Below are 90807 nucleotides of genomic sequence, written 5' to 3'. Positions count from 1 at the left end.
TTGCAGCCACGGAATCAGCGGTGGGCGGCCACCAGTAGCATCATTGGGCGCTCAAGCTCTTCTGCCAGTGCGGGGCGGGCTTTCAGGTCCGCTTCGCTCGGGCCCCACTCGTCGACATGAGTCAGGGTAAACCCCGCCTGGATCAACAGCGTCAGCAACGTGCCCACGGTGCGATGTTGCTTGATCACACCCTCCGCCAGCCAGTTTGTCACCCGTGGTCCTTGCAACTGGTAGCTGTCCACCGGCCAGCTCTTGCGCCCTTGCTCATCAATCAGCCAGCCCGGCTGCCGGGGCGCCATGAAGATCGGATGCTCGATGGAAAATACCAACCGCCCGCCCGGGACCAACGCTTGATGGATACGCGCGAACAGGCCCTTAAGATCGACGATGTAATGGAACGCCAATGAGCTGTAGGCCAGGTCGAAAGTGGCATCCGGAAGGTCGAGTTTTTCCAGGTCGGCGATGCCATAGGTGATGGCCGAAGAGGACGTCATCTCCTTTGCCCGCGCCAGCATCTTTTGCGAGACATCCAGCCCCAGCACCTGTTCGGCGCCCTGCTCCTGCGCCCAGCGACTGAACCAGCCGTAGCCGCAACCCAGGTCTACGACTTTCAATCCCGACATGGGCGGCAGCATGGATTGCAACGCCGGCCACTCCGGCGCGCCGGCGAGGCCTTCTACCGAGCGGCCCATTTTGCTGTAGCCCTCGAAGAAAACCTCGGTGTCGTAGATGTTCTGAGTCATGACGCTGCTCCGTGCTGAATGGCGACTATTCTGCCGAATCAGCCCTCGCTCAACAACGCATCCACTTCAGCCGTGCCCGGTGAGGTGGCCGGCCCCCAGCGCGTGACCGCCAAGGCCGCCGCCGCGTTCGCGCGACGTGCCGCGACTGCTGGCGCCAAACCATTGGCCAGGCCGGCGATAAACACCCCGGCGTGAGCATCGCCGGCACCGTTGCTGTCCACCGCCTTGACCTTGAATCCCGGCACATGCTCGGCCTGGCCATTACGGCTGATCCAGCAGCCATTCGGCCCATCGCGCACCACCAGCAAGGTCTCGGCGGGCAAGTGCTCGTTGAGCTTGAGCAATGCCCCCGCCAGATCGCTCGCGCCGGTAAAGGCCAGCGCTTCCGGACCGTTGCTGGTCCAGATGTCGATACGCGGCAACAGGGCGACCATCAAGGCCGAGTCCGGAGCCTTCACCAGCGGGCCCGGATCGAACACCACCGTGATCTGGCGCGGCAATGCCAATAGCCAATCGAGCAACGCCTGGGCCTTGCCTTCCAGCAGCAGGCTGTAGCCGCTGACGTACACGTAGTCGTCGGCGCGTGGTACCGCATTGGCCAGGTCTTGCGCCAGCAAGTCACCCTCAGCGCCAATATGGGAAATGAAGGTGCGCTCGGTAGTGGCTTCGGTCAGGGACACACACAGGCCTGTGTCCTTGTCGTCGCTGGCGGCCAGGGCCATTTCAATGCCCTCGGCCTGCATCGCCGCGCGCGCCAGGTCGCCGAAGCGGCCGGTGCCATGGCGGCCCAGGTAGACCACCGGCAAGCCGTTGCGTCGGGCCGCGGCCATCACGTTGAAGCCACCGCCGGCTTCGAAGCTGGCGGAGTTGGCCAATACATCGCCGCCGGTGGCGGGCAATGTGTCGAGGGACATGACCAGGTCGACGATGACCTGGCCGCTGTGCAGCAATCTAGACATTAGCGCTCTCTACCAAAGCCGGACGACGATCAGCCGCGCCACCCAGTACCGCATAAATCCCGCCGGCCACCAGGAAGGTGACGATCCAGCCCAGGCCGTTATGGCCCAGCCACGAATCGGACAGCGGCCCGGCGAACCAGATGTTCTCGGCCGTGGTGCCGATGGTGGTGAAGCTGAAGCCCAGCACGATCGCAATCGCCCAGGCGCCAAATGCACGCCATTCAACCCCGCCACGGTACCAGTAGGCGCTGCTTGGCGTTACGTCCAGCAGGTCTTTGGGGCTGTAGTAGTGACGATGAATCAGGTCGACCACAAAGATCCCGACCCAGGCGGTGATCGGTACCGCCAGCAGCGAGATGAAGGTGATGAACGGGCCGTAGAAACTGTCGGCGATCAGCATGAAGTAGATCGAACCGGCGAAGATCGCGACGATGTCGACGATCACCGCGTGTACGCGCTTGACCTTCAAACCGAGGGTCAAGGTAGTGAGGCCCGCCGAGTACACCGACAGGTTATTCGACAGCAACAGCCCGCCAAACGCGGTGATCAGGTACGGCACCGCCATCCACGTCGGCAGCATGTCGCGGATCGCGATGATCGGGTCAGTGGCCGACGCCAGGTCGTTGTTGCCCACCGACAGCAAGCCGCCGAGGGTGATCAACAGCACCAGCGGAATCCCCGCACCGAATGCCGCGGAGGCCACCAGGCGCACGGCCTTGACGCTGCGGTGCTGGTAGCGCGACATGTCGGCACCGGCGTTGGCCCAGCCGATACCGGTACCGGCGGCCATGGTGCCGACGCCGATGATCATCGCGCTCAACGGCGCAGGCGTGGCGTTGAATACCGCGCTCCAGTCGATGGTGGCGCAGAGGAAACCGCCCACCAGGATATTCAGTGCGCCGAACACGTAGGTGGCCCACTTCTGGATCACCAGCAAGGTGGCATGGCCCAGGCCCGACACGGCGAGGGTCAGCAGCACGAAGATGCCGATGAACAGCAGGGTCAGTACCGGCGCGCTTTTGGCGGCAACCGGCGAATTGAACAGGATCGAGCACAACGACAACAGCACGAACGCAGCCGTAGTGGTGTTGACGGTTTCCCAGCCGAGGCGCGACATCAGCGACACCAGCGTCGGGCCGATATTGCCGCGTACGCCAAAGATCGCCCGGGACAGGGTCAGGCTCGGTGCACGGCCACGACGGCCGGCGATGGAGATGATGCCGACCACCGCAAACGAACCGGCAGCGCCGAGGATTGCGACGATGATCGCCTGCCAGATCGCCAGGCCGCGAAACGCCACGAGGGTCGCGCCCAGGGGCAAGCCGAGGATGCTGATGTTGGCCGCAAACCAGACCCAGAACAGTTGCAGCGGATGGCCGTTGCACTCGCCTTCCGGGACCGGCTCGATGCCGCGTGTTTCCAATTGCCCGGCGCTTTGGCCGGAAGAGGACGTACTCATGGTGGGGTGCTCCTGATGCCTGTTTTTTTGTGGTTGTGGCAGGTTGGCAAGTTGAATCTGTGTGCCGGTCTTCCTGACTCGACTGGATCAATGTGGGAGCTGGCTTGCCTGCGATAGCGTGGTGTCAGTCGATGATTCACCAACTGATCGACCGCTATCGCAGGCAAGCCAGCTCCCACATGTTTCGATCTGCGGTGCTCAGCGCAGCTCGAGCAGGCCTTGGACCAAGGGTTCCAGGTCCAGTTGGTTAACCTGCTTGACCTGTTCGATCATCGCCTCAGGCCAGCACTGCATCCCCAGGCACGCACCGAGCATCGCGCCGAGAATCGCGGCGATGGTGTCGGTGTCGCCGCCGAGGCTGGCGGCCATGCACAGGGCTTCGATGGCGTTCATTTCACCCACCGCGACTTGCTGCGCGAGGGCAAACGACACCACCACCGATTCCTGGGACGCAACGGAGGTGCCGATCAATTCGTAAAGCAGGTCGGTAAACAGCGCCTTGTCGCCGCTGTCGACACTCAAGGTGCGCGCCCAACTGATGCGGGTGGCGATGCGCCCGCCGGCAATCCAGTGGCCGTGGTTTTCCGCCTGCTGGGCGATCTGCGTGCCGATGTTCAGCGCTTCGCCCAGATCGACGCCGTTGATCCCGGCGGAAACCACCGCCGCCACCGCCGCCGCGCTGGAGATGCCCAGGTTGGTGTTATGGGTGACCTGGCACGCCTGGATCACCGCCTGGATAAACTGCGCCGGGTCGTTGACGTCCGCCGCGATGCCCACCGGGGTGATACGCATGGCGGCGCCGTTGGTGGTGCCGTAGCGCCCGGACTCTTCCGGGGTATGGCCCGCCAGGATCATGTCGATCGCCCGTTTGGTTGACGGGCCCAGCAAATCCTGGGAGCCCTTGGCGCGCATCACCGCTTCCCAGTCGATCAAACGTTGGGCGAGTTCGGTGGGTTCAATCCTGCCCTGCCCGTCCACCAGCAACTGGCCGACGAGGATCGCCTGTTCGGTGTCATCGGTGATCGAGCCCTTGGGCATGTTCGGCGCGATCGGCTGATCGGCGTCGGCATCTTCCAGGCCGGTGATCGCGCCGAAACGCGCCTTGACCTGCTCGCGGCTCAGGGACTGGGTGGGCATGCCCAACGCATCGCCCAAGGCCAGGCCGTAGAAGGCGCCGAGGGCGCGGGTGGTGGCGGTCATGTCGGTGTTCCAAATTGAAGGTGCAAGCGGAAATGCAGAGGGTCGAGCAGGCTTTCGACGGATTCCATGAAGCGGTCCTGGCGGTCGTAGGTGGTGCGCAGGGCCTTGAGGAACACCGTGCCCACCGGGCGCCCCAGGAGCTGGGCGTCTTCTTCGTTCAGAGGCTCGGCACCGATCCATTGGTTGCCGGTGGCGCCGACATAGCCATAGGCCGCCAGGGTGATGGTCAGGGAATTATCGATCAGGCCGACTTGCGGCAGGCTTTCCAGGCCACCGGAGGCCGGCATCAGCGAGCGCTCCAGGGACACGAACGTGCCGTCGGCAGCGCGACGGCGGCGGTCGAGGGCGATGAATTGGTCGCTGCCGTGACGGCTGAGCAGGTCCGGACGGGTGACGGCTTCCAGGCGCAGGATTTCGGAGGTCACCACCGCGCCGGTGTCGGCCAGGGCTTGGGCCCAGCCGCTGCGCTGGTCGAGCACCATGCCGTCGAAGGTGACGATGGAGCCGACACCGCTTTGGGTGGCGATGTAGCTGCGGCGCTTGAGTTCGGCCAGGGCTTCACGCAGGGTGCCGCGGCTGACGGAAAACTCTTCGGCCAGTTGGTGCTCGCCCGGCAGCAGGACACCGTCAGCCATCACTCCACCCTCGATACGGCGGATCAGCTCGTCGACGACGCGTTTTTTCTTATCAAATCGGACATGTCTAATCATGTACAAATTGATAACCGAAAGCGCCCGGCTACAGCAAGCGATTTATTTCAGGGAGAGCGAGAAATCAGCCTCAGGGCTCCAGGCCGATGGGGAAAAATACCCCGCCGCTCCAGACGCCAAGCCAGTTCTTACCGTTGATCGGACGGGTCACCGCCAGCTCCACCAGCTGGTAGAACGCATTGCGGTGAACCAAGGCTTCGAGGTTGGTGCGCACCCGCAGGTATGGCGAGGGTTCCTGGGTGTCCGGGTCGATCACCACCCGCAGCGGATGCTCGGTACCGGCCTCGACCTGCTCATCCACGTTGGTGGTAAAGCGCAGGACCTGGCTTTCGCCCTGCCCTTCGACTTCCAGGGTCACGGCGACGAAGGGCGCGTCATCGACCTTGATCCCGACCTTTTCCACCGGGGTGATCAGGAAATAATCATCGCCATCGCGGCGGATGATGTTGGAGAACAGCTTGACCATCGGCTTGCGGCCAATCGGCGTGCCCATGTAGAACCACGTGCCGTCACGGGCGATGCGCATGTCGATATCGCCGCAAAACGCCGGGTTCCACAGATGCACCGGCGCGGGCCCCTTGCCCTTGGGCAATTGCGCCAACAACTCATTGGCCTTGGCCGAATCGGTCATGCTGCTCTCCTTGTGTCTTACTGATCGCTCATGCCCAACAGGCTGCGCGCGTAGTGCGCCAGGGGCTTGCCGATCAGATCTTCAGGCTTGTTGTCGTGGAACGTCAGTAAACCGCCACGGCTATGGATGCGCACAGTATCAATCAAATACTGGGTACTGGTCTCGATCAACATGACCTGGATGGTTCCGGTGTCGATACCCAGGCGATCCACCGCCTCCTGGTCAGACCATTCATCGGCGTTGCCGATACGGTCATCCGCCTGGGCGTAGCGGCAGTACAGCAGGTAATGCGCACCCGCCGCGCGGGCTTCCGACATCGCCTGCTCGAGGCCTTCCGGCTTGCGGGCGCGGCGGACCATCGGGAAATATTCGACAAAGCCGTTGAAGGCTTCCTCGGCCACCACGTTAGGCCGTGGATAAGCACTGCCCGGCGGGGTGAAGGCGCCCTGGGCGATGAAGACGAAGGAGTCCGGCTGTATGCGGACCGAATTGACGCGGCGAGTATCGCTGTGGTCCAGCAGCCCGGCATCGCTCATCTGATAGCGCGTGCCTTCGGCCATATCACTGACGGTCATGCAGCCACCCAGCGCGAGTGACGCCAGCACCAAAACCAGACTACGCATCCTAATTCTCCAGAGGCCGGTGACGGAAAACCGGCGAATGGGCACGAGATGCAGATTTTGCGCCAGCTTGCGGGACTAGCCGCCGATGATCTTCATGATGGTGGCGCCGCCGGAGAAGGCCACTTCCTGCTTGTCACCCAAGGCCTTGACCAACAAGCGCTGCAAGGCCGGCAGGGCCTGGTGGCGGGGTTTGTCCAGCAGGTCGCCGACGTAGTGGCGGTTGCTCGACGACAGGCAGCCATGCAGCCAGCCGGTGGACGACAGGCGCAAACGCGAACAGGTCCGGCAGAACGGCACGCTTTCGTTGGCGATGACACCGAAGAAACCTTTGCCGGGCACTTCGTAGCGCACGGCAGTGGCGTCCACCGGGGCGTTGGCTTGCAGGTATTCGTACTGTTCGCCGATCAGGCTGAGCAATTGCTGGAGGCTGACGAATTGCTGCAGGAACGCGTTGGAATCGTTGGCCAGGTGGCCCATGCGCATCAATTCGATAAAGCGCAACTCGTAGCCACGCTCCAGGCAGTAGTCAAGCAGCGGCATCACCTGGTCGAGGTTCTGGCCGCGCAGCGGCACCATGTTGACCTTGATCTTGATTCCGGCGGCGCTCGCCTGGTCCATGCCATCGAGCACGGTGGCCAGGTCGCCACCGCGAGCGATGCTGCGGAAGGCGTCGGCGTCCAGGGTGTCGAGGGACACGTTGATCCGGCGAATCCCGGCGTCCACCAGCAGCGGCAGTTTGCGCGCCAGCAGTTGGCCGTTGGTGGTCAGGCTGATATCACTGAGCCCCATCTGCCCCACCGCGCCCATGAAGGCTTCCAGCTTGGGGCTGACCAACGGTTCACCGCCGGTAATCCGCAGGCGCTCGATGCCGGCGGCCTCGATCAGGTACTCGACACCCCGCGCCATCGCCTCGGCCGACAGTTCGTCCTGCGCAGCCACCAGCCGCTTGCCGTTGGGCACGCAGTAGGTACAGGCGTAATTGCAGGCTGAGGTCAGGCTGATCCGCAAATTGCGGAATCGCCTGCCTTGACGATCAACGATCATGGATCACTCCGGCAGAGGATAATTCGGGCGCACTAAAACCTGACTGAAAAATCAAGTTTTAGCAAGGTCCTTGCCTGAGTATATTCCTGGGTTACTGCGCTGGGCAGGAAATCATATCGCCATCACGCTGGCGAATGATTCAAGTGGCCGGCGTTTCGGCGTTCGGCAAATCAGTGCTGTGCTTGCGCTTGTTGCCCATGCGCACGCCGATGTCCATCAGGAACTGGAAGAAACCTTCCTGGTCTTCCAGCACATTGCTCCAGAACGGCGAGTGGTACAACGCCACGGCGCCGTGCACCAACGCCCAGGCGGCGCAGTAGTGGAAATACGGTGGCACGTCTTCGAGCTTGCCTTCGCTGATACGGCCCTTGATCAGCAGGGTCAGGCGTTCGAAGTTCGAGGCACGGATCTTGTGCAGCTCCTCGACCATTTCCGGCACCTGATGGCCCTTCACCACTTTTTCTTCCAGGCGATCAAACAAGCGGTAGCGCTGCGGGTCACGCATGCGGAACTCGAAGTAGGCGCGGGACAGCGCTTCCTTGTCCTTGTCGACATCGGCCGAGTGCAGCAGCTCGTTCAGGTCGCGCTCGTAGTCGAGCATCAGGCGCAGGTAGATCTCGGCCTTGGACTTGAAGTGCTTGTAGATGGTGCCTTTGCCGATACCCACGGCATCCGCAATCATCTCGACGGTGACGCTGTCTTCACCCTGGTCGAGGAACAGCTTGAGTGCGGTGTCGAGAATTTCCTGCTCGCGGCGGCGAAACTCACGGACCTTGCGGGGTTCTTTGTGCATAAGAAAAAGGTCTGCAGAGATGGATATTGGAAGGGCGTTCGCTCCCCAAGCCGTGCTTGTCGGAACGTTTTACCCGGTGCGCGGGATTATCCCGACTGAACGGTCGTTGGGCAACGCCTATATGAACAACCTTTGCACTTAACTTACAACACGCCAACGAATGTGCCGATTCGAGTCAGAAATAAAACAGGTGATTGGCGCGTGTGCATCGCATCCAATGAGAACTCAACCGAAGCGGGCGTATTCCAAATCTGTTTAAAAAACGATCAGATGTGGCTGGACTGAATCGGATACTGATCAATACTTGAAATGTCGGCGTGGCATCTCCCCCAAGTGACGCGTCGACCTGGGTACCGACGGACTGCGTACCCTTGTTTTACTCCTAATGGTCTTAGCCCGGATTCACCCCCCAGAACCCGGGTTTTTTTTGCCTGCGATTCAGTGGCCGACGTGGGCCAGCGGGAACAGGCGCTTGAAGTTTTCGGTGGTCTGTTCGGCAAAGCGCTCGTAGGACTCGCCCCGCAGCATCGCCAGGTAATCCGCCACATCCCGTACATATTCCGGCAGGTTGGGTTTGCCGCGATGAGGAATTGGCGCCAGGTACGGCGAATCGGTTTCCACCAGCAGGCGGTCTGCCGGGACCTGGCGTGCAACATCGCGCAGGGCATCGGCGTTGCGGAAGGTCACGATGCCCGACAAGGAAATGTAGAAACCAAGGTCCAGCGCGGCCTTGGCCATGTCCCAGTCTTCAGTGAAGCAATGCAGCACACCAGCCTGGGGCAGCGCGGCTTCGCGCAGCAGGGTCAGGGTGTCGGCACGGGCGCCACGGGTGTGGACGATCACCGGCTTGCCAGTCTGCTGGGCGGCTTGCAGGTGCAGACGGAACGACGCCTGCTGCAACTCGGCGGCTTCCGGTTCGTAGTGGTAATCCAGGCCGGTCTCACCGATGGCCACCACGCGCGGGTGATTGAGTTCACCGAGCAGCCAGTCGAGGGCCGGGGCTTCGCCGGGCTTGAGGTCCAGCGGGTGAATGCCCACCGAGCAGTCGACGTCGGCATAACGATCGGCCAGGGCTTTGACGTCGGCGGCGTTTTCCGCGCTGACGCCGATGCACAGGAAGTGCCCTACCCCGCGCTGGCGCGCAGCTTCAAGGGCGGCGTCGAGGGAGCCGCCGTGCTGGGCCAGGTCGAGGCGATCAAGGTGGCAATGGGAATCTACGAGCATAGGGATCTACAACTTGAGTCACGGAAAGTGTCTGGCCAACGATACACCCGTCGGCCACTGAAATTAACGGCGGCCGAGCAAACCGACCCACTGCACCAGCAAGGCCTCAAGCAACAGCACGCGATTGAGGTTGGCCTTGCCGAGGACTTTCTGGCGTTGGGCGAGGATCCAGTCCTGGATGTTCAGCACCTTGTCCTGGGCGCTCTTCTGCGCCAGGTATTGCACGACTTTGCGCATGTCCGACAGCCCAAGGCCGTTTTCGTCCTGGGTCAGCTGGTAGCGCAGGATCAGGCTCGACCAGTCGCAAAACCAGTCGAACAGCAGCAGCAAGGGAATGTCTTTCCAGGCGCTTTCGGCCAGTTGCGTGGCCGACACTTCCTGCTTGAGCAGTTTCTTCACCCCGTCCACCACCAGCGCACGCTGTTCACGCACGCCCTGGGCCTGGAGCTTGACCGCCGCCAGAGGCGAACCGGCCGCCAGGGTCAGCAACTCGACGCGCTCCGCCTCGCCGCAGTCCGGCAACGCCTGGGCCAGCCACTGCAGGCTCATGGCTTCGCTCGGCAACGGGCATGCCTGCTGCACGCAGCGGCTGCGAATGGTCGGCAGCAGGCGGCTGGACTGGTGGCTGACCAGCAGCAGCACGGTATCGCCGGACGGTTCTTCCAGGCTCTTGAGCAAGGCATTGGCGGCGTTGATGTTCATCGACTCCACCGGTTCGATCAGCACCACCTTGCGCCCGCCCATCTGCGCGGTCTGCACCACGAAGCTGACCAGATCACGCACCTGGTCGACCTTGATCGCCTTGTCGGCCTCTTCCGGTTCCAGCAGATAGTTGTCCGGGTGGCTGCCGGCCTTGAGCAGCATGCAGGATTTACATTCGCCGCAGGCTTCCAGGCCGTTGGGCCGCTGGCACAACAAGCTGGCCATCAGCCGCTCGGCCAGGGCGCGCTTGCCGATGCCCACCGGGCCGTGGAGCAGGTAGGCGTGGGCGTGCTGGGCACGGCCCGCCAGTTGCTGCCAGAGGCTGTCCTGCCATGGATAGGCTTCAGCCACGGACACGCTCCACAAGCTTCGGCAACAGGGCGTCAATGCACTGCTGAACCTGAGTCAACGGTTGTGCGGCGTCCAACAGGTAGTAACGAGCGGGGTCGGCTTCGGCGCGCTTGAGAAACGCGCCGCGCACAGCTTCAAAAAAGACTCGGGTTTCCAGTTCGAAACGATCGAGGCGACCCCGGGCGGTGGCACGGGCCATGCCGACTTCCACCGGGAGATCGAACACCAGGGTCAGGTCGGGCCGCAAATCGCCCTGGACGAAGGTCTCCAAGGCCGCAATGCGCTCCAGGGACAAGCCACGACCGCCGCCCTGATAGGCATAGGTGGAATCGGTAAACCGGTCACAAATCACCACGGCGCCCCGGGCCAGTGCCGGGCGAATGACTTCGGCCAGATGCTGGGCGCGGGCGGCGAACACCAGCAACAGCTCGGTGTCGGGGTTCATCTGTTCGTCGCCCGGGGTCAGCAGCACTTCACGGATACGCTCGGCCAGTGGCGTGCCGCCAGGCTCACGGGTCAGCAGCACCTCGATACCTTCGGCGCGCAGGCGCTCGGCCAGGTATTCACGGTTGGTGCTCTTGCCGGCGCCTTCCGGGCCTTCCAGGGTAATAAACAAGCCAGTCACAGGCAGTCCTTAGTCAGAGTCATTGCGGGCTTTGCGGCGCGGCGTCGTCGGGTGCCGGAGCCGGCTCGGCGGGCGTATCCACCGGCGCGTCCGCAGGCTTTGCCGCCGGCGCCGGGCTGGAACGGTAATCGGCGCGACGCTTCATCTGGAACTCACGCACTGCTGCGTTATGCGCATCCAGGTTATCCGAGAAAATATGGCTGCCATCGCCGCGGGCAACGAAATACAGGCTGCTGCCCGCCACCGGGTTCAGCGCAGCATGAATCGCCTCCCGCCCGACCATGGCGATCGGCGTCGGCGGCAGGCCGGCGATCACGTAGGTGTTGTAGGGCGTGGCTTCCTTGAGGTGCGCGCGGGTCAACTTGCCGGTGTAGCGCTCGCCGAGGCCGTAGATCACCGTCGGGTCGGTTTGCAGCAGCATGCCGATCTGCATGCGCCGCACGAATACCCCGGCGATCTGGCCGCGCTCTTCCGGCACGCCGGTTTCTTTCTCCACCAGCGAGGCCATGATCAGCGCTTGATAGGGGTCGGTGTACGGCGCATCGGCCGCACGCTTGCTCCACTCCTGGGCGAGGACATCGTCCAGACGGTTGTAGGATTTTTTCAGTAGTTCAACGTCGCTCATGCCACGCACGAAGCGGTAGGTGTCCGGGAAGAAGCGCCCTTCAGGAAATACGCCCGGGTGACCGAGTTTTTCCATCACCTCGCTGTCACTCAGGCCGGACAGGGTCTGCTCGATCTTTTCATGCTTGGCCAGGGCCGCGCGCACCTGGCGGAAGTTCCAGCCTTCCACCAGCGTAATGCTGTACTGCACCACTTCGCCACGCTGCCACAGGCCGATCAGGCCCTCGGCGGTGAGGCCCGGGGTCATGCGGTATTCGCCGCTGTGCAGCGGCTGGCCGTCGAGGTTGAAGCGCCAGTAGAGACGCAACCAGAACGCATCCTTGAGCACGCCGTCATTTTCCAGGCGATTGAAGGTGCCGGTGGGCGTCGCGCCGGCCGGTACGTCCAGCAATTGCTCCTGGGTCAGATTCAAGGGCTGTTCAAGGGCCGAGTTCAGCTTCCAGGCCGAAGCGCCCAGCAGCAAACCCGCCAGGACCAGACCGATCTCCAGCAACAATACAAATTTACGTCTCAAATCAAATATCCAATAGTGCGCGAACAATGCCCTGCAGTTTACGGGTGAGCGGCCCAACCGGCCAGCTCATCGCAGCACATCCGCGCACCGGCCAAATGCCATATACGCTGTTGCACACCAAGACTTCATCGGCCTGTTGCAGCTGCTCAAGGCTGATATCGGCCACGCTCGTCGGGATGCCCAACGCCTGCGCCTGGGCCAACAGCTCGGCCCGCATGACGCCGGCGACGCCACAGCGATTCAGATCAGCGGTCAGCAACACGCCGTTACGCACCAGAAACAGGTTGCTGAAGACGCCTTCGATGACTCGACCGGACATATCCAGCATCAAACCTTCGGCGTGTTCGGCATCCTGCCATTCGGCGCGGGCGAACACCTGTTCCAGTCGATTGAGGTGCTTGAGGCCGGCGAGCAACGGTTGCTCGGACAAACGCGTGGTACACGCAAACAGGCGGATGCCTGACGCTGCATGTTCCGGGGGATAAGTGGCAGGTGGACTGCCTTGCAGAATGCGCCGCGCCGGAGCGCCAGCACTGATGCCATAACCGCGCTGGCTGTCGCCACGGGTCAGGATCAACTTGAGTACACCGTCACCGAGGGCAGCGGCGTAGGCCAGCAATTCGCTGCGGATCAGGGGTTGATCCGCAACAATCGCCAACCGCCTGCAACCTTCTTCAAGGCGCTGCAGGTGGCGGTCAAGCAGCACGGGCTGCCCGGCCTTGACGGCAATGGTCTCGAACAGCCCATCACCGTATGCCAGGCCACGGTCTTTCAGGGGCACTGCGCCCGCCGGCTGACCGTCGACCCAGCTCTCCATCACTCGGCGAACCGGCGGAACACCAGGGAACCGTTGGTACCACCAAAACCGAACGAGTTGGACAGCACCACGTCGATCGGCATCTTCTGCGGCTCGTGAGGCACGAAGTTCAGGTCGCAGCCCTCATCCGGTTCATCGAGGTTGATGGTCGGCGGAGCGACCTGATCCTTGATGGCCAGCACGCTGAAGATTGCCTCGACCGCGCCCGCCGCACCCAACAGGTGCCCGGTCATGGACTTGGTGGAACTGACCGCCAGCTTGTAGGCATGCTCGCCGAACACCGACTTGATGGCCTCGGCTTCCGCCAGGTCGCCGGTCGGGGTCGAAGTGCCATGGGCATTGATGTACTGCACCTGGTCAACGTTGACCTTGGCATCACGCAACGCATTGGTGATGCAGCGTGCAGCACCCGCGCCGTCCGACGGAGGCGAGGTCATGTGGTACGCATCACCGCTCATGCCGAAACCAATCAGCTCGGCGTAGATGGTGGCGCCACGGGCCTTCGCGTGCTCCAGCTCTTCGAGTACCAGCGCACCGGCACCGTCGGCCAGAACAAAACCGTCGCGGCCCTTGTCCCACGGACGGCTGGCACGGGTCGGCTCGTCATTGCGGGTCGACAACGCACGGGACGCGCCGAAGCCGCCCATGCCCAAACCGCAGGCGGCCATCTCGGCACCGCCGGCGATCATCACGTCGGCCTCGTCATAGGCGATATTACGCGCCGCCATGCCGATGCAGTGAGTGCCCGTGGTGCACGCCGTGGAAATGGCGTAGTTGGGCCCCTGGGCACCCAAGTGGATGGACAGGAAACCGGAAATCATGTTGATGATCGAGCCAGGCACGAAGAACGGTGAAATTCTGCGAGGGCCGGACTCATGCAGGGTGCGGCTGGTTTCTTCGATATTGGTCAGACCGCCAATACCCGAACCCATGGCCACGCCGATGCGCTCACGGTTGGCGTCGGTGACTTCCAGGCCGGCATTACGCACCGCCTGAAAACCGGCTGCCAGGCCGTATTGAATGAACAGGTCGAGTTTGCGGGACTCTTTGACCGAGAGATATTCCTCGACATTGAAGTCCTTTACCGAGCCGCCAAAACGGGTGGAATAGGCAGAAAGGTCCGTGTGTTCGATCAGACCAATACCACTGCGGCCAGCCAGAATGCCCTGCCAACTGCTCGGCACATCCGTACCCAGTGGCGACAACATACCCATACCGGTGACTACGACGCGTCTACGCGACACAGCACTCTCCTTTTTCTAATGACGACACTTTGCATCAGGCTTAAAGGAAAAAACCGCACGCCATAGGGCAGTGCGGTTTTTCCATCACAGCAAGCGACGATTACAAACTATTACGCCTGGTGGCTAGTAACGTAGTCGATAGCAGCTTGAACGGTAGTGATTTTTTCAGCTTCTTCGTCCGGGATTTCGGTCTCGAATTCCTCTTCCAGAGCCATCACCAGCTCAACGGTGTCAAGGGAGTCGGCACCCAGGTCTTCAACGAAGGAAGCGCTGTTGGTCACTTCTTCTTCTTTAACGCCCAGTTGCTCGGCAACGATTTTCTTGACGCGCTCTTCGATGGTGCTCATACCTTGTTTTCACTCCTAATGGACAAATTCAGGCAGCTGGCCAGTGGGTAAGTGTATAGAAAGACTTTTCAGCTTTTCAACTGAAAGCTTCACCCTCGTACCCTATTGGCCATCTGCCTATAAATAGATTGCAGCTTTATAACGGATTTTAGACAGCTCGTATGACATTTTTTTGAAGCGATCCGTCACAATTTAACTCATGTACATCCCGCCGTTCACCGGGATTGTAGCCCCAGTCACGTATGCCGCACCGTCGGATGCCAGGAAAGCGACCACATTCGCGATCTCTTGAGCCTGGCCCAGACGGCCCAGCGGAATCTGCGTCAGCAACGCTTCACGCTGCGCTTCAGGCAATTCGCGGGTCATATCGGTGTCGATGAACCCTGGGGCCACCGAGTTGACCGTAATCGACCGCGAGCCTACTTCACGCGCCAATGCACGGCTGAAACCTTCCAGACCGGCCTTGGCGGCTGCGTAGTTTACTTGGCCTGCGTTGCCCATGGCACCCACAACAGAGCCAATATTGATAATTCGACCCCAACGAGCCTTGGTCATGCCGCGCAAAACACCCTTGGACAGGCGAAACAGACTGTTCAGGTTGGTATCAACGACGTCATGCCACTCGTCGTCTTTCATACGCATCATCAGGTTATCGCGGGTAATACCGGCATTGTTCACCAGAATAGCCGGTGCACCGAATTGCGCCGTGATTTCAGCCAATACGGCCGCCACGGACTCATCGCTGGTCACGTTAAGCTCAAGACCGGTGCCCTGGACGCCGTTTTCCTTCAGCGTCGCGGCAATACGTTCAGCGCCGGCGGCGGAGGTTGCGGTACCGATGACCACAGCGCCCAGACGGCCCAGCTCCAGGGCGATCGCCTGGCCAATGCCACGGCTTGCGCCGGTGACCAGTGCAACTTTACCTTGCAGACTCATGCAGGCTTCTCCTAGGTTCGGAAATTAACGTCAGGCCAGGGCTGCGCGAGCGGCAGCGAAGGCATCCGGGGTATTGAGGTTGGAAGTCGACACGCCTTCGGCGCAACGCTTGTTCAGGCCGGCGAGGACTTTGCCCGGGCCGCACTCTACCAATTGGGTGGCGCCGTTGGCGGCCAGGGTCTGCACCGACTCAACCCAGCGAACCGGCTTGTACAGCTGTTCCAGCAGATCGCGCTTGAGGGTTTCCAGGTCAGAGGCCACGGCGGCACTGACGTTCTGCACCAACGGAATCTGCGGCGCCTGCCAGTTGATCGCAGCGATCGACTCGGCGAAACGCTCGGCAGCCGGGCGCATCAGTTCGCAGTGGGACGGCACGCTGACCGGCAACGGCAACGCACGCTTGGCGCCACGGGCCTTGCAGCCTTCGATGGCGCGCTCTACCGCCGCCTTGGCGCCGGCGATCACCACCTGGCCAGGGGAGTTGAAGTTGACGGCGCTGACCACTTCGCCCTGGGCCGCTTCGGCGCAGGCGGCAATCACGTCAGCATCTTCCAGGCCGAGAATGGCAGCCATGCCGCCCTGCCCGGCAGGAACCGCTTCCTGCATCAACTGGCCACGACGCTCCACCAGCTTGACTGCTTCACCGAGGGTCAGGCTGCCAGCGGCCACCAGGGCGCTGTATTCGCCCAGGCTATGACCGGCAACGTAGGCCGGACGTGCACCACCTTCAGCCAACCACAGGCGCCACAGGGCGATGGAGGCGGTGAGGATGGCGGGTTGGGTCTTGTCGGTTTGATTGAGCAGCTCTTCCGGCCCTTGCTGGGTCAGTGCCCACAGGTCGTAACCCAAGGCATCGGAGGCTTCCTTGAAAGTGTCCAGGACCAACTGATGTTCCGCGCCCAGCTCGGCCAACATGCCGAGGGACTGCGAACCCTGCCCTGGAAAGACGAATGCGAGGGATGTAGACATGTAACAAGCCCCTAATGATCTGGTCGTCGGAAATTGGCGCCCCACACGTGGGAGCGCAAGAAACTGACAGATTGGATGGTCAATTGAACTGGCCGGTCACATTTAAGCATTTCCGGCCCGATTCGCCTAAGGCAACAGATCCTCAAGGCGGCCGTGCAAGCGTTGCGGCAGGTTTTCCTGGATCTCGATCAAGGCGCGCTGGATGGCACTTTGAAAACCCTGCACCCCCGCCGAACCATGACTTTTCACCACGATGCCCTGCAACCCGAGGAAACTCGCACCATTGTGCCGCGCCGGAGCCAGGTCAGCCTGCAAGCGCCGCATCAAGGGCAGCGCCAGGGCGCCCACCAGGCGTGACGCCAGGTTGCGCTTGAACAAGGCCTCAATGCGCGCAGCAATCATCGTCGCCAGGCCTTCGCTGGACTTGAGCAGGATATTGCCGACAAACCCGTCGCACACCACCACGTCGGCTTCGCCGCGGTACAGACCGTCACCCTCGACAAAGCCGATGTAGTTCAGGCCTCGCGCGCTTTGCAACAGCGTCGCCGCCAGCTTGACCTGCTGGTTGCCCTTGATGTCTTCGGTGCCGATATTCAGCAGCGCCACCCGAGGCCGGGCCACGCCCAGCGCTTCGGCCGCCACCGAGCCCATCAGGGCAAAGTGCAGCAGATGCTCGGCACTGCAATCGACGTTCGCCCCCAGGTCCAGCAACTGGCAATAGCCCTGCTGGGTCGGAATAGCCGCAACCATCGCCGGCCGGTCAATGCCCGGCAGGGTCTTCAGCACATGCCGGGACAACGCCATCAACGCCCCGGTATTGCCGGCACTGACACAGGCCTGGGCCTTACCGTCGCGTACCAGCTCAAGCGCCACCCGCATCGAAGAATCAGGCTTGCCGCGCAAGGCCTGCGCAGGCTTTTCATCCATGGTGATGGTTTCGCTGGCCGGTGTAATAGTCAGGCGCGCGCGATCCACCGCCGGATGGCTGGCAATCAGTTCTTCAAGTAAGGAGGGTTGACCGACGAGGGTCAGGTGCAGCGAGGGCGTGGCAGACAGGCAAGCAATGCAGGCCTGAACAATGCTGCGGGGACCGAAGTCCCCGCCCATTGCGTCAATCGCGATGACTTGAGCAGACAAGTGATTACTCGTCAGCGCCCTTGTCGATCACTTTACGGCCACGGTATACGCCTTCTGGCGATACGTGGTGACGCAGGTGAACTTCACCGGTGGTTTTTTCTACAGACAGAGTGCTTGCCGTCAGGGCGTCGTGCGAACGACGCATGTCACGGGCAGAGCGGGATTTTTTGTTCTGCTGAACAGCCATAATTGATTAACTCCTAAACGTTTGGGTCACGCTTTAACTGCGCCAATACACTGAACGGGTTGGACCGCGTTACCTCGTCCTCGCTCGGTTCGGGCTCATCGAGACCCGCCGGCTGCTGGCATTCTTCCGGATGATGAGCAGGCACAATGGGCAAGGCGAGCAAAAGCTCCTCCTCGATCAGTGACTGCAGATCCAAAGGATCTTCGCCCAGTTCCAGCACGTCATAACCTTTCGGCAACGACTGGGTATTCGCACCCTCTTTCACCACAGCATAACTGCATTCGCTGTGGATCGGCAGGGTGACCAGCTCAAGACAACGCTGGCAAACCATTTTGACTTCGGTGTCGATAAAGCTGTGGATTACCACAGACTTACGTTCATCTCGTTCAAAAACGAATTTAGCCTGCACCGTACCGACAGTGTCGGAAAGCGGGTCGCAGAGTCTCTCCAAATCGGCCAGGAGCAGCTCACCTTGAAGGGTGGTGCCACGATCAGCCAATTTGCGCGGGTCAACGTGAGGTGGAATCGGGTCATTCAACATAGGCGCAGCATTATAGGGATGCACCCGGCCATGTCAAAGGAAATTCAGCCCTGTCCGTCACCGGGCCTCCCCGCTAGAATCCGCGACTGCCTTGAGGAGACGCCCATGCTGCCTTTATTACTCGCTTCCAGCTCGGTATATCGCCGGGAATTGCTGAACCGCCTGCACCTGCCGTTCATCTGCAGTTCGCCGGATATCGACGAAAGCCACCGCCGGGACGAGTCCGCCGTGGAGCTGGTCAAGCGCCTGGCCGAGGAAAAGGCCCGCGCACTGGCTGACAGCCATCCGAGCCACCTGATCATCGGCTCGGACCAGGTCGCCGCGCTCGACGGCCAGATCATCGGCAAGCCCCACACTTTCGAGAAGGCCCGTGAGCAACTGCTGGCGGCCAGTGGCAAGCGCGTCAGCTTCCTGACCGGCCTGGCTGTACTGAACAGCGCCACCGGCCATTGCCAGGTCGACTGCATCCCCTTCACCGTACACATGCGCACGCTGGACGCCGCACGCATCGAACGCTACCTGCGCATCGAGCAACCCTACGACTGCGCTGGCAGCTTCAAGGCCGAAGGCCTGGGGGTGAGCCTGTTTCAAAGCACCGAAGGGCCAGACGCCACCAGCCTGGTCGGACTGCCGCTGATCCGACTGGTGGACATGTTGCTGGCCGAGGGCGTGCAAATCCCCTAAGGACACCACAAACAGATGTGGGAGCTGGCTTGCCTGCGATGCAGACACCTCGGTACATCAGTTGCACCGAGGTGATGCTATCGCAGGCAAGCCAGCTCCCACATTTCGAGCCATGTCGCGCTCAAGCTCTCAGCGCAGGGTCGGACCCTGGAAGCCCATGTATAGCGCCAGCTTCTCAGCCACGCTGGCACCCAGCTTCTTGGAGAAACGGTCAAACGGCGATTCCTGAACAGTGAAGTCCACCAGTTCTTTCTCGCCAATCACGTCCCGCGCCACCGAACTGGCACTGCCCAGGCCATCGATCAAGCCCAATGGCAGCGCTTGCTCGCCAGACCAGACCAGACCGGAGAACAGCTCCGGATGCTCCTTATCCTTGAGCCGGTCACCGCGCCCCTGCTTCACACTGGCAATGAACTGCCGATGAGTGGTATCCAGCACACCCTGCCAGAACTGGGTTTCATCCGCCTTTTGCGGCTGGAACGGGTCCAGGAACGACTTGTGCTCACCCGACGTGTAGGTACGACGCTCAACCCCGAGCTTCTCCATGGTGCCGACAAAGCCATAACCGGCCGCCGTCACACCAATCGAACCCACCAGACTGGCCTTGTCGGCGTAGATCTGGTCGGCGGCACTGGCGATGTAATAGGCACCCGAGGCACCCAGGTCGGAAATCACTGCATACAGCTTGATGTCCGGGTGCAAGGCGCGCAGGCGACGAATCTCGTCATACACATAACCCGACTGCACCGGACTGCCGCCCGGGCTGTTGATGCGCAGGATCACAGCCTTGACCTTGGAGTCCTCGAAGGCCGCCCGCAGACTGCTGACGATGTTGTCTGCACTGGCAGACTCCTTGTCGGCAATCACTCCGCGCACTTCGATCAACGCCGTGTAATGACCGCTTCGGGTGGCGCTCTTCTCCATGTCCATCAGCGGACTGAACAGCACCAGCATGCCCAACAGATAAATAAAGGTCAGAAGCTTGAAAAAGATCCCCCAACGCCGGGAGCGGCGCTGCTCCTGAACACTGGCCAGCAAGGTCTTCTCCAGCAACTTCCAGCTTCTGTCATCGCCATTGTTATCGGCATTGGCCTTCTCAGGCGCTTTCCACTCATCGGTCATGCCATCTACCCCAGCAAAGACTTAATGGGCCCGGCTGAGCCAGGCCTGCAATTCAGAAAAACGGTCAATTGTCAGGCGCGGCTCGTAGGCCTGCAACGCCTGGGCAGATTGGGCGCCGTAGCTGACCGCCACGGAGTCCATGCCAGCATTACGCGCCATCATCAGGTCGAACGACGCATCACCCACCATCAACGCCTGCCGAGGCGACACGCCACATTGAGCGAGGATCTGCTCGAGCATCAGAGGGTGGGGCTTGCTGGCGGTTTCGTCCGCCGCACGGGTGGCGTCGAAATAATCTTCCCAGCCATGGGCCTTGAGCACCCGGTCCAGGCCGCGACGGGCCTTGCCGGTCGCGACCGCAAGGTGATAACCGTCGGCGCGAAATGCTTCCATGGCCTGCGCCACGCCTTCAAACAGCGGCGAAGGCTGGGCGTCGAGCGCCATGTAGTGATCGGCGTAGTGCTGACGAAACGCTATCAGCTCGTCATCACCAATCTCCGGGTACAGGGTGCGGATCGCTTCCGGCAGGCCCAGGCCAATAATGCCCTTGACCGCCAGGTCGTCGCACAATGCATAACCGGAACGGGTCGACGCCGCGTGCATCGACTCGACAATCCGACCAATGGAATTACACAGCGTGCCATCCCAGTCAAAGATCAACAGCTTGTAGTCAGGGTGCGACACTCAGGCGCTCCACGGTCTTGGCCCACATTTCATCGACAGGCGCTTGCAGCTTCAATTCGCCACCATCGGGCAGCGGCACGGTCAGCATGTAGGCGTGCAGGAACAGGCGTTTGCCACCCAGGTCGCGGATTTCCTTGGAGAAATCTTCATCGCCGTATTTGGTATCGCCGGCAATGCAGTGCCCCGCATGCAGGGTGTGCACACGAATCTGGTGGGTACGGCCAGTGACCGGCTTGGCCTCGACCATGGTGGCAAAGTCACCAAAGCGGCGCAGCACCTTGAACAGGGTCAGCGCCTCCTTGCCCTCCTCGTCCACCTCGACCATGCGCTCGCCGGAACGCAGGTTGCTCTTCTGCAACGGCGCGCGCACGCTCTTGATCGAGGTGGCCCAGTTGCCACGCACCAGCGCCATGTAGCGCTTGTCCACGCCATCACCGCGCAGGGCGGCATGCAGGTGGCGCAACATGCTGCGTTTCTTGGCGATCATCAACAGGCCGGAGGTGTCACGGTCCAGACGGTGGACCAGCTCCAGCTCCTTGGCATCCGGGCGCAACTGACGAAAGGCTTCGATCACCCCGTAGTTGAGGCCGCTGCCGCCATGAACCGCGATGCCACACGGCTTGTTGATCACGATCAGTGCCTTGTCTTCGAAGACAATCGACGCTTCAAGGCGCTGCAACAGGCCCTGGGCCAGTGGGACCGGTTCGTCACGCTCAGGCACCCGCACCGGCGGCACGCGGACGATATCGCCCGCCTGCAGCTTGTACTCGGGCTTGATCCGGCCTTTGTTCACGCGCACTTCGCCTTTACGCAAAATGCGGTAAATCAAGGTCTTGGGCACGCCTTTGAGCCTGGCAAGAAGAAAGTTGTCGATGCGTTGGCCGGCATATTCCGGCGAGACCTCGAGCAGCTGGACGCTGGGGGTCTGGGGGGCGGTAGTCGTCATGGCGGCGATGATAACAATTTTTTATGGAATTGAAGCACTTAATCATTGCTGCTATAGTCGCGAACGCCGCCAAAAGCGGCCTGGACAGAGGACTAGCGGCAAACTGCCGGCCCTGACCATCGCAATTCATCAGGACGCGAGGCCGTCCTACGGGGCTTTCGCCACCCTGGAAGGCTCGAGATTGTAACAAGCGCAGGTGACATGAGGCCTGAAGCGAGTGCAAAAAGCAGAGTGATTACTCGCCTTTTGCGCCGATATTTACGGCCAGTTCACAAAGTGCAGTCAGTCTGGAGCCAGACCACGGCGAATGCTTCGGAAACAACGCCTGTTACGAGCTGAGTGAGAGCACAATCGCCCACACCCGGTCTTGTTTAGCCATGAGCGTGGACTCCCCATTGGAGAACACGGTAAATGCCAACCCGCTGCGGATTCTGCGCGCGGCAGCACCCGAATTATCAGGGATACGTGTAGGGTGGAGATGCACAACCGTCGGACTGTGTAGCACTAGGCTTATATTTAGACGCTTCATCTCGTCCACAGTCGCCGGTTGATTCCTCCTCCTGACTGAGTGCTTAAGTCACCACAGCAAGCAGGAAGCGTACGTCGCGATACCGCCCATTTTGGCGGGTATTGCTGGACACTGGAGTGGCCAACCACTCTTGACGCACCTGACACCGACCGTGAGAAGTCGTGTGTGCCGAACGCCGTTTCCGGCAGCCCGGAAACCGACGGTACAACATGAAAAGAATGCTGATTAACGCAACTCAACCCGAAGAGTTGCGTGTTGCACTGGTAGACGGCCAACGCCTCTACGACCTGGACATCGAGTCCGGTGCACGCGAGCAAAAGAAGGCCAACATCTATAAAGGCCGGATTACTCGCATCGAACCAAGCCTTGAGGCTGCCTTTGTCGATTTCGGCTCCGAGCGCCATGGCTTCCTGCCCCTCAAAGAAATCTCCCGCGAATACTTCAAGAAATCTCCTGAAGGCCGCGTGAACATCAAGGACGTCCTGAGCGAAGGCCAGGAAGTCATTGTTCAGGTAGAAAAAGAAGAACGTGGCAACAAGGGCGCCGCCCTGACCACCTTCATCAGCCTGGCTGGCCGCTATCTGGTCCTGATGCCGAACAACCCGCGTGCCGGCGGTATCTCCCGTCGCATCGAAGGCGAAGAGCGCAACGAACTGCGTGAAGCGCTGAACGGCTTGATCGCTCCGGCCGACATGGGCCTGATCGTGCGCACTGCCGGCCTGGGCCGCAGCAGCGAAGAAATGCAGTGGGACCTCGACTACCTGCTGCAGCTGTGGACCGCTATCAAGGAAGCGTCCCTGGATCGTTCCGCGCCGTTCCTGATCTACCAGGAAAGCAACGTGATCATCCGCGCCATCCGCGATTACCTGCGCCAGGACATCGGCGAAGTGCTGATCGACAGCGTCGAAGCCCAGGACGAAGCCCTGACCTTCATCCGCCAGGTGATGCCGCAGTACGCCAGCAAGATCAAGCTGTACGAAGACAGCGTTCCGCTGTTCAACCGTTTCCAGATCGAAAGCCAGATCGAAACCGCTTTCCAGCGCGTCGTCGAACTGCCTTCCGGCGGCTCCATCGTGATCGACCCGACCGAAGCCCTGGTGTCCATCGACATCAACTCGGCGCGTGCCACCAAGGGTAGCGACATCGAAGAAACCGCCCTGCAGACCAACCTGGAAGCGGCTGAAGAAATCGCCCGCCAGCTGCGCCTGCGTGACATCGGCGGCCTGATCGTGATCGACTTCATCGACATGACCCCAGCCAAGAACCAGCGCGCCGTGGAAGAGAAAGTCCGCGAATGCCTGGAAGCTGACCGTGCCCGCGTACAGGTCGGCCGCATTTCGCGCTTCGGCCTGCTGGAAATGTCCCGTCAGCGCCTGCGTCCATCCCTGGGTGAAAGCAGCGGCATCGTCTGCCCGCGTTGCAACGGCACCGGCATCATCCGTGACGTTGAATCGCTGTCGCTGGCGATCCTGCGCCTGATCGAAGAAGAAGCCCTGAAAGACCGCACTGCCGAAGTGCGCGCCCAGGTGCCGATCCCGGTCGCTGCGTTCCTGCTCAACGAAAAACGCAACTCGATCACCAAGATCGAACTGCGCACCCGTGCCCGCATCGTCATCCTGCCGAACGATCACCTCGAGACACCGCACTTCGAAGTGCAGCGCCTGCGTGATGACAGCCCGGAAGCCCACGTCAACCAGTCCAGCTACGAAATCGCTGCTGCCGCTGCCGAAGTGGAAGAAGTCCAGCCAGCCGCTGCGACCCGCACCCTGGTTCGCCAGGAAGCCGCCGTCAAGACCGCGCCAGCCCGTGCCAACGCACCGGTTCCGGTCGAGGCAGCTGCGCCGGTTGCCGCACCAGCTGCCCTGCCTGAGCCAAGCCTGTTCAAGGGCCTGGTGAAGTCGCTGGTCAGCCTGTTCGCCACCAAGGAAGAGCCGGTGGCTCCAGTTGTGGTCGAGAAGCCTGTGACTGAACGCCCTGCACGCAATGAAGAGCGTCGCAACGGTCGCCAGCAGAGCCGCAATCGCAACGGTCGCCGTGACGAAGAGCGCAAGCCTCGTGAAGAACGTGCACCCCGCGAAGAACGCGCCCCACGTGAAGAGCGCCAACCGCGCGAAGCCCGTGAAGAAACACCAACCGTAGCCCGTGAAGAGCGTGCACCACGCGAAGAACGTGCACCGCGTGCTCCACGCGCTCCACGTGAAGACCGCAAGCCACGTGGCGAGCGTGAAGAACGCGTGCGTGAATTGCGCGAGCCGTTGGATGCCGCTCCAGCCGTAGCCGCTGCTGCTGCCACCGCTGCCACTGCTGAAGAGCGTCCAGCTCGTCAGCCGCGTGAAGAACGTGCGCCACGCCCTCCTCGTGAAGAGCGTCAACCACGTGCCGAGCAAGCGGCTCCAGCCGGTGAAGAAGAAGAGCTGCTATCCAACGAAGACCAGCAACAGGAAGACGGCCAGGACAACGCCGAAGGCGATCGTCCACGCCGCCGCTCCCGTGGCCAGCGTCGTCGCAGCAACCGTCGTGAGCGTCAACGTGATGCCAACGGCAACGAAATCGAAGGCTCGGAAGAGACCGGCGAAGCCAACGCAGCCGCTACCGGCGAACCGACTGGCGCCGAACTGGCTGCCGGCCTGGCCGTTACCGCTGCTGTCGCCAGCTCGGTCATCAGCGCACCTGCTGAAGCCCAGGCCAACGAGCAAGCTGAAGCAGCCACCGCTGCCATCCAGGAAAACACTGTTGTAGAGACGCCAGCCGTCGAAGCGCCAGTGGTTGAAGCAACGACCCCGGTCGAAGCCCCGGTTGTTCCGGAAGTGGAAGTAGCGCCGGCTCGTCACGTTCGTGAAGTTCGTGAAGTTCGCGAAGTTCGCGAGCCTCAGCCTGAAGTCGACGTGGTTGCCGAGCCTGCAGTGGTTGTTGAACAACCGCCCGTGGTTGAAGCTGCCGTTGAAGCACCGGTAGCCGAGCCAACCCCTGAAGTGCGTGAAGTTCGCGAAGAACAGACCGCCTTCCAGTGGGCTGCCGAACCTGCCCCGGTGGTTGAAGCGGTCGAAGCTCCAGCGCCTGCGCCAGTGGTCGAAGAAGCTCCAGCGCCAGTCGCTGAAGTGGTGGTCGCTGCTGAACCTGTTGCCGTTGTTGCCGAGCCTGCGCCAGTGGTTGAAGCGCCAGTGGTTGCCGAAGTGGCAGCCCCGGTGGTTGAAGCCGCTCCGGCCAGCGCCCTGACCGAAAATGGCCGTGCGCCGAACGACCCACGCGAAGTGCGTCGTCGTCGCAAGGAAGCTGAAGCGGCTGCCGCTGCTGCCAAGGCCGCTGCCGAAACCGCTCCAGCCGTCGCTGAAGTTGCCGAGGCAGCCCCTGCTCCGGTCACCGAAGCCGTGGTTGAGCACAGTGCCCCTGCCATCGACGAGAACGTACGTTCCGTTGAAGAAGTGGTAGAGCACCACCCTAAGGCCCAGGAAGAAGAGCACGAGCCTAAACCCCTCGTCTGATTCCATCGGCCACTAAAAAGCCCCGCCTGAGTGATCAGGCGGGGCTTTTTTATGCCTGCGCTATCCGCTAGCGGTAGTTCAACAACGCCGGCACATCGACGTCCCACAACACACCGGGATCATCGACTACGACTTCCTGCACCGAAGCCTTGGCAAATAACGGTTTTGCCCCGCGGTCTCCGGTCAGCGCGATCAAGGCCGGGCCGAATGAACGGCCAAACCCCACGGGGTGCCCGTACTGACCTGCATGCACCGGGGCGCTGATACCGTCTTCCTCCAGGCCTGCCATCACTTGCTCGATACTTGCCGGCAGGACAAACGGCATATCCCCCAACACCACCAGCCAACCAGCCGACGGCCCACTGGCCGCCACCGCTGCGGCGATGCTGTCACCCATGCCCGGCGAGCGCAAAAGCAATACTTCGCAACCGTGCACCTTAGCCAACCGAATCACTTCGGTGCGATCCGGTGACGTCACCAGCCAACGTCTCATAGCCACAGGCGGCAAATTCACCAATACCTGCTCGATCACCGGCCGCGTGATGCCATCCCGGCCCACGCAGGGCGCCAGCAACTTGTCCTGATCGGCACCCGCCTCGGCCCGAAAACGACTGCCCTGCCCCGCCGCCAGGATGATTACGGCGATGCCCGTCAACTGACCGCTGCCTGCAACGGCTTTTTCTGCAGCAGATCGATCCCGTTCTTGATGGCGACGATTTCCGCCATCAACGACAAGGCGATTTCCGCCGGCGTATGGCTGCCGATATGCAGGCCAATCGGCCCATGCAGCCGCGCAATGGCGTCCGCACTGAGCCCCAGTGCCGCGAGGTTTTCCCGGCGCTTCTGGCTGTTGACCCGCGAACCCAGCGCGCCTATGTAGAACGCCCGGGAATTGAGGGCCGTCAGCAACGCCATGTCATCCAGGCGCGGGTCATGGGTGAGCGCGACAATGGCAGTGCGTTCATCGGTCTGGATATTCAACACCGCTTCATCCGGCATACCCGGCACAAAGCGCCCGTGCTGCTCCTCCCAGCCATAAACAAACTCCTGGCGCGGGTCGCAGATCAGCACTTCGAAATCCAGCAACCGAGCCATTTCCGCCACATAACGTGACAGCTGGCCCGCGCCGATCAGCAGCAGGCGCCAGCGCGGACCGTAGATCGCGCGCAAACGCTCGCCGTTGAAGCTGACCACATCGGTCTTGCTCGCACCGCTCAACACCACCTCGCCGGTGGCCAGGTCCAACTCACGGGCGACAATCTCGTGGGCCTCACAGCGCGCCAGCAGTTCAGCTACCCAACCCGGATCACTCACCCGCTCTTCGGTGAGACGCAGGGTGCCGCCACACGGCAGGCCAAAACGCGCCGCTTCGTCCCGGGTGACACCGTAGGTGACAAGCTGCACCGGCGGCCCGTCGTCAGGCAGCCGACCGTCCTGCAACCGGGCGATCAAGTCGTCCTCGATGCAGCCGCCGGACACCGAGCCAATCACCACCCCGTCGCCGCGCAAGGCCAGCATCGCCCCCGGCGGACGCGGGGCGCTGCCCCAGGTCTGGACCACGCTGTACAGCACCACTCGCTGCCCGGCGAGGCGCCATTCCAGCACGCTGCGTAATACATTCAGATCAACACTGTCCATCAGGCTTTCGCCTCCCGCCAACCTTGCAACTGATTTTGATAAACAGCATCTATGGGTTGATCAAAAATATCGGTAGTCAGCCAAGTTAACTCACCGGCAATAAAAAAGCCCTGCAATGCAGGGCTTGGTGCGTCAAAAAACAAGCTTAGTTCAATAGCGATTCGGCTCCATTTCCAGCACCACCTTGAAGCGCTTTTCGATGTCCTGCTGGATACGCAGCGCGAGCCCGGCAATGTCCTGGCCGCTGGCCGCGCCGTAGTTCACCAATACCAGTGCCTGCAAGCGATGCACGCCGGCATCGCCATCGCGAAAGCCTTTCCAGCCGGCCTTGTCGATCAGCCAGCCGGCGGCCAGTTTCATCTGCCCGTCGGCCTGGGGGTAAGCCACCAGGTCCGGGTATTGACGCTGCAACTCGGCAGCCAGTGCCTGGGACACCAGCGGGTTCTTGAAGAAACTCCCCGCATTGCCGAGCACCGCCGGGTCGGGCAGTTTCTCGCTACGAATGCTGCAAATCGCGCGGCTGACATCGCTGGGCGTGGCCTGCGCGATGCCTTGCTCGGTCAGGCGCTGTCGCACCGGCCCGTATTCAAGTTTCAGATGCACGGCGCGGCTCAGGGCAAAACGCACCCGCAGGATCAGCCAGCGCCCCACTTCGTGCTTGAACAGGCTGTCGCGGTAGGCAAAGTTGCACTCGGCCAGGCTGAAATCCCGCAGTTCGCCGGTCTGGCGATCAAGGGCGGTCAGGCCGCTGAATACATCCTTGATCTCTACACCGTAGGCGCCGATGTTCTGCATCGGTGCGGCGCCGACCGTGCCGGGAATCAGGCTGAGGTTTTCCAGGCCGGAAAAGCCCTGGGCCAGGGTCCACAGCACAAACGGATGCCACGCTTCGCCCGCTTCGGCCTCAACCACGACCTGCACGCCATCGTCGTGCAACACCCGGATGCCCTGGCTGGCCATGCGCAGCACCAGTGCGTCAATATCCTGGGTCAACAGCAAGTTGCTGCCACCGCCAATCACCAGCAACGGCAGTTGTTGCTCGGCGGCACAGGCCAGGGCCTCACGCACGTCGGCGTCATTGTGGGCCTCGGCAAACAGCCGGGCACGCACGTCGATACCAAAGCTGTTGAACGGCTTGAGCGAAACCTGTGCCCGTACCTGCAAAGTCATAACCGGCCCTTCAATTCAATCACCAACAGGTCACAGGCGCGCTCGATCAGGTCGAGGACAGTTTCAAAGCCCTGGTCACCTTCGTAGTACGGGTCCGGCACTTCATCCACCACCGAGTCGTAGCGGCGCAGGAACAGGTCCAGGTCCGCCTTGCCTTGAGCCGGCTGCATGGCCTTGAGGTTGCGCAGGTTGCTCTGGTCCATGGCGAGGATCAGGTCGTAGCGGGAAAAGTCGGCACGCGACACCTGTTGTGCACGCTGGGCCGACAGGTCGTAGCCGCGTTGCAGCGCTGCACGCTGGCTGCGCTTGTCCGGTGGGTTGCCGACGTGCCAATCACCGGTACCGGCAGAGGCCACTTCAACCTGATCGGCCAGGCCGGCTTCGCGCAATTTGTGGCGCAGAACGCCTTCGGCCGTGGGCGAACGGCAGATGTTGCCCAGGCAGACGAACAGAACCTGCATCAGGCCCCCAGCAGGCGACGGACGCGCTCGAGGTCTTCAGGGGTGTCGACGCCCGTCGGCGGCGCTTCCAGGGCATCGCCCACATGAATGCGCACGCCGTGCCACAGGGCACGCAGTTGTTCCAGGGATTCGGTATTTTCCAGCCAGCACGGGCCCCAGCTCACGAAGTCGTGCAGGAAACCGGCGCGGTAGGCGTAGATGCCGATGTGGCGACGGTAAGGCACGCCAGCCGGCAGCACGTCAGGCTGTTTGGCGAACGCATCCCGCGCCCACGGCAAGGTGGAGCGACTGAAGGTCAGCGCCAGGCCATTGATGTCGCTGACCACTTTCACCACGTTGGGGTTGAACAGGGTCTCGATGTCTTCAATCGGCTCGGCCAGGGTCGCCATGCGCGCTTCGCCATGGGCTGCCAGGTTGGCCGCCACCTGGTCGATCACGCTGGGCGGAATCAACGGCTCGTCGCCTTGCACGTTGACCACGATGGCGTCCGCCGCCAGGCCCAGCTTGGTGGCCACTTCGGCCAGGCGGTCGGTACCGGAGTTGTGGTCTTCACGGGTCAGCACCGCTTCGGCACCAAAGCCTTTGCAGGCCTCGATGATGCGCGGATCGTCGGTGGCCACCACTACCCTTTCGGCGCTGCTTTTGCAGGCCTGTTCCCACACCAGCTGGATCATCGGCTTGTTGCCGATCAGTTGCAGCGGCTTGCCGGGCAGGCGGGTGGAGGCGTAGCGGGACGGGATGACAACGGTGAAGGCGGTGGTCATTTATCCAGGCGCTCGTCGGTGGTCAGGGTGCGGGCTTCGCTTTCGAGCATTACCGGAATGCCATCACGAATCGGGTACGCCAGGCCGGCGCCCTTGCTGATCAGCTCGGTTTTGTCGGCGCTGAGCTTGAGCGGCCCCTTGCAGATCGGGCAAGCGAGGATATCGAGCAGTTTGGTGTCCATGAGTATGTCCTGGAGAGCAGCGTTTTAAGGCAAAAGGCGAGCGGGCAGCAAGCGCATCAACTGCGTGTCGAACCAGGCGATAAACGCCGGTGACGGTGCCGCGTCCACCGCAAGGTACCACCAGTCGGGCCTGGCAAAGGCGCGGCACTTCACCGCGTCCTTTTCAGTCATGACCAACGGCAGTGCCGGTGTGAAATTCAAGACCTCGGCGCTGTACGGCGCGTGGTCGGCAAAAGCATGGGGTATTGGGCGCCAGTGTAGCGTTTCAAGGGTATTGAAGAAACGTTGCGGGTTGCCGATGCCGGCCACCGCATGTACCTGCTGCCCCACCGGGAAGTGTTCGACGGGTTTACGCTCGCCGGTATGCAGGTTGACCAGCGCGGCAGGCAACAGACGGAAGGCAAAGCCGTCGTCACGGTCAGAACCTGCGCCGTTGTAAAGCAGCGCATCGACGCTCTGCAAACGCTCGACCGGCTCACGCAACGGGCCCGCCGGCAGGCAGCGACGGTTACCCAGCCCGCGAGCGGCGTCAATCAATACCAGTTCCAGGTCACGGGCCAGGCGGTAATGTTGCAGGCCGTCGTCGGAGAGGATCAGGTCGAGGGTTTCGCTGGCCAACAGCGCCTTCACGGCGCGGCTGCGGTCGGGGTCGATCATCAGCGGCACGCCGCTGCGCTGCACGATCAGCAAGGGTTCGTCCCCCGCCACCGCAGCGGTTTGATCGGCCTCTACGCGCCATGGAAACTGTGGCGGCTTGGCGCCATAACCGCGGCTGACCACACCGACGCGCAAACCACTGCGCTGGCAATGGTCGATCAGCCAGAGAATCATGGGCGTCTTGCCGGTGCCACCCACCGTGATATTGCCTACCACCACGACCGGCACCGGCGACTGATAGATCTCGCCCTCGCCCGCCAGGAACCGTGCGCGCTTGCGCTGCACCACCCGGCGATAGAGGGATTCCAGCGGCTGCAATAACGCAAGTGCAGGATGGCCTTCGTACCAGGCCTTGAGCAAACGATCAGTCATGGCCATCAGGGTTGGCTCGCCGCCTCGACGGTGGTCATGCGCAAATGGCTGAAGCCGAGCTTGCCGGCAGCGTCCATCGCCGTGATGACGGCCTGGTGCTTGGTGTTGCCATCGGCGCTGATGGACAGTGGCAAGTTAGTGTCCCCACCAGACTCTTTTTGCAGCGCTTCCATCAGGCTGGCCAGGTCGTTTTTCTCCAGCAACTGGTTATTCACCGAGAACACGCCATCGGCGCTGATGGCGATGTCCAGTTGCTTGGCCTGCTGGTCTTCCGCCGGCGAACCGCTGACGGCTTCCGGCAGGTCGACGCGCAGCTGGGTTTCCCGGGTAAAGGTGGTGGTGACGACAAAAAACAGCAGCAGGATAAACACCACGTCGATCAACGACGCCAGGTTGATATCGACGTTTTCCCGTTGCTTGCGACGAAATTTCACGCGTTGCCCTCAACCAGGTCCACGTCACGGTCGCCCTGTACCACTTCCACCAGCTTGATGGCTTCCTGCTCCATGCCCACCACCAGTTCGTCGATGCGCCGTTGCAGGAAACGGTGGAAGAACACCGAAGGAATACCGACCATCAGGCCCGCCGCCGTGGTGATCAAGGCCTTGGAAATACCACCGGCCAGCACTGCGGCGTTGGTGGTCATGCCCGACCCCATGAATGAGCTGAAAATATCGATCATGCCCAGCACCGTACCGAGCAGGCCGAGCAACGGTGCCATGGCGGCGATGGTGCCCAGGGCATTGATGTAGCGCTCCAGCTCATGGATGACCCGGGCGGCGGCCTCTTCGATGCACTCCTTCATGATCTCGCGACCGTGCTTGGAGTTGGCGAGGCCGGCGGCGAGGATTTCACCCAGGGGCGAGTTGGCGCGCAGTTCCTTGAGTTTTGTCTTGTCGAGCTGCTTGTTCTTGATCCAGCCCCAGACCTGGCCCAGCAGGTGGTCAGGCGTTACACGGCTGGCACGCAGGGTCCATAGGCGTTCGGCGATGATGCCGAGTGCGGCGATGGAACTCAAAATGATCGGCAACATCATCCAGCCGCCGGATTTGACCAATTCCCACACAGTGAATGTCCCCTCGAAAAAGTGCGCCACTTTACCATAAGGGTCCGGTGGAAGGGCTGGCCTGCCCCAGAGCATCCTGTCGCAGGGGCCGCTCTTTGGTAACGCTGTTTTGCGGTGGGCGCTCGCGCCAAAAACGCCGCTGGCTGCGCGCGGCCAGCGGCGGCTGGAAGGTGCCCAGTTGCAGGCGGAGTGCGCCTTGCTCGGCACTGTCATAAATCGCGCTGCCCATGGCCTGGTAACGCTCCAGCACCTGTGGATGCGGGTGGCCAAATCCATTGCTGCGCCCCCGGGAAATCAACACGGCCTTGGGTGCCAGGCGCTGTAGAAAGGCCCATGACGACGAGCTGCGGCTGCCGTGGTGCGGCGCTTGCAGCCAATCGACAGGAGCGCCCATGGGAGTGGCCAGCAATGCCCGCTCGGCGTCATGGTCAATATCCCCGGTCAGCAACAAGCGCTCGCCATTGGCCTGCACCCGCAACACGCAGGACATCTGGTTACCGTCCGTCGCATCAGGCCATTGCCATAGCTCGAACCTCACGCCATCCCACTCCCACTGCTCGCCGCTGACACACGCTTGGGTACCGAGCGAGGCCGGCAGCCGTGCCGTCTCACCGCCCACCACACGCTTGACCGGCAACCCTTGGGCGACGGCCAACGCGCCGCCGGCATGATCGGCATCGGCATGACTGAGCAGCATCACGTCCAGCTCTGCGACCCCCAGCTTGCGCAACGCAGGCAATACGACACGCGCGCCAAGATCGAACTCACCGGAGCGCGGCCCGGCGTCATACAGCAGTACATGGTTGCGGGTACGCAGGATGATCGCCAACCCCTGGCCGACATCCAGTTGCACCACCTCGACCAGCCCATGAGGTATCGACTCCCGCGGCGGAAACACCGCCAGCAGCAACATCGGCCAACCCAGCAGCCGAAACGGGACGCCCTTGGGCAGCAATAACAGCACCGCCCCCAGCAGGCTCACCAGCCAATAGTTAATGGGCACTTGCGCCGGTATCCAGGCCGGCAAGTACTGCGCCAGCAGCGCCAGTGCCTTGAACAGCCCGTCCAGCGTGCCGCCCGCCAGCCATAACAACCCCTCTCCTATATAAGGCAGCGGCAATAACACCGTACCCAGCAAGGCCAGGGGCAGCACCACCAGGCTGATCCACGGCACCGCAACCAGGTTGGCCAGCGGCCCGCTCAGGCTGATGGGCAGGCCGAGCACCAGCAGCAGCGGAAACAGGCCGATGGCAATCATCCATTGGGCGCGGGTCCAGGCTTGCCACAAGGGCCAGGGGCCCAATCGGCCACTGAACGCCAAAATCAGCACCGCAACAGCCGCAAAAGACAGCCAGAACCCCGGCTGCAGGCTGGCCAACGGTTCGAGGATCAGCACCGCGTCCAGCGCCAGCAACAGCGGCCACCAGATTCCCAGGTGACGAAACCGCAGACGCCACAGCAATACCAGGCCCACCATCACACAGGCCCGTTGCACCGGCACCTCGAAACCTGCCAGCAGGCCGTAGCCCAGCGCTGCAGCAAACGCCAGGCCGCAGGCCCAGGGCAGCCACGGCAAAGGTTTCGGCCAACCCCCGTAGCGCGCAAGACCGGCGACCAGGCCATAGATCAACCCCGCCAGCAGGCCGATGTGCTGCCCGGATATCACCAGTAAATGCACGGTGCCAGTGGCTTGCAGGACCCGCCAATCCTCGGCGGCCAACCCGGAACCATCGCCGAGCACCAGCGCCGCCAGGCCCGCCTCTCGCCCCTGGGCATCCACTGCCAGCAGCCGCTGGCGAATCCCGTCGCGCCAGGCATGTCGTGCCGGTGCCACCAGTTGGCCGTCCTTGACCGAGCCGGTGGCGCCAATCCGCTGGGCCAGCAGCCAGGCTTCATAGTCAAAGCCATCGGCATTGAGCAATCCGGAAGGACGCTTGAGAGTCACCGCTAGTCGCCAGCGCTCACCGCTCTTAACCGGCGGACCGCCGCGCCAGGACACGCGAATGCGCTTGGGAAGCAGCTCCTTGCGTGACCGGCTGTCGGTCAGTTCGAAGCGCACACCGTCGCCCATCTGCTGCGGTAACCCGCTGACACGCCCCTCCACCCAGCGGGTCTGGCCATCCAGATGCGGGGCCAACCGGTCATCCAGCGCCCACTGGGCGCTGAGGCATGCCCAGCCCAGGCCAAGCAGGAAAAACCCCAGCGGATAGGTACGAAAAGGCAACAGCACCAGGGCCAGCACCGGCATCAACAACAGCCAGCCGCCAGACGGCAACGCGGGTAAAAAACGCAAGGCGAGCAGCCCCAGCGCGAGTGCGAACATCCCTGTTCTCATGGATCTTTCCTTGAAAGCGACCCATTGAGTCTTAGCCGGGCTAGCGGTGTGGCCTATTATTATTTGTCACAAAGTCTGAATTTCACGTTCGTGGAATGCGGGCATACTTGCCCCTCGAACTGACCTGGACCCCTTATGCCACGGCGCTTATTCAAACGGTACATGCCCGATCCGACCAGCATTCGGGAACACAAGTCCTTACGCTTTCTCGGCAAGTTGCTGCATGACCCGAATCTCTGGCACCTCAATCGGCACTCGGTCGCGCGCGCCATGGCCGTTGGCCTGTTCGCGGCATTCATCCCCATTCCCTTGCAGATGCTGCTGGCAGCGGTCCTCGCCATCAGCGTGCGCGGCAACATGCCGATTGCCGTGAGCCTGGTCTGGCTGACCAACCCGATTACCATGCCGCCGGTGTTTTTCTGCACCTACATGACCGGGGCCTGGCTGATGAATGTGCCACCCCGCAGCATGCCCGACGAGCTGACCTGGGAATGGATCAGCGGGCAGTTGTCGACGCTGTGGCAACCGTTCCTGCTGGGCTCGGTAGTACTGGGGCTGGTGATGGCGGTGCTGGGTTATTGCCTGACCATGGGCTATTGGCGCTGGTGGGTGGCCCGACAGTGGAAAAAACGCAAACAGCGCAGGTTGTAACCGTTAGCGCGCCAGCAAGCGCATGTGCACACGTAAACCCTGGCCGGTATTTTCCGCCCACAGGCTGCCGTCCTGACGCTGCACGGCGTTGCGCGCAATGCTCAAGCCCAGGCCAAAGCCGCCGTCGCCGGGCCGTGAACCGTCCAGCCGGGTGAATGGCGCAAAGATTCGCTCCAACTCCACCTCATCGATCCCGCCGCCCTGGTCTTCCAGCCACAAGTGCCAGTGATCCCCCTCACGCTGCCCGCCCAATTGCACCGTTCCGTCTTGCGCAGAGTGCCGGATGGCATTGCGCAGGATGTTCTCCAATGCCTGGGCCAGCAGGTTCAGATGACCGCGCACCCAGCAGTCGGCCCCCAGCTCGCACTGCAAGCGTGAAGCCGGCCAGCCACTTTCAAAACAGGCGTTTTCCCGGAGCATGTCCCACAGCGCCTGCACCTGGATGTCTTCCTTGGGCAACGGCGCGCGTTCGGTGTCGAGCCAGGCCAGTTGCAGGGTGTCGTCCACCAGGCGCTGCATGCCGTCGATTTCCCTCCCCAGGCGCTCGCGCAGCTGGGTCAGGTCCTGCTCGCTGTCACTGGCCACGCGCAGGCGGCTCAACGGTGTGCGCAACTCATGGGACAAATCCCGCAGCAGTTGCTGTTGCAGGGCCACGGTGCCTTGCAGGCGTTCAGACATCTGGTCAAACGCGCGGCCCAATTCCCCCAGTTCATCCTGGCGGCTGGTGGTGTCGCGGGAAAGCCGGGTGCCCAGTTGATCGGCACGCCAGGCGTTGGCCTGCTCTCGCAGGTGGTTGAGGGGCATGATCAACAGCCGGTAGAGGCCGATGCACAGCAGCAGGGTGAACAGGCCGGGAATCACGCCATTGGTGACGATCCGCCAGAACAGCTGGTTTTGCCCGGGCATGAAACGCCGCGGCAATTCGATCACCAGGGAGCCCGCACCCGGGTCGAGCGGGAACGGGATTTTCAACCACGGCAGGCCCTTGGCATGCCGGCTGACGGGCCAGTCCAGGCCGCGCAGGAAGGTCAGGCGCTGGCTCTCCTTGTCCGTCAGTGGGTAGCTGCTCAGGGATTGCAGGTCGTTGCCGATGACCCCCACCCAGGTGCGCTCGCGCTGGCCCAGGGTGTGCAACCATTCGTCCACACCGGCGTTGCCGCCCTTGTTCCAGGCCAGTTCCGCGCCAGCGGCATAACCGCTCAGGGTGGCGCGGGCCTCGCTGGACAGAAAGGCATTCTGCTCTTCCATATACCGGCCCCATGACCAACTGAGCCAGATCATCAGCAAGCAAAACGCGATCAGCAGGCAGGCCAGTTTCCAGAATAACGAATGCTTGCCCGGCAGCCGTTTGAACGCGGCTTTAAAGCCCGTCATCGTGACCGCTCAACACATAGCCCTTGCCCCACACCGTGCGCACTTCCCGCTCGCTGTAGCCGACAGCCTTGAGCTTGCGACGAATCTGGCTGATGTGCATGTCCAGGCTGCGGTCATGGGGCGCATAGCCGCGCTGGAACACATGCTGGTAGAGGAAGGCTTTGCTGAGGACTTCTTCGGCGTTGCGGTGCAGGGTTTCCAACAGGCGATATTCGCTGCGGGTCAGGCCGGCCCACTGCTCCCGGTGAAACACATCACACAGCTCGTCATCGAAACGCAGGCTGCGGGCATCGCCGCGCACCGCCGCCAGGGCCGGCAACGGCCGCCGGTCCAGGGCGACCCGGCGCAGGATCGCTTCGATGCGCACCCGCAACTCGGCCATGCTGAACGGCTTGGGCAGGTAATCGTCGGCCCCCAGGCGAAAACCGCTGATGCGATCGGCTTCGGCCCCCAGGGCCGACATCAGGATCACCGGCATCGAATGGCTCTGGCGCAAATGCGTGAGCACCGACAAACCGTCCATGCCCGGCAGCAGGATGTCCATCAACACCACGTCGAAGCGCTGATCGCGGGCCATTTGCAGGCCCTGCTGGCCGTTCTGGCACCAGGTCACCTGGAAGCCACAGAGGCCCAATTGCTCATGGACATAGGCGCCAAGCACAGGATCGTCTTCAATCGCCAGGATACTGGGTAAGCCAAGTGCTGCGGGATTCATTAGCGTCTGCAAGTCATTCTCAATGACTGATTATTCAAGATTGCCCCCCCATGAGCAACCGCCGCCGGGCGTCCGGCGGCCCAAGGTTTGCCTCAGGTCATTAATTTTGCAAGATTCCCCGCCGCGCAAATGGCTACACTGCGCAGGTGGCGCGGGCCGGATGCCTGCGTGGAATTCGACAACAGTGTGGTAGCAGGAGAGTGGCGTGCTTAAAAGAATGGGGATAAAAGGCCGCGTACTGTTGCTGACCTTATTGCCTACCAGCCTGATGGCGTTGCTGCTGGGCGGGTACTTCACCTGGATGCAGCTTTCGGAGTTGCAGTCGCAGTTGCTGCAACGCGGCGAGATGATCGCCGAGCAACTGGCGCCGCTGGTGGCCCCGGCCCTCGGCACCAGGAACACCGACCTGCTGGAACGCATCGCCACCCAGTCCCTGGAACAAACCGATGTGCGCGCCGTATCGTTCCTCGGGCCCGACCGCACGCCCCTGGCCCACGCCGGGCCGACCATGCTCAACCAGCCGCCCATCGGCAACAGTTCGCACCTGTTGCAGCGCACCGGCAATGACGCCACCCGTTATCTGCTGCCGGTGTTCGGCCGCCATCGCAACCTCGCCGGTGAACTGATCCCGGATGAATCCGACCGCCTGCTCGGCTGGGTCGAGCTGGAACTGTCCCACAACGGCATGTTGCTGCGTGGCTACCGCAGCCTGTTCGCGAGCCTGCTGCTGATCGCCATCGGCCTGATCTGTACCGCTGCCCTCGCCTTGCGCATCAGCCGTACGATCAACTCACCGATCGGCCTGATCAAACAGGCCGTCGCGCAACTCAAGGACGGCAATCTCGAAACCCGCTTGCCACCCCTGGGTAGCCAGGAGCTGGATCACCTGGCCTCGGGCATCAACCGCATGGCCGAGACCCTGCAAAACGCCCAGGAAGAATTGCAACACAGCATCGACCAGGCCACCGAAGACGTGCGGCAAAACCTCGAAACCATCGAGATCCAGAACATCGAGTTGGACCTGGCCCGCAAGGAAGCCCTGGAAGCCAGCCGCATCAAGTCGGAGTTTCTGGCCAACATGAGCCATGAAATCCGCACGCCGTTGAACGGCATCCTTGGTTTCACCCATTTGTTGCAGAAAAGCGAACTGTCACCGCGCCAGCTGGATTACCTGGGCACCATCGAAAAATCCGCCGACAACCTGCTGGGCATCATCAACGAAATCCTCGACTTCTCGAAAATCGAGGCCGGCAAGCTGGTGCTCGACAGCATCCCGTTCAACCTGCGGGACTTGCTGCAAGACACCCTGACCATCCTCGCCCCGGCCGCCCACGCCAAACAGCTGGAGCTGGTGAGCCTGGTCTACCGCGACACGCCGCTCGCCTTGGTGGGTGACCCGCTGCGGCTCAAGCAGATCCTCACGAACCTGGTGAGCAACGCGATCAAGTTCACCCGCGAAGGCACCATCGTTGCCCGCGCCATGATTGAAGACGAACAGGAAGACAGCGTACAACTGCGCATCAGCGTGCAGGACACCGGCATCGGCCTGTCGAACCAGGATGTGCGGGCGCTGTTCCAGGCGTTCAGCCAGGCGGACAATTCGCTGTCACGCCAACCCGGCGGGACCGGCCTTGGCCTAGTGATTTCCAAGCGCCTGATCGAACAGATGGGCGGTGAGATCGGCGTCGACAGCACGCCGGGAGAAGGCTCGGAATTCTGGATCAGCCTGAACCTGCCGAAAACCCGTGACGATATCGAAGACCTGCCCTCCGCGCCGCTGCTGGGCCGGCGCGTGGCGGTGCTGGAAAACCACGAGCTGGCGCGCCAGGCCCTGCAACATCAGCTGGAAGACTGCGGCCTGGAAGTCACCCCGTTCAACAGCCTGGAAAGCCTGACCAACGGCATCACCAGCGCCCACCAGACCGAACAGGCGATTGACCTGGCCGTGCTGGGCATCACCGCCAACGACATTCCGCCGGAGCGTTTGAACCAACACCTGTGGGACCTCGAACACCTGGGCTGCAAGGTACTGGTGTTGTGCCCGACCACCGAACAGCTGCTGTTCAACCCCTCGGTGCCCAACCCCAACAGCCAGTTGCAGGCCAAGCCCGCGTGCACCCGCAAACTGCGTCGCGCCCTGGCCGACCTGATCAGCCCGCGCCCGCTGCGCAGCGAACCCGGCGAGCCCCTGTCCAGCCGCGCGCCGCGGGTGCTGTGTGTCGACGACAACCCGGCCAACCTGCTGCTGGTGCAAACCCTGCTGGAAGACATGGGCGCCAAGGTCCAGGCGGTGGAAAGCGGTTACTCGGCCATCGAGGCAGTGAAGCAGGAAGCCTTCGACCTGGTGCTGATGGACGTGCAGATGCCGGGGATGGACGGTCGCCAGAGCACCGAGGCAATCCGCACGTGGGAAAGCGAACGCCATGGCACACCGCTGCCCATCGTCGCGCTGACGGCCCATGCGATGGCCAACGAAAAACGCGCCCTGCTGCAAAGCGGCATGGATGATTACCTGACCAAACCCATCAGCGAACGGCAACTGGCCCAGGTGGTGTTGAAATGGACCGGGCTGGCCCTGCGCAACCAGGGCCCGGACCGTGGCACCGAAAGTTTCGGGCATGCCACGCAATTGCCGGTGCTGGACCATGAAGAAGGTTTGCGCCTGGCGGCCGGCAAGGCGGATCTGGCGGCAGACATGCTCGCGATGCTGCTGGCCTCGCTGGAAGCGGACCGTGAAGCGATTCGCGTCGCCCGTGACGCCAATGACCGCAACGCACTGATCGAACGGGTGCACCGCCTGCACGGCGCCACCCGGTATTGCGGCGTGCCGCAACTGCGTGCGGCCTGCCAGCGGGCCGAGACCCTGCTCAAGCAGGACGACGCCAAGGCCATGCCGGCCCTGGATGAACTGGACATGGCGATTGCCCGGCTGGCCAGCGAGGCGCGGGTCAGCGCGTAAACTTTCGGGGCAATGTGGACAGGGAGGCTTGCTGTGGCGAGGGAGCTTGCTCCCGCTGGGCTGCGCAGCGGCCCCAAAATCCTGGGAGCGCTTCGCACTCCAGCGGGAGCAAGCTCCCTCGCCACAGCAAGCTCACTCACCACAACAGGCGCCCTCACCACAGCAAGCTCACTCACCACAGACAAGCCCCCTCGCCACAAAATCAGCTTTCCATCATCAAGAAGGAATATTTGATGCGCATCATCCTCTTCAGCAGCCAGACCTACGACCGCGACAGCTTTCTCGCCCAACCGCTACCCGAAGGCATGCAGCTGCAATTCCAGCCGGCCCGGCTGAACCTCGACACCGTGGCCCTGGCCGAACACCACGAAGTGGTCTGCGCCTTTATCAACGATGACCTCAGCGCTCCGGTGCTGGAGCAGTTGGCCAGCGGCGGCACCCGCCTGATCGCCCTGCGTTCCGCCGGCTACAACCATGTCGACCTGCCCGCCGCCAAGCGCCTGGGCCTGACCATCGTGCGGGTGCCGGCCTACTCGCCCCATGCGGTGGCCGAACATGCGGTCGCGTTGATCCTGGCCCTCAATCGCCGCCTGCACCGCGCCTACAACCGTACCCGCGACGGTGACTTCAGCCTGCACGGCCTGACCGGTTTCGACCTGGTAGGCAAGACCGTCGGCGTGGTCGGCACCGGGCAGATCGGCGCCACATTCGCCAAGATCATGGCCGGGTTCGGCTGCCGGCTGCTGGCCTACGACCCCTACCCCAATCCGCAGGTCGAAGCCCTCGGCGCCCGGTATGTGAGCCTGCCGCAGTTGCTGGGCGAGTCACAGGTCATCAGCCTGCATTGCCCGCTGACGGCGGACAGCAAACACCTGATCAACGCCCAAAGCCTCGCCCATATGCAGCCCGGCGCGATGCTCATCAACACCGGGCGCGGCGGCCTGGTGGACACCCCGGCGCTGATCGACGCGCTCAAGGACGGCCAGCTCGGCTATCTGGGGCTGGATGTGTATGAAGAAGAGGCCCAGCTGTTTTTCGAAGACCGCTCGGACCTGCCCCTGCAAGACGACGTATTGGCGCGCCTGCTGACCTTCCCCAATGTGATCATCACCGCGCACCAGGCCTTCCTGACCCGCGAGGCGCTGGGGGCGATTGCCGGCACCACCCTGGCCAACATCGCGGCGTGGGCTGGCGGGCAGGCGCAAAACCTCGTCGAAGGATGATCAGCGGTCACATAGCCGCGCCATGATGGGTAGCGGCGCATGATAGGATGCCGCGCCTATTTGGAGGATCCATGGCCGAACACGATTTCCGCTTCAGCTTGCTGAGCCCGCAACACACCCTGATCGAATGCCGCGCCCTGGTGCCGGGCCGTTATCAAGTCACCGGCAACGGTGGCTCGATCAAGAACGGCGACGTTCTGATCGTCACCCTGCGCGGCAGCAAAACCCTGTCGATGCGCCTGACCGTCGAAGGCGATGCGCGCTACTCCATCCGCCCGGCGGGCCAGTGGGTCGCCATGGCCCAGGGGCCGAAATTCGGCGAACTGGAGATTCACACCTGGAAGGTCAACTGCGACAGCTGCGACAACGTGCTGGAGTTTGAATTCGCGGTGGAAACCAAGCTGAGCAAGGAGCCGCTGCAACCGGCCGCCACTGCACGGGTTACCGAGTTGGGCTGGGCCACCCTGGGTGACAAGCACCGCTGCCCGAAATGCCAGCAGGCCGCGCAATGAAAGCCCTGCTGATGCTGGCCGTGCTGGGTGCAGGCCTTGCGGGCTGCGCCAGCGACGAGGTCAAGCTCAAGCAGGATCACAGCTACGTGGTGGAATGGATCGGTGAGCGGCCGCTGATGGATTACGCCCACCTGACCGTGACCCTCGGCGCCGATGGCCGGGCCTATGGCAATGGTGGCTGCAACCATTGGTTTGCGCCCTACACCCTGGACGGCGACAAGCTGAGCTTCGGCAAGGTCGGCAGCACCCGCAAACTCTGCGCCGAAGCGCTGATGGAGCAGGAGCACCGCTTCTTCCAGGCCCTGCAGGGCGTGCAGCGCTGGGACATTTCGCCGATCGAACAGACCCGCTTCTGGCCGGCGGATGGCAAGCCGTTGCGGTTGTGGCTGGAAGAAGGCTGATCTGTAAGGCGCAGCAGGTCTAAATGTGGGAGCGGGCTTGCTCGCGAAAGCGGTGGATCAGTCGATGTATCCGGTGACTGTCACACCGCATTCGCGAGCAAGCCCGCTCCCACATTTTTTATCCGCGCAACGCCTTGAGCTTGGCCAACACCCCTTCCGCCGTCTGCTCACCCATCAGTTGCTCACGCACCTTGCCCTTGTCATCAATGATGTAGGTCACCGGCAGGGCTTCACTGCGGGGAATGTCGAAGATCCCGTCCGGGTTCTGCGCCAGTACGGTGAACTTGATGCCCAGCTTCTCGCTGGCGCTCTTGAGCTCTTCACCCTGGACGTTGTCGAAATTCACCCCGAACACCCCCACCGACTGGCCCTTGAGCTGTTCGGCCAAGGCGTTGAGTTCCGGGATTTCAGTACGGCACGGGCCACACCATTCGGCCCAGTAGTTAACCACCAGCCATTGCTTGTCCAGGCGCTCGGCGGCCACTTTCTGACCATATTGGTCAACGCCATAATCATTGCCACAGCCGCTGAGCAGCAGTGTGCCGATGATTGCCAATGCGCCTAACAGTCGCCTCGTCATGGGGTAATCCTTCGTAAAAATGAACGTTGGCTGCGGCCTATCGCCTCTCATGGTTTAAGGACGCGGCGCAGCGCGGGTAGAATACCCGCCACCTTACGCAAGATGCGACCCGCACATGACCGATCTGACGCTTTATCACAACCCGCGCTGCTCGAAATCCCGCGGTGCGCTCGAACTGCTGGAAGCCCGTGGCCTCACACCGACGGTGGTGCGCTACCTGGAAACCCCGCTCGACGCCGCGCAATTGCAGGCCCTGCTGGGCAAGCTGAACATCAGCGCGCGGCAACTGCTGCGTACCGGCGAGGACGAATATAAAACCCTCAACCTGGCTGACACCAGCCTCAGCGAAGCACAGTTGATCGCTGCCATCGCCGCTCATCCGAAACTGATGGAGCGCCCGATCCTCGCCACCGCCGACAAGGCCGTGATCGGCCGCCCACCGGAGAACATCCTGGAGCTGGTTTCGTGAGTGCGCCGTATGTGCTGGTGTTGTATTACAGCCGCAACGGTTCAGTCAGCGAAATGGCCCGGCAGATTGCCCGGGGCATCGAGCAAGCCGGGCTTGAGGCGCGGCTGCGCACCGTGCCGGCCATCTCCAGTGAATGCGAGGCCGTGGCGCCGGACATTCCGGTCGACGGCCCGCTGTACTGCAGCCTCGACGACCTGAAGAACTGCGCAGGCCTGGCGCTGGGCAGCCCGACCCGTTTCGGCAACATGGCCGCGCCGCTCAAGTACTTTCTCGACGGCACCAGCAACCTGTGGCTGACCGGCGCCCTGGTCGGCAAGCCGGCAGGTGTGTTCACCTCCACCGCCAGCCTGCACGGCGGCCAGGAGACCACACTGATGTCGATGCTGCTGCCGCTGCTGCACCACGGCATGCTGATCACCGGACTGCCCTACAGTGAACAGGCGCTGCTCGACACCAAGGGCGGCGGTACGCCTTATGGCGCCAGCCACCATTCCGGTGCCGACGGCAAGCGTGCGCTGGATCAACACGAGATCGCCCTGTGCCGCGCCCTCGGCCTGCGCCTGGCGAAGACCGCTGCGCTACTGGAGAACGGCCGTGGCCAGGAAGCCTAAGCTACTGCCGCCCCAGGCCTGGCTGGAGCCACGGGTCAAGGCGATGCGGGCGTTGAGCCTGCTGGCGTTCCTGGGATTGGTGGGGCTGCTGTGCGCCTACTACTTGGTGTTCGCCGATCTGCATGGCGCGCGGCCGTGGGTGATTCTGCTGATCGAATTGGTGCCGCTGCTGTTGCTGGCGCCGGGGATGATCCTGGGCAGCGCGCGCGGGCATTCATGGATGTGCTTTGTGGTGAACCTGTATTTCATCAAGGGCGCGCTGGCGGCGTATGACCCGAACCGGCAGTGGTTTGGTGTGCTGGAAATGCTGGCGAGCCTGGCGGTGTTCTGCACGGCGTTGATGTATGTGCGGTACCGGCATCAGCTGAATCGGCGGTTGGCGGGGGAAGGATTGCCTGCCTGATGCTTTTGTAGTGCCTGACCTGCCGCTATCGCAGGCAAGCCAGCTCCCACAGAGGAATGCATTCCAAGTGTGGGAGCTGGCTTGCCTGCGATGGCATCAACCCGGTATCAATGATTCACGGTGTAAGCCAGCATCATCGACAACTGGCACATCGGCCGCCCGCTCTCGGCATGCCACTGGTTGAACGCGCCCTGCACCGTGGCCAGGTCCCGCAGGCTGGTGGGCACCTTGTCGACGATCTTCTGCGCATTCAGCGCCGCCACCACGTCATAGCTCGGCACGAACGTGTCCTTGCCCACCATCCGTAAAAAGCGCGGCGCCGAGAGCCCGCCCAACTGGTGGCCGTGCTTGCTCAGGTACTTCCACAGGCCGACGATATCGGTCACTGGCCAGTCGGCAATAAACCCGCCGAAGCTGCCTTTTTCCTTCTCGATATCCAGAATCATCTGCGCATTGCGCGGCACGCTCTTGAGCTTGCCCAGGTGACGGATGATGCGCGTGTCCTGCATCAGCCGCTCCAGGTGCTCGGCGCCCATGAGTACGACTTTTTCCGGGTCAAACCCAAAGAACACCTGCTCGAAGGCCGGCCACTTGGCGTCCACCACGCTGTGCTTCAGGCCGGCACGAAACACCCGCAGCGACAGGGTCGACAGGTAGCGGTCATCGCTGATCTTGCGCAGTTTCGCCGGGGTCAGGGGCACAGGCAGGTGGGCTTCCAACTCGGCCGCCGAACCAAACCGGTTCAGACAATATTCGTGCAGCCACTTGTAATCGCGCATGCCCTCTCCTAAGGATTGAAATGAAAAAGGCGCCCAGGAGCGCCGTCTGTCAGAGCGGTGAAAACACTCAGAGGTTCACTACGTTGACGAAGCGCGACGCCGCACTTTCGTCGATACGCAGGCTGGTGAAGTCGAACAGGTTACGGTCAGCCAACTGCGACGGCTGCACGTTCTGCAAGCTGCGGAAGATGCTGTCGACGCGGCCCGGGGTCTTGCGGTCCCAATCCTGGAGCATGTCCTTGACCACCTGGCGCTGCAGGTTTTCCTGGGAGCCGCAGAGGTTGCACGGGATGATCGGGAATTGCTTGAGGTCGGAGTAGGCCTGGATGTCCTTCTCATGGCAGTACGCCAGTGGGCGGATCACCACGTTGCGCCCGTCATCGGCCCGCAGCTTGGGCGGCATGGCCTTGAGGCTGCCGTTGAAGAACATGTTGAGGAAGAAGGTTTCGACGATGTCATCGCGGTGATGACCCAGGGCCATCTTGGTCGCGCCGATTTCGTCGGCAAACGTATAGAGCGTGCCACGGCGCAGGCGCGAGCACAGCGAGCAGGTGGTCTTGCCTTCCGGGACCAGCTCCTTGACCACCGAATAGGTGTCTTTCTCGACGATGTGGTACTCGATCCCCAATTCCTTGAGGTAGGCCGGCAGCACATGCTCGGGAAAACCCGGCTGCTTCTGGTCCATGTTCACGGCGACGATGTCGAACTTGATCGGCGCGACCTTTTGCAGGTGCATCAGCACGTCGAGCATGGTGTAGCTGTCCTTGCCGCCGGACAGGCAGACCATGACCTTGTCGCCCTCTTCGATCATATTGAAATCGGCGACTGCCTCGCCGGCCAGGCGACGCAGGCGTTTTTGCAGTTTGTTCTGGTTGACCGTAAGAGTGCCCATGGCGCTTGGATCCGCGAAAGGTGTGTGACGAAAAGCCGGGTATTTTACCGGGATGGACGACCGAGTTCCAATGTGGGAGCGGGCTTGCTCGCGAACGCGAAGTGTCATTCGCCAGGTGTTTAGCTGACCCACCGCATTCGCGAGCAAGCCCGCTCCCACAGTTGACCGCATTCCAATCAACAGACCCTGCCGCGATTAAGCCCAATGTTTACAGCGCAATTTGCTCTAAAGCCCCACACTTTTTCCGGTCATCACTTCCTATACTGCGACATAAGGTCGCACATATATCCAGACCTTTCAGGCCAATTGGCCCGTGGGCGCTCCGCTGGGGGGCGATGGTAATAACGACAGGAGTGACTGGCATGATCCATCACGTCGTGGGACTTTTCACCCACCCCGATCAGGAATGGCGGGAAATTCGTGGCGATAAAGAAGAAAGCATCGGCCACATGTACCTCACCCACACGCTGATTCTCGCGGCCATCCCCGCTGTCTCAGCCTTTATCGGTACCACTCAGGTGGGTTGGGTCATCGGCAGCCGCGCCCCGGTGATGCTGACGGTGGAAAGCGCGTTGTGGATGACCCTCATGTCCTACGCGGCGATGCTCGGCGGCGTGGCGGTGATGGGCGCGTTCATTCACTGGATGGCCCGCACCTATGACGCCAACCCCAGCATGGCGCGCTGCGTGGCGTTTGCCACCTACACCGCGACACCGCTGTTTATCGGCGGGCTGGCGGCGCTGTACCCGCATATGTGGCTGGGCATGGTGGTGGGCACGGCGGCCATTTGCTACACGGTGTATCTGCTGTACGTGGGGCTGCCGACCTTCATGAACATCCACCCGGACGAGGGCTTCCTGTTTTCCAGCTCGGTACTGGCGGTAGGCCTGGTGGTGCTGGTGGCGATCATGGCCTTTACCGTGATCGTCTGGGGGCTGGGCGTAGGCCCGATCTACACCAACTGACGCGGTTTACCCGCAGGAGAAGCCACCGCAAGGTGGCTTTGTGCGTTATGCATGACCATTCGGCGCCTGACAGATTCGGATACACCCTTGTTTGCGGCATACTGGACATCTCTGGAGATATGTACAGCATGCCCGAGCAACTCAATACCCGCGTCGAAGATTGTTTCCTGCAAGCCGAATCCTTTTTCAAACGAAGCTTCAAACGCCCCCAGGTCAGCCTCAAGCTGCGGGGCCAGAAGGCCGGTGTCGCGCATTTGCACGAGAACCTGCTGCGCTTCAACCCGCAGCTGTACCGTGAAAACAGCCAACACTTCCTTAAACAGACAGTCGCCCATGAAGTGGCCCACCTGATTGCCCACCAATTGTTCGGCGAGCGCATCCAGCCCCATGGCGAGGAATGGCAGTTGATCATGCGTGGGGTTTACGAACTGCCGCCGGACCGCTGCCACACCTATGAAATCCAGCGGCGGCGCGTCACGCGGTATATCTACCGCTGTCCGTGTGCCGACAGTGACTTCCCGTTTTCGCCCCAGCGTCACGGGTTGGTGGGCCAGGGCCGGCGGTATTTGTGTCGCAGGTGCCGGCAGACTTTGGTGTTTACCGGGGAAACCCGCGTCGAGTGAGGTTTGTGGTGCTTGTAAGGCCCTCTTCGCGAGCAAGCCCGCTCCCACATTTGATCGCATTCCAACGATGGAACTCGGTTGAATGTGGGAGCGGGCTTGCTCGCGAAGGGGCCGGCCCAGGTGCTACTGAATCACCTTGGCACGCCGCAAATCATCTATCTGCTGAGCACTGAATCCCAACTCCGCCAACACCTCATCGCTGTGAGCGCCCACCGCCGCGCCTATGTGCCTGGCCGCCGGCAAGCCCTCGGAAAACTTCAGCGGGCAGGCCATTTGCGCTTGGCTGGAACCATCGCCCCGCGGCACCTGGCTGACCAGCTCCCGGGCTTTCAACTGCGGGTGTTCAACGGCCTCGCTCAGATTCAGCACCGGCTCGACACACGCATCAATCCCGGCAAACAGCTCACACAGCTCATCAAAGCTGCGTTTCTCGAACTCGACCTGCAGCGCCAGCTTGAGGGCTTTCTGCTGCTCGGGTTTGGGCGATAGGCCCATTGCCGCCAATTCAGGGCGGCCAAGGGCCGTACACAGCTGCTGCATAAACGCCGGCTCCAGACTGCCCACCGACAACCAGCGTCCTTCCCGCGATCGGTAATAGTCATAGAAACTGCCGCCATTGAGCACCTGGTTCTCCCACGCCGGCTCCACGCCGCACGCCAGGTAACCGGCGCCGGCCATGGCATTCAGGCTGAAGGCGCAGTCGGTCATGCTCACGTCCAGGTATTGCCCCACCCCACTGTGCTGCCGGCCAATCACCGCCGCCAGCAAACCGATCACCGCGTGCAACGAGCCGCCCCCCACATCCGCCAACTGCACACCCAAGGGCAACGGCCCGCTGTCCTGGCGCCCGGTGTAACTGGCAATGCCTGCCAGGGCCAGATAATTGATGTCATGGCCGGCGCGATCCTTGTAGGGGCCGGTCTGGCCGTAGCCGGTGATGGAGACGTAGATCAGCTTTGGGTTGATCGCCTTCAACGCCTCGTAACCCAGGCCCAGGCGCTCCATGACCCCGGGGCGGAACTGCTCGAGGACGATGTCGTAGTCCGCCACCAGTTGCCGCACGATCGCCACCGCCTCGGCCTGCTTGAGGTCCAGGGCCAGGCTGCGTTTGTTGCGGTTCAGATAGGCATGGCTGGCCGACACGCCCTGGTCATGGGGCGGCAGTACTCGCAGCAGGTCCATGCGCGTGGGGGATTCGATGCGCAACACCTCGGCGCCCATGTCGGCCAGCAGCAACGAGGCGAACGGCCCCGGCAGCAAGGTGGAGAAATCCAGTACTTTGAGGGACGCCAAGGGACCTGACATGCGGACTCCGATTCCGATTCGATTGGCCACAGAGTAGGCAAACCCGGTGGTCGGCGGCAATCACATAAACCATCATCCGAAGTGACTGATGCTTCCCGAAGGCATAAAAAAACCCATCCGAAGATGGGTTTTTCACAAACGCTGCAGCCTTACTTGACGGCGGTTGGAGCCGGGCCTTCGGCCACGCCCAGGTCGTCTTCTTCACGGGTGTCGGAGATACCGCGACCACCGGAAGCCAGTTCGACTTTCAGCTTGTCTTCGTCCAGTTCCTTGACCCACTTGGCCACAACCAGGGTTGCAACAGCGTTGCCAACCAGGTTGGTCAGTGCGCGGGCTTCGGACATGAAGCGGTCGATACCCAGGATCAGCGCCAGGCCGGCAACCGGCAGGTGGCCAACAGCCGACAGGGTAGCGGCCAGTACGATGAAACCACTACCGGTCACGCCAGCAGCGCCCTTGGACGACAGCAGCAGTACCAGCAACAGGGTGATCTGGTGGGTGATGTCCATGTGGGTGTCAGTCGCCTGGGCGATGAACACGGCAGCCATGGTCAGGTAGATCGAAGTACCGTCCAGGTTGAAGGAGTAGCCAGTCGGGATAACCAGGCCGACTACCGACTTCTTGGCGCCCAGGCGTTCCATCTTGATCAGCATGCGTGGCAGTGCGGATTCGGACGAGGAAGTACCCAGTACGATCAGCAGTTCTTCACGGATGTAGCGGATCAGTTTCAGGACGCTGAAGCCGTGTGCGCGGCAGATGGCGCCCAATACCAGCACCACGAACAGGATGCAGGTGATGTAGAAGCAGATCATCAGCTGACCGAGCTGCACCAGCGAACCTACGCCGTAGGCACCGATGGTGAACGCCATGGCGCCCAGGGCACCGAGTGGCGCGAGCTTCATGATCATGTTGATGATGTTGAACATCACGTGGGCGAAACGATCGATGAAGTCCAGCACCGGCTTGCCGTAGGCACCCAGGCGGTGCAGGGCGAAACCGAAGATCACCGAGAACATCAGCACTTGCAGGATGTCACCGGTAGCGAACGCGCCAACGATGGTGTTCGGGATCACGTTCAGCAGGAAGCCAACGATGCTCTGGTCGGCACCGGCAGTCACGTAGGCCGCGACTTTGGAGGCGTCCAGGGTAGCCACGTCGATATGCATGCCGGCGCCCGGTTGCACGACGTTGACCACGACCAGGCCGATCAGCAGGGCGATGGTGGAGACAATTTCGAAGTACAGCAGCGCGTAGCCGCCGGTCTTGCCGACCGATTTCATGCTTTGCATGCCAGCGATGCCGCTGACAACGGTGCAAAAGATGATCGGGGCGATGACCATTTTGATCAGCTTGATAAAGCCGTCACCCAGTGGCTTGAGGGCCACGCCGGTCTGCGGGTAGAAGTGACCGAGCAAAATACCGATAACGATTGCAACGATCACCTGGAAATACAGGGATTTGTACAGTGGCTGACGAGTCGTCATTGCAAAGTTCCTCAATCGTCCCGTGTGGCAAATATCCGCCATTGCCCACGACACTTGAATTGCGAACCCTCCTGCACTGGAGGGATTTGTTGTTTGAGAGCCTGCTCGAGGCGGTCTCCCTGCGCTCTGTATCGCAAGCGTCGTGCCACTTCTGCTGAAACCCCCTGAAGGCCTTTAGACATCAGCGCTCGGGCGATTTCCAGCTTAAGGTTATGCCTACAGACAGTGGCGGATTTCCGCCTGCTCGCCTGATCTCGTCCTACAATTTGGCGGATATCCGCCTTGTTGCACCCGCCCGGGGTGGCTAACATCCGCCACTCAATGGACGAGGCCCCTCATGCGTGAACGAACCATCGCCAGTCACTACGCCCGAGCCGCCCTCGGCGGTGCTCGCCGGGCCGGCTACGATTATTCGGGCCTGCTGCAGCAGGTCGGCATCACTGCGGAACTGCTGAGCGAGCCCCGCGCCCGCATCGCCCCCGAGCAATTCACCCAGTTGTTGCAAATGCTGTGGCTGGCGCTGGATGACGAATACCTGGGCTTCGCCGAAGGCCCGAGCAAGCGCGGCACTTTCGCCATGATGTGCCACGCGCTGATTCACTGCCGCACCCTGGAGAAGGCTCTGGAACGCGGCTTATTATTTTATAGCCTATTCCCGCAGGGTCCGCGCTGGCGTCTGACACGTGAAGGAGAAATGGCCCGCCTGAGCCTGGACGATTCGCAACTCTGGGACCCGGATCACTTCCTCAGCGAATGCCTACTGGTGATCTGGCACCGCCTCGGCAGTTGGCTGATTGGCCAGCGCATCCGCCTGCACCAGGCCACCTTCAGCTACCCGACGCCGCCCCACGCCGGTGAGTACGACTTGCTGTTCCCCTGCCCGCAGGTATTCGCGGCGCCCACCAGCAGCCTGGTGTTCCCCAGCCGCTACCTGAGCCTGCCGTTGTTGCAGGACGAGCGCACCCTCAAGCATTTCCTCGAACGCTCCCCGGCCGACCTGCTGTCGCGGCCGGATGAAGGCGACAGCCTGAGCAGCCAGTTGCGCCGCCTATTGAGCCGCGACCGCACGCCCTGGCCTGACCTCGAAGCCGTCGCCCAGCACCTGCATATCAGCCCGCAGACCCTGCGTCGGCATTTGCGGGAGGAAGGCACCAGCTTTCAGGCGCTCAAGGATGAGTTGCGCCGGGACATTGCGATCTATCATTTGGGGCGGGCGGATTTGTCGTTGCAGGAAATCGCCGAGCAGCTGGGGTTTTCCGAACCGTCGGCGTTTCATCGGGCGTTCAAGAAGTGGACCGGGTTGACGCCGGGGGCCTATAGAGCACAAGAAACCTAGGTGTGTATTGATGCGACTGGCCTCTTCGCGAGCAAGCCCGCTCCCACATTTGACCGAGTTCCACCTTGGGAATGCCATCGAATGTGGGAGCGGGCTTGCTCGCGAAGAGGCCGGCACAGCCAATAAAGATCAAACAGCCGGGAAGTGAATCTTGAACGCAGCCCCACCCAGCGGTGAATCCCCAAGGGTCAGCCGGGCGCCATAGCTTTCAATGATGTCCTTGACCACCGCCAGGCCAATCCCCTGCCCCGGATGCTGGCGGTCGAGCCGCTCGCCCCGCTGCAGGATGCGCGCACGCTGGTCCGGCGGCACGCCGGGGCCATCGTCTTCGATGCACAACTCGGTGCCCTCCAGGCTTTCCTGCAAGGTGATGCGCACTTCGCTCAGGCACAGGCGATAGGCGTTCTCCAGCAGGTTGCCGAGCAGTTCCAGCAAGGCGCCCTTCTCGATCGGCACGTCGCATTCGTCCGGCAGTTCAAAGGCGACCTTCACGCCCTTATCGCGATAAACCTTGTCCAGCGTGTCGCACAGGCTTTGCAGCACCGGCTCCAGCCGCACCTGGTGGCGCACCAGGCCGCTTTTACGCAGGCTGGCGCGCTGCAATTGGTAGCTGATCTGCTGGCTCATGCGTTCGATCTGCGATTGCAGTACCCAGGCCTGGTCCCGATCTTCGGGGCGCTGGGCCATGTCTTCACTCACGCCTTGCAACACCGCCAACGGGGTTTTCAGGCTGTGGGCCAGGTCATCCAGGGAATCGCGGTAACGGGTGCGTTGCTCCCGCTCGCTGTGGAGCAACCGGTTCAGGGAGCCGGTCAGGCGCAGCAGCTCGCGCGGGTGTTGCTCGCTGAGGCTTTCCCGGGTACCGCCTTCGATTTCATCCAATTCCTGGCTCAGCCGGCGCAGCGCCTGCAGGCCCCAGGTCAGGCCCAGCCACAACAGGGTCAGCAGCACCAGCAAGGCGGCGCCGAAGCCCAGGTAGAGGTTTTCCCGCAGGCCTTCGAGGGTCAGTTGGTATTCACGCACCGGTTGCAGGGCGACGATACTGAACGCCGCGCTCTTGCCGCCCAGCAGCTTGACCTCGACGTCATAGACAAAAAATTCCTGGCCGTTGGCCTCGCGGATCCGCGCAAACTCGTTGCCGCGCCCGTCATAGCGCGGCTTGTAGTTGATGTTTTCTTCCTGGGTGGCGCGCGACCGCCAGACCAAATGGCCTTCGCGGTCATAGATGTAGCCCAGCAGGCGGCTGTCGGTGAGGTTGAAACGCTCGTCCGGCAGCTGCGCGGGCATCAGCAGGCGATTGTTTTCAACCCGGGCAGCCGAAATCAGCGTCGTGACATCCGACGCCAGGCGCTGCTCGATGGAGTCCTGCAGGGCCAGGCTGAAGGCGCCCTGCATGGCCGGCAACAAGGCCAGCATAAACAGCACGGCCAGGATGGTGGCCGCGAGCATCAAACGTACACGTAGCGAGCGAATCAACGGCAGCGCTCATTGAACAGGTAGCCCAGGCCACGCACGGTGTCGATCGGTTTGAAACCCGCCGGGCCTTCCAGCTTGCGGCGCAGGCGGCCCACCAGCACTTCGATCACGTTCGGATCACGCTCGTCGTCATCGGGGTAGAGCTGTTCCATCAGGCGGTCCTTGGCGACCACTTGCTGGTGATGCCGCATCAGGTATTCGAGGATGCGGTATTCGTAGGCGGTCAGCGCCAGTGGCTGTTCGTCGAGGGACGCCTGCTTGCGATTGAGGTCCAGCAGCAACGGCCCGGCGACGATGGTGGATTGGGTGAAACCGCTGGAGCGGCGCAACAGTGCGTTCATCCGCGCTTCCAGCTCTTCGAACTGGAACGGCTTGACCACGTAGTCGTCGGCACCTGCTGCCAGGCCTTCAACCTTGTCCTGCCAGTTGCCACGGGCGGTCAGGATCAGGATCGGGAAGGTCTTGGCCTGGGCGCGCAATTGGCGGATCAGGTCCAGGCCGCCCATGCCGGGCAGGCCCAAATCGATGATCGCCAGGTCGTGGTTGAATTGCCCGGTCTGGTACAGCGCCTCTTCGGCATTGGCGACGGCCTCGACCACGTGACCGCTGTCGGTAAGGCGGGTCAACAGGTGATGGCGCAGCAACGCCTCATCTTCGACAACCAGCAATTTCATAAAGCTCTCCAAGGCAAATCAACTTTCCAACTGGGGTATATCATAGCGGCCCTGCAGGTCTTGCTGGCGCAATTTACTGCCGTTGAAGTGACCTGACAGGTTTTCGTTGCCCACGCGATAGTCTGACTGCGGGGTGTGCTGGCCCAGGGACTGGCCCCATGGAGCCGCCTGTTCACCGGCATCCTCGAAGCTCACCCGCTGGAGAAGGCTGTAGGGTTTTTTGCTCTTCTCCTTGGAGAAACCCGCGAAACTCGAATCAGAGGCCTGGACGCCAGCGGTGGCGCTGAGCATGGTTAAGGCCAACATCAGCTTCTTGATCGCAGTCATGGTGCTACCTCATACGCTTGGGCTTTGGGTACGGGGCCAGACTACGCAGACGCCCCTGAACTCCCCCTGAACACTCTCTGAACCTGGGCTGAACCGAGGCCGGCTACTGTGTAAAGAGTTATTTACGTATCCCCGGCCGCAGGCTATCCAGCGGCCCTGCAACTCGGCAAAATACCCGGCATGAATTCCCTACCCGCCTGCTGCACCCCACTTGACGCCCATTGGCCGTTGCCCGATGCCTTGCCCGGCACGGTCTTGCTGAGCACCCGTTTTGACCCGGCCCTGCTGGCCATCGGCGATTTCCAGCGCAGCGCCGTGCCGCCACCCGCGAGCATCCAGCGTTCGGTGGCCAAGCGGCAGGCGGAGTTCCTGGCCGGTCGCCTGTGCGCCCGCGCGGCCCTGCAACAGCTGGACGGGCTGGATTGCGTGCCGGCGATCGGCGAGGACCGCGCGCCGGTCTGGCCCGCGCACATCAGCGGTTCGATCACCCACAGCACCGGCCATGCAGCGGCCATCGTCGCCCACAAGTCACAGTGGCGCGGGCTGGGGATGGACCTGGAGAACCTGCTGACCCTGGAGCGGGCGGAACGCCTGGCCGGGGAGATCCTCACACCGGATGAATTGCTGCGCATGGCCGCCGGGCCGCGGGAGCAGGTTGCGCAACTGGTGACGCTGACGTTTTCGGCGAAAGAGAGCCTGTTCAAGGCGCTCTACCCGATCGTGCAGAAGCGCTTTTATTTTGAGCATGCCGAGTTGCTGGAGTGGTCGGATACCGGCCATGCGCGGCTGCGGTTGCTGACGGACCTGTCCGCAGAGTGGTGCCATGGCAAGGAGCTGGAGGCGCAGTTTGCGGTGGATGGCGGGCAGTTGTTGAGCCTGGTGGCCGTCCAGGCCTAGACCTTCTCCTGATCCCGTGGCCAACTCAGGCTGAAACACGCGCCACCCAGATTGTTGCTCTTGCTGATCAACGCCCGGCCGCCGTGCCAATAGATGATCCGCCGCACAATGGATAACCCCAGGCCGTGCCCACCCGACGCGCGGGTCCGGCTGTCATCCAGGCGCAGGAACGGCGTGAAAATCCGCTCCCAGGCACTTTCCGGTACGCCCGGCCCGTCGTCTTCCACGTCGATGCGGCAACGCACCTGGCCCACCTGGTAACTGATCAGCACCTGCCCCTGGGCGTGGCGCATGGCGTTGCTCACCAGGTTTTGCAGGGCACGGTGCAGGTAACGCGGCTCGGCCTCCACCCATGCATCGTCCCAATGCGCCGAGGACAGGCAGATGCCCCGCGCCACGTTGATTTCCGGGCGCAGCGGTGACAGTTCATCAATTACCTGATCCAGCAACGCATTGAGGTCGACCCGCTGGAAATTCAGTGCCGGCGCCCCCTGTTCCAGCCGCGCGTAGGTGAGCATTTCGTCCACCAGGCCATCGAGGTCCTGGATGTCGCTGTCCATGCCCTCCATATACTTGCGCCGCGCTTCAGGCGTGGCCGCGTCGCCGATCATCTCCAGGCCGAACCGCAGGCGCGCCACCGGGGTGCGCAATTCGTGGGACACCGCCCGCACCAGTTCGCGCTGAATTGCCAACAGGCGTTGCAGGTGCTCGGCCATGCCATTGAACGCTGCCGCCAGGCGCCCCACCGAATCGGCGCCGCGGGCCGGCACCCGCACTTCAAGGCTGCCTTTGGCGATGCGCGTGGCGGCGGCTTCCAGGCCACTCAAGCGCCGCTCCAGCTGGCGCACCAATAAATAGACGATCAAGCCGATCAAGGTCAGGCTGATCAGCGCAATCAGGATCAGCCATTGCGCCGGGTACGGATTCATCTGATACAGCGGGCCGATTTCCAGGACCCACGGCGTGCCGACCATGCCGGCAAATACCCGGATCGAATCCCCACCCTTGCCCAGGGCCATCACGGTATCGCCTTCGGACACGCGGCGGCGCTGGTCTTCGTCCATATCAGCCTGATTGAGCATCACCAGGTGCATCTCGAAACCAAAGCCCTTGGCTTCCTTCAGGTCTGCGAGTTTCTGCGGTTGCTCCGCCACCGGGAAACGCACCAGCTCATCGGCCAGCAGGTAAATCGTCGCGCGGGCCAGTTGTTCGCTGATTTGCTGCACTTCACCGGTCAGCAACAGTTGCTCCTGGTCACTGACCAAGCGCAGCACCCTGGCCGCGTGAGGCCCGGTTTGCTCCACCAACACCTGGCCGCGTTGCAGACGGCTACGCTGGGTCAGGTCCAGGTGCGCCTCCGCCACGGTCTGCAATTGCAGCGGGATACCCAGCAAGCGCTCCCACACTGCCAGGGCGCGGCGGCGCTCGATGGCACTCATGGGTTGCAGGTTGTCGCCCATCAGCGCGAAGGTGCCGTGGGCCAGGCGCTCGCGGTACTGGCCGCTGCGCACTTCATTGAGCAGGTGCAAGGCCAGTACGCCGAGCAACGCCACCAGAATCAGCGCCGCGCACATGCCGCCGTAGATGCGCAGGAAGATTGAGTTCACGGCGTCAGGTCAGCCGCAGCTTCGGGGACGAACAGGTAGCCTTTGCTGCGAATGGTCTTGATCAGGCGTGGGTGGATGGGGTCGTCGCCGATTTTCGGGCGGATGCGCGAGATGCGCACGTCGATGGAGCGGTCCTGGCCGTCATAGCCAATACCGCGCAAGGCGGTGAAGATTTCTTCCCGGGACAGGATCCGCCCGGCATTCACCACCAGCAACCACAGCAGGTCGAATTCGGCGCTGGTCAGTTCGATGCCGCCCTCATGCAGCCAGGCTTCACGCAGGGCGTTGTCCACCACCAGCGGGCCGAATTGCAGGCGCCGCTGTTTTTCGGGGAGTGCCGGCTCGACGCTTTCGCTGCGCCGCAGCAGGGCCTGGATGCGTGCCAGCAACAGGCGTGGACGCACGGGTTTGCACACGTAATCGTCGGCGCCCATGTCCAGGCCCAGCACCTGGTCCATGTCGTCGGTGCGCGCGGTGAGCATCAGGATCACCCCGTCGTAGCGCTCGCGCACCTTGCGGCAAATGCTCAGGCCGTCTTCACCGGGCAACATCAGGTCGAGGATCACCAGGTCCGGCTGCTCGGCGATGATCCGCGCCGCCGCGAGGGCGCCATTGCCTTCCACCGACACCCGCAAGCCGTTGCTCTCCAGGTAGTCACGGGTCAACTCGGCCAGTCGCTCGTCGTCCTCGACAATCAATACCTGCCAGGCTTCTTGCTCCATGCGTTACCTCGGTTCTAATTATTGTAGGGGCGGGTTTGCCCGAGAAAACTCGAGGGCGCCGCGTTTATTCAGGTTTCCAGCGTCATCGTTGACGTCCTTCGCGGGCAAGCCCGCTCCTACAGTTGTCATGTAGGCGAGGCATAAACTGTATGGATAACCGCCGATTGTAGCAACGGGCCGGCCCTCTGCCACAAGCGCGCAAATGCGTTCGGACATCGTGTTTTTTTGTGATAGGGTTCGCGCCCGCAAAAATCCAACCAGTTGTTTTTACCTCGGAATATTCGGTGACAAACGGCGCAATGCAGCAGTACTGCGGCCTACACGGCCATTCCACGTTTCATACACATTTTACCCACAGCGTTATCCACAGGTAGTCCGTTGCTAAGCCCCCCAAAACGCATTATCTTGTAGGTCGTCGCCAAAAAAACCCTACATGTAGGGTTTTCAGCGAAAAGACCAAACACAAATCAGACAAGAAACTCAAGCTCTTTCTTGCTCCTGTTTGGTGAACTTAAGCCTTTTTCAGAAGACCAAACCGCGCACGCGGATGGCAGCCGCTTTCTGCCCCGATCAGGCGAAAACGGTACGGGTGTTGCAGTACGAAACTGTCACCCACCAGGAATACGGTAAAGAGCCCCAAGGCTTGTAACCGAAGACTTCGGCATGGAAGCGGTGCGAACAGCTCCCTTCCTCCTGTCCCGAAGTTGTTATGCCAGGCCCCTGGCCTGTTGTAAGTGCTTCAGGACGGAACGGTGGGCACCGTGATGGTGCCCAAATAAATATAGAATGTGGAGACAACCCCCCATGCAAACCGACACAACTCGCGAGAACCCGCAGGGCTCCGTGCCGCAGGCCGCTGATTCGAACCTGGATCTGTCCGCCACCGCGCCCGGCCAATTGCGCGTGATCAAGCGTAACGGCACTGTCGTTCCTTACACCGATGACAAAATCACCGTCGCGATCACCAAAGCGTTTCTTGCAGTTGAAGGCGGCACCGCTGCTGCCTCGTCGCGCATCCACGACACCGTTGCCCGCCTGACCGAACAGGTCACCGCAACCTTCAAGCGTCGCATGCCATCGGGCGGCACCATTCACATCGAAGAAATCCAGGACCAGGTCGAACTGGCCCTGATGCGTGCCGGCGAGCAGAAAGTCGCCCGCGACTACGTGATCTACCGTGACTCGCGCGCCAAGGAACGTGCCGTACGTTCCCCGGCCGAAGAAGCTGCCGTACAAGCTCACCCGTCGATCCGCATCACCCTGGCCGACGGTACGTTTGCACCGCTGGACCTGGGCCGCCTGAACACCATCATCACCGAGGCCTGCGAAGGCCTGGAAGAAGTCGATGGCGACCTGATCCAGCGCGAAACCCTGAAAAACCTGTACGACGGCGTGGCCCTGACCGACGTCAACACCGCACTGGTGATGACCGCCCGTACCCTGGTCGAGCGTGAGCCGAACTACTCGTTCGTCACCGCGCGCCTGCTGATGGACACCCTGCGTGCCGAAGGCCTGGGCTTCCTGAAAGTCGCCGACAGCGCCACCCACCACGAGATGGCCGACCTGTACGCCAAGGCCCTGCCGGCCTACATCGCCAAGGGTATCGAATTCGAATTGCTGAACCCGATCCTGGCCACCTTCGACCTGGAAAAACTCGGCAAGGCGATCAACCACGAGCGCGACCAGCAGTTCACTTACCTGGGCCTGCAAACCCTGTACGACCGTTACTTCATCCACAAGGACGGGATCCGCTTCGAACTGCCGCAAGTGTTCTTCATGCGCGTGGCCATGGGCCTGGCGATCGAAGAGAAGCAGAAAGAAGACCGTGCCATCGAGTTCTACAACCTGTTGTCGTCCTTCGACTACATGTCGTCGACCCCGACCCTGTTCAACGCCGGTACCCTGCGTCCACAGCTGTCCAGCTGCTACCTGACCACCGTGCCGGATGACCTGTCGGGCATCTACCACGCGATCCACGACAACGCCATGCTGTCCAAATTCGCTGGCGGCCTGGGTAACGACTGGACCCCGGTGCGTGCGCTGGGTTCGTACATCAAGGGCACCAACGGCAAGTCCCAGGGCGTTGTACCGTTCCTCAAAGTAGTGAACGACACCGCCGTAGCCGTGAACCAGGGTGGCAAGCGCAAGGGCGCTGTATGTGCCTACCTGGAAACCTGGCACATGGACATCGAAGAGTTCATCGAGCTGCGCAAGAACACCGGTGATGACCGTCGTCGTACCCACGACATGAACACCGCCAACTGGATCCCTGACCTGTTCATGAAGCGCGTCTTCGATGACGGCAAGTGGACCCTGTTCTCGCCATCCGAAGTACCGGACCTGCACGACCTGACCGGCAAGGCTTTCGAAGAGCGCTACGAGTACTACGAAGCCCTCACCGAATACCCGGGCAAGGTCAAGCTGTTCAAGACCATCCAGGCCAAAGACCTGTGGCGCAAAATGCTCTCCATGCTGTTTGAAACCGGCCACCCATGGCTGACCTTCAAAGACCCGTGCAACCTGCGCAGCCCGCAGCAGCACGTGGGCGTGGTCCACAGCTCGAACCTGTGCACCGAGATCACCTTGAACACCAACAAGGACGAGATCGCCGTTTGCAACCTGGGCTCGATCAACCTGCCGAACCACATCGTCAACGGCAAGCTGGACACCGCCAAGCTGGAACGCACCGTGAACACCGCCGTTCGCATGCTCGATAACGTTATCGACATCAACTACTACTCGGTACCCCAGGCGCAGAACTCCAACTTCAAGCACCGTCCGGTCGGCCTGGGCATCATGGGCTTCCAGGACGCGCTGTACCTGCAGCACATTCCTTACGGCTCGGACGCTGCAGTCGAGTTCGCCGACAAGTCCATGGAAGCGGTCAGCTACTACGCGATCCAGGCTTCCTGCGACCTGGCCGACGAGCGTGGCGCCTACGAGACGTTCCAGGGTTCGCTGTGGTCCAAAGGCATCCTGCCGCTGGATTCGCAACAGATCCTGATCGAGCAACGTGGCCAGAAGTACATCGACGTTGACCTGAACGAATCCCTGGACTGGGCGCCGGTACGTGCCCGTGTGCAGAAAGGCATTCGTAACTCCAACATCATGGCCATCGCACCGACCGCCACCATCGCCAACATCACCGGCGTGTCGCAGTCGATCGAACCGACCTACCAGAACCTGTATGTGAAATCGAACCTGTCGGGCGAATTCACCGTGATCAACCCGTACCTGGTTCGCGACCTGAAAGCCCGCGGCCTGTGGGACTCGGTCATGATCAACGACCTGAAGTACTACGACGGTTCGGTGCAGCAGATCGAGCGCATCCCGCAAGAACTCAAAGAGCTCTACGCGACTGCCTTCGAAGTGGACACCAAGTGGATCGTCGACGCCGCCAGCCGTCGCCAGAAGTGGATCGACCAGGCTCAGTCGCTGAACCTGTACATCGCCGGCGCATCGGGCAAGAAGCTCGACGTGACCTACCGCATGGCCTGGTACCGTGGCCTGAAAACCACTTACTACCTCCGTGCCCTGGCTGCCACCAGCACCGAGAAGTCGACCATCAACACCGGCAAGCTGAACGCTGTTTCCAGCGGCGGCAACCACGGTGATGATTCGGTTCTCGCCGCACCTGCCGGCCCGGCGCCAGTGCCTAAAGCCTGCGCGATCGACGAGCCGGATTGCGAAGCTTGCCAATAAGCTGAGCACACCCTGGGTCTAACCACCCAAGGTTGAAAAACCCCCGATAGGCCTACGGCGTATCGGGGGTTTTCTTTTGCCTGGAACAACACCGTCGCGATTCGCGCACGTATTTCACCTCCTTGAAAACATCGGTGGGCTTCTGGCCGACGTGCATCATGGCGGCTTTTATCGCTGAAACAGTGATGCAGTTGCCGCCGGAGCCCTGACTGAATCCGCTCCAGATATCGCCCGGCTGGCCTTGTACCGTTCCGACAGCCGTGTATCCGCCTGTGACGCCCCCACCTATAGGCGTTATCTGAACGTCCAAAAAAAAGCCCCTCACGCGAGGGGCTTTTCGGTAAAGCGAGTTAAAGCGACAACATCAGGTCATCTGAATGATGGTCTGCATGATGGTGCTTTGGGTGGAGATGGTCTTGGCGTTCGCCTGATAGTTGCTCTGGGCCTTGATCAGGTCCACCAGCTCGTTGGTCAGGTTGACGTTGGAGTTCTCCAGGGAGTTGGCCACGATCGAACCCAGGGTACCGACTTGCGGGGTATCAAAACCCGGCTGGCCCGACGCGAAGGTTTCTTTCCAGGTGGTGCCGCCGGCTGGCTGCAGGCCCTGCTCGTTGTTGAAGCTGGCCAGGGAGATCTGGCCGATGGCCTTGCTCTGCTGGTTGCTGAACGTGGCGAACAGTACGCCGCTGCCGTCGATTTTCAGCCCGGTGATTTGCCCGGTGGCGTAGCCATCGGTGGTCGGCGGGTTGCGGTAGGTGGCGGAGTTGTACTGGGTGATGTTGCCCATGTTGACGGCCACGCCGTCTGCGTTGGCGGCCGCACCGTTAGGCGTCCAGACACCATTGACCAGGCCGCCCGGCTTCCAGTCGGAAATGGTCAGGGTGGTATTGGAAGCGGTGGCTGGCGGGGTAACGATCCCGGTCAGCTTGCCGGAGGTGTCAAACGACAGCGTCGAGGCGACTGGCGCTTTCACGTCAGTACCGGTGCCGCTGATCGGCGAGCCGTCAGGGTTGCGCCCATCGATCAGGGTGTAGGACTTCCAGGTGTTGGAGTCGGTCTTCACCAGGTACTGCACCATCGGATGCGCGTTGCCCTGCGTATCGTAGAGCGTGGTGGAATATTGAGTGGTGAAGCTGTCCGATTTGGTCGGATCAAACGGGTGCGCCGTCTGGTCGATCGCCGTCTCGGAGGAGTTCAGGTTACTGGTGGAATCCACCTTGCTCGAAGCCTTCGGCGGCAGGTACGACAGGTTGAGCTGCAGGTCGGTCAAGCCGCCCTTCTGGATGTTGCCATCTGCATCCGCTGCGTAGCCTTGCAGGCGCGAGGTGCCGGTGTTGTTGGTGATGTAGCCGTCCTTGTCGGCCCGGAACGCACCGTTGCGGGTGTATTCCAGCGAACCGTCGCTGCCCTTCTGCACGAAGAAGCCGCCGCCCTGGATCGCCATGTCGAGCGTGCCGCCGCTGTTGTTGACGTCACCCTGGGTGAACTGCTGGGACACGGCCGCCAGGTTCACGCCATTGCCGATGCTGTTCTGGCCGGTACCCAGCTTGGAAGCCGCGTAGATATCCGCGAATTCCGCACGGGACGACTTGAAGCCGGTGGTCGCGACGTTGGCGATGTTGTTACCCGTCACGTCCAGTTGTTTGTTGGCCGCATAGAGGCCGCTAAGGCCGATGTTAAAAGACATTGTTCTCTCCTTTTGCCGTATTTAGCCGGCTCTATGTACCGATAGTCTGAATTTGCGACAGCTTGATACTGCCCAGGCCGCCCGCCAGGTTCAGCACCATTTCAGCGCCGTTCGTGCCCAGGGTTACGCTGGTCACCGTTGCCGGCAGCGAGGTGGCGAGGGCCACCGAGTCACCCTTGTCATTCTTGGTGGTGGCATTGAAGGTGTAGGTGCCGGGTGGCGCCGTCTCACCCGCATCGGTCTTGCCGTCCCAGACGAAGCTGGAGTTGCCGGCGCTCTGGGCGCCCATGTCGATGGTGCGAACGACGTTGCCATCCTTGTCGGTGATCTTGACGGAGACGTTGCCCGTCGCCGCCGTCACCGCCACGGAACCGGTCATGCTCTTGCTGGTATCCACCATCGCCTTGTCGGTCTGGGTGATGACCGAACGCCCCACCAGCGACGAAGCCTGCAGCGCCTGGGAGGAGCTGAAGTTGCTGGAAATCGCATTCACCGAGTCATTCAGGTTGTTGATGCCTTCCAGACTGCTGAACTGCGCCAACTGTGCGACGAACGCGCCATTGTCCTGGGGCGACAGCGGGTCCTGGTTTTTCAGCTGGGTCACCAGCAATTGCAGGAACGCGTCCTTGCCCATCGCCTGGTTGCCCGTCGCCGACTTGGCGGCGTCACCGACGCTGGTGTTATCTGTCGCCGTCTTGACCTTGGAGTTAAAAAGGTCCTGGACTGCCGTGTTCGTCGAACTGTTATCAACAATGGCCATTATTTGGCGCCCCTTATCACTGACCCAGGGTCAGGACCTTCTGCATCATGGTTTTGGCGGTGTTCATCATTTCCGCGTTGGTCTGGAACGAGCGGCTGGCGGAAATCATGTCGGCCATTTCCTCGACCACGTTGACGTTGGGGTAGTACACGTACCCTTTTTCGTTCGCGGCAGGGTGGTTCGGCTCGTAGCGGGCTTCGAGGTTGCTCTGGTCTTCGACCACACCGAGCACCTGCACGCCCTGGCCTGCGGCATCCTGGTTCTGGAACAGCGAATCGCCGCTGCCACTCTGGCCGCCCTGGCCGCCCTGGAACATGGTGGCGAACACCGGGTGCCGGGCGCGGTAGGTCTGGTCAATGCTCGAAGACACGGTCTCGGCGTTGGCGATGTTACTGGCGACGGTGTTGAGGCGCGTGGTCTGCGCACTCATGCCACTACCGGCAATATTGAAAACACTGGCGAGGGACATGGCTTATTCTCCACGCAGGGCTGACATCAGCCCTTTGAATTTGCTGTTGAGCAGGGTGAAGCTGGCCTGGAAGTTCACTGAGTTCTCGGCGTAGGCCGATTGCTCCAACTGGGCGTCCACGGTGTTCTGGTCGATCGACGGTTGCATCGGCGTGCGATACAGCAGCGACTCGTCACCATTGCCCAGGCCTTGCGCCTCGATATGACGGCTGTTGGTCATGTTCAGGGCGAAGGTGCCGTTCTTGGTCTTGTCTTGCTGGGCGGCGAGCACGGCAGAGAAGTCCAGGTCCCGAGCCTTGTAGTTCGGGGTGTCGGCGTTGGCGATGTTGTTGGCCAGGACTTCGGCACGCTGGGCGCGAAAGCCCAGTGCTTGTTCGTGGATACCGAGCGCTTTATCGAAGCTGATGCTCATGGCGGAAACCTTTAGGGGCTGACCTGCTTTTCGTAACAAGGATTTAGCAAGGGCCATGCCAAGTTGCTTGAGCCCCGTAAATCAAGGGTTTGCGAGGGAATTGCCGGCGGCAATGCCAGAAAAGCGGCAAAGGGTTTCCGCGAAACGCCAGTAAAGCGGCAATGAGGGCTTGCCGCTTTGCGGCCATAAAAAAAGGGAGGCCTGTGCAGGCCTCCCTTTTTGTTCAAGCACTCATCACTTGGCCTGGTAAATGATTCCAGGACTGCACTGCACCATCTGGTAATGATCCGGCAAACCGTTCAGCGCCTCGGAAGCCCCCAGGAACAGATAACCGCCACGCTTGAGGGTGCCGTGGATGCGCAACAGAATGTCTTTCTTCACCTCGGCCGAGAAGTAGATCAGCACGTTGCGGCAAAACACCATGTCGAACTTGCCCAGGCTGGCATAACTGTCCAGCAGGTTGAACGAACGAAACTCCACCCGGCTCTTGATCGGCGCCTTGACCGCCCAACGCCCTGCTCCCTTGGGATCGAAGAAACGCTGCAAGCGCTCCTGGGACAACCCGCGCCCCAGCGCCAGGCTGTCGTACTCGCCGGTCTTGCAGTTGGTGAGCATGGTGCCGGACAAATCCGTGGCCACGATTTGCGCCCCGGCCTTCAACTGGCCCATGTTGGTCCGCTCGAACTCATCGATGGCCATCGAAATCGAATACGGTTCCTGTCCCGACGAACAGGCGGCCGACCAGATGCGCAGGCGCTGGCCGGGAGCGGCCTTGATCGCCTCGGGCAGCACCTTGTTCTTGAGCACTTCAAACGGATAGGTATCGCGAAACCACAAGGTTTCGTTGGTGGTCATGGCGTCGACCACCATCTCCTTGAGCCCGCTGCGTGGCTGGCCCTGGATCCGTTGCACCAACTCCCCGAGGGACTTGATGCCTTGCTGCTCCATCAGTTTGTTGAGACGGCTGGATACCAGGTACTGCTTGTTTTCACCGAGCAATATGCCACAGGCCTTTTCCAGGAAGACCCGGAACTGTTCGAAATCCAAATTACCCGTAGACAATGATACCGCCTCTTAAATCGTGTGACCGCCAGGGAAAAGGCCCCTAGCCGTGATCTGCTGCCTTGATCCGGTCGACTACCCGGGATGCCAGGTCATCAGGGCGGAATTTGGCCAGGAAGTCATCGGCACCGACCTTCTTGACCATCGCCTGATTGAATACACCCGACAACGAAGTATGCAGGATGATATGTAGTTTTTGCATGCGTGGGTCGTTGCGTATCTCGGCCGTGAGGGTGTAGCCGTCCATTTCCGGCATCTCGATGTCGGAGATCATCATCAGGAATTCTTCTTCCGGCTTCTTGCCCTCATCCACCAGCTTGCGCAGGTAATCCAGGGCCTGGCGACCGTCATTGAGCGCGACCACTTCGACCCCAACGGTCTGCAGGCAACGGGACACCTGCTTGCGCGCGACCGAAGAGTCGTCCACCGTCAGCACCCGCAGCGAGATCGCCTTGTGCGCGGTTTCGGCGTCTACCACGCCCACCGATATCGCCTCGGAGGTCGGGGCCACTTCGGCGAGGATTTTCTCCACGTCGATGATTTCCACCAACTGGTTGTCGACCCGCGTCACCGCCGTGAGGTAGTGATCGCGACCGGTGCCCTTGGGCGGCGGATGGATCTCTTCCCAGTTCATGTTGACGATGCGCTCCACCGAGCGCACCAGGAAACCCTGGGTCTTGGTGTTGTACTCGGTAATGATCACGAATGGGCTCTCGCGGTCCTGCAACCCCGCCGAACCGGTGGCCATTGCCAGGTCAAGAATCGGGATGGTCGCGCCACGGATATTGGCCACACCGCAAACCACCGGGCTGGACTTGGGCATTATTGTCAGCTTGGGACACTGCAGCACTTCGCGAACCTTGAAGACATTAATCCCGTACAGCTGCTTGCCGTCCAGACGGAACAACAGCAACTCCAGGCGATTCTGCCCCACCAGCTGTGTGCGCTGGTTCACTGAATCCATTACACCGGCCATGCCCAGACTCCTACGCTAAAACTTAGGGGTACGACGCGCACCCAACACTAAACGGCACGAGCTTTGCTTTTTTATTGGCCATGGACATCAAAACGACAGTTTCCCGACGCCTCCGATCCCCACAGTACCGCAGATTGCTCTGCGTCTCGATGGCGTTGCTTGCCTTGGCTACGGGCCAGCCGGCCCGCGCCGATAACGTCACCTTGCCTGATCTGCTTATCGGCGTCACTCAAGGCTTTCTTGAGTTCACTGTAGAAGATTATCTGGCCACGACGCAGACACCGGGCCGCTACGAAATCCAGGTCAACCAGCTGGATCCGCGCCTGCGCATGCCCATGTGCGACAGAGAATTGACAGCCTCCCTGGAAAGCCCCGCCCAGCCCATCGGGCGCGTGACCGTGAAAGTGCGCTGCGAAGGCGCCTCGCCCTGGACGGTGTTCGTGCCCGCCCAGGTCAAACTGTTTCGCGAAGTGGTGGTGGTGACGCGCCCGCTGAAACGTACCGGAATCATTGGTTATGATGACGTCGCGATGCGCGAGCGCGACATCAGCATGATCACCCAGAGCTACCTCACGTCCCTTGACCAGGCACTCGGGCAGAAACTTACCCGACCAATGGTCGCCGACCAGGTGATTACCCTGGTCCATCTCGAGCAGGCCGAAGTCGTGCGCAAAGGTGACCAGGTGGTGATTTCCGCCAGCAGCGGTGGCCTGAATGTAAAAATGCCGGGGGAAGCCCTGTCCAACGGCGGCATGAGTGAACAGATTCGCGTCAAGAACCTGAATTCCAACCGCGTGATCAAGGCCCGGGTGACTGCGCCGGGGCAGGTTGAGGTGGCTTTATAGATCACTGGCATCGGACGCCAGCTTTTCCTACACTGTGCGCAAAGCGGCATCGCGCATAGGTTTATTGTCAATCGAGCCTAAAGTTTGTCCGGGTATGGCCGAAAACATGGCAAGCGTCCAAATACCCAGAGGTTTTTTTAACATGGTCATCGATTTCAGTCGTTTGAATAACGCCCTGCCAACGCCCGGTTCTTCGCGCACCAACGGTGCCAAAGACAGCGTTGAAGCCAAGTCCCAGCCTCTGCCTGCCAAGACAGAACAGGCCGGTGCGAGCCAAAGCGGGGAATCGGTACACCTGAGCAATGAGGCTCAACAGTTGCAGAAGGTCACTGACTCGCTGAGCGATCAGCCAGTTGTCAATAAAGCCCGTGTGGCCGAATTGAAACAGGCGATTGCCGATGGCAGCTATAAGGTCGACAGCAACCGTGTAGCCAGCAAACTGCTTAACTTCGAAGCCGAGCGCTAGGCAAAGGCCTGCGCCAGGCTTTTGGACGCTTAAACCCCAAGGCCAGCCATGCACGACGAAAACTTGCTACAACTGATCATTGAAGACCTGCCTCCCGCACAGCAGCTGCTGGAGCTCCTTCGAGAAGAATCACTGGCCCTGTACGGCCGGGACATGCGCATGCTGGAAGAAATCCTGGCGCGCAAGCAATCGCTGATCGTCCTGCTGGAACAGCACGGCAAGAAGCGCAGCCAGATTCTGATCAGCCTGGGCCTCACGGCCGACCACAAGGGCCTGGAACAACTCGCCAGCCACTCCACGGTGGGCGACCAGTTGCTGGCCCAGAGCAAAGAACTCAACCAGTTGCTGACCCTGTGCCAGGAAACCAACCTCCTCAACGGCCAGGCCATCCAGCTTCAGCAAGCCACGACCGCCAATCAGTTGCGTATCCTCCACGGCGGCGAGCCTCCGGCTCTCTACAACGCTCAAGGCTCCACCTCACGCCTGGCCAAGCCAAGCACCCGCAGCCAAGCCTGAAACCAGTTTGAGCGCGCCCTATCCAAGTCGCGCCACATACTGGCAAAATGACAGCACTTGCGTGTAGTCGTATTTTGTCTGGAGATGGAAGAACCGTGTTCAACGCCCTTAACGCGGAAGATGCTCCGCAGCCACCCAAGGTACTCACCACGCCGCTGGAAATCGCTGGCACCTTGCGGATGCTGCAAGAAAGCCATGATCCGCTGATCATCACCTTCCATGAACGCAACCAGCGGTTTCAAAGCTACCTGGTGGAAATCGACCGGGACAGCAAGACACTGGCCTTGGACGAAATGGTCCCGCGCGACGGCGAACGCTACCTCGAGAATGGCGAAGCTTTCCGGATCGAAGGTTTTCACGAGGGGGTGCGGGTAGCCTGGGAAAGCAACGGCACCCTGACCCTCGATGAAGCCGGCGGCCACCGTATTTACCGCGGCAGCATGCCTGGCGAGGTGATTTACCATCAGCGTCGCAACGCCTTCCGCGCGGCGCTGAAGCTGGCGCAACTGGTGAGCGTCGAACTGGGCGGCGACAAACTCAAGGCCCCCATCAGCGGCAAGTTGCTGGATATTTCCGCCACCGGCTGCAAATTGCGCTTCGAAGGGGATATTTCCGAGCGCCTGCAACTGGGCCAGGTCTACGACCGATTTATCGCCGCGCTACCCTTTGGCAGCATGACCACCTCGGTAGAACTGCGTTACCTGCACTTCGAAGAAAGGATCAACACCACCTTCGCCGGCCTACGTTTTCATAACATGAGCGGGCTGGTGCAGCGTCAGGTCGAGCGGTTTGTGTATCAACTGCAGCGTGAAGCGCGCCGGTTTGACAAGGACGACGACCTTTAAACAATAAAGGTCGCGACAAAAAAACGGGCAGTCCCTCAAGGGGGCTGCCCGTTTTTGCTTTCAGGGGCGCGCCCTGCTCAAGTCGTGGGGGTGATCATCCGGGTCCGGATGCTCTGGTGGCTCGGTGACAGGCTCCGGCTGATCCAGTTCGGGATCGACTTCCGGCTCGGGATCCACAACGGCGGTCTGCATCTGGTCCTGCACCACCTGTTCGTCCACTCGCGGATCGAGGCATGCTACCAGGGGCGAGCTGGACATGCTGTCGGGCATCGCCACGTGATGCAGGGGTGCGTCGTCCACCTGATGCAGGTTGGTGACCGCCTTGGGCCGGATGCGCCACACCAGGATCAATGCGCACACGCTGAAAAACGCATACAGCATATGGCTGCCGAACAGCTTCATCACCACACCGGCCAACAGCGGGCCGACACTGGCGCCGATGCCATAGGTCACCAGCAACATCGCGGTGAGCGACACCCGGCGATCGCCCTCGACGTGGTCGTTGGAAAACGCCACGGCCAGCGGGTACAGGCAGAACTGCACCAGGGAACAGAGAAAGCCCGCGACGAACAGCACTTCCAGTGGTACCTGGGTCATGATCGCCAACGGCAACGCGGCCACCGCCAGGCACAAGGCGAAACAGCGAATCAACAGCGCGCGGTCATATCGATCGGACAGCCAGCCCAATGGCCACTGCACCAGCAGCCCGGCGAAAATGCAGCTCCCCATGAACAGGCCGACCTGCTCGGTGGTCAGCCCTTGCTGAGACGCGTACAGCGGCGCCAAACCGTAGAACGAGCCGACGATCAGCCCGGCCCCCAACACCGTACTGAGGGACTGCGGCACCCGCTTGATAAAGAAGCGCGGCTCCATCGGCGCCGGATGCAGCGGCGCCGGGTGAATGCGGCGAGTCATGGCCACCGGCACCAGGCACAGCGCAAAACACAGCGCGACCAGCATCAGCAACTCAAGCCCCAACTGCGGGTGCATCACAAGGATCAACTGGCCCAGCACCAGGCCCAGGTACGAGGCGATCATATAGCCGCTGAACACCGCACCGCGTTGCTTGGCTTCAGCTTGTTCGTTAAGCCAGCTCTCGATGACCATGTACTGGCACATCATGCCCAGGCCGACAATCATCCGCAGCACAATCCAGGCTGGCAGCCAGTTGATCAGCCCGTGGCCCAACACCGCCGCGCCGACGATCCCGGCACAGGTGGCGTAGGCCCGGATATGCCCGACGCGGCCAATCAGGCGGTGACCTATCTTGCCCCCCAACACCAGGCCAAAATAGTTGGCGGCCATCAACGCACCGACCCACAGGCTGTCGACGTGATCTGCCGCCAGGCGCAAGGCCAGGTAAGTACTGAGCAGGCCAGAGCCGATCAGCATCATCAGGGAAGCAAAATAAAGGGCTCGAAAAGGTTTCCAGATCTGGCGCATCGGCGTTCCGAGCGGCTCCTTGCTGTGGGTGTCAGGACTACCGGAATGATAGTCCCGGGTCGTCGGGTCCGGACAGCCAAAACATGCGGTTGCCGGGGAATATTTTGCTCATGCCAATTGGCTACGTGTCAGACGCTCGCCAGTCACCCGCGAGGTACAGGATGCAGACGAATACTTGCGCCGCCCCGCTCTTGCCTCCCGTGTGAACCTCAAACGCGGGCAAGGTTCGGTTGGTGTTTGAAAAGACTGCCGCACTCAAACGCCCGGCCACAAAAAAGCCCCGCCAGATAAATCTGATCGGGGCTTGCGGACGTCGAGGCCGCTTGGGCAGCAACGGTGAAGTGGTGTCCCAGGGCCGGTTCGAACGGCCAACCTTCCCCTTAGGAGGGGGATGCTCTATCCAATTGAGCTACTGGGACTAATGACAGCCAACCGGCGATGGGCACGGCGACGGACGGCGTGCATGTTAACGGCGCAGGTGAATTTTGTCATGTCGTCCGTTGGCTTTTTGAGTGTAGGCCCATGCCAGTGACAGCCGGTGGTATTGCGCTCAACGATTACGGACGGTTCGGACCATCGTGCAAAATGCACTCCCCCAAAATGCCATCATTGCAAATTGCAACAGCATGGCAATCTGGACACTATATAAATGTTTGATTTTAAAGAATTTATTGTCAATTAAAGACTGGCACGACACCTGCAATCCTTTATCCTACAAATACAGTCCGGCCCAGCCATCTGCGGAGAACATGCACATGAACAGCGCACTTCTACTAGCCCTCAATACCGTTGCACTGGCTGCGCTGGTGATGTTCCATTTTCAGTCCACCACTTCCGACGACGCCGCGCAGGTCAGCCAGGCGATTCCCCATCACCTGCAACAGCGCCCGCAACTGGCTGTCATGAAGCCGAACATGCAATCCCCACTGCAACTGACCCAGGGCACTCAAGCTGCTCCTGCCGCTGAACACTGGGTTTTCTGAACCGCTTACCGGAGCATTCCATGAACAAGTCCGCCTGGCTGTTTCTGACCCTGGCACTGGCCGCCGCCGGCCTCGGCCTGAACGTATTGTCGCAAGACGTACAGACAGTCTCCTTCGTCGCCGCCGGCGTGTTTGGCAGCCTGTGGGTCTTGGCAGTCTTCATTGGTCGCCGCATCAAATTCGATCCCGTACTGCGCTGAATCCCCCCGCTCGTCGCCCTCGCTAAAATCGCTGCCACGCCTCGGCTTGTCCGTCCGGACAGCCGACCATATGTCGCTCCGCATTCGTAAATTGGCAATTTGCCACTAATCTTAAAGTTAAGGGCAAAAGGCCATATTGCTATAGGATGTGCGCCCGAAAAGCCTTTTGCGCCCAGGGTCTGCGGGCTCAACACTCATTTGGGTGCGTCCGCGGAAAGTTTTCCAACCAGTCCGCAAATTTTGAAATGAGTACTGGCATAAAGCCGGTAGCCGGTTCAATATTTGTCACAGAATTGACGCCAAGGAACTGGCAAATCTGAGGCATGATGCGGCCTCTTTGCAATTCAGGTTGAACATTTGGCAGCAAACCTTGTCCTAACATGCATCTTGCGGCCAATTCCAAAAACCGCTCCCCTGAACTAACCGGTTAAATATATGCGCCCATTGAAACAGGCAATTTATTCCAGCCGTACGGCTGACAAGTTCGTCGTACGTCTGCCAGACGGAATGCGGGAACGCATTGCCGAGGTGGCTCGCAATCATCACCGCAGCATGAACTCTGAAATCATCGCACGCCTGGAACAAAGCCTGATTCAGGAAGGTGCGCTGGGCGACGAGCTGAGCATGCGCCTGGACAGCCCCGAGCTGTCACTGCACGAACGCGAACTGCTGCAGCGTTTTCGTCAGCTCTCCCACCGCCAGCAAAATGCTCTCGTCTCGCTGATCGCCCACGACGTTGAGGCAGCTGCAGAAGCCAACTGATTGGCAACTGAAAGCTGAAAGCCAGCCATGCGCTGGCTTTTTTTTGCCCGGGATTTGGTCAGGAAAGGATCAAGGGGCAAATGCCCCCGATCCATGGAAGGGATCAAAGCAGGAAGATGGTTGCCAGGCCCAGGAAGATGAAGAAGCCGCCACTGTCGGTCATGGCCGTGATCATCACACTGGCGCCCATCGCCGGGTCTCGTCCAAGGCGCACCAGGGTCATTGGAATCAGAACCCCCATCAACGCTGCCAGCAGCAGGTTAAGCGTCATGGCCGCCGTCATGACCACGCCGAGCGACCAGCTGCCATACAGCAGGTACGCCACGATACCGATGACACCGCCCCACACCAGGCCGTTGATCAGCGCGACCGCAAGCTCCTTGCGCATCAAACGCTTGCCATGCCCGGTCCCCACCTGATCCAGCGCCATGGCGCGGACGATCATGGTGATGGTCTGGTTACCCGAGTTACCGCCAATACCCGCCACAATCGGCATCAGTGCAGCCAGGGCCACGAGCTTCTCGATGGAGCCTTCAAACAGGCCGATCACCCGCGAAGCAATAAACGCGGTAATCAAATTCACCGCCAGCCAGGCCCAGCGGTTACGCAGGGACTTCCAGACCGACGCAAAAATATCCTCTTCTTCCCGCAGACCGGCCATGTTGAGGACTTCGCTTTCGCTCTCCTCACGAATCAGGTCGACCATTTCATCGATGGTCAGACGGCCGATCAGCTTGCCGTTCTTGTCGACCACCGGGGCCGAGATCAAGTCATAACGCTCAAACGCCTGGGCCGCGTCGTAAGCGTCTTCGTCAGGATGGAAACTCACCGGGTCACTGGCCATGACGTCCGCGACTTTCTTGTCCGGATCATTGACCAGCAGGCGCTTGATCGGCAGTACGCCCTTGAGGATCCCTTCGTAGTCGACCACGAACAGCTTGTCGGTGTGGCCTGGCAGCTCTTTCAACCGGCGCAGGTAGCGCAGAACCACTTCCAGGCTGACGTCTTCACGGATGGTGACCATCTCGAAGTCCATCAACGCACCGACCTGCTCCTCGTCGTAGGACAACGCCGAGCGCACACGCTCGCGCTGCTGGCCATCGAGGGTTTCCATCAGCTCATGGACGACGTCACGCGGCAGCTCGGAAGCCAGGTCAGCGAGTTCGTCGGCATCCATGTCCTTGGCGGCCGCCAGGAGCTCGTGATCGTCCATGTCGGCGATCAGCGTTTCACGGACCGAGTCGGATACTTCGAGGAGGATGTCGCCGTCGCGGTCAGCCTTGACCAACTGCCAAAGGGTCAGGCGGTCATTCAGCGGCAAGGCTTCGAGGATGTAGGCAACGTCGGCGGAGTGCAGGTCATCGAGCTTGCGTTGCAACTCGACAAGGTTTTGCCGGTGGACCAGGTTCTCGACCCGGTCGTTGTTCGCGCCTTCCTGGCGATGCGTCAGGTCTTCGACCACGCGCTGGCGCTGCAGCAGCTCGACGACTTGAGCCAGGCGATCCTGCAGGCTTTCTTGTGTTTTCTTTACTTCAACTTCGGTCATAGGCGAACTCCACTCCCAGCAGCGGGGCACGCCGGAAGGATCAATCAGTCAATTCATGATTGGTAAAACGGGGTACTGAGTAACTACTGGGTAAGTCCATGGAGGTGTTCCACAAGCCCCGGCGGGGCTGACGGGCGCAATGATACACCGGGCGGGCGCTTTTAACGTCAAAAAACTGGAAAGAACAAGCGCTTGCGACACAAAGCTGAGCATTGGCCACACATATGAACTGCGACGACGCAGCTTGAAAGGAAAACACATGGGCGGGAGAAAAAGGCGCCCCGGGAAATAAAAACCCCAGACGGCAAAAAGCCCGCACTAGGCGGGCTTTTTGTTGTTTGGTGCACTCGACAGGATTCGAACCTGTGACCGCTCGGTTCGTAGCCGAGTACTCTATCCAGCTGAGCTACGAGTGCAGATTGTGTTTTTAGACCAGATCACAACTGGTTGAAGCCAAGCTACCTGCATTGCTGCAACTAACTCTTAAATGGTGCACTCGACAGGATTCGAACCTGTGACCGCTCGGTTCGTAGCCGAGTACTCTATCCAGCTGAGCTACGAGTGCATTTGTTGCCGCGCATTATAGGCCGTTCAATCTCTATGTAAAGCTATTTTTTCGTTTAGTTTCAACAACTTAGCGAAAAAACCAGATTGCAACGTACTAAGCAAATAATGGCGGAGAACGGGGGATTCGAACCCCCGACACCCTTTTGAGGTGTACTCCCTTAGCAGGGGAGCGCCTTCGGCCACTCGGCCAGCTCTCCGCAACACGGGGCGTATATTAACCAGCTTCATCCCCGTTTGCAAACATAAAAAACGATAAAAATTAATGGCTTGGTTCTTCGTCCTTCTCTTTCTTGATCCGCAGGTAGATTTCCTCGCGGTGGACAGCCACCTCTTTCGGAGCGTTAACCCCGATACGCACTTGATTGCCTTTGACGCCGAGCACGGTCACGGTGATTTCGCCATCACCAATAATCAGGCTTTCTGCGCATCGACGAGTCAGAATCAGCATACCTTTCTCCTCACGCATTTCATTTCGGGAACAACAGTCTGCAAAAAAAAGGCATTCGACCTACAACCAAATGGCCATAGCCCTACACGCCTAAGTATTGTCGAGCGCAGGTAAAAGAACAGGTCTTCACCACGCGCCCGACAAAAAAATGAAAGGCGCGGATAACCGCGCCTTCCTGGCAACGCATCACTCGCCCTGTCGGGCCGGAGCGTCCAGCTCAAAAGCGGTATGCAGTGCGCGTACAGCCAGTTCCAGGTACTTCTCTTCGATCACCACCGACACCTTGATTTCCGATGTGGAGATCATCTGGATGTTGATGCTTTCCTTGGCCAGGGCTTCGAACATGCGGCTGGCAACGCCCGCATGGGAACGCATGCCCACACCCACGATCGACACCTTGGCAATCTTCGTATCGCCGACCACTTCACGGGCGCCGATTTCCTTCGCAGTGTTCTGCAGGATCCGCTCCGCCGCATCGTACTCGTTGCGGTGCACGGTGAAGGTGAAATCGGTGGTGTTATCGTGCGAGACGTTCTGCACGATCATGTCGACTTCGATGTTCGCGCCACTGATAGGGCCCAGGATCTTGAAAGCCACGCCCGGGGTGTCTGGCACGCCACGGATAGTCAGCTTGGCTTCATCACGGTTGAAAGCGATACCGGAAATGATCGGCTGTTCCATGGATTCCTCTTCATCAATAGTAATGAGGGTGCCCGGACCCTCCTTGAAGCTGTGCAGTACGCGCAGCGGAACGTTGTATTTGCCGGCGAACTCAACGGCACGGATCTGCAACACCTTGGAACCGAGGCTGGCCATTTCCAGCATCTCTTCGAAGGTGATCTTGTCCAGGCGCTGAGCCACGGACACGACCCGCGGGTCAGTGGTGTAGACGCCATCCACATCGGTGTAGATCTGGCATTCGTCAGCCTTCAGGGCTGCCGCCAGAGCCACGCCAGTGGTGTCGGAACCGCCACGACCGAGGGTGGTGATGTTGCCGTGCTCGTCGACGCCCTGGAAACCGGCGACAACTACCACACGACCGGCTTTCAGGTCAGCGCGAATCTTCTGGTCATCAATCTGCAGGATGCGGGCTTTAGTGTGCGCGCTATCCGTAAGAATGCGGACCTGGTTGCCAGTGTAGGACACCGCCGGCACACCACGCTTGTTCAGCGCCATGGCCAGCAATGCGATGGTCACCTGCTCACCGGTGGAAATGATCACGTCCAGTTCACGGGGAACCGGTTGCTGATCGCCACTGATTTGCTTGGCCAGATCGATCAGGCGATTGGTCTCGCCGCTCATGGCCGACAGCACCACCACCAGGTCATCGCCGGCATCGCGGAATTTCTTAACCTTGTCGGCGACCTGCTCGATTCTTTCGACAGAGCCGACCGAGGTGCCTCCAAATTTCTGTACGATCAAAGCCATTTCTAAGCCGCCTCAGCCCGTAAAGGGGCGCCTGTTATTCAATCAACCAGCACTGACTGAGCCCGCGACTAGACCACGGGCTCATTAACAGCGTCTTAAATACCTGCCTCGACAAACGGCACGGTCAGGGCCAGGGCCGCGTCCAGGGCGCCGGCGTCAACACCACCGCCTTGCGCCATGTCCGGACGACCACCGCCCTTCCCGCCCACTGCCGCGGCGGCTTGCTTCATCAAATCACCGGCCTTGAGTTGGCCAGTCAGGTCTTTGGTCACACCGGCAACCAGAACGACCTTTTCCTCATGGACACTGCCGAGCAGGATCACTGCGCGGCCGAGCTTGTTCTTCAACTGATCGACCAAGGCCAACAGCGCCTTGCCGTCCTGACCGTCCAGGCGTACGGCCAGCACTTTCACACCCTTGACGTCCAGGGCAGAAGCCGACAGATCGTCGCCCGCCGCACTGGCCGCCTTGGCCTGCAACTGCTCCAGCTGTTTCTCCAGCTGACGGTTGCGCTCCAGTACGCCGGAGAGCTTGTCGATCAGGTTGTCGCGGCTGCCCTTGACCAGGCCGGCCGCTTCCTTGAGTTGTTCTTCTGCCGCATTGAGGTAGGCCAGGGCCGCAGCACCGGTGATCGCTTCAATACGACGTACGCCGGAAGCCACGCCGCCTTCGCTGATGACTTTCAGCAGGCCGATGTCGCCGGTACGGCTGGCGTGAATACCACCACACAGCTCCACCGAGAAGCTGCCGCCCATGCTCAATACGCGCACTTCGTCGCCGTACTTCTCGCCAAACAGCGCCATGGCGCCTTTTTGCTTGGCGGTCTCGATATCGGTTTCTTCGGTTTCCACCGGGGTGTTCTTGCGAATCTCGGCGTTGACGATGTCTTCCAGGGCCTTCAACTGCTCAGGCTTGATCGCCTCGAAATGACTGAAGTCAAAACGCAGGCGCTGGCTATCGACCAACGAACCCTTCTGTTGCACATGCTCACCCAGCACCTGACGCAACGCAGCGTGCAGCAAGTGAGTGGCAGAATGGTTCAAGGCAGTTGCATGCCGTACGTCGGCATCTACCTGAGTGTCCACCGGCGCGCCGACGGTCAGGTTGCCCAGCACCAGCACGCCGTGATGCAGGAACGCACCGCCGGTCTTGGTGGTGTCGCGCACTTCAAAACGACCGGAGGTGGAGCTCAGGAAACCACAGTCGCCAACCTGGCCACCGGATTCAGCGTAGAACGGGGTCTGGTCGAGGACCACAACACCCTCGTCACCTTCGTTCAGCACGTCAACTGACTTGCCGTCCTTATAGATAGCCACGATCTTGGCCGAGCCAACGGTGGCTTCGTAACCAATGAACGAAGTCGCCACATCAACCTTTACCAGGGTGTTGTAGTCCAGGCCAAAGGAGCTGGCGGAACGGGCACGGACGCGCTGGGCTTCCATCTCACGCTCAAACCCGGCCTCGTCGATGGTCAGCTCGCGTTCGCGGGCGATGTCGGCGGTCAGGTCCATCGGGAAACCGTAGGTGTCGTACAGCTTGAACACGACGTCGCCCGGCACCACGGTGCCCTTGAGCTCGACCAGGTCCTGCTCGAGGATCTTCAGGCCGTGCTCCAGGGTCTTGGAGAACTGCTCTTCTTCAGCCTTGAGCACGCGCTCGATGTTGGCTTGCTGCTGCTTGAGTTCCGGGAAGGCATCGCCCATCTCGGCCACCAGCGCGGCAACGATCTTGTAGAAGAAGCTGCCGGTGGCGCCCAGCTTGTTACCGTGACGGCAGGCGCGACGGATGATGCGGCGCAGCACATAGCCACGGCCTTCGTTCGACGGCAGCACGCCATCGGCGATCAGGAAGCCGCAGGAACGGATGTGATCCGACACCACCTTGAGCGACGACTGGTTGTCGTTGGCACAGCCAATGGCCGCCGCCGAAGCGCTCAGCAGGTTGGTGAACAGGTCGATCTCGTAGTTGGAGTGAACGTGCTGCATCACCGCACTGATCCGCTCCAGGCCCATGCCGGTGTCCACCGACGGCGCTGGCAACGGATGCAACACGCCATCGGCGGTGCGGTTGAACTGCATGAACACGTTGTTCCAGATTTCGATGTAGCGGTCGCCGTCTTCTTCCGGCGAGCCCGGTGGGCCACCCCAGATGTCGGCGCCGTGATCGTAGAAAATCTCGGTGCACGGGCCGCACGGGCCGGTATCGCCCATGGTCCAGAAGTTGTCGGACGCGTAAGGCGCGCCCTTGTTGTCGCCGATGCGAATCATGCGCTCGACTGGCACCCCGATTTGCTGGGTCCAGATGTCGTAGGCTTCGTCATCGGTGGCGTAGACGGTCACCCAGAGTTTTTCCTTCGGCAGCTTCAGCACGCCGGTCAGGAAGGTCCAGGCAAAGGTGATCGCGTCTTTCTTGAAATAGTCGCCGAAGCTGAAGTTACCCAGCATCTCGAAGAATGTGTGGTGGCGGGCGGTGTAGCCCACGTTTTCCAGGTCGCTGTTCTTGCCGCCGGCGCGTACGCACTTCTGGCTGCTGGTGGCGCGGGTGTAGGCGCGCTTTTCCTGGCCCAGGAAGCAGTCCTTGAACTGGTTCATCCCCGCGTTGGTGAACAGCAGGGTTGGGTCATTGCCTGGGATCAAGGAGCTGGAGGCGACACGGGTGTGACCTTGCTCTTCGAAGAAGCGAAGGAAGGCTTCACGGATTTCTGCGCTTTTCATTAGGTTCTTCCACGGAGGCTGCGGCCAAAGGCCAGTGCTAAACGTCATCAGACGGAGCGACGGCAAAGGGCCGCATTATATCGGCCCTTTGCCCGTGGTACAGCGTGTTTATGTGATAGAAACAGTCAATTAGACGGTCTGCACTGTCATTTCCGGGAAAACTCGACAAATGTCGCGAGCACTTGCTCGATCTGCGCCCGGCTGACGTCCAGGTGCGTGACCATGCGCAGGCGCGGCGCGGCGCTCAACTTGATCCCGCGCTCGGCAGCAAACGCCTTCAAGGCCTGGGCTCGATCACCGATGTCGACGTAGACCATATTGGTCTGCACCGGCTCCACCGTATAACCCGCCTTGCGCAGTTCATCCCCCAGCCATTGGGCATTGGCGTGGTCTTCGGCCAGGCGCTGCACCTGGTGATCCAGGGCGTACAGCCCCGCCGCCGCCAGCGAACCGGCCTGGCGCATGCCGCCACCGACCATCTTGCGCAAACGACGGGCCTTGGCGATCAACGCGGTGGAGCCGCACAGCACCGAGCCGATCGGCGCGCCCAGGCCCTTGGACAGGCACACCGACACAGAATCGAAGTGCTGGGCAATTTCCCGCGCATCCACACCCAGCTTGACCGCCGCGTTGTAGAGCCGCGCGCCGTCCAGGTGCAAGGCCAGGCCGTGTTCCCGGGTAAAGGCTCGCGCGGCCGCCAGGTATTGCAGCGGCAGGACCTTGCCCTGCATGGTGTTTTCCAGCGCCAACAAGCGGGTACGGGCGAAGTGGAAGTCGTCCGGCTTGATCGCGGCCAGCACGTGCTCCAGGTTCAGGGAACCGTCGGCCTGCACTTCCAGGGGTTGTGGCTGGATCGAGCCGAGAACCGCCGCGCCGCCGCCTTCGTATTTGTAGGTGTGGGCCTGCTGACCGACGATGTATTCCTCACCACGCTCACAGTGCGCCATCAATGCCAGCAGGTTGCTCATGGTGCCGGTGGGCACGAACAACGCGGCGGCAAAACCCAGGCGCTTGGCCAGTTCGGCTTCCAGGCGATTGACGCTCGGGTCCTCGCCGTAGACGTCGTCGCCGCTGGCGGCCGTGGCCATCGCCTCGAGCATGCCAGGGGTCGGTTGGGTCACTGTGTCGCTGCGCAGGTCAATCACGTTCATCAAACTAGCCTCTAGCGGATTGGAGCGTTTCTTGTGTTAACGATTACTGCGGGCAAACCCGCGGAATATCAAGCCCCGTGCTTGCACAATCGAATACCAACCAAACAAACCGATATAGGTTATCGATAAACCAACCGTGCAGTTTCTGAAAAACCATGATAAAAACTCTCCGCCGCCAGGGTTCTGGCGGCAACGTTCTCAGGGCGGGGTGTAATTCCCCACCGGCGGTAATTGCACGCAACGTGCATAGCCCGCGAGCGCTTGGCGCCTCGAACTGCCTCGGCAGGACGGCGACAAGGTCAGCAGACCCGGTGTGATCCCGGGGCCGACGGTCATAGTCCGGATGAAGAGAGAACGGGATTGGCACCTAAGGGCCGCGCTGACGTCATGTTCACATGAGCCCGCTGTGCGTACCCTTAAATCCCATTCGATTCATAACGCCCTGTTTTTTTCTTAAACAGGAGTCAGAACATGCAACCCACCGCAATCGACAGCAAAAGCAAAAACCACCACGGCGAGCGCGTCGCGTTTATCCAGGCCTGCTGGCACAAGGATATTGTCGACCAATCCCGTAAAGGTTTCCTCGCCGAAATGATCGCCCAGGGCTACCAGGAATCGGACATCGATTTCTTCGAAGTCGGCGGCGCCTTTGAAATGCCCCTGCACGCCAAGCTGCTGGCCAAGTCCGGCCGTTATGCCGGTATCGTCGCGGCCGCCCTGGTGGTGGACGGCGGGATCTACCGTCACGAGTTCGTGGCCCAGTCCGTGGTCAGCGGCCTGATGCAGGTCCAGCTGGAAACCGAAGTGCCGGTGTTCTCGGTATCCCTGACCCCGCACCACTTCCACGCGGGCAGCGAGCACCATACGTTCTTCTATGAGCACTTCGTGCACAAGGGCCAGGAAGCGGCACGCACCTGCGCCGACACCCTGCACAAGGTTCGCGCACTGCGTCGCAATGAGCCACGGGCGGTAGCGGTTTAAGCAACACCACCAAGCAAATGTGGGAGCGGGCTTGCTCGCGAAGGCGGAGTGTCAGTCAATACATGTCTGACTGATACACCGCCTTCGCGAGCAAGCCAGCTCCCACATTTGACCGAGTCGGTCTCGGGGTTCAGGCCAGGCCAGCATCCGTGGTCGGCACAATCAATATCCCCGCTCGCAAGCCATTCTTGACCTTCGGGTTCGGGAAGATGATGCGCGCGCCCTCCTCCTCGATCACCCAGCGGGTCTTGGCAATGTCCTCGGCCAGCAGATAACCCTTCTCCAACTCCGAAAAGTTTTCCACGTCCGCCGGCAAATGCAGGACGAAGGTATCGCTGTGCTTGATCACTTCCCGGGAGACGCTGAACAGCTGCAGGCCATCCAGGCTCTCGGTGGCCGGCTCGTTACCCTCGATGATCTGCGTGAGGCGGGTTTCCAGGCGCGATACGTCCACGCCCTGGTTCTGCCCGAACGGCCGGGCCTTGCCCAACTCCAGGGTGAAGGACTCGGCCTCCAGCTGCTCGTAGGTAAACGCCGTGAAGGTGATCGACGTCTTGTTCTGCAACAGCACCGCCTCCAGGCCGGCGGCTCGCAGGCGCGCCAGTTCACGACGTGAATGCTGGCGACCGTCCTTCCACGGGTACAGTGCGAACTGCTCGATCTTCGAGCCACGGATGGCGGTGTGCAGGTCGTAGTGCAAACGGCTACGCCCAGGCACGCTGAAGAAGGTGCGGGCCAACTGTTCAAGCTCGGCGGCGCGCATGGCTTCAGGGCCGATGTTTTGTTCATGACGGCCGTTGAACAGCCGGTTGACGTCCAGTTCGAGGTAACGCTCGCCGCGGCGCATGGCCTCAGGGTTGCCGAACAGGAACAGGATACGGGTGCGGGGCTTGATCTCCCCACGGGCAATGCCCTGCAGCAAGCGGTCGGCCAATTCGATTGGCGCGGTTTCGTTGCCATGGATGCCGGACGACAGCAGCACGTCGCTGCCGTTGTCCCGCGCCTCAGGAGGCCGCACTTCCAGCGCGCCCTCACTAAGCCAGCGCAGTTGCACGCCGTCGACAGTCAGTTGAATTTTTTGCGCCGGTTCGCGACCGGCGAGGGTCAGTTCAAGCAGTTTGCCGAGGGCGAGCATACGCAGCTTCCTTAGTGGTTGCAGCCAGGACCGTGGACGTGATCGTCGTCATCACCTTCAACGTCGGCCGGTTCCATTTCCAGTTGCAGGCTCATCAGGTTGGTGGCCAATGGGCGCATCAGCAGGTTGGCGTATTCCGCGTCGCCTTCTTCCACGTCCACGCCGATCAGCAGTTGGCCACGTCCGTCGTGCTGGATCCAGATCTCCTTGCCCTGCCACACCACGGCGACGCGGGTGCAGGAGGTTTCCAGCTGGGTGCCGTCGGTGTCTTCAAGGATCAGTTTCAGGGTGTCGGTGGTCATAAATAGTTCTCAGCCGTGCGGCGTTAATTGATCTGGAAAGGATAAACCGAGCCCAGTTTAAGGATTTGCGTCAGTTCATCCAGTGCCGTCCGGCACTCAAGCAGCAATTGCGGGTCAGCCAGGTCGGTTTCCCGCAGGCTGTCGCGGTAGTGCTTGTCGACCCATTGGGTCAGCGTGTCGTACAACGGCGCCGTCATGATAACCCCTGGGTTGACCGCCGCCAGTTCGGTTTCATTCAAGGCTACACGCAAGCGCAGGCACGCCGGTCCACCGCCGTTCTGCATGCTTTGCTTGAGGTCGAAGACTTTGACTTCGCGGATCAGCCCGCCGGAGGACGTCAGGCCTTGCAGGTACTGCCAGACACGCTCGTTGGCGCGGCATTCTTCCGGCACGATCAGCAGCATCGAACCGTCGGCGCGGGTCAGCAGCTGGCTGTTAAACAGGTAGGAACGCACCGCGTCTTCAACACCCACCTGGGCCCGTGGCACGCAGATCGACTGGAAATTGCCACCGAGCTTGCCGAGCTTGCCCTGCAATTCACCGAGCATCTGCTCAGTATTGAGGAAGGCATCCTCGTGATAGAACAGCACCTCGCCATTGCCCACCGCGATCACATCGTTGTGGAACACACCGGCATCGATCACCGCCGGGTTCTGCTGGGCGTAGACCACGCCGTCGTCCCGCAGGCCATGCAGGCGCGCGACCGCCTGGGAGGCTTCGAGGGTCTGGCGCGCCGGGTACTTTTGCGGCGCCGGGTAGCGGGTGTCGAACGCGCTGCGGCCGAACACGAAAAACTCTACGCCCGCCTCACCATAGTCCCGGCAGAAACGCGTGTGGTTGGCCGCGCCTTCGTCGCCGAACTGCGCCACCGCCGGCAGCGCGGCGTGGTGGGCGAAGTGTTTGCTATCGGCAAACATCGCCCCCAGCACGCGGCTGGTGGTCGGGTGTTCGATGCTGCGGTGGTATTTGCAGTTGAGGTTGGCGGCGGTGAAATGCACGCGGCCGTCAAAGGTGTCGGCGCTCGGGCTGACGGTGGCGGCATTGGCCACCCACATGCTCGACGCCGAGCAACTGGCAACCAGCAACGGCATGGCTTGCTTGGCGGCCTGCTGGATGACTTGTGCGTCTGTACCGGCAAAACCGAGGTTGCGCAAGGCGGCCACATCCGGACGTTCCTGGGGCGCCAGCACACCTTGCACAAAGCCCATTTCCATCAGGGCCTTCATCTTCGCCAAGCCTTGCAGCGCCGCTTCCTTCGGGTTGGAGGACTGCTGGCTGTTGCTTTGGGACGCGACGTTGCCGTAGGACAAGCCGCCGTAGTTATGGGTCGGCCCCACTAGACCGTCAAAATTGACTTCACAGGATTTCATCGGCGAGGCTCCACGAACATCTGTATTTTTATAGGCATCAAATTACTTGAACACACCACAAATCAAGTGTGGGAGCGGGCTTGCTCGCGAAAGCGGTGGTTCAGTCGCCTGAAATGTTGAATGACACACCGCCTTCGCGAGCAAGCCCGCTCCCACATTTAGATCAGCGTCACACCCGGGGTTAACGTCGCCGGTAGCACCAGGCTCGGGGTCTCAAGGGAGGCCACCGGGTACGCGCAATAGTCCGCCGCGTAATAGGCGCTGGCGCGATGATTGCCCGAAGCCCCTACCCCGCCAAATGGCGCGCTGCTCGCAGCACCCGTCAGCTGTTTGTTCCAGTTGACGATCCCGGCGCGGCTTTCCAGCCAGAACTGCTGGTAACGCGCCTCGGAATCCGACAGCAACCCGGCCGCCAAGCCGTATTGAGTGTTGTTGGCCTCGGCAATCGCCGCCTCGAAATCAGCGTAGCGGATCACTTGCAGCAGTGGGCCGAACAGCTCTTCGTCAGCGCGTTCCGTAACCTCGGTCACATCGATAATCCCCGGCGTCAGCAACGCAGCCTGGGCCTGGGGTTGAGTCATTTCCAACAGCGCCACGGCGCCATTGGCCAACAGCAATTCCTGGGCATCCATCAACGCCTTGGCAGCACCGAGGGAAATCACCGAGCCCATGAACGGCGCAGGCGTTTGGTCAAATGCGCCGACTTCGATGGTCGAGCTCACCGCCACCAGGCGTGCGAGCAACGCATCGCCCCAGGCGCCTTCCGGCACCAGCAGGCGACGGGCACAGGTGCAACGCTGGCCAGCGGAGATAAACGCCGACTGGATAATGGTGTACACGGCCGCATCCACATCGGCCACTTCGTCCACCACCAGCGGGTTGTTGCCGCCCATTTCCAGCGCGAGGATCTTGTCCGGGCGCCCGGCGAATTGCTGGTGCAGATGGTTGCCGGTGCGGCTGGAGCCGGTGAAGAACAGACCGTCGATGCCCGGATTCGCCGCCAGGGCGATCCCGGTTTCCCGCGCGCCTTGCAGCAGGTTCAACACGCCCGCCGGCAGGCCGGCGTCGATCCAGCATTGCACGGTCAGCTCGGCGACTTTCGGGGTCAGCTCACTCGGTTTGAACAGCACGGTGTTACCCGCCAGCAAGGCCGGTACGATATGCCCGTTAGGCAAGTGACCCGGGAAGTTGTAAGGGCCAAACACCGCCACTACACCGTGGGGCTTGTGGCGCAACACGGCAGTGGCGTCGCCCAACGGGCCGCTCTTTTCGCCGGTACGTTCGCGGTAGCTTTGCACCGAGATCGCGACCTTGTTGACCATGCTGGTGACTTCAGTCGCCGATTCCCACAAAGGCTTGCCGGTTTCCTCACCGATGCAGCGGGCGAGTTCGTCAGCACGACTCTTCAGGTTGGCGGCGAAGGCTTCCAGCACGCTCAGGCGCTCTTCCAACGAACGCTTGGCCCAGGCCGGAAACGCCTGGCGTGCGGCCTGGACGGCGGACTCGACCTGCTCGGCGGTGGCGCCATTACCCGACCACACCACCTGCTGGGTCACCGGGTTCAGCGACTCAAACACTTCACCCTGGCCAGCCAGCCATTCACCTGCGATGTATAGCGAATTCATTATTTCGACTCCCGGGCAGCGGACAACGGTACGGCACGCACTTGATCACCGGCGATCAGTTGCAGGCGCTTGGCGGTCTGTTGATCGACCACCAGGGTGCCCGCAGCCAACCGCGCCGGCGCGGCGGTGATGCGGCAATCTTCACGTTTGCGGTTATGGATCAGGAACGGCGTGGCGTCGTCGCCCGGCGTACCAATCGCCAGCACCAGCGCTTCGCTGTCGCGCACGGCGCGGATCTTGGTGGTTTCACACTCCACCGCCGGGCCCGCGTCGAAGATGTCGACGTAGCCCTGGTAGCTGAAACCTTCGCTCTTGAGCATGCTCAGGGCCGGCTCGGTGTCGGTGTGGACCTTGCCGATCACGTTGCACGCGTCTTCAGACAGGAAGCAGGTGTACAGCGGAAACTTCGGCATCAGCTCGGCGATAAACGCCTTGTTGCCCACGCCGGTGAGGTAGTCGGCCTGGCTGAATTCCATCTTGAAGAAGTGCCGGCCCAGGCTTTCCCAGAACGGCGAGCGCCCGGCTTCGTCGGACATGCCGCGCATCTCGGCGATGATCTTGTTGCCGAACAGCTGCGGGAATTCCGCGATAAACAGCATGCGCGCCTTGGCCAGCATGCGGCCGTTAAGGCCGTTGCGGTAATCGGCGTGCAGGAACAACGAGCACAACTCGGAGTTGCCGGTCAGGTCGTTGGCCAGAAACAGCGTCGGGATTTCACGGTAGATGTTCAGCTCCTGGGAGGCGCTGACCGTCAGGCCGACCCGGAAGTTGTACCAGGGTTCGCGCAGGCCGACTGCACCGGCGATGGCGGAAATCCCCACCACGCGACCTTCGTCGTTTTCCAGCACGAACAGGTAGTCCGCATCACCGCGCCCGGCTTCGCCGCGAAAGGTCTTTTCAGCCCAGCCGACCCGATGGGTCAGGCGCTCTTCGTTGGCCGGCAAGGTGGTGAGGCCGGTGCCGGTGCTGCGCGCCAGATCAATCAGGGCCGGTAAATCGCTGCTGCGTACGGGACGAACGATCATGCTATCTCCTCAAACGGGCCGCCTTGCAAGCCACCCGCGAAACTCATTCTTAAACCGCTACCAGTCGAACGCTGGCACCTTCGCCGACGCCCAGGGCTTCGGCGGTTTCCAGGTCCAGGGTCACTGGCTTGCCCGGCGCGTAGTCCAGCTCCAGCATCACCGCGCGGTAATCCTGCAACTGGCCGTTGCTCACCAGGTACTGGCGGCCGACACCCTTGACCATCTCACCGATCTTCACCGGCACCACACGGCTCTGGGCGATCGAGCGAATGCCCGAGACGCGCGCATGCAGGGTTGGGCCGCCGTCGAAGATGTCGATGTAATGGTCGGTCTCGAAGCCTTCGCGCATCAGGATGTCGAAGGTGATCTGCGCCCGCGGGTGCACCTGGCCCATGGCTTCCTGGGCTTCGTCGGGCAACAGCGGCACGTAGATCGGATAGTGCGGCATCAGCTCGGCGAGGAAGGTCCGGCTCTTCAACCCGCACAGGCGCTCGGCAGCGGCGTAGTTGAGGTCGAAGAAGTTGCGGCCGATGGCGTCCCAGAACGGCGAATCACCGTTCTCGTCGCTGTAGCCCACAATCTCGGTGACCACCGAATCGGCGAAGCGCTCCGGGTGGCCGGCCACGAACAGCAGGCGGCCACGGGAGTTGAGCTCCGACCACGGCGAACCCACCAGCTCCGGCACCACGTAGAAGCTGGTCAGCAGGCTGTTGCCGGTGAGGTCATGGCACTGCGAGAGCACGTGGATCTTGTTGTGGATCTTCAGCTCGCGGGAAGCGTGCACGAAGGTCTCGTTACGGAAGCTGTAGAACGGTTCCGAGTAGCCGGCCGAGGCAACGATGGCCGAACAGCCCACCAGCTTGCCGGCGTCGGTGTCTTCCAGGACGAAGAAATAGCTTTCTTCACCGTTGAAGCTGACCTCGGCGGCGAAGGACGCTTCGCTCGCAGCGATCTTGTCGCTCAGGCGTTCGACATCATCCGGCAAGGAGGTGACACCAATCGGGCTGTCCGCAGCCAGACGCTGTACCTCGCCCAGATCAGCCATTTGCGCGGGGCGCATCACCAGCATGGTGTCACTCCTTAACTCGAAAAACTCACAGGAAAAAATGCCGGACACGATCTTGAAATCAGTGAGGTCAAGTGTGGGAGCGGGCTTGCTCGCGAAAGCGGTGTGTCATTCAACATTTCAGGTGACTGAGCCACTGCATTCGCGAGCAAGCCCGCTCCCACATTTGATCTTCACAGCTTCAACTAAAGAGTCCGGCATACAAAATTTGTGTTGGGCGCCCGACTCGCCGGGCACCCAACGGTCCATCAGGCTTGCGTCAGCCTTTTCACCGCACGTTCGAAGCGGTCCAGGCCTTCCTGGATATCGGCATCTTCCACCACCAGGCTCGGGGCGAAACGCACCACATCCGGGCCGGCTTGCAGGATCATCAAGCCTTCGCGCTCGGCGGCGTTGAAGATGTCCTTGGCCTTGCCTTTCCAGGCATCGCTCAGCACGCAACCGAGCAGCAGGCCCAGGCCACGCACTTCGGTGAAGATGCCGTATTGCTGGCCAATCTTCTCCAGACGGGAAACGAACAGGTCGTGCTTGGCGTTAACGCCGGCCAGCACTTCTGGCGTGTTGATCACGTCGATCACCGCTTCCGCCACCGCGCACGCCAGCGGGTTGCCGCCGTAGGTGGTGCCGTGGGTGCCGACCACCAGGTGCTTGGCCAGGTCTTCGCGAGTCAGCATGGCGGCGATCGGGAAACCGCCGCCCAGGCTCTTGGCGCTGGTGAGGATGTCCGGCACGACGCCGTAATGCTGATAGGCGAACAACTCGCCGCTGCGGCCCATGCCGGTTTGCACTTCGTCGAACACCAGCAGCGCGTTGTTCGCGTCGCACAGGTCGCGGGCACCTTGCAGGTACGACAGTTCTGCCGGCAGCACGCCGCCTTCGCCCTGGATCGGCTCCAGCACCACGGCGCAGGTCTTGTCCGAGACGGCGGCTTTCAGCGCCTCCAGATCGTTGTAAGGCACGTGGGTGATGCCGACGATCTTCGGACCGAAGCCGTCGGAGTACTTCGACTGGCCACCCACGTTCACGGTGAACAGGGTACGGCCGTGGAAGCTGTTCAGCGCGGCGATGATTTCGTATTTCTCGGTGCCGAAGCGGTCGAACGCGACACGACGGGCCAACTTGAAGGCGGCCTCGTTGGCTTCGGCGCCGGAGTTGCAGAAGAACACACGCTCGGCAAACGTGGCGTCGATCAGCTTATGGGCCAGGCGCAGGGCCGGCTCATTGGTGAAGACGTTGGACACGTGCCACAGCTTGTTGGCCTGTTCGGTCAGTGCACCGACCAGCGCCGGGTGGGCGTGGCCCAATACGTTGACCGCGATGCCGCCGGCAAAGTCGATCAGCTCGCGGCCCGCCTGGTCCCATACGCGCGAACCTGCGCCACGCACGGGGATGAAAGCGGCAGGTGCGTAGTTGGGAACCATGACCTGGTCGAAATCGGCACGTTGCACCGGGGCTTGCTCAACGGACATCGGAGTCTCCTGAAGAGGAACGCCTGCCTGAAACTGGCGGGCGATGCAGGGATTGTAAGGACAGTTTTCAGCGCGGCCTTGCCGCCAAGCGACAACTTCTTATAGCGCCAACCCGCGATTTTCGCGGGTTTACGCCAATGCGACAAATAGCATCGCAATGGCGCAGTTTAAACCGCCCGGGCCGGTTTTGGGCGGTCGGTGAGGCACAACTATCCAATGCCGTCGCCGATGGCCGTTTTGGTCTGCTGCTGATCTCATCCGCGCACAGGAACAGCGCCATCGCCTGGAGATGCCGGCCGAGCATTGATGCCTAGCCGCGCTCGGACGGCACCGACGACAATTCGAACGGGCTGCTGCTGCGGCGCTGGTTGCGGTCTTCACGAGGGGTGGCGCCGAAGAAGTTGCGGTAGGCGCTGGAGAAGTGCGGCCCCGAGGAGAAGCCGCAGGACAGGCCGATCTGGATGATCGACTTGCTGGTTTGCATGAGCATCTGGCGGGCCTTGTTCAGGCGCAGTTCCAGGTAGTACTGGCTGGGGACGCGATTGAGGTATTGCTTGAAGATCCGCTCGAGCTGTCGTCGGGACACGCACACATGCTGGGCGATTTCGTCGGTGGTCAGCGGCTCTTCGATGTTGGCCTCCATCAGCAACACGGCCTGGGTCAGCTTTGGATGGCTGGAACCCAGACGGTTTTGCAGTGGGATGCGCTGGCGCTCGCCGCCCTCACGGATGCGCTCTACCACCAGCTCTTCCGAGACTGCCCCGGCCAGTTCGGCGCCGTGGTCACGGGCCAGCACTGCCAGCAGCAGGTCGAGTACCGACATGCCACCGCAGGCGGTCAGGCGGTCACGGTCCCAGTCGAACAGATGGCTGGTGGCGATGACCTTGGGGAAGCGCTCGGCGAAATCGTCCTGCCAGCGCCAGTGCACAGCGGCGCGATAGCCGTCGAGCAGACCGAGTTGGGCCAGCGGATACACACCGGCCGACAGGCCGCCGATCACACACCCGGCACGCACCAGTTGCTTGAGGGCGGTGCTGAGCTGGGAGGCGATGACGGTCGGTGGCTCATCGGCCAGCAGGAACAGCTTTTGGAAACCTTCCAGCTTGCCAGCCCAGGGCTCACCCGGCAGTTGCCAGGCGCCGTCGATTGGCGGTTCGGCCTGCAAAAACGAGAGTTCGTACACCACGTCCGGATGCACCCGCTGAGCAACGCGCAAGGCCTCCTCAGCCAGCGCAAGCGTCAGTGCTTTAGTGCTGGGCCAAATCAGGAAACCAATTCGATGGGCAGTCATGGAGTGCTATCCGAAGCGAGTAACAGTAATGAAGACAAAGGCCAATGCTAGCCGGTAAACCAACACAAATCTCTAAAGCTGGTGAAGATCCAAATGTGGGAGCGG

At 61.4% G+C, this 90807-nt stretch carries 90 protein-coding genes, 4 tRNA genes and 1 riboswitch; of the genes, 23 read left to right on the top strand and 71 right to left on the bottom strand.

Annotation, left to right across the window (positions count from 1 at the left end):
* Positions 1-14 precede the first annotated feature (14 nt).
* The 21 genes from HX817_RS23930 to HX817_RS23830 all read right to left on the bottom strand — a co-directional run bounded on the left by HX817_RS23930 (position 15) and on the right by HX817_RS23830 (position 18380).
* Positions 15-743 carry a bifunctional 2-polyprenyl-6-hydroxyphenol methylase/3-demethylubiquinol 3-O-methyltransferase UbiG gene (locus HX817_RS23930; RefSeq protein WP_177041390.1) on the bottom strand — a complete coding sequence of 243 codons (729 nt, stop codon included), beginning with the start codon at positions 741-743 and terminating at the stop codon, positions 15-17.
* Positions 744-781: 38 nt separating this feature from the next.
* The gene (locus HX817_RS23925; protein WP_177041388.1) at positions 782-1702 is read right to left on the bottom strand and encodes a PfkB family carbohydrate kinase; all 921 of its coding nucleotides are present in this window, start codon (positions 1700-1702) and stop codon (positions 782-784) included.
* On the bottom strand, positions 1695-3161 hold the full coding sequence (locus HX817_RS23920) for a cytosine permease (protein ID WP_008434943.1): 1467 nt from the start codon (positions 3159-3161) through the stop codon (positions 1695-1697). Before HX817_RS23920 ends, HX817_RS23925 begins: the two co-directional genes overlap by 8 nt.
* 198 nt (positions 3162-3359) lie before the next feature.
* Positions 3360-4361 carry an ADP-ribosylglycohydrolase family protein gene (locus tag HX817_RS23915; RefSeq protein WP_177041386.1) on the bottom strand — a complete coding sequence of 334 codons (1002 nt, stop codon included), beginning with the start codon at positions 4359-4361 and terminating at the stop codon, positions 3360-3362.
* Complete coding sequence (locus HX817_RS23910; RefSeq protein ID WP_080673275.1) at positions 4358-5071, bottom strand: GntR family transcriptional regulator; 714 nt, start codon at positions 5069-5071, stop codon at positions 4358-4360. Before HX817_RS23910 ends, HX817_RS23915 begins: the two co-directional genes overlap by 4 nt.
* A 70-nt stretch (positions 5072-5141) precedes the next feature.
* Complete coding sequence (locus HX817_RS23905; RefSeq protein WP_177041384.1) at positions 5142-5702, bottom strand: DUF1285 domain-containing protein; 561 nt, start codon at positions 5700-5702, stop codon at positions 5142-5144.
* A gap of 17 nt (positions 5703-5719) precedes the next feature.
* Positions 5720-6325, bottom strand: coding sequence for a DUF4823 domain-containing protein (locus HX817_RS23900; RefSeq protein WP_177041376.1), 606 nt, complete (start codon positions 6323-6325; stop codon positions 5720-5722).
* A 75-nt stretch (positions 6326-6400) separates the two neighbouring features.
* A complete protein-coding gene (locus HX817_RS23895) occupies positions 6401-7369 on the bottom strand; it encodes a GTP 3',8-cyclase MoaA (RefSeq protein ID WP_004371275.1) in 969 nt (322 codons plus the stop codon).
* A 139-nt stretch (positions 7370-7508) separates the two neighbouring features.
* A complete protein-coding gene (locus HX817_RS23890) occupies positions 7509-8162 on the bottom strand; it encodes a TetR/AcrR family transcriptional regulator (protein WP_004371278.1) in 654 nt (217 codons plus the stop codon).
* Positions 8163-8600: 438 nt separating this feature from the next.
* On the bottom strand, positions 8601-9386 hold the full coding sequence (locus HX817_RS23885; protein WP_017475806.1) for a TatD family hydrolase: 786 nt from the start codon (positions 9384-9386) through the stop codon (positions 8601-8603).
* A gap of 63 nt (positions 9387-9449) precedes the next feature.
* Entirely contained in the window at positions 9450-10439 is a 990-nt protein-coding gene (locus HX817_RS23880) for a DNA polymerase III subunit delta' (protein WP_177041374.1), read from the bottom strand.
* Positions 10432-11064, bottom strand: a complete 633-nt coding sequence (gene tmk, locus HX817_RS23875) for a dTMP kinase (protein ID WP_008434959.1) — start codon at positions 11062-11064, stop codon at positions 10432-10434. Before tmk ends, HX817_RS23880 begins: the two co-directional genes overlap by 8 nt.
* A gap of 19 nt (positions 11065-11083) precedes the next feature.
* The gene (gene mltG, locus HX817_RS23870) at positions 11084-12202 is read right to left on the bottom strand and encodes an endolytic transglycosylase MltG (RefSeq protein WP_177027693.1); all 1119 of its coding nucleotides are present in this window, start codon (positions 12200-12202) and stop codon (positions 11084-11086) included.
* Position 12203: 1 nt separating this feature from the next.
* The gene (gene pabC, locus HX817_RS23865; protein ID WP_177041475.1) at positions 12204-13019 is read right to left on the bottom strand and encodes an aminodeoxychorismate lyase; all 816 of its coding nucleotides are present in this window, start codon (positions 13017-13019) and stop codon (positions 12204-12206) included.
* A complete protein-coding gene (gene fabF / locus HX817_RS23860; protein ID WP_004371291.1) occupies positions 13019-14263 on the bottom strand; it encodes a beta-ketoacyl-ACP synthase II in 1245 nt (414 codons plus the stop codon). The genes pabC and fabF overlap by 1 nt, the downstream gene beginning before the upstream one ends.
* Before the next feature lie 110 nt (positions 14264-14373).
* Positions 14374-14610: an acyl carrier protein gene (acpP, locus tag HX817_RS23855; protein WP_004371293.1), complete on the bottom strand. Its 237-nt coding sequence runs from the start codon at positions 14608-14610 to the stop codon at positions 14374-14376.
* Positions 14611-14802: 192 nt separating this feature from the next.
* The gene (gene fabG, locus HX817_RS23850; RefSeq protein WP_004371297.1) at positions 14803-15546 is read right to left on the bottom strand and encodes a 3-oxoacyl-ACP reductase FabG; all 744 of its coding nucleotides are present in this window, start codon (positions 15544-15546) and stop codon (positions 14803-14805) included.
* Positions 15547-15576: 30 nt separating this feature from the next.
* The gene (gene fabD / locus HX817_RS23845) at positions 15577-16515 is read right to left on the bottom strand and encodes an ACP S-malonyltransferase (protein WP_023659248.1); all 939 of its coding nucleotides are present in this window, start codon (positions 16513-16515) and stop codon (positions 15577-15579) included.
* 126 nt (positions 16516-16641) lie between these two features.
* Positions 16642-17652 (bottom strand): phosphate acyltransferase PlsX, encoded by a 1011-nt coding sequence (gene plsX, locus HX817_RS23840; protein ID WP_080673274.1) that lies wholly within the window; start codon positions 17650-17652, stop codon positions 16642-16644.
* A gap of 4 nt (positions 17653-17656) precedes the next feature.
* Positions 17657-17839 (bottom strand): 50S ribosomal protein L32, encoded by a 183-nt coding sequence (rpmF, locus tag HX817_RS23835; protein ID WP_004371305.1) that lies wholly within the window; start codon positions 17837-17839, stop codon positions 17657-17659.
* A gap of 13 nt (positions 17840-17852) precedes the next feature.
* Positions 17853-18380, bottom strand: a complete 528-nt coding sequence (locus tag HX817_RS23830; RefSeq protein ID WP_004371317.1) for a YceD family protein — start codon at positions 18378-18380, stop codon at positions 17853-17855.
* Positions 18381-18485: 105 nt separating this feature from the next.
* On the opposite strand from HX817_RS23830, the gene HX817_RS23825 reads away from it, so the two are divergent.
* On the top strand, positions 18486-19064 hold the full coding sequence (locus HX817_RS23825; RefSeq protein WP_177041372.1) for a nucleoside triphosphate pyrophosphatase: 579 nt from the start codon (positions 18486-18488) through the stop codon (positions 19062-19064).
* A 129-nt stretch (positions 19065-19193) separates the two neighbouring features.
* Here the strand turns inward: HX817_RS23825 and HX817_RS23820 are convergent, their stop codons facing one another.
* The 3 genes from HX817_RS23820 to rluC are packed head-to-tail and all read right to left on the bottom strand — an operon-like array spanning position 19194 to position 21816.
* Positions 19194-20186, bottom strand: coding sequence for a S49 family peptidase (locus HX817_RS23820; RefSeq protein ID WP_004371321.1), 993 nt, complete (start codon positions 20184-20186; stop codon positions 19194-19196).
* A 21-nt stretch (positions 20187-20207) separates the two neighbouring features.
* Positions 20208-20870, bottom strand: coding sequence for an HAD-IA family hydrolase (locus HX817_RS23815; protein WP_004371323.1), 663 nt, complete (start codon positions 20868-20870; stop codon positions 20208-20210).
* Positions 20857-21816, bottom strand: a complete 960-nt coding sequence (rluC, locus tag HX817_RS23810; protein WP_004371325.1) for a 23S rRNA pseudouridine(955/2504/2580) synthase RluC — start codon at positions 21814-21816, stop codon at positions 20857-20859. Before rluC ends, HX817_RS23815 begins: the two co-directional genes overlap by 14 nt.
* A 738-nt stretch (positions 21817-22554) precedes the next feature.
* Here rluC and rne point away from each other — a divergent pair.
* The gene (gene rne / locus HX817_RS23805; protein ID WP_177041370.1) at positions 22555-25827 is read left to right on the top strand and encodes a ribonuclease E; all 3273 of its coding nucleotides are present in this window, start codon (positions 22555-22557) and stop codon (positions 25825-25827) included.
* A gap of 67 nt (positions 25828-25894) precedes the next feature.
* Here rne and HX817_RS23800 read toward each other — a convergent pair whose 3' ends face one another.
* From HX817_RS23800 to HX817_RS23750, 11 genes are read right to left on the bottom strand one after another with little or no spacing between them, the layout of a single operon-like run.
* Positions 25895-26482 carry a nucleotidyltransferase family protein gene (locus HX817_RS23800; protein ID WP_177041368.1) on the bottom strand — a complete coding sequence of 196 codons (588 nt, stop codon included), beginning with the start codon at positions 26480-26482 and terminating at the stop codon, positions 25895-25897.
* Positions 26479-27465 (bottom strand): XdhC family protein, encoded by a 987-nt coding sequence (locus HX817_RS23795; protein WP_008434978.1) that lies wholly within the window; start codon positions 27463-27465, stop codon positions 26479-26481. Before HX817_RS23795 ends, HX817_RS23800 begins: the two co-directional genes overlap by 4 nt.
* Complete coding sequence (locus tag HX817_RS23790; protein ID WP_177041366.1) at positions 27465-27608, bottom strand: hypothetical protein; 144 nt, start codon at positions 27606-27608, stop codon at positions 27465-27467. The genes HX817_RS23795 and HX817_RS23790 overlap by 1 nt, the downstream gene beginning before the upstream one ends.
* 7 nt (positions 27609-27615) lie before the next feature.
* The gene (gene murB / locus HX817_RS23785) at positions 27616-28635 is read right to left on the bottom strand and encodes a UDP-N-acetylmuramate dehydrogenase (protein ID WP_004371335.1); all 1020 of its coding nucleotides are present in this window, start codon (positions 28633-28635) and stop codon (positions 27616-27618) included.
* On the bottom strand, positions 28632-29096 hold the full coding sequence (locus tag HX817_RS23780) for a low molecular weight protein-tyrosine-phosphatase (protein WP_004371338.1): 465 nt from the start codon (positions 29094-29096) through the stop codon (positions 28632-28634). Before HX817_RS23780 ends, murB begins: the two co-directional genes overlap by 4 nt.
* Positions 29096-29860, bottom strand: coding sequence for a 3-deoxy-manno-octulosonate cytidylyltransferase (gene kdsB / locus HX817_RS23775; protein ID WP_177027686.1), 765 nt, complete (start codon positions 29858-29860; stop codon positions 29096-29098). The genes HX817_RS23780 and kdsB overlap by 1 nt, the downstream gene beginning before the upstream one ends.
* Positions 29857-30042 carry a Trm112 family protein gene (locus tag HX817_RS23770; RefSeq protein WP_003174668.1) on the bottom strand — a complete coding sequence of 62 codons (186 nt, stop codon included), beginning with the start codon at positions 30040-30042 and terminating at the stop codon, positions 29857-29859. The genes kdsB and HX817_RS23770 overlap by 4 nt, the downstream gene beginning before the upstream one ends.
* A 24-nt stretch (positions 30043-30066) precedes the next feature.
* Complete coding sequence (gene lpxK, locus HX817_RS23765) at positions 30067-31077, bottom strand: tetraacyldisaccharide 4'-kinase (RefSeq protein ID WP_177008421.1); 1011 nt, start codon at positions 31075-31077, stop codon at positions 30067-30069.
* Positions 31077-31505, bottom strand: a complete 429-nt coding sequence (locus tag HX817_RS23760) for a biopolymer transporter ExbD (RefSeq protein ID WP_004371361.1) — start codon at positions 31503-31505, stop codon at positions 31077-31079. Before HX817_RS23760 ends, lpxK begins: the two co-directional genes overlap by 1 nt.
* The gene (locus tag HX817_RS23755) at positions 31502-32137 is read right to left on the bottom strand and encodes a MotA/TolQ/ExbB proton channel family protein (protein ID WP_004371363.1); all 636 of its coding nucleotides are present in this window, start codon (positions 32135-32137) and stop codon (positions 31502-31504) included. Before HX817_RS23755 ends, HX817_RS23760 begins: the two co-directional genes overlap by 4 nt.
* Before the next feature lie 31 nt (positions 32138-32168).
* Positions 32169-34460, bottom strand: a complete 2292-nt coding sequence (locus HX817_RS23750; protein ID WP_177041473.1) for a DNA internalization-related competence protein ComEC/Rec2 — start codon at positions 34458-34460, stop codon at positions 32169-32171.
* A gap of 147 nt (positions 34461-34607) precedes the next feature.
* Here HX817_RS23750 and HX817_RS23745 point away from each other — a divergent pair, with 147 nt between their 5' ends.
* The gene (locus HX817_RS23745) at positions 34608-35123 is read left to right on the top strand and encodes a DUF2062 domain-containing protein (RefSeq protein WP_004371367.1); all 516 of its coding nucleotides are present in this window, start codon (positions 34608-34610) and stop codon (positions 35121-35123) included.
* A gap of 3 nt (positions 35124-35126) precedes the next feature.
* Here HX817_RS23745 and HX817_RS23740 read toward each other — a convergent pair whose 3' ends face one another.
* Entirely contained in the window at positions 35127-36497 is a 1371-nt protein-coding gene (locus HX817_RS23740; RefSeq protein WP_008434990.1) for a sensor histidine kinase, read from the bottom strand.
* Positions 36484-37212: a response regulator transcription factor gene (locus HX817_RS23735; RefSeq protein WP_004371371.1), complete on the bottom strand. Its 729-nt coding sequence runs from the start codon at positions 37210-37212 to the stop codon at positions 36484-36486. Before HX817_RS23735 ends, HX817_RS23740 begins: the two co-directional genes overlap by 14 nt.
* A gap of 205 nt (positions 37213-37417) precedes the next feature.
* Between HX817_RS23735 and HX817_RS23730 the strand changes: the two genes are divergently transcribed.
* The 4 genes from HX817_RS23730 (at position 37418) to HX817_RS23715 (ending at position 42307) form a co-directional block, all read left to right on the top strand.
* The gene (locus tag HX817_RS23730) at positions 37418-40171 is read left to right on the top strand and encodes a response regulator (protein WP_008434994.1); all 2754 of its coding nucleotides are present in this window, start codon (positions 37418-37420) and stop codon (positions 40169-40171) included.
* A gap of 233 nt (positions 40172-40404) precedes the next feature.
* Positions 40405-41394, top strand: coding sequence for a 2-hydroxyacid dehydrogenase (locus tag HX817_RS23725; RefSeq protein ID WP_177041364.1), 990 nt, complete (start codon positions 40405-40407; stop codon positions 41392-41394).
* Between the two features lie 71 nt (positions 41395-41465).
* A complete protein-coding gene (locus HX817_RS23720; protein WP_177041362.1) occupies positions 41466-41906 on the top strand; it encodes a hypothetical protein in 441 nt (146 codons plus the stop codon).
* Positions 41903-42307: an META domain-containing protein gene (locus HX817_RS23715; protein WP_004371380.1), complete on the top strand. Its 405-nt coding sequence runs from the start codon at positions 41903-41905 to the stop codon at positions 42305-42307. Before HX817_RS23720 ends, HX817_RS23715 begins: the two co-directional genes overlap by 4 nt.
* 118 nt (positions 42308-42425) lie before the next feature.
* Here HX817_RS23715 and HX817_RS23710 read toward each other — a convergent pair whose 3' ends face one another.
* Complete coding sequence (locus HX817_RS23710) at positions 42426-42887, bottom strand: TlpA disulfide reductase family protein (RefSeq protein ID WP_004371382.1); 462 nt, start codon at positions 42885-42887, stop codon at positions 42426-42428.
* Positions 42888-43002: 115 nt separating this feature from the next.
* On the opposite strand from HX817_RS23710, the gene arsC reads away from it, so the two are divergent.
* Genes arsC through HX817_RS23695 form a run of 3 tightly spaced genes read left to right on the top strand, consistent with a single transcriptional unit; the run spans position 43003 to position 44370 of the window.
* Positions 43003-43356 (top strand): arsenate reductase (glutaredoxin), encoded by a 354-nt coding sequence (gene arsC, locus HX817_RS23705; protein WP_004371385.1) that lies wholly within the window; start codon positions 43003-43005, stop codon positions 43354-43356.
* Positions 43353-43967, top strand: a complete 615-nt coding sequence (wrbA, locus tag HX817_RS23700; RefSeq protein ID WP_004371390.1) for an NAD(P)H:quinone oxidoreductase — start codon at positions 43353-43355, stop codon at positions 43965-43967. Before arsC ends, wrbA begins: the two co-directional genes overlap by 4 nt.
* Positions 43951-44370, top strand: a complete 420-nt coding sequence (locus HX817_RS23695; RefSeq protein ID WP_177022202.1) for a DUF2069 domain-containing protein — start codon at positions 43951-43953, stop codon at positions 44368-44370. Before wrbA ends, HX817_RS23695 begins: the two co-directional genes overlap by 17 nt.
* Before the next feature lie 107 nt (positions 44371-44477).
* On the opposite strand, the gene HX817_RS23690 is transcribed toward HX817_RS23695, so the two are convergent.
* The gene (locus tag HX817_RS23690; protein WP_004371396.1) at positions 44478-45149 is read right to left on the bottom strand and encodes a DNA-3-methyladenine glycosylase I; all 672 of its coding nucleotides are present in this window, start codon (positions 45147-45149) and stop codon (positions 44478-44480) included.
* A 67-nt stretch (positions 45150-45216) separates the two neighbouring features.
* A complete protein-coding gene (gene ttcA, locus HX817_RS23685; protein WP_008435321.1) occupies positions 45217-46041 on the bottom strand; it encodes a tRNA 2-thiocytidine(32) synthetase TtcA in 825 nt (274 codons plus the stop codon).
* A gap of 362 nt (positions 46042-46403) precedes the next feature.
* Between ttcA and HX817_RS23680 the strand changes: the two genes are divergently transcribed.
* Both HX817_RS23680 and HX817_RS23675 read left to right on the top strand, forming a co-directional pair.
* A complete protein-coding gene (locus HX817_RS23680) occupies positions 46404-47006 on the top strand; it encodes a Yip1 family protein (protein WP_004371402.1) in 603 nt (200 codons plus the stop codon).
* 128 nt (positions 47007-47134) lie between these two features.
* Entirely contained in the window at positions 47135-47629 is a 495-nt protein-coding gene (locus HX817_RS23675) for a SprT family zinc-dependent metalloprotease (protein WP_004371405.1), read from the top strand.
* A 123-nt stretch (positions 47630-47752) separates the two neighbouring features.
* On the opposite strand, the gene HX817_RS23670 is transcribed toward HX817_RS23675, so the two are convergent.
* Both HX817_RS23670 and HX817_RS23665 read right to left on the bottom strand, forming a co-directional pair.
* Positions 47753-48934: a CaiB/BaiF CoA-transferase family protein gene (locus HX817_RS23670; RefSeq protein WP_177041360.1), complete on the bottom strand. Its 1182-nt coding sequence runs from the start codon at positions 48932-48934 to the stop codon at positions 47753-47755.
* A gap of 149 nt (positions 48935-49083) precedes the next feature.
* Positions 49084-50418, bottom strand: a complete 1335-nt coding sequence (locus tag HX817_RS23665; RefSeq protein ID WP_008435307.1) for a dicarboxylate/amino acid:cation symporter — start codon at positions 50416-50418, stop codon at positions 49084-49086.
* Between the two features lie 337 nt (positions 50419-50755).
* Here HX817_RS23665 and HX817_RS23660 point away from each other — a divergent pair, with 337 nt between their 5' ends.
* Positions 50756-51754 (top strand): AraC family transcriptional regulator, encoded by a 999-nt coding sequence (locus HX817_RS23660; RefSeq protein ID WP_003214223.1) that lies wholly within the window; start codon positions 50756-50758, stop codon positions 51752-51754.
* A 129-nt stretch (positions 51755-51883) separates the two neighbouring features.
* Here HX817_RS23660 and HX817_RS23655 read toward each other — a convergent pair whose 3' ends face one another.
* Genes HX817_RS23655 through HX817_RS23645 form a run of 3 tightly spaced genes read right to left on the bottom strand, consistent with a single transcriptional unit; the run spans position 51884 to position 54231 of the window.
* Positions 51884-53230 (bottom strand): ATP-binding protein, encoded by a 1347-nt coding sequence (locus tag HX817_RS23655; RefSeq protein ID WP_023659245.1) that lies wholly within the window; start codon positions 53228-53230, stop codon positions 51884-51886.
* A complete protein-coding gene (locus tag HX817_RS23650; protein WP_003214228.1) occupies positions 53227-53904 on the bottom strand; it encodes a response regulator transcription factor in 678 nt (225 codons plus the stop codon). Before HX817_RS23650 ends, HX817_RS23655 begins: the two co-directional genes overlap by 4 nt.
* Before the next feature lie 18 nt (positions 53905-53922).
* On the bottom strand, positions 53923-54231 hold the full coding sequence (locus HX817_RS23645) for a hypothetical protein (RefSeq protein ID WP_003214230.1): 309 nt from the start codon (positions 54229-54231) through the stop codon (positions 53923-53925).
* A 180-nt stretch (positions 54232-54411) separates the two neighbouring features.
* On the opposite strand from HX817_RS23645, the gene HX817_RS23640 reads away from it, so the two are divergent.
* Positions 54412-55128, top strand: coding sequence for a 4'-phosphopantetheinyl transferase (locus HX817_RS23640; protein WP_177041358.1), 717 nt, complete (start codon positions 54412-54414; stop codon positions 55126-55128).
* On the opposite strand, the gene HX817_RS23635 is transcribed toward HX817_RS23640, so the two are convergent.
* Both HX817_RS23635 and HX817_RS23630 read right to left on the bottom strand, forming a co-directional pair.
* Entirely contained in the window at positions 55125-56735 is a 1611-nt protein-coding gene (locus tag HX817_RS23635; protein WP_003214234.1) for an ATP-binding protein, read from the bottom strand. The genes HX817_RS23640 and HX817_RS23635 overlap by 4 nt on opposite strands.
* Complete coding sequence (locus HX817_RS23630; RefSeq protein ID WP_087692787.1) at positions 56732-57457, bottom strand: response regulator; 726 nt, start codon at positions 57455-57457, stop codon at positions 56732-56734. Before HX817_RS23630 ends, HX817_RS23635 begins: the two co-directional genes overlap by 4 nt.
* An 804-nt stretch (positions 57458-58261) precedes the next feature.
* Here HX817_RS23630 and HX817_RS23625 point away from each other — a divergent pair.
* Positions 58262-61159: a ribonucleoside-diphosphate reductase subunit alpha gene (locus tag HX817_RS23625; RefSeq protein ID WP_008435294.1), complete on the top strand. Its 2898-nt coding sequence runs from the start codon at positions 58262-58264 to the stop codon at positions 61157-61159.
* Positions 61160-61523: 364 nt separating this feature from the next.
* Here HX817_RS23625 and flgE read toward each other — a convergent pair whose 3' ends face one another.
* The 6 genes from flgE to HX817_RS23595 all read right to left on the bottom strand — a co-directional run bounded on the left by flgE (position 61524) and on the right by HX817_RS23595 (position 66524).
* Positions 61524-62846 (bottom strand): flagellar hook protein FlgE, encoded by a 1323-nt coding sequence (gene flgE, locus HX817_RS23620; protein ID WP_003214240.1) that lies wholly within the window; start codon positions 62844-62846, stop codon positions 61524-61526.
* 31 nt (positions 62847-62877) lie between these two features.
* Positions 62878-63606 (bottom strand): flagellar hook assembly protein FlgD, encoded by a 729-nt coding sequence (gene flgD, locus HX817_RS23615; RefSeq protein WP_003214242.1) that lies wholly within the window; start codon positions 63604-63606, stop codon positions 62878-62880.
* Between the two features lie 16 nt (positions 63607-63622).
* On the bottom strand, positions 63623-64075 hold the full coding sequence (gene flgC, locus HX817_RS23610; RefSeq protein ID WP_003214244.1) for a flagellar basal body rod protein FlgC: 453 nt from the start codon (positions 64073-64075) through the stop codon (positions 63623-63625).
* 3 nt (positions 64076-64078) lie between these two features.
* The gene (gene flgB, locus HX817_RS23605) at positions 64079-64486 is read right to left on the bottom strand and encodes a flagellar basal body rod protein FlgB (RefSeq protein ID WP_003214246.1); all 408 of its coding nucleotides are present in this window, start codon (positions 64484-64486) and stop codon (positions 64079-64081) included.
* 234 nt (positions 64487-64720) lie between these two features.
* The gene (gene cheR, locus HX817_RS23600) at positions 64721-65548 is read right to left on the bottom strand and encodes a protein-glutamate O-methyltransferase CheR (RefSeq protein WP_003214248.1); all 828 of its coding nucleotides are present in this window, start codon (positions 65546-65548) and stop codon (positions 64721-64723) included.
* A 43-nt stretch (positions 65549-65591) separates the two neighbouring features.
* A complete protein-coding gene (locus HX817_RS23595; protein ID WP_003214250.1) occupies positions 65592-66524 on the bottom strand; it encodes a chemotaxis protein CheV in 933 nt (310 codons plus the stop codon).
* An 80-nt stretch (positions 66525-66604) separates the two neighbouring features.
* On the opposite strand from HX817_RS23595, the gene flgA reads away from it, so the two are divergent.
* The 4 genes from flgA to HX817_RS23575 all read left to right on the top strand — a co-directional run bounded on the left by flgA (position 66605) and on the right by HX817_RS23575 (position 69196).
* A complete protein-coding gene (flgA, locus tag HX817_RS23590; RefSeq protein WP_032899382.1) occupies positions 66605-67369 on the top strand; it encodes a flagellar basal body P-ring formation chaperone FlgA in 765 nt (254 codons plus the stop codon).
* Between the two features lie 142 nt (positions 67370-67511).
* Positions 67512-67835, top strand: a complete 324-nt coding sequence (gene flgM, locus HX817_RS23585; protein ID WP_003214254.1) for a flagellar biosynthesis anti-sigma factor FlgM — start codon at positions 67512-67514, stop codon at positions 67833-67835.
* Positions 67836-67883: 48 nt separating this feature from the next.
* A complete protein-coding gene (gene flgN, locus HX817_RS23580) occupies positions 67884-68351 on the top strand; it encodes a flagellar protein FlgN (protein WP_003214256.1) in 468 nt (155 codons plus the stop codon).
* Positions 68352-68446: 95 nt separating this feature from the next.
* On the top strand, positions 68447-69196 hold the full coding sequence (locus HX817_RS23575) for a flagellar brake protein (protein WP_087694479.1): 750 nt from the start codon (positions 68447-68449) through the stop codon (positions 69194-69196).
* Between the two features lie 60 nt (positions 69197-69256).
* Here the strand turns inward: HX817_RS23575 and HX817_RS23570 are convergent, their stop codons facing one another.
* Together HX817_RS23570 and HX817_RS23565 are read right to left on the bottom strand one after the other, a co-directional pair.
* Positions 69257-70639, bottom strand: a complete 1383-nt coding sequence (locus HX817_RS23570) for an MFS transporter (RefSeq protein ID WP_003214260.1) — start codon at positions 70637-70639, stop codon at positions 69257-69259.
* 342 nt (positions 70640-70981) lie between these two features.
* Positions 70982-71058: transfer RNA gene (locus HX817_RS23565), tRNA-Arg, on the bottom strand.
* Between the two features lie 336 nt (positions 71059-71394).
* Here HX817_RS23565 and HX817_RS23560 point away from each other — a divergent pair.
* The 3 genes from HX817_RS23560 (at position 71395) to HX817_RS23550 (ending at position 72584) form a co-directional block, all read left to right on the top strand.
* Positions 71395-71622 (top strand): hypothetical protein, encoded by a 228-nt coding sequence (locus HX817_RS23560; protein WP_102604982.1) that lies wholly within the window; start codon positions 71395-71397, stop codon positions 71620-71622.
* Positions 71623-71642: 20 nt separating this feature from the next.
* The gene (locus tag HX817_RS23555; protein WP_003214263.1) at positions 71643-71822 is read left to right on the top strand and encodes a PA3371 family protein; all 180 of its coding nucleotides are present in this window, start codon (positions 71643-71645) and stop codon (positions 71820-71822) included.
* Between the two features lie 435 nt (positions 71823-72257).
* Positions 72258-72584 (top strand): Arc family DNA-binding protein, encoded by a 327-nt coding sequence (locus HX817_RS23550; protein WP_003175643.1) that lies wholly within the window; start codon positions 72258-72260, stop codon positions 72582-72584.
* A 103-nt stretch (positions 72585-72687) separates the two neighbouring features.
* On the opposite strand, the gene mgtE is transcribed toward HX817_RS23550, so the two are convergent.
* The 8 genes from mgtE to ltaE form a co-directional block, all read right to left on the bottom strand.
* Positions 72688-74130 (bottom strand): magnesium transporter, encoded by a 1443-nt coding sequence (gene mgtE, locus HX817_RS23545; RefSeq protein WP_003214265.1) that lies wholly within the window; start codon positions 74128-74130, stop codon positions 72688-72690.
* A gap of 339 nt (positions 74131-74469) precedes the next feature.
* Positions 74470-74546, bottom strand: a tRNA-Arg gene (locus tag HX817_RS23540).
* Positions 74547-74618: 72 nt separating this feature from the next.
* Positions 74619-74695 (bottom strand) — tRNA-Arg (locus HX817_RS23535).
* A gap of 108 nt (positions 74696-74803) precedes the next feature.
* Positions 74804-74894, bottom strand: a tRNA-Ser gene (locus HX817_RS23530).
* A gap of 62 nt (positions 74895-74956) precedes the next feature.
* Positions 74957-75145 carry a carbon storage regulator CsrA gene (gene csrA, locus HX817_RS23525; protein WP_002554426.1) on the bottom strand — a complete coding sequence of 63 codons (189 nt, stop codon included), beginning with the start codon at positions 75143-75145 and terminating at the stop codon, positions 74957-74959.
* Between the two features lie 186 nt (positions 75146-75331).
* Positions 75332-76573, bottom strand: coding sequence for an aspartate kinase (locus tag HX817_RS23520; RefSeq protein WP_003214308.1), 1242 nt, complete (start codon positions 76571-76573; stop codon positions 75332-75334).
* Between the two features lie 95 nt (positions 76574-76668).
* On the bottom strand, positions 76669-79287 hold the full coding sequence (alaS, locus tag HX817_RS23515) for an alanine--tRNA ligase (RefSeq protein WP_177041356.1): 2619 nt from the start codon (positions 79285-79287) through the stop codon (positions 76669-76671).
* Between the two features lie 146 nt (positions 79288-79433).
* The gene (gene ltaE / locus HX817_RS23510) at positions 79434-80438 is read right to left on the bottom strand and encodes a low-specificity L-threonine aldolase (RefSeq protein WP_177041354.1); all 1005 of its coding nucleotides are present in this window, start codon (positions 80436-80438) and stop codon (positions 79434-79436) included.
* Positions 80439-80628: 190 nt separating this feature from the next.
* Positions 80629-80798: riboswitch (FMN riboswitch) on the top strand.
* 111 nt (positions 80799-80909) lie between these two features.
* On the opposite strand from ltaE, the gene HX817_RS23505 reads away from it, so the two are divergent.
* Positions 80910-81419, top strand: coding sequence for a 6,7-dimethyl-8-ribityllumazine synthase (locus HX817_RS23505; protein ID WP_076015023.1), 510 nt, complete (start codon positions 80910-80912; stop codon positions 81417-81419).
* A 130-nt stretch (positions 81420-81549) separates the two neighbouring features.
* On the opposite strand, the gene astE is transcribed toward HX817_RS23505, so the two are convergent.
* The 8 genes from astE to HX817_RS23465 form a co-directional block, all read right to left on the bottom strand.
* Positions 81550-82554, bottom strand: coding sequence for a succinylglutamate desuccinylase (astE, locus tag HX817_RS23500; RefSeq protein WP_003214315.1), 1005 nt, complete (start codon positions 82552-82554; stop codon positions 81550-81552).
* An 11-nt stretch (positions 82555-82565) separates the two neighbouring features.
* A complete protein-coding gene (locus HX817_RS23495) occupies positions 82566-82856 on the bottom strand; it encodes a hypothetical protein (RefSeq protein WP_003214319.1) in 291 nt (96 codons plus the stop codon).
* A gap of 23 nt (positions 82857-82879) precedes the next feature.
* Positions 82880-84226: an N-succinylarginine dihydrolase gene (gene astB, locus HX817_RS23490; RefSeq protein ID WP_177041352.1), complete on the bottom strand. Its 1347-nt coding sequence runs from the start codon at positions 84224-84226 to the stop codon at positions 82880-82882.
* A gap of 158 nt (positions 84227-84384) precedes the next feature.
* Positions 84385-85854 carry a succinylglutamate-semialdehyde dehydrogenase gene (gene astD, locus HX817_RS23485; protein WP_168197533.1) on the bottom strand — a complete coding sequence of 490 codons (1470 nt, stop codon included), beginning with the start codon at positions 85852-85854 and terminating at the stop codon, positions 84385-84387.
* Positions 85851-86876 carry an arginine N-succinyltransferase gene (gene astA, locus HX817_RS23480; protein ID WP_177041350.1) on the bottom strand — a complete coding sequence of 342 codons (1026 nt, stop codon included), beginning with the start codon at positions 86874-86876 and terminating at the stop codon, positions 85851-85853. The genes astD and astA overlap by 4 nt, the downstream gene beginning before the upstream one ends.
* A 49-nt stretch (positions 86877-86925) precedes the next feature.
* Complete coding sequence (aruF, locus tag HX817_RS23475) at positions 86926-87945, bottom strand: arginine/ornithine succinyltransferase subunit alpha (RefSeq protein ID WP_003214328.1); 1020 nt, start codon at positions 87943-87945, stop codon at positions 86926-86928.
* A gap of 245 nt (positions 87946-88190) precedes the next feature.
* Positions 88191-89411, bottom strand: a complete 1221-nt coding sequence (locus tag HX817_RS23470; RefSeq protein WP_177041348.1) for an aspartate aminotransferase family protein — start codon at positions 89409-89411, stop codon at positions 88191-88193.
* Positions 89412-89721: 310 nt separating this feature from the next.
* The gene (locus HX817_RS23465) at positions 89722-90702 is read right to left on the bottom strand and encodes a GlxA family transcriptional regulator (RefSeq protein ID WP_003214334.1); all 981 of its coding nucleotides are present in this window, start codon (positions 90700-90702) and stop codon (positions 89722-89724) included.
* Positions 90703-90807 lie beyond the last annotated feature (105 nt).

It is taken from the genome of Pseudomonas sp. C6002 (assembly GCF_013385805.1).
Classification (GTDB): domain Bacteria; phylum Pseudomonadota; class Gammaproteobacteria; order Pseudomonadales; family Pseudomonadaceae; genus Aquipseudomonas.
Note: the sequence above shows the minus strand (reverse complement) of the source record. Positions and strands in the feature narration are given on the sequence as shown.

What these genes read in the sequence shown, in the direction of transcription:
- flgD (WP_003214242.1), bottom strand. Translation starts at nt 63,606, where the DNA reads ATGGCCATTGTTGATAACAGTTCGACGAACACGGCAGTCCAGGACCTT.
- HX817_RS23495 (WP_003214319.1), bottom strand. Translation starts at nt 82,856, where the DNA reads ATGACCACCGACACCCTGAAACTGATCCTTGAAGACACCGACGGCACC.
- aruF (WP_003214328.1), bottom strand. Translation starts at nt 87,945, where the DNA reads ATGCTGGTGATGCGCCCCGCGCAAATGGCTGATCTGGGCGAGGTACAG.
- csrA (WP_002554426.1), bottom strand. Translation starts at nt 75,145, where the DNA reads ATGCTGATTCTGACTCGTCGATGCGCAGAAAGCCTGATTATTGGTGAT.
- HX817_RS23825 (WP_177041372.1), top strand. Translation starts at nt 18,486, where the DNA reads ATGCTGCCTTTATTACTCGCTTCCAGCTCGGTATATCGCCGGGAATTG.
- HX817_RS23665 (WP_008435307.1), bottom strand. Translation starts at nt 50,418, where the DNA reads ATGACGACTCGTCAGCCACTGTACAAATCCCTGTATTTCCAGGTGATC.
- HX817_RS23650 (WP_003214228.1), bottom strand. Translation starts at nt 53,904, where the DNA reads ATGAAATTGCTGGTTGTCGAAGATGAGGCGTTGCTGCGCCATCACCTG.
- HX817_RS23630 (WP_087692787.1), bottom strand. Translation starts at nt 57,457, where the DNA reads ATGGAGCAAGAAGCCTGGCAGGTATTGATTGTCGAGGACGACGAGCGA.
- HX817_RS23670 (WP_177041360.1), bottom strand. Translation starts at nt 48,934, where the DNA reads ATGTCAGGTCCCTTGGCGTCCCTCAAAGTACTGGATTTCTCCACCTTG.
- mgtE (WP_003214265.1), bottom strand. Translation starts at nt 74,130, where the DNA reads ATGACCGAAGTTGAAGTAAAGAAAACACAAGAAAGCCTGCAGGATCGC.
- HX817_RS23470 (WP_177041348.1), bottom strand. Translation starts at nt 89,411, where the DNA reads ATGTCCGTTGAGCAAGCCCCGGTGCAACGTGCCGATTTCGACCAGGTC.
- HX817_RS23550 (WP_003175643.1), top strand. Translation starts at nt 72,258, where the DNA reads ATGCGCCCATTGAAACAGGCAATTTATTCCAGCCGTACGGCTGACAAG.
- HX817_RS23625 (WP_008435294.1), top strand. Translation starts at nt 58,262, where the DNA reads ATGCAAACCGACACAACTCGCGAGAACCCGCAGGGCTCCGTGCCGCAG.
- HX817_RS23735 (WP_004371371.1), bottom strand. Translation starts at nt 37,212, where the DNA reads ATGAATCCCGCAGCACTTGGCTTACCCAGTATCCTGGCGATTGAAGAC.
- HX817_RS23690 (WP_004371396.1), bottom strand. Translation starts at nt 45,149, where the DNA reads ATGCGCGATTACAAGTGGCTGCACGAATATTGTCTGAACCGGTTTGGT.
- HX817_RS23715 (WP_004371380.1), top strand. Translation starts at nt 41,903, where the DNA reads ATGAAAGCCCTGCTGATGCTGGCCGTGCTGGGTGCAGGCCTTGCGGGC.
- HX817_RS23780 (WP_004371338.1), bottom strand. Translation starts at nt 29,096, where the DNA reads ATGCAGGTTCTGTTCGTCTGCCTGGGCAACATCTGCCGTTCGCCCACG.
- HX817_RS23910 (WP_080673275.1), bottom strand. Translation starts at nt 5,071, where the DNA reads ATGATTAGACATGTCCGATTTGATAAGAAAAAACGCGTCGTCGACGAG.
- rpmF (WP_004371305.1), bottom strand. Translation starts at nt 17,839, where the DNA reads ATGGCTGTTCAGCAGAACAAAAAATCCCGCTCTGCCCGTGACATGCGT.
- HX817_RS23520 (WP_003214308.1), bottom strand. Translation starts at nt 76,573, where the DNA reads ATGGCTTTGATCGTACAGAAATTTGGAGGCACCTCGGTCGGCTCTGTC.
- fabG (WP_004371297.1), bottom strand. Translation starts at nt 15,546, where the DNA reads ATGAGTCTGCAAGGTAAAGTTGCACTGGTCACCGGCGCAAGCCGTGGC.
- HX817_RS23720 (WP_177041362.1), top strand. Translation starts at nt 41,466, where the DNA reads ATGGCCGAACACGATTTCCGCTTCAGCTTGCTGAGCCCGCAACACACC.
- HX817_RS23830 (WP_004371317.1), bottom strand. Translation starts at nt 18,380, where the DNA reads ATGTTGAATGACCCGATTCCACCTCACGTTGACCCGCGCAAATTGGCT.
- astA (WP_177041350.1), bottom strand. Translation starts at nt 86,876, where the DNA reads ATGATCGTTCGTCCCGTACGCAGCAGCGATTTACCGGCCCTGATTGAT.
- alaS (WP_177041356.1), bottom strand. Translation starts at nt 79,287, where the DNA reads ATGAAAAGCGCAGAAATCCGTGAAGCCTTCCTTCGCTTCTTCGAAGAG.
- HX817_RS23770 (WP_003174668.1), bottom strand. Translation starts at nt 30,042, where the DNA reads ATGGACACCAAACTGCTCGATATCCTCGCTTGCCCGATCTGCAAGGGG.
- HX817_RS23905 (WP_177041384.1), bottom strand. Translation starts at nt 5,702, where the DNA reads ATGACCGATTCGGCCAAGGCCAATGAGTTGTTGGCGCAATTGCCCAAG.
- flgC (WP_003214244.1), bottom strand. Translation starts at nt 64,075, where the DNA reads ATGTCCCTCGCCAGTGTTTTCAATATTGCCGGTAGTGGCATGAGTGCG.
- HX817_RS23595 (WP_003214250.1), bottom strand. Translation starts at nt 66,524, where the DNA reads ATGGCCGGTGTAATGGATTCAGTGAACCAGCGCACACAGCTGGTGGGG.
- HX817_RS23915 (WP_177041386.1), bottom strand. Translation starts at nt 4,361, where the DNA reads ATGACCGCCACCACCCGCGCCCTCGGCGCCTTCTACGGCCTGGCCTTG.
- HX817_RS23795 (WP_008434978.1), bottom strand. Translation starts at nt 27,465, where the DNA reads ATGGACAGTGTTGATCTGAATGTATTACGCAGCGTGCTGGAATGGCGC.
- HX817_RS23925 (WP_177041388.1), bottom strand. Translation starts at nt 1,702, where the DNA reads ATGTCTAGATTGCTGCACAGCGGCCAGGTCATCGTCGACCTGGTCATG.
- HX817_RS23740 (WP_008434990.1), bottom strand. Translation starts at nt 36,497, where the DNA reads ATGACGGGCTTTAAAGCCGCGTTCAAACGGCTGCCGGGCAAGCATTCG.
- fabD (WP_023659248.1), bottom strand. Translation starts at nt 16,515, where the DNA reads ATGTCTACATCCCTCGCATTCGTCTTTCCAGGGCAGGGTTCGCAGTCC.
- HX817_RS23725 (WP_177041364.1), top strand. Translation starts at nt 40,405, where the DNA reads ATGCGCATCATCCTCTTCAGCAGCCAGACCTACGACCGCGACAGCTTT.
- HX817_RS23465 (WP_003214334.1), bottom strand. Translation starts at nt 90,702, where the DNA reads ATGACTGCCCATCGAATTGGTTTCCTGATTTGGCCCAGCACTAAAGCA.
- HX817_RS23645 (WP_003214230.1), bottom strand. Translation starts at nt 54,231, where the DNA reads ATGACTGCGATCAAGAAGCTGATGTTGGCCTTAACCATGCTCAGCGCC.
- HX817_RS23660 (WP_003214223.1), top strand. Translation starts at nt 50,756, where the DNA reads ATGCGTGAACGAACCATCGCCAGTCACTACGCCCGAGCCGCCCTCGGC.
- HX817_RS23505 (WP_076015023.1), top strand. Translation starts at nt 80,910, where the DNA reads ATGCAACCCACCGCAATCGACAGCAAAAGCAAAAACCACCACGGCGAG.
- HX817_RS23570 (WP_003214260.1), bottom strand. Translation starts at nt 70,639, where the DNA reads ATGCGCCAGATCTGGAAACCTTTTCGAGCCCTTTATTTTGCTTCCCTG.
- acpP (WP_004371293.1), bottom strand. Translation starts at nt 14,610, where the DNA reads ATGAGCACCATCGAAGAGCGCGTCAAGAAAATCGTTGCCGAGCAACTG.
- rluC (WP_004371325.1), bottom strand. Translation starts at nt 21,816, where the DNA reads ATGACGACTACCGCCCCCCAGACCCCCAGCGTCCAGCTGCTCGAGGTC.
- lpxK (WP_177008421.1), bottom strand. Translation starts at nt 31,077, where the DNA reads ATGGCCATGACTGATCGTTTGCTCAAGGCCTGGTACGAAGGCCATCCT.
- flgA (WP_032899382.1), top strand. Translation starts at nt 66,605, where the DNA reads ATGGACATCAAAACGACAGTTTCCCGACGCCTCCGATCCCCACAGTAC.
- arsC (WP_004371385.1), top strand. Translation starts at nt 43,003, where the DNA reads ATGACCGATCTGACGCTTTATCACAACCCGCGCTGCTCGAAATCCCGC.
- HX817_RS23750 (WP_177041473.1), bottom strand. Translation starts at nt 34,460, where the DNA reads ATGTTCGCACTCGCGCTGGGGCTGCTCGCCTTGCGTTTTTTACCCGCG.
- HX817_RS23555 (WP_003214263.1), top strand. Translation starts at nt 71,643, where the DNA reads ATGAACAAGTCCGCCTGGCTGTTTCTGACCCTGGCACTGGCCGCCGCC.
- HX817_RS23745 (WP_004371367.1), top strand. Translation starts at nt 34,608, where the DNA reads ATGCCACGGCGCTTATTCAAACGGTACATGCCCGATCCGACCAGCATT.
- rne (WP_177041370.1), top strand. Translation starts at nt 22,555, where the DNA reads ATGAAAAGAATGCTGATTAACGCAACTCAACCCGAAGAGTTGCGTGTT.
- HX817_RS23675 (WP_004371405.1), top strand. Translation starts at nt 47,135, where the DNA reads ATGCCCGAGCAACTCAATACCCGCGTCGAAGATTGTTTCCTGCAAGCC.
- HX817_RS23560 (WP_102604982.1), top strand. Translation starts at nt 71,395, where the DNA reads ATGAACAGCGCACTTCTACTAGCCCTCAATACCGTTGCACTGGCTGCG.
- HX817_RS23890 (WP_004371278.1), bottom strand. Translation starts at nt 8,162, where the DNA reads ATGCACAAAGAACCCCGCAAGGTCCGTGAGTTTCGCCGCCGCGAGCAG.
- HX817_RS23640 (WP_177041358.1), top strand. Translation starts at nt 54,412, where the DNA reads ATGAATTCCCTACCCGCCTGCTGCACCCCACTTGACGCCCATTGGCCG.
- HX817_RS23885 (WP_017475806.1), bottom strand. Translation starts at nt 9,386, where the DNA reads ATGCTCGTAGATTCCCATTGCCACCTTGATCGCCTCGACCTGGCCCAG.
- HX817_RS23820 (WP_004371321.1), bottom strand. Translation starts at nt 20,186, where the DNA reads ATGACCGATGAGTGGAAAGCGCCTGAGAAGGCCAATGCCGATAACAAT.
- flgB (WP_003214246.1), bottom strand. Translation starts at nt 64,486, where the DNA reads ATGAGCATCAGCTTCGATAAAGCGCTCGGTATCCACGAACAAGCACTG.
- flgN (WP_003214256.1), top strand. Translation starts at nt 67,884, where the DNA reads ATGCACGACGAAAACTTGCTACAACTGATCATTGAAGACCTGCCTCCC.
- HX817_RS23900 (WP_177041376.1), bottom strand. Translation starts at nt 6,325, where the DNA reads ATGCGTAGTCTGGTTTTGGTGCTGGCGTCACTCGCGCTGGGTGGCTGC.
- ltaE (WP_177041354.1), bottom strand. Translation starts at nt 80,438, where the DNA reads ATGAACGTGATTGACCTGCGCAGCGACACAGTGACCCAACCGACCCCT.
- HX817_RS23710 (WP_004371382.1), bottom strand. Translation starts at nt 42,887, where the DNA reads ATGACGAGGCGACTGTTAGGCGCATTGGCAATCATCGGCACACTGCTG.
- HX817_RS23895 (WP_004371275.1), bottom strand. Translation starts at nt 7,369, where the DNA reads ATGATCGTTGATCGTCAAGGCAGGCGATTCCGCAATTTGCGGATCAGC.
- flgM (WP_003214254.1), top strand. Translation starts at nt 67,512, where the DNA reads ATGGTCATCGATTTCAGTCGTTTGAATAACGCCCTGCCAACGCCCGGT.
- kdsB (WP_177027686.1), bottom strand. Translation starts at nt 29,860, where the DNA reads ATGACCACCGCCTTCACCGTTGTCATCCCGTCCCGCTACGCCTCCACC.
- HX817_RS23930 (WP_177041390.1), bottom strand. Translation starts at nt 743, where the DNA reads ATGACTCAGAACATCTACGACACCGAGGTTTTCTTCGAGGGCTACAGC.
- astE (WP_003214315.1), bottom strand. Translation starts at nt 82,554, where the DNA reads ATGCTCGCCCTCGGCAAACTGCTTGAACTGACCCTCGCCGGTCGCGAA.
- ttcA (WP_008435321.1), bottom strand. Translation starts at nt 46,041, where the DNA reads ATGGGCACTCTTACGGTCAACCAGAACAAACTGCAAAAACGCCTGCGT.
- murB (WP_004371335.1), bottom strand. Translation starts at nt 28,635, where the DNA reads ATGACTTTGCAGGTACGGGCACAGGTTTCGCTCAAGCCGTTCAACAGC.
- flgE (WP_003214240.1), bottom strand. Translation starts at nt 62,846, where the DNA reads ATGTCTTTTAACATCGGCCTTAGCGGCCTCTATGCGGCCAACAAACAA.
- HX817_RS23680 (WP_004371402.1), top strand. Translation starts at nt 46,404, where the DNA reads ATGATCCATCACGTCGTGGGACTTTTCACCCACCCCGATCAGGAATGG.
- pabC (WP_177041475.1), bottom strand. Translation starts at nt 13,019, where the DNA reads ATGGAGAGCTGGGTCGACGGTCAGCCGGCGGGCGCAGTGCCCCTGAAA.
- HX817_RS23920 (WP_008434943.1), bottom strand. Translation starts at nt 3,161, where the DNA reads ATGAGTACGTCCTCTTCCGGCCAAAGCGCCGGGCAATTGGAAACACGC.
- astB (WP_177041352.1), bottom strand. Translation starts at nt 84,226, where the DNA reads ATGAAATCCTGTGAAGTCAATTTTGACGGTCTAGTGGGGCCGACCCAT.